We start from the raw sequence: 112506 nt of genomic DNA, 5'->3' as shown, positions 1-112506 counted from the left end.
GCTCGTCGGCGGCCTTGATGACCTCGTCGTCGCGCACTGATCCGCCCGGCTGAATGACCGCAGTCGCGCCGGCCTCGATGCAGGCGAGCATGCCGTCGGCGAACGGGAAAAACGCGTCGGACGCGACAACTGAGCCCTTGGTCAGCGGCTCAGCCAGTTTCAGCTCCGCGGCGGCATCCAGCGCCTTGCGCGCGGCGATGCGCGCCGAATCGACCCGGCTCATCTGGCCCGCGCCGATGCCGACGGTCGCCGAGTCCTTTGCATAGACGATGGTGTTCGACTTCACGTGCTTGGCGACGCGGAAGGCGAAGCGCAGGTCGCGCAGCTCGGCCTCGGTCGGCGCGCGCTTGGTGACGACCTTGAGCGTCATGTCGTCGACCACGGCATTGTCGCGGCTCTGCACCAGCAGGCCGCCGGCCACCGTCTTGGCGGTGAGGCCGGCCTCGCGCGGATCGGGCAGGTCGCCGGCGAGCAGCAGCCGCAGATTCTTACGGCCGGCGATGATCGCGATCGCCTCGTCGGTGGCGTCGGGCGCGATGATCACCTCGGTGAAGATGCCGGTGATGGCGCGCGCGGTGGCCGCGTCGAGCTTGCGGTTCATCGCGATGATGCCGCCGAACGCCGAGGTGGAATCGCAGGCCAGCGCCTTTTGATAGGCGGTGACGAGATCGGGACCTTCGGCGACGCCGCAGGGGTTGGCGTGCTTGACGATGACGCAGGCGGCCGTGCGTGCCGGATCGAACTCGGCAATGCACTCATAGGCCGCGTCGGTGTCGTTGATGTTGTTGTAGGACAGTTCCTTGCCCTGCATCTGCCGCGCAGTGGCGACGCCGGGGCGGCGGCCGGGCAACGCGTAGAACGCCGCGTGCTGGTGCGGATTCTCGCCATAGCGCAGCGACTGGATCAGCTTGCCGCCGAACGCGCGATAATCGGGCGCGTCGTTCTGGATGGTGGCGGCGAACCAGTTTGAGATCGCGGCGTCATAGGCGGCGGTGCGGGCATAGGCCTTGGCGGCGAGCCGGCGGCGCAGCAGCAGCGTGGTCGATCCGTCGTGGCGCGCGAGGTCCTCGAGCACAGCCTCGTAGTCGTTGACGTCGACGACGACCGCGACATCGCCGTGGTTCTTCGACGCCGCGCGGATCATCGCCGGGCCGCCGATGTCGATGTTCTCGATGCAGTCGCTGAACGGCGCGCCGCGCTCGACCGTGGCCTCGAACGGATAGAGGTTGACGACGAGCAGGTCGATCGGCGCGATGCCGTGGGTCTGCATCGCTTCGGTGTGCTCGTCATTGCCGCGGATCGCGAGCAGGCCGCCATGCACCTTCGGATGCAGCGTCTTGACGCGGCCGTCCATCATCTCGGGAAAGCCGGTGAGGTCAGAGACATCCTTCACCTTCAAGCCGGCTTCGGCGATCGCCTTGGCGGTGCCGCCGGTGGAGATCAGTTCGACGCCGCGGGCTGCGAGCGCCAGCGCGAAGTCGGCCAGGCGGGTCTTGTCGGACACGGAGAGCAGAGCACGGCGGACGGGACGTAGCTGGTTGGTCATGGCAAAGAGTCCTGTTGCAGGAGTTCAATTTGCCCAGGCGCACGGCGGTCGATCCCGCGCTCCCCGATGGTGCTCCATCCAAAGTCGCCAGTCGCGCGAGAGCCGGGTGGATATCAGCTTTTGCCGGCGGCGACAACGGGGGTGTGTTTCAGCTCGTAGCTATGGCCGTTCGCCGCGCTCACGATGGTACGCTGAATCATTGAGGCAATCTCTGCCGGCATGCACGGTACAACCTCTCCCCGCCCTTCGCGGGGAGAGGTCGGATTGCGCAGCAATCCGGGTGAGGGGCATGGCACATCGGCAACCCCACAAGAGATTTTTCGGACAGGCACGGCCGCGCCAGGACGCGATACGCCGTAGAGATGGATCTTGTGCCAAGCTGAGCAAGGCGAATTTCGCTGTAGATGGATGCACTGCCCGTGCGGCTGCCCCTCACCCCGACCCTCTCCCCGTGAAGAACGGGGAGAGGGAGCGCACAGTGATTGCGGCGCCAGTTCGTATTACCGTCCTAAAAAGGCTGCTTACTGACCGCCACCGCTCACAGCGGCAGCTCCGGCTCACGCCGCGCGTTCCGGCGCGCATTGGTTTCGCTCGGGGAGGTCGACGAGCGCACGAAGCTCCAGCGGATCGAGGGGGCCTGTTGGGCGTCCTGGCGGATGACGAGCTGGGTGGTGCGGCGCGGGCCGTCATTGCCGGCGAGGAACACGCTGTCCTCCAGCTCGACAAGGTCGTCGGCCGTCTCGAACGTCCAGACCTCGCGATTGGGCAGCACCAGCATCGCGCCGCGGCCGTCGCTGAGCCGGCTGGCCTTGACCGCCGGATGCAGATGGAAGCGCAGCGTGTAGTCGGAGCCGGTGCCGCGCAGCCGCGCGCCCTGCGCCGGAGTCACGGTGTCCTCGCCGTCGAGACGCGAGCCGTCATTGGCGGCGACCAGCACGCGGCGATGGATCAGGCCGAACTTCGCCGCGTAGCCATTGTGCGAGGTCGACAGCACGGTGCCGTCGGGCACGGTCTCGCGGAAATTCTCGACGCGGGTCGGGCCCGACACGATCGGCGCGCCATGCAGCAGGCGCTTCATCGCCGACATCTCGACGAAGGTGCAGCACGAGGTGTTGTGATAGGTCAGCGTCGAATGCGCCACGGTGCTGCGCGCGAAGGTCCGCCAATTGTCGCGGCCGGTGGACGGCATGCCGCAATTGATCACGATGCGGCAGGCGCCTGAGGACAGCTCGAACGCCAGGCAGCCGGCATGCGCCTCGTGGCTGAGATGCGGCGGCGGCGGCGGGCCGGTGTCGACGATCACGGTCATCGCGCCGGCATCCAGGCGCTGGAAGCCGGAATGCGGCATGTTCGCCATCGGCGTGCCGTAGGTGTCGTCATAGGCGAGCAGCGTCGCCAGCAGGTCGGACGGCGTGCCGCCCATGCCGTTGAACAGCGCCATGTTGCCGTCGCCGTGGCGGAAGAAGCGCAGCATCGGCATCATGCGGTCGATGGCGTTGAGCAGCGCCGGCGGCGGCGCGATGTTGCGCGCGGCGAAGGTCTGGCGCAGCGGCAGCAGGTCGATCAGGAGCTCGATCAGCGCGCCGGGATTGCGCGAGACGTGGCCGCCGTCGGGCAGGATCTGGCGCTGCAGCTCGTCGGAGAGTTTCCGGCTGGCGCTGCGGACGTGCTTGGACTGGTTGGCGAGGCACAGCGCGGCGTAGCACAGTGCGATCAGCACCTGCAGCCGCGGCACCCCATCCGGAATGTCGATGGTCGAATAGCGCAGATAGCGGATTTCACGGCTCAGCCCGCGCAGATAGCGCCGGTAGAACTTGCCGTCGGAATCCGCCAGCACCAGCGGCGCCTGCGACAGCAGCGAGATCACGCGGCGCGCCAGCACGTCGGCGCGGCGGCTCAGCGGATGCCGCCCGATCTGGTTGGTGATCCAGTCCTCGACCAGCGCACGGGCATTGGCACGGGTCAGCGCGGTGTCGGCTGCGCGAAGATGCCGCAGCCAGCCGAAGCCGAGCAGCGCGACCTCCCAGTCCTCCGACGGCGGCTCGAGGTCGAAGATCGAGCGCCCGTGGCAGGTCACGATCTTGCCGGCGAACACGAAGCGGCCGGCATAGATCTCCGCCGCCCGAGTGGCGTCCGACGTGCGTAGGTCGTGCGGGGCGATGATCAGCCGATCGGCGCGTCCCGGCCACAATCCGGTCACCGATACCGACGCCCCGCCGACATGCGAGATCAGGCTCCGCGCGAAGCGGCCTGCTACCAGCGTCGATATGCGTCTGCGTTGAGCGGCGGACACGCCAAGCCTTGGATTCAGAGGGGGGATTCGGTTGCGGACCCTTCATAGATCGCAACTGCCGCCGATACACCATTTTTGGCCCCGGTGCAGCACCATCGCGGGACCAGAATCTGGTGCAAAATTCAGGATTTAACCGACTGACGCAACGCGGACGCCTCAACCCGCTACCGGCGCAGGCCGACGCACGTCATGCACGATGACACGCTCAAGGCCGCCGCTCCAGTCTCGCCGCATAAAAACCGTCGAGACCCCCGAGACGTGGATCCTGGTGCGGCAAATGGCTGGGAAGAGTTCGCAGATCGCCCGCCTCGGTGATGAGCTCCGCCAGTCCGGCGACCTCGCCCGGGGTAATCGGGATGCGCCGCAGCTCGCTCGTTCCGGCGAGGACGCCGTCGACCAGCTGCTCGCCCTCCTCGGGCTCCAGCGAGCAAGTGCAATAGACCAGGGTTCCTCCTGGCCTGAGCAGGCTCGCGGCCCTGGTCAGCAGCCGCGCCTGCAGGCCCGACAGGCCGGTGATGTCGGCCTCGCTGCGCAGCCAGCCGACGTCGGGATGGCGGCGGATGGTGCCGGTCGAGGTGCAGGGCGCATCGACCAGGATGGCGTCGAAGCTGCCGGCCTGCGCCGGTTGCCACTCGGCAGCGTCGGCGACCACCGTCTCGGCCGTCAGCTGCAGCCGGGTCATGTTGTCCTTCAACCGGTTCATGCGGGCCGGCGAACGGTCCACGGCCGTGACATGGGCGCCGCCATGGGCGAGCTGTGCGGTCTTGCCGCCGGGCGCAGCGCACAGGTCCGCGATGGTCTTTCCGGTGACGTCGCCGAACAGGCGCGCCGGCAGCGCGGCGGCCGCGTCCTGCACCCACCATTGTCCTTCAGCGAAGCCGGGCAGGACGGTCACTGAGCCGTGCAGCAAGGTGCGGACGGTCCCTGTCGGCAGCACCTCGCCATGCAGCCGCGTCGCCCATTGCGACGGGTCCGACTTGACGGTGAGATCGAGCGACGGCTCCTGGCCCAGCGCGGCCGCGATGTCCCTGGCGGTCGCTTCGCCATAATGGGCGGTCCAGCGCTTCAACAGCCACGGAGCAATGTCGAGCGGCTGGCCCTTCACCTCCTCGAGGAGGCCCGCGCCCTCGCGCGCGCAGCGCCGCAGCACGGCGTTGACGAGACCCGCGTATTTGGCGGCGCGCCGGTCGGCCTGCACCAGCCGGACCGAGAGGTCGACGGCGGCGTGGTCGGGAACATCCATCCACAGAATCTGCGCGGCGCCAATCAGCAGCGCGCTCTGCGCGCGGGGTGCATCGGTCGGAACGCCGCGATCGAGCAGCCGCGACAGCACATGGCCGAGCGTGCCCAGCCGCCGCAAGGTGGTTGCGACCATCCGGCGCATCAGCGCGCGGTCACGGTCGGCGAGGTGCTTCAGTCCCGGATGAGCGCCGCTGCCATCGAGCTGGTCGTCGAGCGTGCGATGCTTGTGCAAGACGCCATCGACGACGTCAGCAGCGATCCGCCGTGCTGCGAGGCCGGGGACTTCGGAAGGGGTCGCGAAACGCGGCGGGGGCATGCGGGGGAGTCACTCGCGAAGAGAAGAAAGGCAGTTCCGCGACGATCGGGTGCATGCCATCAGCTTGCGGGTCCTCTGCCACCGGAATATGCCAAATCTAAGAATCGGCTCTGCTTTTATTAGCCCTGTTTTTTCATGGGTGGTCACACGATCTGATGAGGTCCGGAACGATCCGGATGAACGGTGGAATGGTACGATGAGCAACGAGTCCGACAGCGGTCCGAACAGCAAGCCCGCATTGGCCGTGGTCGCCAGCAATGATTCTCCGCGCAAGCCGCTGACGCCTGCCGCGCAGCGCGCGCTGGCCGAGGCCGAGGAACGGCGCCGGCGCGCCGCCGAGCAGGCGACGCCGCGGCCGAAGGAGTTGCAGGGACCGAAGGGCCCGGAACCGACGCGCTACGGCGACTGGGAGAACAAGGGAATCATCTCGGACTTCTGAGACGATGCGCGGCGACGCTCCCCGCGCGCCGGTTGGCCGCCTCAGCGCGTGACCACCACCGTGGTGCCGATCGACACGCGCTCGTAGAGATCGGTGATGTCGGTGTTGAGCATGCGGATGCAGCCGTAGGAGACGTAGCCGCCGACCGAGTTCGGCACGTTGGTGCCGTGGATCGCATATTCGCCGCCCGACAGCGTCATGGCCGCCACGCCCATCGGATTGCGCGGCGAGCCGCCGGGGATCACGTCGGGCAGCTCGGGCTTGTCGCGCCTGACGTCGGCGGGGGGCGCCCAGGCCGGGTTCTTGTACTTGCCATCGATCTTCGTCGTGCCGGCCCATTGCCGCCCGGCCTTGCCGACACCAACCGGATAAACCATCGCGTGGCTGCCATCGAGCACGAGATAGAGCCTTCGCTCGCCGGTCTTCACCACGATCGTGCCCGGCGAAAAGTCGCCGGCGATGCCGACCAACTCGGGCCGGGCCGATGCCGTGCCGCTCGTGACGACCAGCGCGCCGAGGGCGGCCGCTGCAAACGAGACTGCCTTTGCCGTCCTGATCGCCGCCAGCCGCATCGCCATTCCCCCACCCGTTGACGTCGGTGCCCGCTCCCCGACGGAAGCGCTCGGATGGCTTGAGGAAAGGAAAACTTCGTCTCCAAGTAAATGACACAAAAACAACACTCCCGCGGAATCAGCCGCGGGAGTGTCTCGACGCTTGACGAATCGGCGGCCGCGCATGGCGCCCGCCGGCTCGCGATGTCCTACGCCGGCTTGCGGTTCTGCCGATGCTGCACGAGGTCGTCGACGACGGCGGGATCGGCCAACGTCGAGGTGTCGCCCAGCGCGCCCGGCTCGTCCTCGGCGATCTTGCGCAGGATGCGGCGCATGATCTTGCCGGAGCGCGTCTTCGGCAGCCCCTGTGAGAACTGGATCTGGTCGGGCGAGGCGATCGGGCCGATCTCCTTGCGCACCCATGCGACGAGCTCCTTGCGCAGCTCCTCGCTCGGAGTCTCGCCGGCCATCAGGGTGACGTAGGCGTAGATGCCCTGGCCCTTGATGTCGTGCGGGTAGCCGACCACGGCAGCTTCCGAGACCTTCGGATGCGCGACCAGCGCGCTCTCGACCTCGGCGGTGCCCATGCGGTGGCCGGAGACGTTGATGACGTCGTCGACGCGGCCGGTGATCCAGTAATAGCCGTCGGCGTCGCGGCGGCAGCCGTCGCCGGTGAAGTACTTGCCCTTGTAGGTCGAGAAGTAGGTCATCTCGAAGCGCTCGTGGTCGCCATAGACCGTGCGCATCTGGCCCGGCCACGAGCGGGTGAGGCAGAGATTGCCTTCCGTGGGGCCTTCCAGCGTCTTGCCGTCGGCGTCGACGATCTCCGGCACCACGCCGAAGAACGGCCGTGTCGCCGAGCCCGGCTTCAGCCTGGTCGCGCCGGGCAGCGGGGTGATCAGGATGCCGCCGGTCTCGGTCTGCCACCAGGTGTCGACGATCGGGCAGCGGTTGTCGCCGACGACGCGGTGATACCACTCCCACGCTTCCGGATTGATCGGCTCGCCGACCGAGCCGAGCAGGCGCAAGGATGCGCGCGAGGTCTTGGTCACCGGGCCGTCGCCGCCCTGCATCAGCGCGCGGATCGCGGTCGGCGCGGTGTAGAAGATGTTGACCTTGTGCTTGTCGACGACGTTCCAGAACCGCGAATTGTCCGGATAGTTCGGCACGCCTTCGAACATCAGCGAGATGGCGCCGTTGGCCAGCGGTCCATAGAGGATGTAGCTGTGGCCGGTGACCCAGCCGACGTCGGCCGTGCACCAGTAGATGTCGCCCTCGTGATAGTCGAACACGTATTGGTGCGTCATCGACGCGTAGACGAGATAGCCGCCGGTGGTGTGCAGCACGCCCTTGGGCTGGCCGGTCGAGCCCGAGGTGTAGAGGATGAACAGCGGATCCTCGGCGTTCATGTGCTCGACCGGGCATTCGGTCGTCACCATCTCCGCGGCCTCGTGATACCAGAGATCGCGGCTCGGCTTCATCTCGATCTTGCCGCCGGTGCGCTTGACCACGACGACCCAGTCGACATTGTCGACCTTGTTCAGCGCGGCGTCGACATTGGCCTTCAGCGGCACCTTGCGGCCGCCGCGCAGGCCTTCGTCGGCGGTGATGACGACCTTGGAGTCGCAGTCCTTGATGCGCTGGGCGAGCGAATCCGGCGAGAAGCCGGCAAACACCACCGAGTGGATGGCGCCGATGCGGGCGCAGGCCAGCATCGCATAGGCTGCCTCCGGGATCATCGGCAGATAGATGGTGACGCGGTCGCCCTTCTTGACGTTGCGGTTGCGCAGGATGTTGGCCATCTTGCACACTTCGTCGTGCAGCTGACGATAGGTGATGTGCTTGGAGTCGGCCGGATCGTCGCCTTCCCAGATGATCGCGGTCTGGTCGCCGCGGGTCGCGAGATGCCGGTCGATGCAATTGTAGGCCGCGTTGAGGACGCCGTCCTCGAACCATTTGATCGAGATGTGGCCGGGGGCGAAGGAAACGTTCTCGATTTTCGTCGGCGGCTTGATCCAGTCGACGCGCCTGGCCTGCTCGGCCCAGAAGCCGTTGGGATCCTTGATCGAGCGCGCGTACATCTCCTGGTACTTCGCGTCGTCGACAAAGGCACGTTTCGTCCACTCGGCCGGAACGTCGTAGATCTTCTCGGACATTTCACACCCTCCACCATGCGGCCCGCGGATGAACCCCGTTCACAGGCCGTCGTTATCTGCACTATGCGTCCGCGTAACCGGCGGCGACAAGCCAAGACAAGTAGGACCTTCGGCGGGGAGGCGTTCTGCGCAGGATCAAAGAAATGTGCGCGGAGGTTGCGGCAGCCGTTCCTCGGCCGGCGCGCGCGACGCTGGTCGATCGTCAAGGTTACCCCTGATCAGCCCGGATGACGGTATTTTTGAACCATTTTGCCCAAAATTAGGGACTCGCCATTCTGCCTTCGACGCCCTAAATCGCCTTGAAGCTGTGGATAACCCGTCCGGAACCAAATCCCGGCTCGGGGCATTGAGCGGACAAGCACGGCGGCAGGGCGTCTAAAGCAATGATCGACCAGCAGAATTTCGAGAGCCCGCGGGTCGGCCCGGCCGATGCCGAGGTTGCGCTCGCGAAGGCGCTGGGCCAGTGGCCGCCGAAGCCGGGCCGCCGCAAGCTGACGCTGAAGGACCTCGCGCACGCCAAGACCGCCAATGCGCAGGCCAGTGCCAAGAGCTCGGTCGAGGAGCTGGCCAAGCGCATCGGCCTGAAGCTCGGCGACCAGACCGAGCTGACGATCCGCCGCATCAAGCGCGGCAAGAGCTACACTTTCCTGCGTGCCAACGGCACCCCGATCCGGCACGCCGGCACCATCCGCCGCCTGCATGCGATGGCGGTGCCGCCGGCCTATCGCGAGGTGCGCTACGCGCCCGATCCGAACCTGCATCTGCAGGCGGTCGGCGTCGACGCGGCCGGACGGCTGCAATACCGCTATCACGCCGACTGGGAGAAGGTGCGCGAGCATCGCAAGGCGCATCGCCTGGCCAAGCTGGTCGGCGCGCTGCCGCGCATCCGACGCGCGGTGTCGAAGCATCTCGCCGGCGACGAGCCGACGCGCGAATTCGCGCTGGCCGCGGTCATCGAGCTGATCGCGCGCACCGCGATCCGTCCCGGCAACGAATCCTATGCGCGGCTGAACGGCACGCGCGGCGCCACGACGCTGCTCAAGTCGAACGTCACGCTCGAGGACGACAGCCTGGTGCTGACGTTCAAGGCCAAGGGCGGCAAGGCGGTGCGCAAGGAGTGCGATGCCGCCAAGCTGGTGCGCGCTGTCGGCATTCTGCGCGGCGTGCCGGGCCGGCGCATGTTCCAGTATCGTGATGCGCAGCGCGTGGTCCGCGCGGTGTCGACCACGCAGGTCAATGCCTTCCTGCGCGAGATCGCCGGCATCAAGATCTCGCTGAAGGATTTCCGCACGCTGATGGCGTCAGCGGTCGCGCTGGAGACGCTGTCGCGGATCACGCCGGCCGCGAGCGCCCGCGGCCGCAAGAAGCAGATTCTGGAAGCGATCCGCGCCGCCGCCGACGAGCTCACCAACACGCCGGCGATCTGCCGCCGGAGCTACGTGCACGACACCATCGTGACTGCGTTCGAGGACGGCATTCTCGAACGCTTCGCCGCCACCATGAAGGGGCAGCGCTCCCAGACCCGCCGCGAGCAGCTGCTGGCCCAGGTTGTGATGGCCGCAGCCGCCTGACGCGGCCAACCGTCACGCCTGGCAGCGCGGTCCGATCTTGTTCGTGGCGAGGAAGCGGGCGATCGGGTCGAGCTGCTTGCAGGACACCGCCGCGGTCTTCGCTGACTCCGGATTGCGCTTGACGGGCCGCAGCACCGCGGCCTTGCCGCTCGCCTTTGCCCTGCGCGCGATCGACGCGTTACGCCCCGCACGCACGGCCTTCGAGACCAGCGGCAGACGCACGCCGTCATTGAGGTCGACCGGTTGCGTCTCGAAGCTGCGATCGGAGTCGCTTAGCGTATCGACGCCGGGAATGGGCTCGCGCATCAACGCGGATGTCGTCTCGTTGCCGAGGTCGCCCGGCGAGACCGCGGCCAGCACCATCTTGGTTGCAAGCAAGCAGCAGATTATCACGAGGCAGAACCCCGCAATCCAGATCGTTCTGTTCACTGTTGGAAACCCCCGCCGATCGCACCGGACAGTGCAGGACATCCCCTTCCCGCAGCCGGCGCCGTGACCACCAATCAACCTTAAGAAAGTCTTACTCGCAATATTTTCGGCAGCTTTGGCCGCCCTCGGCTGGCATCGTAGTTAATGGCCGAGTTTGCTCATTGGTCGTCGGCCAATGGCCCACATCGTACTGATCAGTTGGATACCGGCTGCGACATTGCGGCGCGCGGCATCTCGGCCAATGAACGGGCGAGACGATCGAGGGCGCGGTTGGTTTCACGGATCACGTTAAATTTTGACGCGAAACTCGCATCCCCGAGAAAGCGTAGCTCGGCCCGACACGACGCAAGAGCACACCTGCTCACGAGCATCGAATGTCGCAGTTGAACTCATCTTGCGGCCCTGCCGCCGCCTTTCATAGGGAGCTACCCATGTCCAAGCGCATTGCCCTTCTCGCTGCCGCCGCCTTCAGCACGCTGTCGCTGACCTCGACCTTCGTTGCGCCCGCACGCGCCGAGGAGAAGACCGTGATGGTCGGAGGCGCGGCGATGTTTCCGTCGAAGAACATCGTGCAGAACGCCGTCAACTCGAAGGATCACACGACGCTGGTCGCCGCGGTGAAGGCCGCCGGCCTGGTGCAGACGCTGGAAGGCAAGGGCCCGTTCACGGTGTTCGCGCCGACCAACATGGCGTTCGGCAAGCTGCCGGCCGGCACCGTCGATACGCTCGTGAAGCCGGAGAACAAGGCGACCCTGACCAAGATCCTCACCTATCACGTCGTGCCCGGCAAGCTCGAGGCCGCCGACCTGAAGGACGGCCAGATGCTGAAGACGGTCGAGGGCGAGCAGCTCACCGTCAAGCGCGAGGGCAGGAACGTCATGATCGTCGACGCCAAGGGCGGCACCTCGATGGTGACGATCCCGAACGTCAACCAGTCGAACGGCGTCATCCACGTGGTCGACACCGTGCTGATGCCGGCGTCGTAAGGATCAGGCCGGAACACCGGACACATCCGTTTCTTCCTCCTCCTCGCGGATGTGACCAGGAGCGAGCCGGGGCCACCCCCGGCTCGCTTTTTTGTGAGAGGCCCGCCAGCGAAAGCACCGATTTGCCGGTTTGCGCCCGTAACGGACCGCCAGCATTTCGCGTATATCTGTGGGAACCAGAGCCACCCCGAACCACCGAGCCCGCCATGTCCAGCATCGCCGCCACCGACACGACGATCAGCACGCCGAAAGCCAAGGTGATCCAGCCGGCCTGGGTGCGCGTCATGCACTGGATCAATGCCGTCGCGATGATCATGATGATCATGTCGGGCTGGCAGATCTACAACGCCTCGCCGCTGTTCGACTTCCGCTTCGACCGCAGCATCACGCTCGGCAGCTGGCTCGGCGGCGCGCTGCTGTGGCACTTCGCCGCGATGTGGCTGCTGATGCTGAACGGACTGGCCTATCTCGTTACGGGTCTCGTCACCGGCCGGTTCCGCCGCAAGCTGCTGCCGATCTCGCCGGCCTCCGTGCTGTCAGATCTCAAGGCCGCGCTGACCTTCAAGCTGTCGCATGACGATCTCTCCGCCTACAACGCCGTGCAGAAGCTGCTCTATCTCGGCATCATTCTCGTCGGCATCGTCGTCGTGCTGACGGGCCTGTCGATGTGGAAGCCGGTGCAACTGCACTGGCTCGTCAGCCTGTTCGGCGACTACCCGGCGGCGCGCTACGTCCATTTCGTCTGCATGGCGCTGATCTGCGCCTTCCTGGTGGTTCACATCGTGCTCGCGCTGCTGGTGCCGAAGAGCCTGCGCGCGATGATCACCGGCCGCTGAGAGGAGACTGCATCATGGCCAAGCGCCCGTTCCTCATTCCCGGCGTCGACAAGCGGCTTCTGATCAAGGACTCGCTGAAGGCGATGCCCGACCTCACGCGGCGCCGCTTCATTGCCGGCGGCGCGAGCCTCGGCGCGCTCACCCTGCTGACCGGTTGCGACGTCGTCGACGGCGACAGCGCCGAGGAGCTGTTGAAGAAGGTCTCCAAGTTCAACGACGCCGTGCAGTCCTGGATGTTCAATCCGGACGCGCTGGCGCCGACCTTCCCGGAGAGCGCGATCACCAAGCCGTTCCCGTTCAATGCCTACTACACGCTCGACGAGGCGCCGGAGATCGATGCGGCCGACTGGAAGCTCGAGGTCCGCGGTCTGGTCGACAACAAGAAGTCGTGGACGCTGGAGGAACTGCATGCGCTGCCGCAGGTCACGCAGATCACCCGCCACATCTGCGTCGAGGGCTGGAGCGCGATCGGCTCCTGGACCGGCACGCCGCTGCGGGACTTCCTCAAGCTGATCGGCGCGGATACTCGGGCGAAATATGTCTGGTTCAACTGCGCCGATGCGCAAGGCTACAACTCGCCGCTGGACATGCGCACCGCGCTGCATCCGCAGACACAGATGACGTTCAAGTTCGCCGACCAGATCCTGCCGCGCGCCTACGGCTACCCGATGAAGATCCGTGTTCCCACCAAGCTCGGCTTCAAGAACCCCAAATACGTCGTCGCGATGGAAGTCACCAACGACTACAAGGGCGGCTACTGGGAGGACCAGGGCTACAATTCGTTCAGCGGGAGTTGAGCTCCAGCTGATATGGCCGGATGACGGCGCCAACCTCCGCTGTCGTCCCGGCCTTGAGCCGGGACCCATAACCACCGGCCGGTATGAGGCAGGCAACTGCCAGCCATTTCCCTCGACAGCTTCCGCGGTATGGGTCCCGGCGTTCGCCGGGACGACACCGTTTGTTAGGCGCTGGCGGTGGGTTTCAACTTGCCCTGCAGCGCCGCCATCACCGCGCCCAGCAGCAACAACGCCGCCGAAACGTTCAGCGCATAGGTCAGGCTCCCCATCGCATCGGTGATCGCGCCGACGGCGAACGGGCCGAGGGTCTGCCCGACTCCGAACGAGATCGTCAGCGCCGCGATCGCGCGCGGCCACGCACTTTGCGGCAGGTTGAAGCGGACGAAGGCCGTCGTTGCCGTGGTCACCGTCGAGAAGGCGAGGCCGAACACCGCGGCCGACAGCGTCAGCATGACCGGCGAATGGCCGAGGGAGGGCAGGGCAGCGCCGACGGCGTTGATGGTGAGGATGAGCGCGGTGGGCCAGCCGCCGCGGTCGAGCGCCAGCACGCGGCGCCACACCCAGGGCGTGGTGAAGCCGGCGAGGCCAATCAGGCACCAGAATCCGGATTGTGCCGCGGCGCCGCCGCCGAGATCGCGGACGTAGGCGATCATGAAGGTGAGATAGGCGATGTAGCCGGCGCCATAAAGGAAGTAGCCGAACAGATAGACCGCCATCGGCCGCAGCGAGACGCGGTCGGCGCGGGTCTCCGGCATGGCGGCGTTCGCCGGGGCCGGCATCAGCAGCAGCGGCACGATCAGCACCGCGCCGACGCCGGCGAGCACCGCCCACACGATCCACCACGAACCGGGCCCGAACGCCTGCAGCACGAACGGTGCGATCAGGCCCGAGATGACGATGCCGAGCGGCGGCCCGGCATAGAACAGGCTCAGCACGAAGCTCGCCTGCGCCGGCCGCGCCAGGGCGACGCGCGCCGCCAGTGCGCCCCCGGCCACCAGCGCGACGCCGGCGCCGATCCCGGTCACGAGCCGCGCCGCGCTGAGCGCAACGAAGTCGCCGGTCATGGCGCAGACGATCAGCGACGCCAGCGCCGCCAAGGTGCCGCCGCGCACCGCGGCGAGCCCGCCGAAGCGCCGGGCCATGTGCGAGGCGATCAGCGCGCCGATCAGATAGCCGGCGGCGTTGACGGTGTTCATGAACCCGGCCGCCGAATACGACCAGTGCAGCGTGTCGCGCATGTCCGGCAGCACCAGTGCATAGGCGAAGCGGCCGATGCCGAGACCGATGATCGGACCCAATGACAGCGTGAGATTGGTCAGCGCCGGGCGGGCCGGTGTCGGGTGGGACGGGGGCTTTGGCAAGAACTGCTCCGGCGCGGCGCTCGGCCGGTAATTCATGCTGTTCGGCCGCGATTTCGCAGCACATTACCGCTCGCCCGATCACGGCAGAAGAGGGGCGCCGGCAATGGTGGCTTGCCAAGGGCGCAGGAGGGCTTTAGCACTCCGCCGATTTTGACAGCTCCCGTCATTGCCGGCCGCCCGCCCCGACCCGATCGGCGGCAGGCCGGCAATCCCAAGAATGATGGCTGCCCGCGCAAGGCCCGGGCATGACAAGCCCTACGAGGACAACGACTATGGCGACCCACAAGCTCCTGCTGCTGCCCGGCGACGGCATCGGCCCCGAAGTGATGGCCGAGGTGAAGCGGCTGATCGGCTGGCTCAACGGTAAGGGGCTCGCGTCGTTCGAGACCGAGGATGGTCTGGTCGGCGGCGCCGCCTATGACGCCCATGGTGCCTCGATCTCAGAAGCCGACATGGCCAAGGCCAAGGCGGCCGACGCCATCATCTTCGGCGCCGTCGGCGGTCCGAAGTGGGACGGCGTTCCTTATGAGGTCCGCCCCGAGGCGGGTCTGCTGCGCCTGCGCAAGGATCTCGGCCTGTTCGCCAATCTGCGTCCCGCCGTGTGCTATCCGGCGCTCGCCGATGCCTCCAGCCTGAAGCGCGAGATCGTCGAGGGCCTCGACATCATGATCGTGCGCGAGCTTACCGGCGGCGTATATTTCGGCGAGCCCAAGACCATCACCGATCTCGGCAACGGCCAGAAGCGCGCCGTCGACACCCAGGTCTACGACACCTATGAGATCGAGCGCATCGCCCGCGTCGCCTTCGACCTCGCGCGCAAGCGCAAGAACAAGGTGACGTCGATGGAGAAGCGCAACGTGATGAAGTCGGGCGTGCTCTGGAACGAGGTCGTCACCGCGGTCCACGCGCGCGAGTACAAGGACGTCACGCTCGAGCACCAGCTCGCCGATTCCGGCGGCATGAACCTGGTGAAGTATCCGAAGATGTTCGACGTCATCGTCACCGACAACCTGTTCGGCGACATGCTGTCGGACATCGCCGCGATGCTGACCGGCTCGCTCGGCATGCTGCCGTCGGCTTCGCTCGGCGAGGTCGACGCCAAGACCCACAAGCGCCGCGCGCTGTACGAGCCGGTGCACGGCTCTGCGCCGGACATTGCCGGCAAGGGCCTCGCCAACCCGATCGCGATGCTGACCTCGTTCGGCATGGCGCTGCGCTACTCGTTCGATCTCGGCAGCCTCGCCGACAAGCTCGACGCGGCAATCGCGGCCGTGCTGGCCTCCGGCCTGCGTACCGCCGACATCAAGGCCGAGGGCTCCACGCCGGCGTCGACCACGCAGATGGGCGAAGCGATCATCCAGGAGCTGGAGAAGCTCACGGCGTAATTGGCGCCGAGTTCGCGCTCCGCGCACGGTGCGCCCCCCTCCCCGCAAGGGGGAGGGGGGGGGCTCACCCCCGTTGCCGAGATTGCTCGAATCCGTCTCACGCGCGTTGTGTTCGATTGAGTCATCAAGCGTTGCAGCCCGTGTTCGTCTGCCGCGTTCAGCGCCCGCGCCTGTCAATTTTGCCTATGGACTTTCATTTCGGGATGACTAGCCTCACCCCAACGCCGCGCCGTTGAATGGACGTGGACTCGCAGCCGTCGGGAACGACGGATGCGAAGGTTGGGAGGACGAATGTGATCGCGGCTGCGATGCGATATGTCGCTCGCCATGCATGGGGTCGCCGCCAATTGCGGAGCCACGCTGCGGCGACGGCGGGCGACCTGCTTGATCACGCGCGCTGACGCATGACCGCGCCGCTCATTTCCGTTCACGGCCTGTGCAAGAGTTTCCCCGGCGTGCGGGCGCTGCACAATATCAGCTTCGACCTGGTTGCGGGCGAGGTCCATGCCGTGATGGGCGAGAACGGCGCCGGCAAGTCGACCTTGATGAAGATCCTCGCCGGCGTCTACCGCAAGGACTCTGGCGAGATCCTGTACGACGGCGCGAGCGTCGACTTCCCCGGACCGCGCGAGGCGCAGGCGGCCGGCATCGGCATCATCCATCAGGAACTGCAGCTGATGAACCACCTCACGGTGGCGCAGAACATCTTCATCGGCCGCGAGCCGATGAAGGCGTTCGGGCTGCTGCTCGACGAGGACCGGCTCAACCGGCAGGCGGACGAGCTGCTCGGCCAGCTCAATCTGGCGATCGACCCGCGCACCGTCGTCGGCGGGCTCACGGTCGCCAAGCAGCAGATGGTGGAGATCGCCAAGGCGCTGTCGTTCAACTCGCGCGTCCTGATCATGGACGAGCCGACGGCGGCGCTGAACAATCGCGAGATCGCCGAGCTGTTCAAGATGATCCGCGCACTGAAGGCGCGCGGCGTCGGCATCGTCTACATCTCCCACAAGATGGACGAGCTGAAGCAGATCTCCGATCGCGTCACCGTGCTGCGCGACGGCGAGTATGTCGCGACGGTGCCTGCTGCGACCACGCCGATCGAGACCATCATCGGCATGATGGTCGGGCGCACCTTGAGCGACGCGCGCGTGGCCGGCGCGCAGCCCGCCGGCGAGATCGCGCTCGAGGTGCGCGGCCTCAATTGCGGCCCGCTGGTGCGCGACGTCAGCTTCGCCTTGCGCAAGGGCGAGATCCTCGGCTTCGCCGGCCTGATGGGCGCCGGCCGCACCGAGGTCGCGCGCGCGATCTTCGGCGCCGACGCCGTGCCCACCGGCGAGATCCGCGTCAACGACCGCGCCGTGACCATCCGCACCCCGGCACATGCGGTCTCCCATGGCATCGGCTATCTCTCCGAGGACCGCAAGCGCTTCGGGCTGGCCACCGGCATGGACGTCGAGTCCAACGTCGTGATGTCCAATCTCGCGAGCTATCTCGCGATGAAGTTCATGCTGCGCAAGCGCGCGATCCGTGACACCGCCGGCCGCTTCATCAAGATGCTCAACATCCGCACGCCGTCGGCGTCGCAGCAGGTCCGGCTGCTGTCCGGCGGCAACCAGCAGAAGATCGTGATCGCCAAATGGCTGGATCGCGATTGCGACATCCTGTTCTTCGACGAGCCGACGCGGGGCATCGACATCGGCGCCAAGAACGAGATCTACCGGCTGCTGCGCGCGCTGGCCGACCAGGGCAAGGCGATCGTGATGATCTCCTCGGAGCTGCCGGAAGTGATCAGGATGAGCGACCGCATCGTCGTGATGTGCGAGGGCCGCATCACCGGCGAGTTGTCGCCGGACGAGGCTACGCAGGAGCGGATCATGCAGCTGGCCACCCAGCGCGAAACCATGAAGGCAGGCTGACGGCATGAGCGACCCGGCACTGGTCAAGGATCACAAGGACGGAATCGCGCCGAGCAGCGCTGTCGCCGCGTTGCGTCGCCGGCTGCTCGGCCCCGCGGCGCTGCAGAAGCTGCTGGCGTTCGCAAGCCTGGTGCTGCTGATGATCTATTTCAGCTTCGCCTCGCCGGCCTTCATGCAGACCGACAACATGATCAACATCCTGCAGGCGACGGCAGTCAACGGCGTGCTGGCGATCGCCTCGACCTTCGTCATCATCACCGCCGGCATCGACCTGTCGGTCGGCACGCTGATGACGTTCTGCGCGGTCATGGCGGGCGTGTTCCTGACCTATTGGGAGCTGCCGATGTGGACGGGCGTCATCGCTGCGATCGTCACCGGCGCGCTGTCGGGGGCGTTGTCGGGCACGGTCATCACCAAGATGAAGGTGCCGCCGTTCATCGCCACGCTCGGCATGATGCTGGTGCTGAAGGGCCTGGCCCTTGTCGTCTCCGGCAGCAAGCCGATCTACTTCACCAACACCGAGAACTTCTCGATGATCTCGCAGGATTCGCTGCTCGGCGCCATCGTGCCGGACCTGCCGATTCCCAATGCGGCGCTGATCCTGATCGTGATGGCGGTGCTGGCCTCGATCGTTCTCAACCGCACCGCGCTCGGCCGCTACACCTTCGCCATCGGCAGCAACGAGGAGGCGGTGCGTCTCTCCGGCGTCAATGTCGACCGCTGGAAGATCATCATCTACGGCCTCGGCGGCGCGATCTGCGGCGTGGCGGGCCTGCTGATCGCCTCGCGCATCAATTCCGCGCAGCCGGCGCTCGGCCAGGGCTATGAGCTCGACGCCATCGCCGCGGTCGTGATCGGCGGCACGTCGCTGAGCGGCGGCACCGGCACCATCCTTGGCACCATCATCGGCGCCTTCATCATGAGCGTGCTGACCAATGGCCTGCGTATCCTCTCGGTGGCGCAGGAATGGCAGTTCGTCGTCACCGGAATCATCATCATTCTCGCCGTCTATGCCGACATGCTCAGGCGAAACCGCGCCTAATGCCAGAGGAGACCACGCCGGCCGCCCTCAGCGGCGGCCATTGCAACAACAACCATGTCAAACGAGACAATCAGCATCACCAACGGAGGAACCCCCATGTTGAAGAAGCATCTCCTGGGCGTCGCGCTCGGCGCCCTCATCGCTGCCGGCGTGTCCGCAGGCGCCCGCGCCGAAGACGTCTACATCCCGCTCGTGTCCAAGGGCTTCCAGCACCAGTTCTGGCAGGCCGTGAAGCTCGGCGCCGAGCAGGCCGCGAAGGCCGCCAACGTCAAGATCACCTTCGAGGGACCGGAAACCGAGGCCATGGTCGACAAGCAGATCGACATGCTCTCGGCTGCGCTCGCCAAGAAGCCGCAGGCGATCGGCTTTGCCGCGCTCGACTCCAAGGCCGCGATTCCGCTGCTGAAGAAGGCCGAGGCGGGCAAGATCCCGGTGATCGCGTTCGACTCCGGCGTCGACAGCGACATCCCACTGACGACCTGCACCACCGACAACCTCGCCGCGGCGGGCCTCGCCGCCGACAAGATGGCGGGTCTGATCGGCGATGCCGGCGAGGTCGCCGTCGTCGTGCACGACCAGACCAGCCGCACCGGCATCGACCGCCGCGACGGCTTCCTGAAGCAGATGAAGGACAAGCATCCAAACATCAAGATCGTCAGCGTGCAGTATGGCGGCGGCGATCAGCTGAAGTCGACCGAGATCACCAAGTCGATCCTGCAGGCCAACCCGAACGTCAAGGGCATCTTCGGCGCCAACGAAGGCTCGGCGATCGGCGTGCTCAACGGCGTCAAGGAGATGAAGAAGAAGATCGTCGTGATCGGCTACGATTCCGGCAAGCAGCAGAAGGCCGCGATCAACTCGGGCGAGATGGCCGGCGCCATCACCCAGAACCCGATCGGCATCGGCAGCTGCACCGTCGACGCCGCCGTCAAGGCCCTGAAGGGCGAGAAGCTGCCCAAGGTCACCGACACCGGCTTCTACTGGTACGACAAATCCAACATCGGCGACGCCAAGATCGCAGCGGTGCTGTACGACTGAGACGATAGGGGCGGACGAGCGGACAATCGCACGGAACGACCGGGGATTCCCGCTCGTCCGCTTCCACGTCGTGATTGCGGTCAAACTTCCTTCTGGGATCGCGTCGCGAGCGACACGTACCAGCCGCGGTGTCACAGCATGGAGAATTCCTGCAACGTACGCAGCACCGTGAGAACCGCAGGGTCGGCGGACTTTGATGCCCGGTGCGCAAGACCAAGTGATCGGATCAGGTTCGGGCGTAGCCTTCTCACTTGGAAATTGCTGCGATCATGGTCATGAGCGTGTGGAAGCGGCAGGATTGCTGCGGCTTGGCCTGCTGAGACCAGGCTCAATATTGCTTCAGGATAGTTGATCTGCATTCGCGGCTTTGGGACGAGCCCGGCCTTTCCGAACCAAGCGGCGACGAGAAGGTACATCTGGGTCTTGGGCTCGAGCGTAATCCATGGACGAGTGGCCAGCCATTGCGGCGTCACCCGTGCAGGAGCTTCCCAATCGTTGGGCACAAAGGCAGCCATCGGGTCATTGCGCCAGGTCGTAATCCTGACCCCGGCGCAGAACGGTTGCGGGACTGCAACAATCCCGATGTCGATCCCACCGGCCTGCAGCCTTATCATGGCTTCGGCAGAGCTCATGACCTGGAGCTTGATTTCGACGCCTGCGTTGCGTTGGCCAAGCAGCGACAACACAGCTGGCAGCAGTTGGGAGTTCACCCCGGCAGAAGTCGCCACTCGTACAATTCCCTCCTTTCCCTCGGCGCGCCTTCGAACCCGCTGGCCCAGGTCTTCCGCGTTCGCCAGCAATTGACGTCCGCCCTCAACCAAAGCGACGCCAGCCGGCGTCAGGCTGGCTCGACGATGTCCGCGATCGAGTAGTCGTGTGCCAATCCGCGATTCCAGCTCGCGGAGGTGCAGGCTGACGGTCGGCGGTGCGAGATGCAGCGCTTGCGCGGCTGCCGCCAAGGTTCCGAGATCTGCGATGGCGATGAGAGTCTGGAGCTGGTCGAGATTGAAGTTTCGCATTCAGATTTTCTGACGGCTCACGCTAGAAAATTCAACTTTACCCGCGACGGATGGAAATTCAAACAGGGACCGCTCCGTCAGTGTTGACCTGACCGCAAAAGCTACGCGCTGAGGAAATCGACGCTGTGACGAATGATGTCCTTTTGGCCGTATTGGTCGCCGCGTTGATGAATGCCGTTTGGAACAGCGCAATCAAGATTGGAGGTGACAAGGTCGTCGTGATGGCACTGACGACCCTGGTCGGAAGCGTCGCTTCTCTTCTTGCGCTCCCGTTCATTGGAGTGTCGCTGGCAACGTCATGGGAGCTGCTGGCAGTCTCCATCGTGCTCCACACGGTCTACCATCTTGTCCTTGCATCCGCTTACCAGCATGGTGATCTTGGACATGTCTATCCAATTGCGAGGGGCGGGGCGCCGCTTCTGGTGACGCTGGCCGCCGCGACGGTCTTGCTCGAGCTGCCGACCGTTCCAGAAATGATCGGAATTGCGTGTCTCAGCGTCGGCGTGCTGGCCATTGCGGTTGGGAATCGCAGGGGTGAGAGCGGCCGGCGGGGGACGGCCTACGCGCTTTTGACGAGCGCCATGATCGCTTCATATACCTTGATTGACGGCCTCGGCGCCAGGAATTCGGCCTCGGCCTTGCAGTTCGGCGTGCTTCTCACGATCGGCGACGGCATCGCTACGGCGCTCATCGTCGTGATGTGGAGAGGCAGGTCGGCATTCGTCAACACGGATCTCAGGACCGGATTGCTGATCTCGCTCGCTGGCATCATGCAGATTGGCGCCTACTGGATTGCCGTGTGGGCGTACGCGCGCGCCCCACTGGGTGCCGTATCAGCCCTCAGAGAAAGCAGCGTCTTGTTCGTCACTCTGATCTCAACGTTCCTGCTCAAGGAAAGGCTGGGAATGCAGCGCATTGCCTGCGCGTCCCTGGTGCTCATCGGGATCGTCCTCGTAAGAATCGGGCACTAGCGCAGTTGACGGGCGCTCCCCGACGTCGGTGGAGCATTGAAACAGCAGAACATGACGGTTGCCAACCACGTGCCGAACAGGAGGCAATAGACCTATGGCGTTCAACCATCTTGCTATCGAGGGCGGAAGGCCGGTGCGAACGGCGCACTGGCCACGGTTCGACAAGGGCGATGTCGATCTTGACGAAAGGGAGACTGAAGCCGTCAATCGTGTCCTGCGGAGCAGGCTTCTGTTTCGATATGACGCTCGACCCCTCGCCGATACCGAGGTCGGACGATTCGAAGCCGAGCTGTGTGCATATTTCGGCGTCAAGTACGCGCTCGCGGTTTCCAGCGGGACGGCGGCAATTGCGCTCAGCTTGATGGCGCTGGGTGTGAAGGCCGGCGACGAGGTGATCTGCTCATCCTTTGCCTTCGCTGCCGATCCAAGCAGTATCATACTGTCGGGCGCGCGGCCTGTTCTCGCGGACGTCGATCGGCACATCCACATGGATCCGGCTGACCTCGAGGCGCGGATCACCAGCAGGACGAAGGCCGTCCTGCTGGTGCATCAACGTGGGCAGGCGGGAGATATTGAAGCCATTCTTGATGTGGCCCGACGTCACTCGTTGCCGGTTGTCGAGGACGCAGTCCCGGCGATGGGAGCGAAGATGGGCGTAAGGCATCTCGGCACGTTCGGCCACTTCGGCGCGTTCAGCACGCAGGCCGACAAATCCCTCAATACGGGCGAGGGCGGATTTCTTCTCACGAACCATGCGGATCTGTTCGAAAAGGCCGTGTTGCTGTCGGGCGCCTATGAAACGCGTTCGCGCAAGCATTGCTCGTGGGAAATGATGGCGAGAGAACAAGAGTTTCCGTTGTTCAATTTTCGCATGGACGAGATTCGAGGCGCAATCGCTCGTGTCCAATTGGAGAAGCTGCCGCACCGCCTGGCAACGCTACAGCGGAACTATCGGCGGCTATGCACATTCCTTGCCTCCTATCCCGAGGTGCTGCCGCGTCGCTCTTGCGCCGCTGAAGCAACACTAGGGCACTACATCGTCTTCCAGCTTTCCGACTCCGATTCTGAAGATGCCCAATGGGTGGCTGACGCATTGAGTGCGGAAGGGGTCGATGCCGGCTGCTTCGGCATTCTCGGACGGCCGAACATTCGATCTTTTTGGAATTGGGAGTTTCTCTATCCGGGAAAGACGTGGTCTGAGATCAGGGCGATGCTGTCGGCAACGAGCCGAATGCTGGACCTCACGATCGATGTTCCGCTGTCCCCGGCACTGAAGTTAGCAGATCTGAACGATCTCGAGTCCGCGTTCGCGAAGGTTCTCGATGCACGGAGAGAGCGTCGCGCAGTCCGATTGCCTGCAAGGAATTTGGCGTGATGGTCGCTGATGATGCAGGCCGTCGTGATGGTGCAACGAAGGCCGCGAAGACCGTGGCTGTCGTGACCGGCGCATCCAGCGGAATCGGGATGGCCATTGCCAGGACGCTGGGGAGGCGCGGCTTTGCAGTCATGGCCCATGGGCGCCGTGGCGACCGTCTGCGCGCACTCGCGGAGGACGTCGCCGACTTGGGTTGGATCGCAGGCGATCTGACCGAAAAAGGGGCCTGTGAGCGACTGATCGCTGAGGCGATTCAGCGGTTCGGGCACATCGATTGTGTCATCAACTCTGCTGGTCGGAACCAAACGGGACTGGTCGACGAGATCGACGTCGATGCAGCCTGCGAAATGGTGCGCATCAACGTCGAATGCGCCTATCGGCTCTCGTATCTCGTGTTGAGGTATTTCAAGCAACGCGGGGTGGGGGATCTGATCCATATTTCGAGTGTCATGGGCTACAAGGTTCGTGAGAGTGGTGGCGCCTACGCGGGCACCAAGCACGCGTTGGAAGCCCTGTGCGAGGCGCTTCGCATGGAGTTCGCCAGAACCAGCATTCGCGTTTCTTGCGTTGCGCCCGGATTGTGCAGAACTGAACTGCACCGCGACCAGGCGATCCATCCGTCGATCTCGCGAAACATTGATCCGCTGTCGCCGACCGACGTCGCTGACGTCGTGACGTGGCTCATCGACATGCCAAAACGAATAAACATACCAAAACTGGTGATGCTCCCGCAGGGGCACGTGATCTAATTCATCCAACTCTCACGGTCGACAGTGAGGAAAGAAACGATAGCATGAGTGGTATCAGTCTCACGAGCTATGCGCGAACTGGCGGATGTTCGTGCAAGCTTGGCGCGCGGGAGCTGGCGGCCTTGTGCGCCATTACCCGAGCTGGGTCGTGCAAGTCTTGCTGATCAAGCGAAGGACGATGCGGCCATATTGCCGATAGGCAACGAACTCGCATTGGTGTCATCGATCGATTTCCAGAATCCGATCGTGGATGATGCAGTTGTGGCCGGCGAGATCGCGGCCAAGAACGCCCTCAGCGACATCTTTGCGTGCGGCCTGCGACCGATGTACGCTGATGTCGTCCTGGTCCTGCCCTACGGCGACCATGCAGTGGCGATTGGCCAGGACCTCATGCGGGGCATCTCGCGGGCTTGCCGCGAGGACAATTGCACCATAGTCGGCGGGCACACGATTCTCGGGGAGGCGCCCATCGTCGGTCTGTCGGTGTTCTCCATCTCGCCCTTGGATGTGGTCAAGCGCAAATCGGGCGCGCGGGTAGGCGACGTTCTTCTCCTGACGAAACCGTTGGGCAGCGGCATCGCGATCGCGGCGCACCAGCAAGGTGTCTTGACCAGTGAGGACTATGCTGTGGCGCTGGAAACGCTTCGGCAATCCAATCGGGTCGGAGCGCGTCTGGGATCGCTGAGTCCAGTTTCAGCCATGACGGACATTACCGGCTTCGGCCTGTTGGGGCGTATGACCGAAGTCGCTGAGGGAAGCGGGGTCAAGCTTCGTTTGCGGTCGGGGAAGGTGCCGCTTCTGCCGGGAATCACCGGCGCTGCCCGAGAGGGCGCGGTGCCGAATCTGGGCGAGAAGAATCTGCATGCCTATCAGGACAAGGTTCGATTCGTGAGTGATGTGACGGAGCACAGACGCCTCATTCTTTCTGATCCTCAGACAAATGGAGGCTTGCTCGTCGCTGTCAGGTCGACGGCCCTGGAACAGGTACAGGCCATCATGATGGAGCATTCGATCTCGGCCCACATGATCGGCGACGTAGTGCAGCACGCGGCCAATGACGCGTGGGTCGAGGTCGTTGAGTAGATTGATATCATGGCAACGACCAGCAGTTCTCTCTTTTCCGGTACGATATCCGGTGTCTACCTGGATCACCAGGCGACTGACCGACCACGTCCCCAAGCGATTGAGGCTGTGAAGCGGTGCATGGAGCACTATTTCGGCAACGCCAGCGCGCTTGCGCATGAGCGGGGCAAGCTTTCGCGACATCACCTCGAGAAGTTCAGACGAGCAACGGCCTCGGTCGTGGGTGCTTCAGGAGAGTCCCTGGTCTTCACGAGTGGCGCGACCGAGGGAAACAACTTGGTCATCATGTCCGAGGGGCGGCGGCCAGGAGCCCATTTGGTCGTGTCCTGCATCGAGCACAAATGCGTGCTGGAAAGTGCCATCCGCGCGAAAGAGCTTGGAGCGAGGGTTTCCGTAGTGCCTGTGGACGGCCGGGGCGTCATCGATCTGGACGCTCTCAGAAGAACCCTCGCTGAAGGCGCCACGTTGATCTCGGTGATGACTGCAAACAACGAAATCGGGACGATTCAGCCGTTCGAGGAGATTAGTCGCCTATGCGCCGCGACCGGCGCTCGATTTCACACGGATGCAGCCCAGGCGGTTGGCAAGATCCGAGCCAGCGTGAAGGCGTTTGGTGCAGACTATGTCAGCTTCACTGCGCACAAATACGGCGGGCCTCAAGGCATTGGCGCGGTCGTTTGCAGTGCGACCGTTGTCGACGACATGCGCCCTTTGCTGGTCGGCGGCGGTCAAGAGCGCGGCATGCGGCCCGGCACGACGCCCGTTCAGCTTTGTGCCGGCATGGCTGCGGCTTCGCTGGCCCTGGTGGAGAACATTGATGGCGAAATTTCACGTATGCGCCTCCTTAAGCGCCGCTTATTGGATGGATTGTATTCCGTCGGCCCATTTTTCACGAATGGTGACGCCGAACGCGGACTCTGCAACAATCTCAATGGTGGATTTGATCGGATCCCTGCCGCATTGCTCATGCGAAGGGTCCCGAGCGTGCATTTTTCAGTCGGGTCGGCGTGCACAACTGGGGCTGACGCAAGCCACGTTCTCACGGCGATCGGCTTGAAGTCGCAGCAAATTCAATCGAGTTTCAGGCTGAGCATGGGTTGGTCTACGACCGAGCAGGATATCGACGATGCCGTGGCCGCGTTTGGAGCAGCGCTGAAGACGCTTCGTTGAGGTATTCCGCTTGCGGCAAGCTATCGAGCATGCCCGATTGCTGGCCGCATGTCCGTCACAAAGCGCGTCGTTTTGACCGACGCCGCTTTGTTGCGACTGGCCAGGCCAATCAGATCAGGAGCGCCACGCCACGGGACTGATGGCCGCAGGGTGCGGGACTGTCTCAGCTGCTGCCTTCGCGGCAGGAAGCCTGTTGCGGCCACGCGGCAATCATCGGATCCCCCGGTCGGGTCACTCGAACGAATTCGGATATGCCGAGTCCTGGCGCCGCGCGGGACCGTGAAGGTCTCGCTGCCCGACGGGCGACTCGGTTCGCGGCGCTTGCGCGACTTGCTTCGACGGAGCCGGCCGCGCCCGCGCCATACCGCGCAAAATCCCCTGCGTCCAAACACTCATTTCGCCCGCGCTTTCAGTCTGATGACCGGATTCAGCGCACCCGTTGCAAGATTTTTGTTTCGCTTTTCCAGAATTCGTGCTCTCTTCACCGCATCCTGCTTCACCGGCAAGGGGCGTTTCGCGGTCGTCACGAGGCGTGAGGTGGGGATGCGGTGGCCGCGAGGGCTCGCAGCATGTCCTTGACGGATGTGCGGACGAACGAGGCTCTTGCGGACGTGAAGCTGCGTGGTCCTGGCGCCCCGAAGCTGGCGCCAAGTTCGGTGGTGATGATGATCCGCCGGACGACGGTGGCTAACAGGCCGGACACCGGGGAGAGCGCAGAGTAAGCGTGAAAACCATCGCGCAGGGAGGGCCGGGTCAAGCCGGCTGTACCTGTGGTTCCTGCCCCGTGCATTCTTTCCGCACGGGGGCCACGGGCCTCAGCCGAGGCCCGGCCTTCCCTGCGCCCTTGCTTTGAGAGGGCGACGAGACACCAAATGCTCGGACGCGAAAGCGGGCGCGAGGATGAGATGCCGTGCCTGCAATCACGCCGTGCCCCGAAACGAAAAAGCCGGGCATAGCCCGGCCTTCCCAGATCCAATCATGCCGTGCCGCTCAGTACAGCGGAATGCCCCGCGGATAGCCGCCGAGATCGGTCGGCGCCATCAGCGGCTGCCGGTCGATCGGGCGGTTGAGGTTCTCGCGGGCGAACGACGGATAACCGGCGGTCGGCGGGAAGGCGTAGTCGGTGAACTTGCGATCGCCGGGCAGCACCTCGGTGCCGCCGTCCAGGAAGGAGCGCTTGCTGACGAACACCCGGGTGCGCGGGCCGGCCTGGTAGGAATAGTTCGGGCTGCCGGCGGTGCTGACCACTGTCACGCGGCGCTTGCTGGGGGCGGCATCAGCGGACGTGACGGCAAGCGACGCCGCAGCAAGACCGGTCGCGGCGACCGCCGCCAAGGTCAAGGCCCGGGTCATGGCAGAAAATTCAATCATCACGTCCTCTTCCTCGCGCCAAAAGGGGCGGGCGCTCGCCATGCGCATGATTTGGCCCGCACAATATCTGCGTCGGCTGTGGCATCACAAGGTCATTCCGGCGGCGACGGCCAAGATAAATGCCCGCTGTGGCGGGAAAGTTGCATCAAAATCCGTAACTTGCCGCGAGCGCCGAACGTTTGGACAGGGCCCGAAACAGTCCGCAACAGGCAGACGCGATCCGTTGGCTCAGAGCGGGCCGCGCAGCTTGGGATTGTCGAGCGCGCTGATCCAGTCGTTGAGGGTCTTGGCGACCCCCGGTACATCGCAGTCGGTGCGGCGCGGCTCGGCCTGGGCGAACAGCTCGGTCAGGGCCGGGTCGTGGGCAGCCGACGACAGCAGGGTCAGGCGGTTGAGCATGCAGCCGACCGCGGCGCGCCGGGTCTGCAGCGCGACGCCCTGGCAGGACCATCCGGAAATGCGCAGCGCCGGGACGGCGATCGTCTTCAGAAAGCCGAGGCAGGCGCCTGGGCCGTCCGGAGCGCCGGCCTGGCGCAGCAGGCTGACCGGGCCGAACCGGCTATCGACGATCCCCGCCGCTTCGAGATCGGGCGCGTGGCGACCCATGCGCGACGCGAGCTGCCCGACCGGGTTGCGCATGCCCTCGCGCTCCGGTCCGATCCGGTAGACTTCGATTTCGGCCGCTGGCCGGCCCGCCCGCTCACCCCAGCGCAGCACGTCCTTGCGGCCGCCCGCCGCATGGGTGAGCACGGTGTAGGTCGCGGTCTTGTCGGGCTGGTCGGTGAGGCGGAGCGAAAACGCCGGAGCGGCGCCGTCGGCTGGGGCCCAGCCCGGCCGGGCGGCGAAATCGACCCCGTCGCCGCCGTCGAGACGGCTCCAGGCGGCCGCGCCGAGCATGGCGATCAGCGCCAGAGCCCCCACATAGGCGAACAGGCGCGCGAACGTCCCGCAGATCTCATCGACCACGGCCTTGAGGGCCGACGAGATCGGGGGATTGCGGGGCGCGGCGGCTGTTCTGGCCGAATCGGGAAGCATCGAATGCGAGACATCGTGGTAACGTTGTGTCAGGGACGTTTCTCGCATAGAAGCGCTGCCGCTTCCGTTTCCGCTGATAAACGCGGTCGGCCATATTTCTTCGGAGAGTGAACGATGGGTTACAAAGTCGCAGTGGTCGGCGCGACCGGCAATGTCGGACGGGAAATGCTCAACATCCTCGATGAGCGCAAATTCCCCGCCGACGAGGTCGTGGCGCTCGCCTCACGCCGCAGCGTCGGCGTCGAGGTGTCCTATGGCGATCGCACGCTGAAGGTCAAAGCGCTCGAGCACTACGATTTTGCCGATGTCGACATCTGCCTGATGTCCGCCGGCGGATCGGTATCGAAGGAATGGTCGCCGAAGATCGGCGCCGCCGGCGCCGTCGTGATCGACAATTCGTCGGCGTGGCGCATGGATCCCGACGTGCCGCTGATCGTGCCGGAGGTGAATGCCGCCGCTGCCGCCGGCTTCACCAAGAAGAACATCATCGCCAACCCGAACTGCTCGACCGCGCAGCTCGTGGTCGCGCTGAAGCCGCTGCACGACAAGGCGCACATCAAGCGCGTCGTGGTCTCGACCTATCAGTCCGTCTCCGGCGCCGGCAAGGATGCGATGGACGAATTGTTCTCGCAGACCAAGGCCGTCTACACCAACGATGAGCTAGTCAACAAGAAATTCCCCAAGCGCATCGCCTTCAACGTCATCCCGCACATCGACGTCTTCATGGAAGACGGCTTCACCAAGGAAGAGTGGAAGATGATGGCGGAGACCAAGAAGATTTTGGACCCGAAGATCAAGCTGACCGCCACCTGCGTGCGCGTGCCAGTGTTCGTCGGCCACTCCGAGGCGGTCAATGTCGAGTTCGAGCAGCCGATCACCGCGGACGAGGCGCGCGAGGTGCTGCGCCGTGCGCCGGGCTGTCTGGTGATCGACAAGCACGAGCCGGGCGGCTACGCGACGCCGTATGAGGCCGCCGGCGAGGACGCGACCTATATCAGCCGCATCCGCGAGGACGCCACGGTCGAGAACGGCCTCGCCTTCTGGTGCGTCTCCGACAATCTGCGCAAGGGCGCGGCGCTGAACGCGATCCAGATCGCCGAAGTGCTGATCAACCGCAAGCTGATCACCGCGAAGAAGAAGGCGGCGTAAGGACCACTGTAAGGGACCACCGGTGCGCTCCCAAGATGGGAACTGAAGTTTTGCATTCGACTGCCTCCACGTCGTCATGGCCGGGACAAGCCCGGGCATGACGGAGTAACTCATCAGTAGGGTTGTTCGTTGGGACAGCCCTGTATCTCGATACGCGATGGCCCTGCCGCAAGCGGGGCGAGGTTTGCAGCCGGCGGGCTGCATGATGTGTAGGACGACAGAGCGGATTCGGGTGGGATCGAAACGTGGCTGACAGCAAACCGACCGAGCCGGCAACGGTGCCGGCGTCCATCTCGGACAAGCACAAACCGTCGGCGATCGAGCGCGGGCTCGAAGGCTTCCTGTTCAGGAGCCGTTGGCTGATGGCGCCGTTCTATGTCGGCCTCGTCGTCAGCCTCGCCGTGCTGTTGTTCAAGTTCGTGCTGCTGCTGTGGGAGAACATCATCCATCTGCCGAGCGCGAAGGAGAGCGACATCATCCTCGGCGTGCTCAGCCTGATCGATGTCTGCCTCACCGGAAATCTCGTGCTGATCGTGGTGTTCTCCGGCTACGAGAACTTCGTCTCGCGCATCGATCCGAACGGCCATCCGGATTGGCCGGAATGGATGACGAAGGTCGACTTCGCCGGGTTGAAGCAGAAACTGCTGGCCTCGATCGTCGCGATCTCGGCGATCCAGCTGTTGAAGGCGTTCATGAACCTCGACGCCGGCTACGACTCGGTCAAGCTCGCGTGGCTGGTCGGCGTGCACATGACCTTCGTGGTGTCGACCCTGATGCTGGCGCTGTCGGATCGATGGTCAGGCGAGCATTGATGGGGGGCGAATAGAGAGTAGCGAATGGCGAATAGGGAATTGAGATCGAATCTACTCGCACCCCCCAATTCGCTACTCGCCAGCGCGCGCGCTCTTGAATTCCTTCGCCACCTTGTCGAGCACGAACAGAGAGCCCTCGGCGACGCCGAAATAGGCGCCGTGGAGCTGCAGGTCGCCGGCCTCGACGCGGCTGCGCACGAACGGGAACGTCATGAGGTTCTCGAGGCTGCGGAACACGGCGGCCTTCTCGATCCGGGTGACGAAGTCCTGAAAGCTCTCGCGGTCGCGCTGCTCGACGACCTCGCCGGGCTTGATGAACATCGACATCCAGCGGCCGATGAAGTCGCCCGGCGACAGCGGCGCCGCCTTGTCGACGAAGGCGCGGATGCCGCCGCATTGGGCATGGCCGAGGATGACGATGTGCTTCACCTTCAGCACCGTGACGGCATATTCCAGCGCCGCCGACACACCGTGGGCGTTGGCATCGGGCTGATAGATCGGCACCAGATTGGCGATGTTCCTGAGCACGAACAATTCGCCGGGGCCGACGTCGAAGATCACCTCCGGCGAGACGCGGGAGTCGCAGCAGCCGATCACCATCACTTCGGGGGATTGGCCACGTTCCGAGAGCTCCAGATAGCGGCTCTGTTCGGTCGGCAGGCGCTGGGTGGTGAAGGCGCGATAGCCCTCGAGCAGACGATGCGGGAACGAGATCATGGGCCTTGCCTAAACACATGCGGCTTCGGGGAACAAGCCTTTCGGCCCGGCGACCGAAATGGTATCGCGGGACGCCTCGATAAACCAAGGGAAACGCCGACATGATCCGCCCGCGCCGCAGTCTTCTGTTCATGCCCGGCTCCAATGCGCGCGCGCTGGAGAAGGGACGGAACCTGCCGGCCGATGGCCTGATCCTCGACCTTGAGGACTCGGTGGCCCCCGACGCCAAGGCGGCGGCGCGCGAGCAGATCGCCAAGGCGGTCGCGGCCGATGGCTACGGCAAGCGGGAACTGCTGATCCGCATCAACAGCCTGGATACGCCGTGGTGGAGCGACGATGTCGCCATGGCCGGACAGGCGGCGACCGACGGCATCCTGGTTCCCAAGGTGTCGACCGTCGAGGATCTCCGTACGGTGACCAACCGTCTCGCCGAGGTCGGCGCCGATCCGGCGCTGAAGGTGTGGGCGATGATCGAGACCGCGCGGTCCGTGCTCGATGCCGACCGGCTCGCCGCGACGGTGCACGAGGCCGGCTCGCGGCTCGCCGGCTTCGTTTTCGGACCGAACGACATCTCGCGCGAGACCCGCATCCGCATGGTGCCGGGACGTTCGACGATGCTGCCGATGATCAGCCATTGCATCCTGGCGACGCGCGCGCATGGGCTGGAGATTCTCGACGGGCCCTACAGCGATTTCGCCAACACCGACGGCTTCACGCAGGAATGCATCCAGGCCCGCGACCTCGGCTTCGACGGCAAGACCCTGATCCATCCCGGTCAGATCGACGCCTGCAACGCGATCTTCACGCCGCCGGCGGCGGAAGTCGCCGAGGCCCGCAAGATCCTCGCCGCGTTCGAGCTGCCGGAAAATGCGTCGCGCGGCGCCATCCAGCTCGACGGCCGCATGGTCGAGCGGCTGCATGCCGAGATGGCCAAGCGCACGATCGCGATCGCGGATGCGATCGCGGCGGTGGCGAAGTAGTTGCGACGGAGGAGGACGCGCCGCGTCAGATCTGCCTGAGGCTGAGGATGTAGTTGACGAGATCGCCGCGCTGCTCCGGCGTCAGGATGACGTTGGGCATGGTCGGGTGGCTGCTCTGCAGGAACACCTTCAGCGACAGCTCGGTCGTCGACGGCATGTTGGCGACGGCGGCGAAATCCGGCGCCGTCCTGGTCTGGTTGCGCGCGCCGCTGGCGTCGATGGCGTGGCAGGGGCTGCACCAGGCTTCCGCCAGCTTGCGGCCGGCCTGCACGCTGTCCGCCGCGGGCGTCGCGCCGCCGGCATAGTGCAGCCGGATCAGCAGCATCGCGGCAAGCGCGAGCAGGATCGCGGCGCCGACATGGAGCCAAGTGTTGCGGTGGAGATTCGGCCGACTCATCGCGTTGCTCCGCTGAATTGGAAGGGCGGACGGCGATCAGTGCTTGACGATGGCGGCACCGAGGCGGTCGATGGTCGGAGCGTTGAGGCAGTATTCCTCATAGTGCTCGCCGGCCTTGCCCGCCGCGAGGTCGCGATGGCAGCGCGGCTTGTCCTTGCACATCGCGCAGACCCGCTCCATGTCGCGCAGCACCAGCGGCTCCGCGCGCGACAGCGCGGCCTCGTCAATGCCGAGCGCCTTGAGCATCAGCGGCAGCTCGTCGGCAGCGTGCTCGCCGTGGCGGACCAGCTCGTCGAGATCCGCCGGCGTGACCTGCAGGTCCATCGCGATGCGGTCGAAATCGTCGCGATCCAGCTGCCGCAGCTCGCTGAGCTCGCGCCGGTGCCGCAGCCATTGCGAGAAGGTGTCGATCAGGAACTGGACCCGAGGATAGGGCTTGGCTTGGGCAGGCATGGCAAGTCTCCGATGATTGCCTGCAATCAAACACCGGCCGGCGAGACGAACGTTGCGGTAGATCAAGCAGCGGAACTGCTCTGCCGGAGGCGCAGGTCGTCAGGCGCCGAACCGCTCGGTGGCCCACGCATAGAGACTGCCCGGGATGGGCGCCTCGCCGCCGCGGCCTTTGGGCGAGATGTGCAGGCCGACGATGCCGGGATCGTTGATCAGGCCGGAGAAGTCGGACGGATCGAAGAACGCCCGGGGCTCGGCGTGGACGGCATAGAAGCTGCGCTTTGGCAGCGCGTGGCGCAGCGAGCCGTGGCGCCGGGCCAGGGCGGTGAGCGCGGCCGGGCCGAAGATGGCGACGCGGATGTCCGACAGGCGGTCGGAGCCGCCGCGCAGCCGTCGCAGCGCAAACGTGACCCGGTGGCGCAGCGACAGCCAGTTCGGCGTCAGCGCGTCCTGCGCCATCAGTGCATCGAACTCGGCGACGATCGGGTCATCCGGCGGCAGGTACAGCACGGAGTTGCCGAGCTGCCGTGGCCGCTCCCAGGCGAAATAAGGCAAGGCGGGATCGAGCTCGACGGGACGCAGCAGCAGCACGTCGGCGTCGAGCCAGAGCCCGGCACGTTGCGCCATCAGCCGCATGCGGAAGAAATCGCTGAACTGCAGTGTGGTCCAGTCGCGCCAGCTGCCGTCCGGCAGCGGCGGCCTGAGACGCTCGGAGAATGCGTAAGGCAGCACGGCCTCGGCGTCGGCATTGCCGACGCCATCGGGCAGGCCGGGCAGCGGATCAAAACTGTAGACCGTGACATTGTGGCCGGCGGCCAGCTGCGAGCGCAGGCAGGTCTGGCGCAGCCGGTCGAGTGGGCCGCGCCAGAACGTCACGACCTCGGGCAAGACGCGCGGCAACGGCGGACCTGTGTTCGGGGTGCTCTCGAAACAAGACCCCGGACGAGGTCCGGGGCCCGCGAACTCTCTGCCGTCAGGCGTGGCTCAAGCCCAGGCGCGCTCGGCGAGCTTGGCCTCGAAGCTGTCGATCGAGGCCTTCTTCTCCAGCGTCAGCCCGATGTCGTCGAGCCCGTTGAGCAGGCAGTGCTTGCGGAACGGGTCGATCTCGAACTTGACGGTGCCGCCGTCGGGGCCGCGGATTTCCTGGGCGGCGAGGTCGATCGTCAAGGTCGCGTTGGCGCCGCGCTCGGCGTCGTCGAACAGCTTGTCGAGATCGGCTTGCGACACGCGGATCGGCAGGATGCCGTTCTTGAAGCAGTTGTTGTAGAAGATGTCGCCGAACGAGGTCGAGATCACGCAGCGGATGCCGAAATCGAGCAGCGCCCAGGGGGCGTGCTCGCGGCTCGAGCCGCAGCCGAAATTGTCGCCGGCGACCAGGATCTTGGAATTGCGATAGGCCGGCTGGTTGAGCACGAAATCCGGGTTCTCGCTGCCGTCATCCTTGTAGCGCTGCTCGGAGAACAGGCCCTTGCCGAGGCCGGTGCGCTTGATGGTCTTCAGGTACTGCTTGGGGATGATCATGTCGGTGTCGACATTGATGATCTTCAGCGGCGCGGCGACGCCTTCCAGCGTGGTGAACTTGTCCATCGGGGAGCACCTTCGAGAGTATCGGGCAGGCCGCTGTTTAGCCCGATTGGGCGTGCGGATAAAGACCAAATCCCCGTATCCGGCCGCCGCCCGGTCAGTCGACGGAGGCCTCGATCGCTTCCATGTCGTCGTCCGACATTCCGAAATGATGCCCGATCTCGTGGATCAGGACATGGCGGACGATATGGCCGAAGCTCTCGTCATGCTCGGCCCAGTAATCGAGGATCGGACGCCGGTAGAGCCAGATCATGTTGGGCAGCCGCGGCAGGTCGTCACCGCTGCGGAACGGCAGCCCGGTGCCCTGGAACAGGCCGAGCAGGTCGAACTCGCTCTCGGCCTGCATCTCGTCGAGCACCTCCTCGGTCGGGAAGTCGTCGACGCGGATGATGACGCCTTCGCACATCTTGCGGAAATGGTCCGGGAGACGCTCGAACATCTCGTGGGCCATGGCTTCCATGTCGGCCAGCGAGGGTGCTTTCAATTCAGTCCACATGGTCGCCTTCTAGCCGGGCTTTGATCATGATGCATCCGGGTCTCGACATGTGTCGCAGTTGCCGTTGACGCCGGGAGTGAAAACGGCGACCGTTCGCCGCGGACGATTTGTTGTGGGGGTCTCGCATGAGACGGATGTCGGTGATGCTGGCCGGAACGGCGCTGGCAGCTTCTGTCATGATCTTGGTTTCGGCGCGCGCGCAGGCCGAACAGGCCGGCGGCGTGCAGTTGCTGACCGTCCAGGGCAACGAGATGACGGATGTCTCGGCGCAGCGGCGTCCGCGGCGTGTTCTGATCTATCCGCGCTATCAGGGACACTGGGAGCCCGATGTCGTGCCGCGCTACAATCCGGGCCCCAATGCTGTCAGGGTCTGCAATGCGGCCTACGTTCAAGAGCATCGGCCGAGCGGCACCGTGATCGTTCCGCATATGAGCTGCCATTGGCGGCGTGGTTGATCCGGCGTTCCCGCCGCAGCATCGGTCACCGGCGCACTTTGTCGCGCGGTGCGGCGGAACCGCGCGCGGCCGTTTGGCATTCTGCTTCCTGCGCAGGTCTTCATGTCCCATTCACGTCACTCGTACGAAACTGATCTGCGTCGCGCTGCTGCGGCTGCCGGTCGACTGATGCGGTCGGGGCATGGTGCTCGACGTGATGCGATGCAAGGAGAAGTACATGACTGTGACGAAGCTGTTGGGCATCGCGGCCATTGGTGCCGTCCTGGCGATGACTGCGCCCGCCGAACGCGCGCAGGCGCTGTCGCTGATCAACCCGGGCGCCGCAACGTCGGTGCAGCAGGGAGCGGCGCAGGAGACGACGCAGGCGCATTGGCACGGCCGTCGCCATTGGCATCCGCGCCGCCACCATTGGCATCCGCGGCGCGCATGGCACCGGCATCACCGTCACTGGTGACCTGCTGCCGTTCAGCCGATGATCGACGTCGAACAGGCCCGCATCGCGGGCCTGTAGCTCGATAGGGCCGGCAATGAGGTCTGCCATGGCGTCGTTCATCCGCAAAGCCTGGCTCGTCATCGGCATCGGTGCCGCGCTGCTCGCAAATTCCGCCGCAACGTCTCCCGCTGGCGCCACCTCGGTCGAGCTGGCAACGAAGTCCACCGCGACGAAGCCCTCCGCGGGCCGACATGGCCGCTGGCGCAAGCCAGCGCAGGCCGTACCACGCTACTGTGGTCGCCCCTTGGACTACGCGCCCGCCTATGCGCCAGGCCCGTTCGTGTTGTTCACGCCATTCTACGAATGATCCTGGCAATGATGGGGCAGCCGTTCGTAGATCGCATGGACGTGGAGTCGGCGGCCAAGGCTGCGGACGAGAAGCACGACCGCCTCGGCGCCGGCTTTGCGATCCCTCGCGATCTCCTGATACGCGGGTGAATCGCCCAGGCGCGAAAATCGCGCTCGTCGGGAAACGACATCAGCACGATCTTGTCGTCGTCCCAGTGCCCTTCGACAGGGTGCCTCATCGGCGGCAAGCAGTCAGCCGTTCAAGTTTCGGAACACGTCGAAGAAGCGCGCCTGATAGCGAACGTAAGCCGCGCGATCCTCATCCTGAGTTGAACGACAACGTAGACACCCACGCGCTCGTCCCTGCCGCGACGCCACGCCGCAGATGCGCGTGAGACGTGCATCATTCATGCCGCATTCACGTCGCTATCTCTACGTTCATGTTGGGGGTGCGCCAATCCACCGATCGGACGAACAGCATCGGCGCTGCATGGGTCCATCGTTGCACAGCATTCAGGGAGAAGGGACCATGATGAGGATGAAGGACCAGCGCGCTGGTCTCGCGCGTCGCCTCGGCTTGGCGGCGGCAACACTGTTTCTGATCGCGGGCGCATCCGGTCGTCCCGCCTCTGCGATGTCGCCGGTCAGTCCCGGTGCTGGACCATCGACACAGACATCTCGTGAGGCTCTCACGATTCAAGTCCGTGGCGGTCATGGCGGAGGCGGCGGTGGACATCACGGCGGCGGCGGTGGCGGGTTCCGCGGCGGTGGCGGTTTCCATGGCGGTGGCGGCTTCCATGGCGGAGGCGGCGGCTTCCATGCCGCTCCCGCCTTCCATGGCGGCGGCGGAATGTTCAGAGGTGGCGGTGGTCCGGCGTTCCACGGCGGCGGAGGTCACGCCTTCGGCGGAGGCGGTCCGCGTCCCGTGTTCCACGGCGGTGGCCCTCGGCCGGTGTTCCATGGCGGCGGCTACCATCATCGTCCGCACTACGTCTATCGTCCCTACTTCCACCATCACCGGCGGCACTTCTACGGCTATCGCAGCTACTACACTCCGACCTACACGACGGGCTATTACTATCCCTATCGCCGCTGCCGCATCGTCTACACCTATTACGGACCGCGCCGCATCTGCCACCACCGGCACTGGCGGGGTCACCACTGGCGTCATCACCACCGGTGGCATCATCGTCACCATCGCCATCACTGGCGCTACTACTGACGACGCAGAGAGCTGCATCGAGACATTGAAGGACGCCCAACGGCGTCCTTCTCTCGTTTTGGCGCAGTGGGTCCTTTTGGCGCTATGACGCCGCGGCGCTCAGCGCCAGTCCTTGAACTGCCAGTTCTTCACGCTCAGCCGCCAGGGCACCAGCGTCTCCAGCCGCCATTCGGCGAAGCGTTGCGGCGGCCAGTTCGACAGCCGGCGCTCCTCCTTCGGTGCCTCGGCCTTGGCGATGATTTTGGCGGGCGGCGTCTTGCGGCGCTGGCGTGTCGCGTCGCGGATGAGGTCGACGTATTCCGGCTTGTTGGCCATGGCAGGCTCCTCGGCCCGTTCCTCCGCAGACGCGATGCGTCCGGTGGTAGGATCGTGCGCCGAGAAGTTTAAGAAGCCCTTGCCTGGCCGCGTCGAGGTTGAGTCGAAATGAAAGCGCGGCGGCTTCGTCCGAAGCCACCGCGCTCGTTCGCAGATCGGTCGCCGTGCAGGCTGGCTGCTGCGGCGAAGTGAGGGCTCAGCGCCAGTCGCGCACGTCGACGAAATGACCGGCGATCGCGGCGGCCGCGGCCATCGCCGGCGACACCAGGTGGGTGCGGCCCTTGAAGCCCTGGCGGCCCTCGAAGTTGCGGTTCGAGGTCGAAGCGCAGCGCTCTTCCGGCGCCAGCTTGTCCGGGTTCATGGCGAGGCACATCGAGCAACCCGGCTCGCGCCATTCGAAGCCGGCCTTGGTGAAGATCTTGTCCAGACCCTCGGCCTCGGCCTGCTCCTTGACGATACCCGAGCCCGGCACGACCATCGCGTTGACATGACCGGACACGGTTTTGCCCTCGGCGATCTTGGCGGCCGCGCGCAGATCCTCGATGCGGCCATTGGTGCAGGAGCCGATGAACACGCGGTCGAGCTTGATGTCGGTGATCTTCGTGCCCGCGGTCAGGCCCATGTATTTCAGCGCGCGATGCTTGGAGATGCGCTTGGCCTCGTCCGCGATCTTGTCGGGATCCGGCACCACGCCGGTGATCGAGATCACGTCCTCGGGCGAGGTGCCCCAGGTGACGATCGGCGGCAGCTTGGCGGCGTCGAGCCGCAGTTCGTGGTCGAAATGCGCGCCCTCGTCGGAGCGCAAGGTCTCCCAATAGCGCATCGCCGCATCCCAGGCTGCGCCCTGCGGCGCCTTGGGACGGCCGCGCAGGAAGTCGTAGGCCTTCTCGTCCGGCGCGACCAGGCCGGCGCGGGCGCCGCCCTCGATCGACATGTTGCAGACGGTCATGCGGCCTTCCATCGACAGCGCGCGGATCGCCTCGCCGGCATATTCCAGCACGTAGCCGGTGCCGCCAGCGGTGCCGATCTCGCCGATGATGGCGAGGATGATGTCCTTGCCCGTCACGCCGTCCGGCAGCTTGCCGTCGACGGTGACGCGCATGTTCTTCGCCTTCTTCTGGATCAGCGTCTGCGTCGCCAGCACGTGCTCGACCTCTGACGTGCCGATGCCGTGCGCCAGCGCGCCGAACGCGCCATGCGTCGAGGTGTGGCTGTCACCGCAGACGATTGTGGTGCCGGGCAGCGTAAAACCCTGCTCCGGGCCGATGACGTGGACGATGCCCTGGCGGCGATCGAACTCGTTGTAATATTCGACGCCGAACTCCTTGGCGTTCTCGGCCAGCGCCTTGATCTGCTCGATACTCTCCGGATCCGGGTTCGGCTTGGAGCGATCGGTGGTCGGCACGTTGTGATCGACGACGGCCAGCGTCTTCTCCGGCGCATGCACCTTACGCCCCGTGGCGCGCAGGCCTTCGAACGCTTGCGGCGAGGTCACCTCGTGGACCAGATGGCGGTCGATGTAGAGCAGGCAGGTGCCATCCTCGGCTTCGTGCACCAGATGGTCGTTCCAGATCTTGTCGTACAGTGTGGTCGGTTTCGACATGAGCGAATGCTCCCGGAAATTTAAGGTTTGAAACAGGACGCGTGACGGGCACGCGTGAACAGGCAGAGAGGCGCTGCGGCTTACAGCGCGCGCCTAAGCTCGGATGTCGCTGAGGTTGCGAACCGTCCGAAGAACCGCCCGGGCAGCCGGCTATGATCGTCGATGACGACGCGGCGGCAGGCCATGCTGGTGCGATCTAGAACCATTTCAGGCAGATATATAGCACGCGGACCGGGGAGTGCGAGATGCGTTTCTCTCCGGGCGTCATTGCGAGGAGCCAACGGGTCCGCGCGCAGCGCGGCCCGATAACAGGCTCTGCGACGAAGCAATCCAGAGTCCTTGCTCGGCCGTGGATTGCTTCGCTTCGCTCGCAATGACGGTGCTGCCCAAAACAAAAAAGCGCGGGCCAGCCCGCGCTTTTCGTCAATCCAATGGGAGCAACGATTACTCGTTGACCGCGGTCTGCTGGCGGTCCTGCTTCTCGACGATGCGGGCCGACTTGCCGCGCAGCTGGCGCAGGTAATACAGCTTGGCACGACGCACCTTGCCGCGGCGCACGACCTTGATCGAGTCGATCATCGGGGACAGGATCGGGAACACGCGCTCCACGCCCTCGCCGTAGGAGATCTTGCGGACGGTGAAGCTCTCATTGATGCCGCCGCCGGAACGACCGATGCAGACACCTTCATAGGCCTGCACGCGGGTGCGCTCGCCTTCGACCACCTTCACGTTCACGATCACGGTGTCGCCCGGGCCGAACTCCGGAATGGTCTTGTTGGCGGACAGCTTGTCGAACTGCTCTTTTTCGAGCTGCTGAATCAGGTTCACGGGTAAATCTCCATCGGCGGCGCGCCCAGCCGGGTCACGCGGGGGCTGCGCTTGTTCCTGCCGTCACTTGCGGAATTGGGCGCTCCTATAAGGCAAAGCGGAAGGCTTGTCACCCGTCTGTCGTGTTTTTTGGCGCTTTTTGGCCGGTCCTGCTTTGTTCCCTGGGCTGACGCGCGTGCCAATCGGCCCACAAATCGGGCCTTCGCGATTCAGTCAGGGCCTCCGCCTGCGCCTGACGCCACGCCGCGACCTTGGCGTGATCGCCTGATGTGAGCACATCCGGAATGGTACGGCCCTCGAACGACTGCGGCCGGGTGTATTGCGGGTACTCCAGTAGGCCGTCGGAAAAGCTCTCATCGGTGCCCGATTCGAGCTTACCCATCACGCCCGGCAGCAGCCGCACGCAGGCATCGATCAGCACCAGCGCGGCGATCTCGCCGCCCGACAGCACGTAGTCGCCGATCGAGACCTCGATCAGCTCGCGGGCGTCGATGACGCGCTGGTCGATGCCCTCGAAGCGGCCGCAGACGATCAGCGGCCCCGGGCCCGCGGCGAGCTCACGGACGAACGCCTGGGTCAATGGCCGACCACGCGGGCTCATCAGCAGCTTCGGCCGTTCCAGCGCGATCGTCGCAGCGTCGATCGCCGCGGCCAGCACGTCCGCGCGCAGCACCATGCCGGGGCCACCGCCGGCCGGCGTGTCATCGACGCTGCGGTGCTTGTCGGTGGCCGAGGCCCTGATGTCCCGGGTTTCCAACGCCCAGATGCCGGAGGCCAGCGCCCGTCCGGCCAGGCTGACGCCGAGCGGCCCGGGAAACATCTCGGGAAACAAGCTCAGTATGGTGGCGCGCCAGGGCGCGGCGGACGGTGGAGGCGAAACGGTCATGACGGTCTGTTAAGGCATGGAGGCGGTGAGATCGAGCCTCCATCCGACGTCGCCGCATCGTTTCGCGCTTGCCACCGGCGTCGCCGCCGTGCGCTTGACGTCTGGCGCGATCAGCTCCCCCCTGCCTTTCGGCCGTAATCGACCAACTCGATGCTTTCCTGGGTCTTGAGGTGCTTGTCGACCCGGGTGACCTGCAATTTCTTGACCCAGTGATCGATCGATGGGGCGTACCACGTCTGAACCGTGGTCTCGTTGACGCCGACGGTCGGGTTGGCAAGGCGCGATGTATAGCTGGTCTCGATCTTGTACGTCTCGAACGTGCCGGCCTTGGTCGTCACTGTCTCCTGCGCGACGACTTTCGATGTGCCGCTTCGCTTCAGGACGATGTGATTGTCTGCGTTCTTGTCCTCGGACTTGAATGTCCAGCCGGCGCCGACCTTCAGCGGCGCCTTGATGCCCTGGCCGTCGTTCGGATTGAACGTCCAGGGTGAGGTGCTCTTCAAGTTCCAGGATCGATCATACAACCGCAGTGCGTTCCTCGTCGTTCCGACGAGCGAAAAACGAACGGCGATCTCGGTGGCATTGACCTCGGTCACGACCTCTTCGCGCGAATCCAGCAGCTTGCCGGTGATCTCATCGTGCACCTCCCAGGTCCAATGGTCCCCCGCTCGTGGCTCTTCCATGGATGCTGGTCGGGCCTGCTCCGGCTTTCCCTGTCCGGAAGCTGCGGGCGTTGCCGCTTGTTGTGCAGCCGCGCTGCCCGCCCATAGTCCCAACAACCCAATCAGCGCGTAACGCATCTCAAAGTCCCCCTCGGTCCAGATGCTCATCGTAGGTCATCGAGATTCATGCCGGATCCCAGCGTGCAGCTCGAATTTGGAATCCGTCATCAATCACGGCGGCCATATTCGACCAGCTCCGCAGAGCTCTTCTCGCGCAGCTTGCCGTCGATGCGCGTTTCGCCCATGCGCTTGACCCAATGGTTGACCGCGGTCGAATACCAAGTCAGTTGCACCACCTCGAGCTTCTTGGTCGGATCGTTGCTGTTCTGCAGATGAATAGTGGTCTGGATCTTGAGGACGTCGAACGTTCCGGCGCGTGTCGTGATGCTCTCCTGGCCGAGCACCTTCGAGGTCCCGGATCGCTTCCACATTGCGCCGGCCGAGGAATTGACCTCGGTCGATTTGAGCGCCCAAGTCTTGTTTGGCGCCAGCGGATTGGCGACGCCCGAGCCGTCGTTCGGGGTGTAGCGCCAGACTCCGTTGTTCTTCAGATTCCAAGCGCGGTCGAAGGTCAGGAAGCTCGTGTTGTTATTTCCAAGAGCGGTGACACGGATGCTGATTTCCGTGGCCGTGACGTCTGTGATCGTCTGCACGATGGTCGATTTGAAGTCGCCGGTGATCTCGTCACGGATGTCATAGGTCCAATGGTCGCCGACGAGAGGTTCCTCCTGACTCTCCGTCGACTTCGTTGAGTCGGCGGGAGTAGCCTGGGCTGTCGGCGGATCATTGGGTTGGGCGGAAGCGATCTGTGCACTTCCCATGAGCCCAGCGACGGCAAGAACCACCCAGCGTGACATGCGTCCCCCAAAAAACAACTATAAGTTGAATACCGAAGCAGCGAAAGTTCCACATCAGTGGAACTACCGGTGCGTCAATGTATGTCTCATTGCAAGGGGATATTTCCAGGATCGGCGGCCTGGAGCCGGGAAAAGCCGTGAGCGATGCTGGGTTGCTACTCGTCGTGCATTAGTCGCACGACGGGCCGGGCCGCGAAGCTGATTTAGCGCTCGCGCTCCTCACCCTCGATTTCCGGCGGCAGCTCGATGATCACGCGGCCGCCATTTAGATCGACCGTCGGCACCACAGCATTCGTGAAGGGCAGCATCAGCGTGCTGCCGGAGGGCGGAGCGATCTCGATGATGTCGCCGGCGCCGAAATTGTGGATGGCGAGCACGCGACCGAGTGGCGCGCCTGCGGTGGTTTCCGCGGCGAGGCCGATCAGGTCGGCGTGATAGTATTCATCGTCATCGGTCTCGGGCAGGCGGTCGCGCGGCACATAGAGCTCGAGCCCATTGAGCCGCTCGGCGGCATTGCGATCCGTGACGCCCTTGATGCTCGCGACCAGGTGGTCCTTCGCCTCGCGCGCCTTGGCGACTTCGAACGATCGGCTGCCGTCCTTGGTCGTGAGGGGGCCGTAATGCAGCACGGCCAGCGGATCCTCGGTGAAGGTCCATAAGCGAACCTCGCCGCGCACGCCGTGCGCGGCGCCGATCTTGGCGACGCAGATGAGCTTGGACATCAGGAGGCCTCGTCCTTCGAGACGCGCGCCGTGGCGCGCTCCTCAGGACGAGGAGCCAGATCCTCATGCTGAGGAGCACGGCGTGAGCCGTGCGTCTCGAAGCATGAGGCCACGATCGTCAAAGGACGTTAGCCCTTGGCGGCGGCTTCGGCCTGCGCCTTGCGCTCCTTGCGCGGCACGGCCTTGATCGGGTTCTGGCGGGCTTCGCGCTTCTTGACGCCGGCAGCATCGAGGAAGCGGGCGACGCGGTCGGACGGCTGGGCGCCCTTGGCGAGCCAAGCCTTCACCTTCTCCATGTCGAGCTTGAGGCGCGCCTCGTTGTCCTTCGGCATCAGCGGATTGAAGTGGCCGAGACGCTCGATGAAGCGGCCGTCACGCGGGAAGCGCGAGTCGGCGACGACGACGTGATAGACCGGGCGCTTCTTGGTGCCGGCACGGGCGAGACGAATGACGACGGACATGAAAGTTCTCCTGAGTGTCGATTGAAGGGTTTGGTGTCAGCTAAGCCGTCATTCCGGGGCACCGCGCAGCGTGAGCCCGGAATCCATACGCACGATCGTGGTTATGGATTCCGGGCTCGCGCTGCGCGCGCCCCGGAATGACGAATGGAGAGAGGAGCGGGTCATCCTCATTATTTCTTCTTCCCCGGAGGCAGCCCGAGGCCCGGCAGCGTCGGCTTGCCGCTCAAACCGGTGAGGCCGGGGAGGTTCGGGAGTCCGCCGCGCAGGCCGGCAGGGAGATCCTTGGGCAAATTCGGCAGGCCGCCGGGCATGCCGCCCGGCATCTTCTCGGCGAGCGCTTTGAGCTGGTCCGGCGAGGGCATGCCGCCACCGCCGCCAAAGCCCATCGCCTGGGCGATGCCGGCGAGCGGGCCGCGCTTGCCGGAGCCCATGGCCTTCATCACGTCAGCCATGTTCCGGTGCATCTTGAGCAGCTTGTTGACGTGCTCGACGCTCTGGCCTGAGCCGGCGGCGATCCGCTTCTTGCGGCTCGCCTTCAGCAGGTCGGGATGCTTGCGCTCGTCGCGGGTCATCGAATCGATGATCGCGACCTGGCGCTTGAGGATCTTGTCGTCGATCCCGGCCGCCGCGATCTGATTCTTCATCTTGGAGATGCCGGGCATCATGCCCATCAAGCCGCTGATGCCGCCCATCTGCGACATCTGCAACAGCTGCTCGCGCATGTCGTTGAGGTCGAACTGACCCTTGCGCATCTTCTCGGCGGCGCGCGCGGCCTTCTCGGCGTCGATGTTCGCCGCGGCCTTCTCGACCAGCGAGACGATGTCGCCCATGCCGAGGATGCGGCCGGCGATACGCGAGGGATAGAAGTCTTCCAGCGCGTCGGTCTTTTCGCCGGTGCCGAGCAGCTTGATCGGCTTGCCGGTGACCGCACGCATCGACAGCGCGGCACCGCCGCGGCCGTCGCCGTCGATACGGGTCAGCGCGATGCCGGTGAGGCCGACGCGCTGGTCGAACGAGCGGGCGAGATTGACGGCGTCCTGGCCGGTCAGGGAGTCCGCGACCAGCAGCACCTCGTGCGGGTTGGCGACCGCCTTGATCTCGGCGGCCTCCTTCATCATGTCCTCGTCGAGCGTGGTGCGGCCGGCAGTGTCGAGCAGCACGACGTCATAGCCGCCGAGCTTGGCGGCCTCGATGGCGCGGCGCGCGATCTGCGGCGGCATCTGGCCGGCGACGATCGGCAGCGTCGGGATGTCCAGGTCGCGGCCGAGCACCGCGAGCTGCTCCATGGCGGCCGGACGATAGACGTCGAGCGAGGCCATCAGCACCTTGCGCTTGTCGCGCTGGACCATGCGGCGGGCGAGCTTGGCCGTCGTGGTGGTCTTACCGGAGCCCTGCAGGCCGACCATCATGATCGGCACTGGCGGCACGGCGTTGAGGTCGATGGTCTGGCCGTCGTCGCCGAGCGTCTTGACCAGCTCGTCATGGACGATCTTGACGACCATCTGGCCGGGGGTGACCGACTTGACGACGGTGGCGCCGATCGCCTGCTCGCGCACGCGCTCGGTGAAGCTGCGGACAACCTCCAGCGCGACGTCGGCCTCGAGCAGCGCCCGGCGGACCTCGCGCATCGCGGCGTCGACATCGGCTTCCGAGAGCGAACCGCGCCCCGTCAGCCGATCGAGAATGCCGCCAAGCCTTTCCGACAGATTGTCGAACAATGCCGTATCCTTTGCCCTTGTCGGGCGCTCGCTTCATTGCCGCCCGTCATCGCCGCGTGCTGCGGCCCATGACGACCATATAGGCCTCGGCATATCGGCCGAAACCGTCAGTCCAAACACGTTTGCGCCCGAGGGCGCACAGCGCTGTCGGGCGGTGACCTCCGGCCTCCAGGGCCGGGCGGTGGCTCGAAAAGACGAAACTTTCCGAATTTCGGCCGGGTTAAACCCCCCGCAGCCGAAAAAGTCAAGGAAACTTGCTTGCCGACGTCCCGTTGCCGGACCCTGTGGGGCCGCTTACCTCTTGCGCCAGTTCAGCTTTCCCGTGTCAGCTTTCCCTTCGCGAGGACGACCTTGCTGCGCCGCTCCAGGACCTATTCCGGCCCCGTCACCGACCATTTCGACGGCAAGCGTTTCTACGATCCCGACGGCGCTCCGCCCAAACCGCTCTCCCAGGTGCTGCGCTGGCAGTTCGACCGCAACGGCAAGCGTTCCCGCTGGCCGTCCTGGGCGCCGAGCCCGCATGCCGACACGCCGCCGCACCGGATCGACGGCGAGACGGTGCGGCTGTCCTTTATCGGCCATGCCAGCTGGCTGGTCCAGACCGGCGGGCTCAACATCCTGATCGATCCCGTGTGGTCGGAGCGGGTGTCGCCGCTGTCCTTCGCCGGCCCGCGGCGCCACAACGATCCCGGCATCGCCTTCGAAGCCCTGCCGCATATCGACGTCGTGCTGGTCTCGCACGGGCACTACGACCATCTGGACATCCGCACGCTGTCGAAGCTGACCGCGCGTTTTTCACCGCGCGTGGTGACGCCGCTCGGCAACGACCTCACGATGACCGACGCCGACGCCAAGATCCGCGCCGAGGCCTATGATTGGCACGATCGCGTGACGCTGAATGAGGAGGTCGCGGTGACGCTGGTGCCGACGCGGCACTGGACGGCGCGCGGCATCTTCGATCGCAACAAGGCGCTGTGGGCGAGCTTCGTGCTGGAGACGCCGCGCGGCAAGCTCTACATCGTCTGCGATTCCGGCTATGGCACGGGTGCGCATTTCCGCCGCGTGGCCGAGCTGCACGCGCCGCTGCGGCTCGCGATCCTGCCGATCGGCGCCTACGAACCGCGCTGGTTCATGCGCGACCAGCACATGAATCCCGAGGATGCCGTGCAGGCGCTGCAGGATTGCGGCGCCGAGACTGCGTTGGCTCATCACCACGGCACGTTCCAGCTGACGGACGAGGCGATCGATGCGCCGGTGCACGCGCTGCACGCCGCGCTCGATTCCGCCGGCATCCCGCGCGAGCGGTTCGGCGTGCTGAAGCCGGGTCAGGTGGTGGAGATTTAAGCAGGCTGCCGCAACAACAACGGTGTCGTCCCGGCCTTGAGCCGGGACCCATAACCACCGAATACAGTTTTGCGAAGGCTGGCAGCTCCATCTCGCGCAACAACATCGGCTGCGGAGTATGGGTCCCGGCTCAAGGCCGGGACGACACTGAGTTTGTAGTCGCGCTGTCGGCTCATATCCGCTTGCGAATGCGCCGAACTCGAACAAGTGAGCCTTACTGCGGCGGCTTGATCGCCCAGGTCACGCTGACCGTGATCGACAGCGTCTCCTCGCCCTGTGCTACGGGTGTCGGCGCTCCGGCGGCCATCGGTGCCGCAAAGGTCTTGGCGCGGAACACCGGCGTCGGCGCGCCGTCCTCGGCGATGTTGAGCGGCTGGCCGAGCGTGACGCCGGCGGCCTTGGCGTAGATCTCGGCCTTCCGGCGGGCGTCGGCGACGGCCTTCTCGCGCGCCTGGTCGAGCAGCTTCGACGGCTCGGCGACGCTGAAGAAGACGTTTCCGACATCGTTGGCGCCGGCGCCGACCACGGTGTCGATCACGTTCGCGACCTTGGCGACGTCGTGGACCTTGATGGTGACGCGGTTGCTGGCGCGATAGCCGGTGACGCTCGCCTGGCCCGGCCGGTTCGGCGCGTACTGCGGCTGCAACGAGAGCCGCGAGGTCTGAATGTCCTTGTCGGCGATCCCGGCCGTCTTCAGCGCCTGCAGCACCTTGGCCATCGCGCCGTTGTTGGCCTCAGCGGCCTCGCGCGCGGTCTTTGCATCCGACGCCACGCCGGCATCAATCTGCGCCAGATCCGGCGGCGCCTGCACGCTGCCTTCGCCGCTGACCGTGATCGCGGGCGTGTCCTGCCGTGCGATGTCGTCAGCGAGCGCCGGCACGGCGGCCGACGCCGCGAGCGCGGCTAACAAGATCGATCTAATGATCATGGGTCTCACTTCAGCGGCACGTAGACGTTGATGACGAGCTTGTCCTCGGCGGTCTTCAACGGATCGGTCAGGTACTCCTCGATGAAGGTGTCCTTGGCCTCCAGCCGGCGCTCGTCGAGATGGTTGGTGATCGCCTCGTAGGTGTTGTCCATGTTGTCGTAGGAGCCGCGATGCACGAACTTCAGCGCCTTGCCCTCAGGCGACTGGCCGATGCTCATGCCCTTGCCGAGCGTCTTCGGCTCCTGCTCGACCGGAATCTCGGCGAAGAAGGTGAAGCCGTTGTCGTCGGTCGAGGTGTAGACGATCATGCCGTTGCCGGCGGGCTTGACGCCCTGCTTGTCCAGCGTGGCCGACAGCGCCTTGAACGAGTCGATCAGCGTGTCGAAGGCGTTGTCCCAATTCGCGGTGCCCTTGACGAGCACGACCTTCTTGGCTTCGAGCTTGATCTCGTCGCCAAAGGCGTCAGCGCTCTGGGCAGGCGTCGTGGCCGCTGGAGCCTGGGCTGCGCTCGGCGATGACGAGGGCGATGGGCTCGCACTGGCGGCCGGCGTCGGACTGCCGCTGGGCGCCGGGCTGGCGGATGCCGCCGGCGCGGGCGAGGCGGCCGGCGCCGGGATGGCGCTCGGGGCCGGGGCGGGCGAGGCTGAAACCGCCGGAGCCGGGGAGGCGGACGGCGCCTGCGCCCGGGCGATCGGACCGCCCAGCGCCAGCGCGACCGAGCTCACGGCCAGAACGAGGCGGAAAGTGCTAAGATTCATTCGACTATTCTCCAGTGGCCGTGCTGGTTTGCCCGGTTCGTGCCGGCGAATGTCCGGTCCTAACATGCCCGGCGGCGCGGCGTCCCATGACAGATGCGTCATGTCCCGCTGCGGACTGGTCAAGGCCACGCCCATGGCCATATAAAGCGGACACAATTTGGATATTTTGATGAGCGCGCTCGCCAACCACAGCTTCGCCAAAATGAACGGCATCGGCAACGAGATTGTCGTGCTGGACCTGCGCGACGTGAAGCATGTCGTCACGCCCGACGAGGCGCGCGCGGTTGCATCGCGTGTTCCCTACGACCAGCTGATGGTGCTGCAGCCGCCGCGGCTGTCCGGCACCGAGGCGTTCATCCGCATCTACAACAATGACGGGTCGGAGTCGGGCGCCTGCGGCAACGGCATGCGCTGCGTCGTTCGCCAGGTGTTCGAGAGGACCGGGCAGGCCAGCGCCACGTTCGAGACGCGGGCCGGCCTGCTGAACTGCTGGCAGGGGCCGGCGCCGGATCTCTACACGGTCGACATGGGCGTGCCGAAGTTCGGCTGGCAGGACATTCCGCTGGCGGAGGAGTTCCGCGACACCCGCTACATCGAGCTGCAGATCGGCCCGATCGACGCGCCGATCCTGCATTCGCCGTCGGTCGTCAGCATGGGCAATCCGCACGCGGTGTTCTGGGTCGACAACGACGTCAATTCCTATGACCTCGAGCGCTTCGGGCCGCTCCTGGAAAACCATCCGATATTTCCGGAGCGCGCCAACATCACGCTGGCCCAGATCGTCGATCGCGACCACATCACGATGCGGACCTGGGAACGCGGCGCGGGGCTGACCAGGGCCTGCGGCTCGGCCGCCTGCGCCACGGCTGTCGCTGCCGCCCGGCTGAAGCGTGCCAACCGTCTCGTCCACATGACGCTGCCCGGCGGCGAGCTGACCATCGAATGGCGCGAGCGCGACGATCACGTGCTGATGACGGGCACGGCGACCTTCGAGTTCGAGGGACGGTTCGCGCCAGAGCTGTTCGCCAGCGTCGCATGACCGTCGATGTCGTCACCTTCGGCTGCCGGCTCAACGCGTTCGAATCCGAACTGATCGCGCGCCACGCCGAGGCGGCGGGCGCGGACGACACCATCGTCATCAACAGCTGCGCCGTCACCAACGAGGCCGTGGCGCAGGCGCGGCAGTCGATCCGCAAGCTGAAGCGCGAGCGCCCCGCGGCGCGCATTGTCGTCACCGGCTGCGCGGCGCAAACGCAGGCCGGCATGTTCGCCGCCATGCACGAGGTCGATCGCGTGATCGGCAATGATGACAAGCTGCGGCCCGACGCGTGGCGTGCGATCGCGCAGGCGCTGGCGGCGCCGCGCTTCGGCATCGACGCGTCCGAGAAGGTCGCCGTCTCCGACATCATGGCCATCAAGGACATGGCACCGCATCTCGTCGACGGTTTCCAGCACGGCTTGCCGCGCGTGTTCGTGCAGGTGCAGAACGGCTGCGATCATCGCTGCACGTTCTGCATCATTCCGTTCGGCCGCGGCAATTCGCGCTCGGTCCCGATGGGCGCCGTCGTCGATCAGATGCGGACACTCGCTGAGCGTGGCCATGCCGAGATCGTGCTGACCGGCGTCGATCTCACGAGCTATGGTGCCGATCTGCCGGGTACGCCGAAGCTCGGCCGGCTGGTGAAGCAGATCCTGCGCCACGTGCCCGAGTTGAAACGCTTGCGCATCTCCTCGATCGACTCGATCGAGGCCGATGCCGACCTGCTCGACGCGCTGGCCGAGGACGCCAGGCTGATGCCGCATCTGCATCTGTCGCTGCAGGCCGGCGATGACCTGATTTTGAAGCGCATGAAGCGGCGGCATGCGCGCGCCGATGCGATCGCGTTTTGTCATCAGGTGCGGCGGTTGCGGCCGGACATCGCGCTGGGCGCCGATCTGATCGCGGGCTTTCCGACCGAGACCGAGGAGATGTTTGCGCGCTCGCTCGATCTCGTCGAGGCATGCGGCCTGACTTTCCTGCACGTGTTTCCCTATTCGCCGCGCCCGGGCACGCCGGCCGCGCGCATGCCGCAGGTGGATGGCGTCGTCATTCGCGACCGCGCGCGACGGCTGCGGGCTGTCGGCGAGGCGGCGTTGCAGCGGCGGTTGGATCGGGAGATCGGCTGTGAGCGCCAGGTGCTGATCGAGAGCGCGACGCAGGGGCGGACGGAGCACTATTTGCCGGTGGCCGTCAGCGGTGCTGAGCCCGGCACTGTTCAGCGGCTCACGATCGCGGGGAATGATGGGTCGAAGCTCTTAGTCAAGGACTCCGTCATGCCCGGGCTTGACCCGGGCATCCACGCTGCCTCCAACAACTAAGACGTGGATGGCCGGGACAAGCCCGGCCATGACGCGTGGAGGGGGATGGGCTTCGCTCCACATTCCATCCGCGCCGCCGCAACCGCCTGTAGGCGCATTGGCGCCGGCTCCACCACCTGCACTGCCGCCCGCGAAGCCGTCAGGCAAATTTCGGCAGGTGCAGCGGCAGGCCGTCGCAGGGCACATCGAGCTCTTCGACCTGCCCCTTGCCGACCTCGGTCACGCGCAGCTTCTTGCCTGTCAGGGTGAAGGCGCAATTCGTCGGCTGCGGGCCATCCAGCGTCAGCCGTTCGGCCACACGACCCTGCTTGTCGAGCACCGTGACGTTCTTCTGATTATAGACCGTGCAATAGAGTCGCCCGTCCGTGCCGAACGCCATCCCGTCCGGACCTTTGAAATCGGGATTTGAATCGGGTTGCAGCACATTGCCGAAGACGACGCGCTCTGGCGCCGTCTGGCCGAGGACGTCGTATTGATAGATCTCGCCGGTGAAGGAGGCGTTGGCGTACAGCCGATCGTCGGGACCGAAGGCGATGCCGTTGGTGAAGCGGATCTTGCGATCGATCACGCGCAGCACCTTCATCGCCGATGGTTCGATCTCATAGACGCGACCATCCCAATCCAGGTCCATATAGCCGTCGACGAAGGCCTGGCCATTGATGAAGTCCTTCGCGGCCATGCCCGAGTCGGTCATATAGAGCAGTCCGTTGGGACCGAAGCAGAGGTCGTTCGGAAACAGGAATCGATCCGCACCTTCGCCGTGCATGCGTCGGATCTCGTTTCCGTCAGCGTCGATGCAGATCAGCGCCTGCAGGCCGGCTTCGGCAATCCAGATCCTGCCGTGGCCATCGGTCGTCAATCCGTTCGGGCGCCCGCTGGTAGTCCGGATCACCCGGCGGTGGCCGCCAGCGTCGATCCGCGTGACGCACAGCGTCGATGCCGACATCTCGGTGACATACATCGATCCGTCCGGCAGGCAAACCGGACCTTCCGGTGCCCCGATCCCCGTCGCAAAATGTCTCGCTGCCATTGTTTCCTCCCTGCTCTCTGTGTCGCTCAGGCCGTCCACTTCTACGCGATGACCAGGCCGCTCGCCGGGTCGATCAGGACGAGGCGGTTGAGGTCGATTGTGAGCTCGATCTGCTCGCCGTGCCGTCCAACGTCATGTGCTTGCAGTTCGGCCACCGCATCTACGCCGCCGACCTTGATGGTGGTGAAGGTGCGGGTGCCTGTGGGCTGAATCAGGTCGGTGACCGTGGAATAGCGGACCACACCATCGCGAAGCGGAGCGCCGGTGGCCCGGCCGAAATGCTGCGGCCGGATGCCGGCGAGTACCTGCTGCCCATTTGCCGAGCGAAGCGACGTGACCTTCGCGGGAGGGAGCGGCAGAGACTCTCCCGACTGGAACACGACCGTGACGTCGTTGCCCTCGACTCGCAGGGTCGCCGGTATGAGGTTGATGGACGGTGAGCCGAGAAAGCGCGCCACGAAGCTGGTGCGCGGTTGTTCGAACAGCTCGATCGGGGCGCCCTGCTGTTCGATCTGCCCATCGCGCAGCAACACGATCCGGTCCGCGAGCGTCATCGCCTCGACCTGGTCGTGCGTCACGTAGATCATCGTGGTCGTGATTTCCTGGTGCAGACGCTTGATCTCGGTGCGCATCTCGTCGCGCAATTGCGCGTCGAGATTGGAGAGCGGTTCGTCGAACAGGAACAGGCTTGCCTTGCGAACGATGGCGCGCCCGATCGCGACGCGCTGGCGTTGTCCGCCGGAGAGCTGCCGCGGGTAACGGCCGAGAAGATTGCCGATGCCGAGCATCTCGGCGGCCTCGTTGACCCGCTTTCTGACTTCGAGCTCGGGGGTCTTCCGCGCGCGCAGGCCGAAGGCGATGTTCTCGTTGACGGTCAGATACGGATAGAGCGCGTAGTTCTGGAACACCATGGCGATGTTGCGCTCGCGCGGGCGCAGGTCGTTGACCACGGCGCCGCCGATCATGATCGTTCCGTCGTCCGGATCTTCGAGGCCGGCGATCGTGCGCAGGAGCGTGCTCTTGCCGCAACCCGAAGGTCCCACCAGAACGGCGAACTCGCCGTCCGCAATGGTCAGATCGAGCCCTCGTACCGCGTGTACATTGCCGTAATATTTGTGCACGCCGGATAGCTTGACGTCCGCCACTCAGCTCTCCCTAACCCTTGATGGCACCCAAGGAGATGCCGCGCACGAGATAGCGCTGCATCGCCGACACCGCGACGAATATCGGCAAGGTCCCCAGTACGGACATCGCCGCGATCTTGCCCCAGAAATTCGACTGCCCACCAAAGTAATGGGTCAGCTGCACCGGAAAGGTGATGACCTCCGTGCGAGTCAGCACGAGCGCAAACAGGAAGTCGTTCCAGGCGAATACGAACGTGAACACGGATGTGGCCACGAGGCCGGAACGAACCATCGGGAACACGACCTTCCAGATCACCTCCCATCGCGTGAGGCCATCGACCAGCGCGCTCTCCTCGAGCTCGAGCGGGACATCCACGATGTAGCCCCGCATCATCCAGATGACGTAGGGGAGGTTGAAGGCGGTGTAGAGCAGGATCAGCCCAAAGAAGCTGTCGACCATGCCCAGATGGACGTAGAGCAGGAAGATCGGGAAGACGACCGCGATCGGCGGGATCATGCGCTGGGAGATGATCCACATCGCAAGGTTCTCGCCGCCGGTGCCGAACCGGGCAAGGCTGTAGGCGCAGAGCGTGCCGAGAACGATCGCGGCGCCGGAGCTGGCGCCTGCCACGATCAGGCTGTTCAAGATGGCCGCAACGTCGCCGTCCTTGAACAGGACGTAGTAGTTCGAGAACTGGAGCTGTGCCGGAAACCACACCGGCGGCACGTGATAGATTTCGTCCGGCGTCTTGAACGAAATCATGAACAGCCAGTAGACGGGAAACAGGAACAGCACGGTCACGATGCCGGCGCCGAGGTAGCGGAGCGCCAGGATGCGGGCTTTTCTCGTCGACAGCTTTCGGCCGCTCACCGCGTCAGCTCCATGCGCTTGAGGACCAGGGTGGTGATGACCGTCAGCAGGGCGATGACGAGGAAGGAGATCGCCGCCGTATAGCTGGTCTCGAATTGCGTAAAGCCCTGCACATAGGTGTAGAGCGAGATCGTCTCGGTCATGGAGCCCGGGCCACCTTCCGTGAGAGCCCAGATGATGTCGAAGATGCGAACGAGATCGAGCCCGCGGATCAGGCAGGCAACGGCGATCACGGGCGCGATCGCCGGCAGGATGATCGCCCGAAGCACGCGCAGATATGACGCTCCGTCGATCTCCGCAGCCTCGAGCTGCGACTGATCGACGTTCGAGAGGGCTGCGAGCAGCAGCAGGAACATGAACGGAGACCACTGCCAGACTTCGCAGATGATGATCGCCGGATAGACGTAGCCGGGATTGACGGTCCACAGGATCCTGACGGGCTCTCCGGCAAAGAAGCTCAGGATCTGTCCGATCGGACCGAAGCGGACGTCGAACATCAGCCGCCAGGTCGCGCCGGCAACGATCGGAGAGATCACGGTTGGCAGCACCAGGAGCGCCACGAAGAGCTGTCGTCCCGGAATGCGGTCGATGAACAGCTGTGCCATGAGGAAGCCGATCACGAGCTCCAGCGGCAGCGCGACAGCCGTGATGAGCGCCGTATGGCCAAGCGATGCCCAGAGGCGGGCGTCGCGGAACAGCTCTGCATAGTTCAGCAGGCCGGCAAAGGAGGTATCATTGTCGGTCATCGTGATGCGCTGAAAGCTCACGATGAGCGAATAGATCAGCGGGAAAAGTCCAACGAGCAGAAGTATGAAAATTGCGGGCGCGACGATGAGATAGGGCAAGCGGTCTTCGAGCAGGCGCCCGAGGCGGCCGGTGCGAGGCTGCTCGGTCCCGTTGGATATTCCGGAAAGCGTCATCATGAATTCCAGGAAGCAGGACCGCACGGAAGGGGTCTCCTTCCGTGCGGCGGCCAGGACGGCTATTGCGGGTAGGCGCCGGGCTTCGATGCCCAGACCTTGTAGACGGCGCGTTGATTGTCGACGCCGACCTTCTCGGTGATCGCGTCGAACTGCTGGGCCAGGCGGTCGAGGATGGCCTTGGCGTCCTCGCCGGCCCACAGGCTCGAGATCGCCTTGGTCATGGCCTCGTCGTACTTGTCCTGCTGCAGCAGGGACAGGTCGAGCAGGCCCTTCTCACCGGACGCCTTGACCGTGTCGAGGTAGGACGGAGCATCAGGCCACAGCGACCGATACTTCTCGCTCGCGTAGTGCGACAGGCGGAACGGGTCGCGCAGCGTATAAGGCAGCTGGACACGCTCGAGGCTGGTCTTCTTGCTGTTGAGCCACTGAATGAAGAGATAGGCGGCTTCCTTGTTCTTGCTCGTGGAGGAGACTGCGAGATCGAAGCCGACGCCGAGCTCCGGCCGGCCGAGCGGGTTGAGCGCATAGCCGACCTTGCCGGCCACTTGCGACTTGGGCACCCACTTCAGCGCCTCTTCTCCGGAGCCATAGCCCGCAGCCCAGCGTCCATAGGGAGGCCAGGAGATCGTCATTGCGGTGGTGCCCTGGAGGAAGGCGGCCAAATTGTCGACGAAGTTCCACTGCTCGACGCCCGGCGGCATGAACTTGTTTTCGGCGACCATCTGCTTAAACACCTTGAGGCCGACGTCGCTGTTCACGGTCGACTTCATGGTGTCAGCATTGAAGAACTTGCCGCCCTCCATGCGGAAACGTTCCTGGAACATGTACTGCGGATAGGGCGCAGTCCGGAAGAATCCTGCGCCGTAGACCTTGGGCGCCATCTTGTCGGTGATGAACTGGCCGATCTCATCGAACTGCTTCCAGTCCTTCGGCGGCGCCAGCTCGTAGCCGAACTTGGCCTTGAACTCCTCCTTCATCTTCGGATCTTCGAAGATGTCCTTCCGATAGTAGAGGAGCATGACGTCGCCGTCGTCCGGAAAGCCGTAGATCTTCCCGTCATACTGCATCTGGTTGTCGCGATAGGCGGCGGCAATGTCCTGCAACTCGTCGCGATAGCCGTATTTGTCGACATACTTGTCGAGGTTTTCGAGCGCACCCGCGCGCGCAAGGTCCGGCATCCAGGATGGAATGACGTTCAGCGCGTCATAGGCGCCGGCCCCGGATCGGAAGTCCTGCATGATCTTGGTGAACATCTGGTCGGTCGGAACCTCGACCACCTTCACCTTGATGCCGGTGAGCTTCTCCCATTTCGGGCCGGAATAGTTCAATGGATCGAGCGATTGAAGGCCGGCCTCCCAGACAATGCTGATCGTCGTGCCCGCGTACTTCTTCGCGGCTTCGACAGCGGCGTCGGCCGCATCCTTGTCGGCGGCCATCGCCGAGGCGGACGTCAGCGCCAAGACTGCGGCTGCGCCTAGAAACGTACTAAGTCTCATCCCGTCTTCCTCCTCTTCTTGAGCGTCCGCCGGCCTTGAGTTGGCCTAGGAGCGCTTCTTGTTATGTTATGGTCTCTGGCAGAGTGGCAGTTCTCGACGGCTGCGAGCCGCCGTGCACGTGCGGTCGATCGAGCAGATTCATCATCGTCGGATGTCATGCGAGGAGCGCGCATGCGGGCCTTGCGTCCGCAACGCGGATTGCGCGCGACTTTGGCCTCGCGGAAGCCGGCCTCCTCCCTGATCGCGCTTGAGCGCGTTGATTTTCGCGCTAGTCTGCGATGCCGTCGAACGCTCGTACAAACGAGAAAATTGCATTCACTGATGAATCAGATTCATCTGAATGTCGCGACCATCTGGAAACAGGTCGCTCGCGCCGGCGTCGCCTGTGCGCTGCATCCTGTTGCCGCGGTGCGGGGCAGACCTGCGGATCACGCCCAGGGTGTATCTGTGCAACGCACTGAAGTGAGCCCAAGCATGCTCCGTGGCCGAGGATGCTGGGACTGTCGAGGCGTCACCCGCGGCTCAGAGTTGCGTGGATGTTCGTCGATCGTTGCTGTGCAGCTTGCAGACGCCTCCGGTGCGGCGGACGTCTGGCCTGAGCGATAGTTACTCCCCCTTCCAACCGCACAACCGCAGCCGTTCCTGCATATGCAGCGGCGCCGGCGCCACCACCTGCACAGGCGGCTTGTTCTTCGACAGCGGGATCGAGATCTCACGCGCATGCAGATGGAGCCGCGGTTCACCGAAGCGCGGGCCGTTGCCGTAGATGTTGTCGCCGACGATCGGCCAGCCTTGCGATGCCGAATGCACACGCAATTGGTGGGTGCGGCCGGTGACCGGCTCCATGGCGAGCCAGGTGAGCTTGGTTGTCTTGGTGGATTGATGCTCGCTCTCACCCCCGGCACCCTGCGCTCCCTCCCCCCCTGCGGGGGAGGGTTGGGGTGGGGGGTAGCTCCGGGCGAGACTGCCCGTGGGGACACCCACCCCCGACCCCTCAGAGCGAGCTCCGCTCGTCTCGCCCCCGCAAGGGGGAGGGGAGTCGGTGCCGCAAGTGGGAGCTGAGTTCGGAGAAGGGAGAGCAACGGCAAAAGACCGGCCCAGCACGCGCCATTTCGTCACTGCCGGCTGACCCTGCGGGTCCGGCTTTTGCCACCAGCCGCGCTCGGCGTTGAGCTTGCCGAGCGGCAGCTCGATCACGCCTTCGTCCGCTTCAGGGCCGCCTTCGACCACGGCCCAATAGGTCTTCGAAATCTTGCCGTGCTTGAACAAAAGCCCGAGCGACGCCGTTGCCTTGCGATGGCGGCCGAGCACCAGGCAGCCGGAGGTTTCCTTGTCCAGCCGATGCGCCAGCACCGGCGGGCGCGGCAGGCCGAACCGCAGGGCGTCGAACGAGGCTTCGAGATTCGGTCCGCCCTTCGGTCCCTTATGCACGGGAATGCCGGCGGGCTTGTCGATGACCAGCATCAGCCCGTCGCGGTGGAGCACGCGGGCGAGCATCTCCTCGTCGGTGGGTTGGTTAATGTCCATGGAAACCGTAACGCGGGTGTGAGCTTTCGTTTGATGGAGGAAAGGGCTAACACCACGCCATGAACGATACCACCTCCGAAACACCCAAGCTGTCATGGTGGCGGCGGCTGTCGGCCGGCCTCAAGCGCACCTCGGGCGCACTCGGCACGGCCGTGGCCGATCTCGTCACCAAGCGCAAGCTCGACCGCGCGATGCTGGACGACATCGAGGACGTGCTGCTGCGCGCCGATCTCGGCACCCAGGTTGCCGCGCGGATTGCCGAGGCCGTCGGCCACGGCCGCTACGACAAGGCGATCAGCGCCGACGAGGTGAAGGCGGTGGTCGCGACCGAGGTCGAGAAGGTGCTGTCGCCGGTGGCGAAGCCGCTGGTTGTCGAACCTGGCCACAAGCCATTCGTCGTTCTCGTCGTCGGCGTCAACGGCTCCGGCAAGACCACCACCATCGGCAAGCTCGCCCAGAAATTCGCCTCCGAAGGCAAGCAGGTGATGCTGGCTGCAGGCGATACGTTCCGTGCCGCCGCCATCGAGCAGCTCAAGGTGTGGGGCGAGCGCACCAGGGCCCCTGTCATCGCTGGGGCGCAAGGCTCCGACTCGGCGAGCCTCGCTTTCACCGCCATCACCGCGGCCAAGGAGCAAGGACGCGATATCCTGCTGATCGACACCGCCGGCCGGCTGCAGAACAAGGCCGAGCTGATGAACGAGCTTGAGAAGGTGGTGCGTGTCATTCGCAAGGTCGACGCCTCGGCGCCGCATGCGGTGCTGCTCGTGCTCGACGCCACGGTGGGACAAAATGCGCTGTCGCAGGTCGAGGCGTTTCATCGTACGGCAGGTGTCACCGGCCTGGTGATGACCAAGCTCGACGGCACCGCGCGCGGCGGCATCCTGGTGGCGCTATCGGAGAAGTTCAAGCTGCCGGTGCACTTCATCGGCGTCGGCGAAGGCGTCGACGATCTCTCCCCGTTCGCCGCCAAGGATTTCGCGCGCGCGATCGCCGGCATCGAGGATTGACGCCGCCGCGCCGCTCCGGCGCGGTGTGATCGAAGACGACCAGCTGCGTCGCCGCTGACGTCAGCCAACAGGACATGGAATGGACAAGACCCAGCCGCATCCGCTGTTCAAGCTCGCGACCGAACTCGGTCCGCTGATCGTGTTCTTCGTCGTCAACGCCAAGTTCAATCTGTTCGCGGCGACCGGCGCCTTCATGGTCGCGATCATCGCGGCGCTGATCGCGTCCTACATCGTGACGAAGCACGTGCCGCTGATGGCGCTGGTCACCGCCGTGGTCGTCATCGTGTTCGGAACGCTGACCTTGGTGCTGCACGACGAGACCTTCATCAAGGTCAAGCCGACCATCATCTACGGCCTGTTCGCGTTCGTTCTCGGCGGCGGGCTGCTGTTCAACCGCTCCTTCATCGCAATCATGTTCGATCAGATGTTCAATCTGACGCCTGCGGGCTGGCGCATTCTCACGTTCCGCTGGGCGCTGTTCTTTGCCGGAATGGCGGTGCTGAACGAGATCATCTGGCGGACCCAGAGCACCGACTTCTGGGTCGGCTTCAAGGCCTTCGGCGTGGTGCCGCTGACCATGATCTTCGCCATCGCCCAGATGCCGCTGATCAAGCGCTACCATCTTGACCCGGCCTCGCTGGAAGCCAGCGATGCGGCGGAGGGGGACGTGAGCAAGGGGTAGCTGCCCAAGTCGCGGTCATTGCGAGGAGCGTAGCGACGAAGCAATCCAGGGTCCCAACTGACGCTCGGAATTGCCTGGCTTCCGGTCTCTCCTCCGTCATTCCGGGGCACGCCGCGCAGCGGCGTGAGCCCGGAATCCATAGCCACGAAACGGTGTGTGACGCGAGATGGTCGTGGCGCCGGTCTTCGCCACATGACCGCTCGTGGTTATGGATTCCGGGCTCGTCGCTTCGCGCCGCCCCGGAATGACGGGAGGAGAGAGCAGGGCCGACATCGCGCTGTGGAGTCCGCCGTATCGCAGCATCGCTCGCAACGACAGCCGACTTTACGAGCCAGCCCTGAGCGCCTTCTCGATCTCCGGCTTCAGCACCGCGTCGATGTTCTGGGTCGTGATCGGGCCGACCAGCTTGTAGACGATGGTGCCCTCGCGGCCGACGACGAAGGTCTCGGGGACGCCATAGACGCCCCATTCGATGCCGGCGCGGCCGTTGCCGTCGACGCCGACGACGTCATAGGGATTGCCGTAGCGGCCGAGGAAGCGGCGCGCATTGTCGGCGGCGTCCTTGTAGTTGATGCCAATGATCTGGAAGCGCTTGTCGTGGCCGAGGTCGACCAGCAGCGGCGCCTCGTCGTGACACGGCACGCACCAGGATGCCCAGACGTTGACGATGCTGACCTTGCCCTTGAGCGCGGCCGGATCGAGCCCGGGCACCGCCGTGCCGTCCTTGGCCAATTCAGGCAGCGCCGGCAGCGGTGTGGCCGGCGCGGGTCGCCCGATCAATGCGGAGGGAATCCGCGACGGATCGCCATTGCCGAGCCGAAACCAGAACAGCGCCGCGAGGCCGAGAAAGACCACGAGTGGCAGCAGCATCAGGAAGGAACGGCGGCGCGGCGGCGGCTGGTCAGTCATTGGATATCCGTCGCTGCGCGGCCGGAGCGGCGGCTGATGCCGCTGTCCTCGAGCGCGCGCAGCCGCGCCTTCTGAATGCGGTAGTCGATGGCGATCCAGCCGATCAGCAGCACGACCACGAGCGCGGCGGCGAGATAGGAGGTCGCGATGAAGGAGGTGTAGGGGCCGAGATCCATATCAGGCCGCTCCCACGATCTGGCTGGTCGCACTGCCCGCGGGCGCGTTGCCGGCATAGGCACGAGCCTGCAGCATTTGCAGGCTGCGCACGCGCCGCCGCAGGATCTCGTTGCGCATCGCGGCGACGTGAAGAGTGACGAACAGGAACGAGAAGCCGATCGCCATCACCAGCAGCGGGATCAGGAACGACTTGTCGAGCGCAGGCCCGCCCATGCGCATCACCGAGGCCGGCTGGTGCAGCGTGTTCCACCAGTCGACCGAGAATTTGATGATTGGCAGGTTGATGGCGCCGACCAGGGTCAGCACGGCGGCGGCGCGTGCCGCGCGCGTCGGGTCCTCGACCGAGCGCCACAGCGCCATCAGGCCGAGATACATCAGGAACAGGATCAGCACCGAGGTCAGCCGTGCGTCCCACTCCCAATAGGTGCCCCACATCGGCCGGCCCCACAGCGAACCGGTGAGCAGCGCCAGGAAGGTGAAGCTGGCACCGATCGGCGCGGCGGCCTTGGCCGCGACATCGGCCAGCGGATGCCGCCACACCAGGGTGCCGAGCGAGGCGATGCTCATGACGCCCCAGACGAACATCGACAGCCACGCGTTGGGCACGTGGATGAACATGATCTTGACGGTCGCGCCTTGCTGGTAGTCGTCCGGCGCCAGCGCTGAGAGGTAGATGCCGGCGGCCAGCAGGACCACGGTCACCAGCGCAAGCCACGGCAGCAGCCGCGCGGCCAGCGCGAGGAACCGGGTCGGATTGGCGAGGTCGATCAGCGACATGAGAACCTTGTTAAAGGCGGAAGCGGTTGCAGTCCATGAGCACGAAGCGGCTCGGCAAGAGTTGATCGGAGTCAAACCCCGCCGGTGTTCCGTTAGTCCAGGCCGTTGCGCAGGCTGGTTGCGGCCGCGAACGGGCCGATCACGAAGCTCACCAGCGACAGCGCGCACAGGATCGAAAACGGTGCCCCGAACGGCAGCGGGCCGACGATGGCCGCCTGGGAGGCCGCGACGCCGAAGATCAGCACCGGGATCGACAGCGGCAATACCAGAACGGCGAGCAGCAGGCCGCCGCGGGACATGGTCACGGCCAGCGCCGCGCCGATCATGCCGATGAAGGTCAGCGCCGGCGTGCCGGCCAGCAGCGTCAGCGCGACCGCGCCGGTCGCCGTCGCGTCGAGGTTCAGCAGCAGCCCGAGCACCGGCGTGGCGATCACCAGCGGCAGCCCGGCGGCCAGCCAATGCGCCAGCGCCTTGGCGGCGCAGGCGAGCTCCAGCGGCGTCCGGCTCATGATGATCAGGTCGAGGGAGCCGTCCTCGTGGTCGGCGGTGAACAGGCGGTCGAGGGTGAGCAGGCTGGAGAGCAGCGCGCCGAGCCAGAGAATCGCCGGGCCGAGCCGGGTCAGCAGCGCGAGGTCCGGCCCGACCGCGAATGGCATCAGCACCACGACGGTGAGGAAGAACAGCACGCCGATCAGCGCGCCGCCGCCGATGCGCAGCGCGATTCTGATGTCGCGGCGGATGAGGGCACCGAGGGCGGTCATGCGGGGCGGGCCTTGCGGAGAAATGTTTGGGAGCGACCCCGCGGCTCCGAGTTCGCTGCTCTCCCTCCCCCCTTGCGGGGGAGGGTCGGAGTGGGGGGTAGCCCCGGGCGAGACCGCCGTTGTGGACCCCCACCCCCGACCCCTCCCCGCAAAGGGGAGGGGGGCGCACCGATGTTGCCGCAGAGAGTTGCCTGTCCCATCACCATCAATTCATGTCCCGATCCGCAGCTCGCGCGTGTCGATGCCGAGCGGGCCGTGCGTCGCCGCCACGATCAGTCCGCCACCAGCGAGATGCTCGCGCATCAGCCCGGCGAACATGGCCTGTCCGGCGACGTCGAGCGCGGCGGTTGGCTCGTCGAGCAACCAGATCAGGCGCGGCACGGCGAGCAGGCGGGCGAGCGACAGCCGGCGGCGTTGGCCGGCGGAGAGATAGCCGGCGGGAAGATCGATCGCATGGGCGATGCCGACCGCCGCCAGGCAATCCGGAATTGGTCGCAACACGCCGCCGCCGAGGAAGTCGGCCCAGAACGTCAGGTTCTCAGCGACGCTGAGCGCCGGCTTCAGCGCGTCGCGGTGGCCGAGATAATGCGCCTGCTCGGGCACCGTCAGCTCGCCTTCGCCGCCCTCGATGGCGATGGTGCCGCCGGCCGGCAGCAGCAGGCCGGCGATCAGCCGCAACAGCGACGTCTTGCCCGCGCCATTGTGCCCCGTCACGGCCAGCGCCTCGCCCGCGGTCGCTTCGAACGCAAGTCCTGCGAACACTTCGCGGCCGCCGCGCACGCAGCGGACGTCGCTGCCGAACAGCTTCGGAGACTGTGTTGGAGACAGCTGCATGGTCCGTTGTGACAGCCCCTAGGGAATTGATGGCTAGCGCGTGAGAATTTGTGGGTGATGCCACGTCGCTGCTTGCTTGTGGCTGTGGCGGCGCAACTAGAAAGCTTCTATAAGCCCGACCTTGATGCAGCACACAATCGCCCGCTGCAAGCCATCCGGCGCCACGCGCTGACGGTTCTCAAGTACCCCCTCCGGGTATCCAGATCAATTGGGATTTCCACGCATGACCTCGCTCGACAGCTTCAAGTGTCGCAAGACCCTCAAGGTCGGAACGAAGAGCTACATCTATTACAGCTTGCCCACAGCCGAGAAGAACGGTCTCAAGGACATCTCGAAGCTGCCGTATTCGATGAAGGTGCTGCTCGAGAACCTGCTGCGTAACGAGGACGGCCGCACCGTCACCAAGGACGACATCGTCGCGGTGTCGAAATGGCTGCGCAAGAAGTCGCTGGAGCACGAGATCGCCTTCCGTCCGGCGCGCGTGCTGATGCAGGATTTCACCGGCGTCCCTGCGGTGGTCGACCTCGCCGCCATGCGCAACGCGATGCAGGCGCTCGGCGGCGATGCCGAGAAGATCAACCCGCTGGTGCCGGTCGATCTCGTCATCGACCACTCGGTGATCGTGAACTACTTCGGTGACAACAAGGCGTTCGGCAAGAACGTCGCCGAGGAGTACAAGCAGAACCAGGAGCGTTACGAATTCCTGAAGTGGGGCCAGAAGGCGTTCTCGAACTTCTCCGTCGTGCCCCCGGGCACCGGAATCTGCCACCAGGTGAACCTCGAATACCTGGCGCAGACGGTCTGGACCAAGAAGGAGAAGATGACGGTCGGCCGGACCAAGGGCACCTTCGAGGTCGCCTATCCGGATTCGCTGGTCGGCACTGATTCGCACACCACCATGGTCAATGGTCTCGCCGTGCTCGGCTGGGGCGTCGGCGGCATCGAGGCCGAGGCCTGCATGCTCGGCCAACCGCTGTCGATGCTGCTGCCCGACGTCGTAGGGTTCAAGCTGACCGGCGCGCTGAAGGAAGGCGTCACCGCCACCGACCTGGTGCTGACCGTCACCCAGATGCTGCGCAAGCTCGGCGTGGTCGGCAAGTTCGTCGAGTTCTTCGGCCCCGGCCTCGACCATCTCTCGGTCGCCGACAAGTCGACCATCGCCAACATGGCCCCCGAATACGGCGCGACCTGTGGCTTCTTCCCGGTCGACACCGCCACCATCGACTATCTGAAGACCTCGGGCCGCAAGGGCCCGCGCGTCGCGCTGGTCGAGGCCTATGCCAAGGCGCAGGGCCTGTTCCGCACCGCCAAGTCGGCCGACCCGGTGTTCACTGAGACGCTGAACCTCGATCTCGCCGACGTCGTGCCGTCGATGGCCGGTCCGAAGCGCCCCGAAGGCCGTATCGCGCTACCCGCGGTGGCCGAAGGTTTCGCGACCGCGCTGGCCGGCGAATACAAGAAGCCGGATGCGGCCGAGCAGCGCTTCGCTGTCGAGGGCAAGGACTTCGACATCGGCCATGGCGACGTCGTCATCGCCGCCATCACCTCCTGCACCAACACCTCGAACCCGAGCGTGCTGATCGGCGCCGGCCTGCTGGCCCGCAACGCCGCAGCCAAGGGCCTCAAGGCCAAGCCGTGGGTGAAGACCTCGCTGGCTCCGGGCAGTCAGGTGGTTGCTGAGTACCTCGCGAACTCCGGCCTGCAGAAGGACCTCGACAAGGTCGGCTTCAACCTGGTCGGCTTCGGCTGCACCACCTGCATCGGCAATTCCGGTCCGCTGCCGGAGGAGATCTCGAAGTCGATCAACGACAATGGCGTCGTCGCGGCGGCCGTGCTGTCGGGCAACCGCAACTTCGAAGGCCGCGTCTCGCCGGACGTGCAGGCCAACTATCTGGCCTCGCCGCCGCTGGTCGTGGCTTACGCGCTGGCCGGCACCGTGACCAAGGACCTCGCGGTCGAGCCGATCGGCATCGGCAAGGACAAGAAGCCGGTCTACCTGAAGGACATCTGGCCGACGACCAAGGAGGTCAACGACTTCGTCAAGAAGTTCGTCAAGGCTTCGATCTTCAAGAAGCGCTACGCCGACGTGTTCAAGGGCGACACCAACTGGCGCAAGATCAAGACCGTCGAGAGCGAGACCTATCGCTGGAACATGTCGTCGACCTACGTGCAGAACCCGCCGTATTTCGAAGGCATGAAGAAGGAGCCGGAGCCGATCAAGGACATCGTCGAGGCCCGCGTGCTGGCGCTGTTCGGCGACAAGATCACCACCGACCACATCTCGCCGGCCGGTTCGATCAAGCTGACCTCGCCCGCCGGCAAGTTCCTCAGCGAGCACCAGGTCCGCCCGGCCGACTTCAACCAGTACGGCACCCGTCGCGGTAATCACGAGATCATGATGCGCGGCACCTTCGCCAACATCCGCATCAAGAACTTCATGCTCAAGGGCGCCGACGGCAACATTCCCGAGGGCGGCCTGACCAAGCACTGGCCCGACGGCGAGCAGATGTCGATCTACGACGCCGCCATGAAGTACCAGGAAGAGGGCGTGCCGCTGGTGGTGTTCGCCGGCGCCGAATACGGCAACGGCTCGTCGCGCGACTGGGCGGCCAAGGGCACCCGTCTGCTCGGCGTCCGCGCCGTGGTCTGCCAGAGCTTCGAGCGCATCCACCGCTCCAACCTGGTCGGCATGGGCGTGCTGCCGCTGACCTTCCAGGAGGGCACCTCGTGGTCCTCGCTCGGCCTCAAGGGCGACGAGAAGGTCACCATCAAGGGGCTCCAAGGTGATCTGAAGCCGCGCCAGACCCTGACCGCCGAGATCGTCTCGGCAGACGGTGCGGCGCGGCAGGTGCCGCTGCTCTGCCGGATCGATACGCTGGACGAGCTGGACTACTATCGTAATGGCGGCATCCTGCACTACGTGCTGCGGAAGCTCGCCGCTTAACCAAAGCGCGATGCGACAGTTTGGCTCACTCTGAAGTGAGTAGCGGGTGATGAAGGAGGCGGCCTATGACAAAGGCCGCCTCCTTTGCGTTTGCAGACTTTTAACTACGAGGGCGGCTTCGCAGATCGTTGACGCGGCAAGGCGCTGACAGTGTTCCAGACAGGACAGTGGCGATGAGTGGACAGATGTCGTGGTGGTCACGCGCGGCCTTGGGCGTCTGTGCTGTCATCGCTTTCGTCCGGCCTGCCTCTTCCGATCCGCGTGCGGTCATCGAACTCTTCACCTCGCAGGGCTGCTCATCCTGTCCGCCGGCCGACAAGATCCTCGGTGACTTGACCAGAGATCCGACGGTCATCGCGCTCTCGCTGCCGATCGATTACTGGGACTATCTCGGCTGGAAGGATACGCTCGCCGACTCCCGCTTCACGGCGCGTCAACGCGCCTATTCGCGGGCGCGAGGCGACCGCGAGGTCTACACGCCCCAGGCGGTCGTGAACGGCTCGGTGCACGTCATCGGCAGTGATCGAGAGGCGATCGAGGGTGCAATCGAGGAGACCGTCCAAGGCGGCACCGTGATGTCGCTGCCGGTGAGGCTGTCGGTCGACGGCCAGGTCCTCGCCGTCTCCGTGGACGCTGCCAATGACCGGATGTCGCACCGGCACGGCGAGGTTTGGATCTGCGCGATCACCCGGGTGGCCCCGGTCTCGGTCGGACGCGGTGAGAACAGCGGCCGCGATCTGACCTACTACAACGTCGTTCGCAGTCTTCTGAAGCTGGGCGACTGGAATGGCGCTCCGGTCAGCTGGAACGTGCCACTGGAGAAGATCGCGCGCGAGGGCGTCGATGGTACGGTCGTCTATGTTCAGGACGGCAGTCGTGACCGCCCCGGGGCGATGCTGGGGGCCGCCTTTTCCGAGCTGCCCTTGCTCGGACGCGTGTCAGCGACGACTCGGGGTCCCGAGCGCTGATCCTCTGCCGTCGTGATCTTTCGTTTTCGCTGACCTGAGCTCGGCGTGTCACGTCCATCGGACGGGTGCACGCCACAAATCCTCGCACCAAGGCCAAAAAAGCAAAAGGACCAACTCGCGTTGGCCCTTTGCCTTTACTTGTGAATAGGCCCGATCCTGACGACCCCGGGGGGCTGGGGGCTGAGGAATCCGGAACCGAAAGGACCGGGCCAACGCACACGAATCTTATGCCTAACGTCGGGGGCGGTCGCTGGGCGGAAAGGCGGCGCGATTATGATTCTGCTAACGATCCCGTGACGGTTGCGTGTTCGTGGAACTCGCGCACCTCGGCTGAGAGCGCCGAGATCAACAATGAAAACCGCCCCTTGCGGCCGTGGGCGGTTGGCGCGATCATGTCACATAGATGACAGGAGGACGCCCATGAACCTCACCCCGGAGGATGCCGATCCCAGCGAGAACCGCGCGGCAGCCCGCAATGCGGCTGCGGCGCCCACCCGGGTGACGTTCGACCGGCTCGAACTGAACCGCATCCTCAATCTCTATGGCCGCATGGTCGCCGACGGCGAATGGCGCGACTACTCGATCGACTTCCTGCGCGACCGCGCCGTGTTTTCCGTCTTTCGCCGTGCTTCCGAGGTGCCCCTCTACCGCATCGAGAAGGACCCGCGCCTGGCCCGCAAGCAGGGCATGTACAGCGTGATCTCGGCGACCGGCCTGATCCTGCGCCGCGGCCACGAACTCGAGCGTGTGCTGCTGGTGATCGCGCCGAAGCCGGCGCTGGTCTGACCCGGCGCGCTTCGCCGCGAGCGCGGCATCAGGACATCACTGCAGCCCGCTCAAGCCGGAACGTTGCTGCTGCCCGGTCCGAGCGGCCGCTGCATCATCACCGTATCGAGCCAGCGGCCGAATTTCAGCCCGACGCTCGGATGGGTGCCGATCATCTCGAAACCGCAGGCGGTATGCAGACCGACCGAGCCGGCATTGGCGGAGTCGCCGATGACCGCGATCATCTGGCGGAAACCCCGGGCTTCGCACGCATCGATCAGCTGCCGCATCAGCCGCATCCCGATGCCGCGGCGCTGGCTGGCAGGGGCGAGATAGACCGAGTTCTCGACGGTGAAACGATAGGCGGGACGGGGCCGGTAAGGCCCGGCATAGGCATAGCCCACCACTTGTCCGTCGAGCCGGGCGACGAAGTAAGGAAAGCCGCCGTCGCTCAGCGCGCGGAAGCGGCGGGTCATCTCGGCCAGATCCGGCGGGTCGAGCTCGAAGGTGGCCGTGCCCTCGCGCACGGCTTGGCCGTAGATGGCGGTGATGGCGGGAAGGTCGGCCTCCAGGGTGGGCCGAATTTCGATGTCGGACATGGTCAAACCATACCAAGGCGCGGGCGGCGATCAATCCGGCTCCCGGCATGGCTGGGGCCGCGTCAGTGCGAGGCGTGTCATGGGCCGTCCGCAAACGAAAAGCCCCGGCGCTGAGGCCGGGGCTTTGAGGATCGCTCGTGAAGGAGCGGTTGGATCAGTCGCGCTGTCCGAGCAGCTGCAGCAGCAGCGTGAACAGGTTGATGAAGTTCAAGTACAGCGACAGGGCACCGCTGATCGCTGCGCGCTCGGCGATATCGCCGCCCGCGGAGGCGTAGCCGTAGATGTACTCGTTCTTCAGCCGCTGCGTATCCCAGGCGGTGAGGCCGGCGAACACGAACACGCCGATCACCGAGACGATGAACTGCAGCATCGAACTGCCGAGGAACAGGTTCACGACGCTCGCCAGCACGATGCCGATCAGGCCCATGAACAGGAACGAGCCCATGCCCGTCATGTCACGCTTGGTCGTGTAGCCGTACAGGCTGAGCGCGCCGAACGTCGCTGCGGTGATGAAGAACACCCGCACGATCGAGGTGTGGGTGTACACCAGGAAGATCGACGACAGCGACACGCCCATCAAGGCCGAGAACACCCAGAACAGGACCTGCGCGGTCGACGGCGCGAGGCGGTTGATGCCGGCCGAGATCGCGAACACCATGACCAAGGGGGCCAGGATGAACAGCCACTTCAGCGGGCTCACGAACATCGCGTAGCCGAACTGCGTCAGGTAGGCGTTGCCGAACTTGAACACGCCGGCCGCCGGATCGCCGGTCACTGCCGCCATGTAGACGCCGAGCGCCGCGAGGCCGGTGATGGCCAGGCCGATGCTCATGTAATTGTAGATGCGCAGCATGTAGGCGCGCAGACCGGCGTCGACGGTCGCGGCATCAGCGCGCCCGGCCACCCGGCCAAAGGGTGAAGCATAGTTGCGGTTGAGGTCCGACATGGTCGATTCCCGTTGGTTGTCCGGCGCTCCGGTCCTGGCAGGACCTTCGGCCGGCGCTCGAAAAACCCTATCTCATACCCGCCGCCACAGATATTAAATTTGCGTCATCGGCAAATTCGCCATCTTTCGGCAGATCTTTTTGGTGGCTCTCTGAGCCCATTCCCTAAATGGGAAACTAGCATATTCGGTGCAAGCTTCCACGCGCGGCTGAATGTCGCTCCGCGCGCGTTAGCGCCGTATTTAACGCGTTAACCGTGCGGCAAGAGCGCACAATCCTTAGGGTTTCCGCGCTCAGAGATTGCGGAGCACGGTCGCCGGCTTCTGGTTCAGCGCCAGCAGGGTGCCGGCCAGGCCGAGGCCCACGGTCACCACCAGGGCCGCCAGCACGACCAGGGCGGCGCTGCCGGCCTGCCAAGCGAAGCTCAGGGTCATCAGCCGCGTCACGATCAGCCACGCCGATACCGACCCCGCGATGACGCCAAAGGCCGCCGTCGCAAAGCCGATCATGAGGTATTCGAGCGCATAGGCGCCGAGCAGCCGTATCCGGGTGGCGCCCAGGGTCTTCAGGATGACCGCGTCATAGACCCGGTGCCGGTGACCGGCCGCCAGCGCACCGCCCAGCACCAGGATGGCCGAGATCAGCGTCACGGCGCTGGCGCCGCGGATCGCGAGCGCCAGGTTGGAGACCACCCCGCCGACCGTCTGCATCACCTCGCGCACCCGCACGCTGGTGACCATGGGGAACGCGTCGGCCACCTTGCGGATGATCCGGGCGTCCTCGGCCGCATCGGAGCGCGCTTCGGTCAGGGTGGCGACGTGGGTGTGGGGAGCTCCCCTGAAGGCGTTGGGCGAGAACACCAGCACGAAATTGATGCCCAGGCCCTGCCAGTCGATGCTGCGCATGTTGCCGATCCGCGCCGTGATGTCGCGTCCGAGCACGTTGACGACCATGTCGTCGCCGAGCTTCAGACCGAGGCCATCGGCGATGCGCTTCTCGATCGAGACCAGCGGCGGCCCGCCATAGCTCTCGCCCCACCACTCGCCCTCGACGACCTTGGAGCCCTTCGGGATCTCGCCGGTATAGGTCAGGCCGCGGTCGCTCTGCAGCACCCATTCGGTGTCGGAGGTCGGCTTGAGATCCTCGGCGCGCACCCCGCGGGCGGAGACGATCCGGCCCCGCAGCATCGGCACGTCATCCACGGTGGATTGCGGTGCAAGGCCCTTCAGGAAATCGCGGAAACGGTCAGCCTCGCCCGAGGGCACGTCGATGAAGAAGAACGACGGCGCCTGCTCCGGCAGTTGCGCCATGAACTGCCGCCGCAGATTGCCGTCGATCTGGGTGATCGTGACCAGCACCGCGAGGCCCAGTCCGAGCGACAGCACGACCGACGGCGTCAGCGCGCCTGGTCGATAGATGTTGCTGACGGCCAGCCGCAGCATCGGGAAGCGGCTGCGCGGCAGAGTGCGCGCAACCGCCATCACGGCGGCGGCAATGCCCCGCAACAGCACGAACACGAGCGCGGCGGCCACCACGAACACCGCGGCGATCTTCTTGTCGTAGGACAGGCCGATGACGACCGCGATCAGCAGCGCGACGGTGCCGGCGATCAGCGCCAGATAGCTCCAGCGCGGCCGGTGCCATTCGGCGATGACCGCCTCGCGAAACAGCGCCGCGACCGGCACGTCGCGGACACGCCCGAGCGGCCATAGCCCGAAGGCGAGCGCGGTGAGCAGGCCGTAGAGGAAGGACAGCGCCAGCTCGTCCGGGTGAACAGCCGCGATCACCGGCAGTGGCAGGATCTTGCCGAACAGTCCGACGATGACAAAGGGCAGGGCGGCACCGGCGCACAGCCCGATGATCGAACCGATCGTGGCCAGCACCATGACCTGCACGAGGTAGATGCCGAACACGTCGCGGCTGGTGGCGCCGAGCGCCTTGAAGGCCGCGATCACCTCGGTGCGGCGGTCGACATGGCTCTTCACGGCATTGGCGACGCCGACCCCGCCGACCAGCAGCGCGGCGAGGCCGACCAGGGTCAGGAACTGGGTGAAGCGACCGATCGTCCGCTCCAGCTGCGGCGAGGCATTGCTGCGGCTGCGGATTTCCCATCCGGCCTGCGGCAAGGCCAAGCGGGTGTCGGCGATGAAGGACGCGGCGGCGCGGTCGTCGGTCGCGTTGTCGGGCAGCCGGACCCGGTAGGTCCAGCGCACCAGGCTGCCGGGCTGCAGCAGCGGCGTCGCCCGCAGGCCGGCTTCGCTGATCAGAAAGCGCGGCCCGAGGCCGATGCCGCCGGACAGCTTGTCCGGCTCGGCAGCAAGAGCGCTGCGGATCTGGAAGCGCACCGTGTCGATGGTGACGATGTCGCCGACCTTCAGGTCGAGGCGCGCCAGCAGGGCCGGATCGGCGGCGGCACCAAACGCGCCGTCGCGCTCGGCCAGGATGTCGGCGAACGGCAGATCGGGCTGCAGCTCGGCCTTGCCGAGCAGCGGGTACGCGCTGTCGACCGCCTTGAGCTCGACCAGCGCCAGCTTGGCATCGCCCGAGCGCACCATCGCGCGCAACGTCGCCGCCAGCGAGACCTCGCCGCGCGAGCGCAGGAAGGCGATCTCCTCCGGCTTGGCCTCGCGCTGAAACAGCGAGAACGCGACGTCGCCGCCGAGCAGCGTGCGGCCCTCCCGGATGAGGCCGTCATTGAGGCTCGCGGCCACCGAGCCGACGCCGGCGATGGCCAGCACGCCGAGCGCGATACAGGCGATGAAGACGTAGAAGCCGCGCAGGCCGCCGCGCAACTCGCGCAGGGCGTAGCGCACCGGCAGCGCCGCGATGCGGCGGCCTGGGATCGGTTCGGACAATGTGCTCATGCGTCGGCGGGCTCGTGCGCGCCGTCGGCTTCGATCCGCCCCGAGCGCAGCCGCACCACACGATCGCAGCGATGCGCGAGGCCGCTGTCGTGGGTCACCAGTACTAGCGTCATGCCGCGCTCGGCATGCTTGGTGAAGAGGAGGTCGACGATCTGCTGTCCCGTCGTCTCGTCGAGATTGCCGGTCGGCTCGTCCGCGACCAGGATCGCCGGATCCGGCGCCAGCGCGCGGGCCAGCGCCACGCGCTGCTGCTCGCCGCCGGACAGCTGCGTCGGATAGTGATGCAGCCGGTGGCCAAGGCCGACCTGTTCGAGCTCGCGCGCGGCGCGCTCGGCCGCTCCCGAATCACCCGCCAGTTCGAGCGGCACGGCGACGTTCTCCAGCGCCGTCATGGTCGGGATCAAATGGAAGGACTGGAAGACGATGCCGACCTGCCGGCCCCGGAACCTGGCCAGCGCGTCCTCGTCGAGGGCATTGAAAGCCGTGCCGTTGACCACCACCTCACCACGGTCAGGACGTTCCAACCCCGCCATCACCATCAGCAGCGTGGACTTCCCCGATCCCGAGGGGCCGATCAGGCCGATCGTCTCGCCCTGTCCCACCCGCAGGCTGATGTCCTTGAGGATATGAACCCGCGCCGCGCCGGTGCCTAGCGAGAGGTTGACGTTTGAAATGGTAATGGTGTCCGGCGCCGTGCCGGCCAAGCGCGAGGTTTCGATGAGACTGTCCATGGCTCGGTCATATGGCAACTCCGCAAGCCGGGTCGAGAGGCGCGGACATTTCTTCGTGCACATACTCGTGTTGATGCTCGGCTTGATGACAGTCGGCCCGGCATTGGCTGGGGCTGATCCCGCCAAGCCGATCAAGCTCGTCGTGCTCGGCGATTCCTTGAGCGCGGGGCTTGGCCTGTCGGCGTCGGATTCTTTCCCTTCCAAGCTGCAAAAGGCATTGCAGTCCAAAGGGCTGCCGATCGACCTCACCAATGCCGGGGTGTCCGGCGACACCTCCTCTGGCGGTCGCGACCGGCTCGACTGGTCGGTGGCCGAGGGCACCGAGGCTGTGATCGTCGAGCTCGGCGCCAACGACGCGTTGCGCGGCATCGATCCCGCCGTCACCCGCAAGGCCCTGACGGAGATCGTGACCCGGCTGAAGGCGCGCGGCATTGCGGTCATGCTGTGCGGAATGCTGGCGCCGCCGAATTACGGCAGCGACTACGCCGCCAAGTTCAACGTGATCTACCCCGACCTCGCCAAGCAGTTCGACGTGCCGCTGTATCCGTTCTTCCTCGACGGCGTCGCCGCGGACGCCAAGCTCAACCAGGCGGACGGCATTCATCCCACGGCTGCCGGCGTTGACATCATCGTCTCCCGGATGCTGCCCACTGTCGAAGCATTCCTGCGTCCGCTTCGTGGGCAATGACGGAACGAAGCCGTCGGCCGGACATTTGCGATAACCTTAAAGACCGGGTTTTCCGCAGGTTTTCACCGCGTTAACGCTGCTTCCGTCGCGGAGTCATATAAGTTCGGTAGGAATGTTGCATTGGCGATTCGTCGTCGATCATTCGTCAAGGCATGATCTCGTCACCTTTCGAGATCAGCCTCCAGCATCGGGAGTCCTGAAACGATGCCGCGTCTGTTTACTGGACTGGAGATCCCGGCCGAGGTCGGCCAGACGCTCTCCAATTTGCGGGGTGGCCTTCCCGGCGCCCGCTGGATCGATCCTGAAAATTACCACGTCACCCTGCGCTTCATCGGCGACATCGACGGCGCGTCGGCGAACGAGATCGCCGCGATGCTCTGGCGGGTCAACCGCAAGCCGTTCGAGGTGACGGTGCAGGGCCTGTCCACTTTCGGCGGCCGCAAGCCGCGCGCGGTCATTGCCAACATCGCGCCGAGCCGGCCACTGATCGAGCTTCAGGCCGAGCTGGAGCGGATGATGCAGCGGATCGGCCTCGATCCGGAGGGACGCAAATTCGTGCCGCACGTCACGCTGGCGCGGTTGCACGACGCGTCGAGCCAGGATGTGGCCGACTATCTGTCGGTCCGCGGCTACTTCCCGAGCCGGGTATTCGTCGCCGAGCGCTTCGTGCTGTTCTCGTCCCGTGCGTCTACGGGCGGCGGGCCGTACGTCGTGGAGGACGCCTACGATCTGTGCGCGGGCTGAGGCCGTGCAACGTCGTTAGCCCGCGACTAACGCGAGCAACGGCGTTTGCGTGCCATATACCACGATCCTACAGCCCGGCTGCATGGCGGCTTCCACCATTTGCGGATTGCATTTTCCGTTAGTCTCATGACCTAGAGTGGGCTCATGCTGTCCACTCCCTCAGACGCGTTCCGCGCGCAATACCAGTCGCTGGTCGACACCGGTGCGATCGAGGCCGACCCGGCCCAGGCCGAGGTCGCCGACGCACTGGCCGCGCTGGAGCGCCGCCTTTCGACCTACAAGCCGACGCGCAAGCAAGGTTTGTTCGGCCGCCTTTTTGCCGACAAGAGCGAGCCGCCGAATGGCCTCTATGTCCATGGCGAAGTCGGGCGCGGCAAGACCATGCTGATGGACCTGTTCTTCCAGAACTGTCCGGTCGAGCACAAGCGCCGCGCGCATTTTCACGAGTTCATGGCCGAGGTGCACGAGCGCATCTACGGCTATCGCCAGAACATCGCGCGTGGCGAGCTTGCCGACGGCGACGTCATAGGACTGACGGCGCAGGCGATCTTCGATCAGGCCTGGCTGCTGTGCTTCGACGAATTCCACGTCACCGACATCGCCGACGCCATGATCCTGGGGCGTCTGTTCGCCAAGCTGTTCGAGCTCGGCACCGTCGTCGTGGCGACCTCGAACGTCGCTCCGGAAGATCTCTACAAAGGCGGCCTCAACCGCGCGCTGTTCCTGCCCTTCATCAAGCAGATTGCCGATCACATGGACGTCGTGCGGCTCGATGCGCGCACCGATTTCCGGCTGGAGAAGCTGGCGGGCGTGAAGATGTGGCTGGTGCCGCCCGGTGTCGATGCCCGTACGGCGCTCGACAACGCATGGGCGCGGCTCACCGGCCACGCCAAGTGCAAGTCGCGGGACATGACCATCAAGGGGCGTATCCTGCACGTGCCATGCTCGGCCAACGGCGTGGCTCGCTTCGGTTTTGCCGACCTGTGCGAGAAGCCGCTCGCAGCCTCGGACTATCTGCGGCTCGCGCACGACTACCACACCATCCTGATCGACGACATTCCGGTGATGGATCTGGCCGAGCGCAACGCCGCCAAGCGCTTCATCACCTTGATCGACACGCTCTACGACAATGCCGTGAAGCTGATCGCCTCTGCCGAAGCCGACCCGATCTCGCTCTACGTCGCGACCGAGGGCATCGAAGCCATGGAGTTCAAGCGCACATCGTCGCGCCTGATCGAGATGGGCTCGGAGTCGTATCTGGCGCTGCCTCACGGACGGAAGGACTCCGCCGCATCCGGGACTTCTACGGGTCTGGTCGAAACCTGACAAACAAGGATCCAACCGGCAGCACCCGCCGCCGGGCAGATGGCCGCGAAAAGGCCACGTCAATCATGCTGAAAGGATCATCAGCGCCCGTCGCCCGGTCCTGATCGAAATCAAGGCACGCCCGTCAATTGGCCATAGCGTGACTTGAACGGCCGGGGCGAAAGGGATAACCACCCAGTCGACTTTTCAACCTCCCTCACTCCTTCGGGTTCAAAGGAAAATTTGCCATGGCGCGCGACAAGATTGCTTTGATTGGCTCCGGTCAGATCGGCGGAACGCTGGCTCACCTCGTCGGCCTCAAGGAGCTCGGCGACGTCGTGATGTTCGACATTGCCGAAGGCGTCCCGCAGGGCAAGGCGCTCGACATCGCCCAGTCCTCGCCGGTTGACGGCTTCGACGCGCACTACTCCGGCGCCAACTCCTACGAGGCGCTCGACAACGCCAAGGTGTGCATTGTGACCGCCGGCGTGCCGCGCAAGCCGGGCATGAGCCGCGACGATCTCTTGTCGATCAATCTCAAGGTCATGGAGCAGGTCGGCGCCGGCATCAAGAAGTATGCCCCCGACGCGTTCGTCATCTGCATCACCAACCCGCTCGATGCGATGGTCTGGGCGCTGCAGAAGGCCTCCAACCTTCCGGCGAAGAAGGTCGTCGGCATGGCCGGCGTGCTCGATTCCGCCCGCTTCCGCTACTTCCTGGCCGATGAGTTCAACGTCTCGGTCGAGGACGTCACCGCCTTCGTGCTCGGCGGCCATGGCGACACCATGGTGCCGCTGACCAAGTACTCCACCGTTGCCGGCATTCCGCTGCCGGATCTCGTCAAGATGGGCTGGACCTCGCAGGCACGCATCGACGAGATCGTCGACCGCACCCGCAACGGCGGCGCCGAGATCGTCAACCTGCTCAAGACCGGCTCGGCCTACTACGCACCGGCGGCGTCGGCGATCGCGATGGCCGAGAGCTATCTGCGCGACAAGAAGCGCGTGCTGCCCTGCGCCGCCCATCTCAACGGCGAGTTCGGCGTCAAGGACATGTATGTCGGCGTGCCGGTTGTCATCGGCTCGAAGGGTGTCGAGCGCATCGTCGAGATCGAGCTCGCCGGCAAGGATCGCGAGGCGTTCGACAAGTCCGTCGCAGCCGTCCAGGGCCTGGTCGACGCCTGCAAGAAGATCGCGCCCGACCTGCTCGGCCGCTGACCATTGTAGCGGCGGGCCGCAAGACCCGCTGAGATCGAGTTGCAGGATGCTTGGTATATGGTATACCAAGCATCCACAGAACAATTCCAGACGTCACCCCTTCGCGGGTTTGGGGAGCAAGCGCTTATGAACATTCACGAATATCAGGCCAAGGCACTGCTGCACGAGTTCGGCGTGCCGATTTCCAAGGGCGTGCCGGTTCTCCGTCCGGAGGACGCGGATGCGGCGGCTAAGACGCTCGGCGGTCCGGTCTGGGTCGTGAAGAGCCAGATCCACGCCGGTGGCCGTGGCAAGGGCAAGTTCAAGGAGGCCTCGGCCGGCGACAAGGGCGGCGTTCGCCTCGCCAAGTCGATCGACGAGGTCAACGCGTTCGCCAAGCAGATGCTCGGTGCGACCCTGGTGACCGTGCAGACCGGCCCCGATGGCAAGCAGGTCAACCGCCTCTACATCGAGGACGGCTCCGACATCGACAAGGAATTCTATCTGTCTCTGCTGGTCGATCGCGAGACCTCGAAGGTCGCGTTCGTCGTCTCGACCGAAGGCGGCGTCAACATCGAGGACGTGGCCCACAGCACGCCTGAAAAGATCATCACCTTCTCGGTCGATCCGGCCACCGGCGTCATGGGCCATCACGGCCGCGCCGTCGCCAAGGCGCTGAAGCTCTCCGGTGACCTCGCCAAGCAGGCCGAGAAGCTCACCACCCAGCTCTACAACGCGTTCGTCGCCAAGGACATGGCGATGCTGGAGATCAACCCGCTGGTCGTCACCAAGCAGGGCCAGCTCCGCGTGCTCGACGCCAAGGTGTCGTTCGACTCCAACGCGCTGTTCAAGCATCCCGAGGTCGTCGCGCTGCGCGACGAGACCGAGGAGGACGCCAAGGAGATCGAGGCCTCGAAGTACGACCTCAACTACGTCACGCTCGACGGCACCATCGGCTGCATGGTCAATGGCGCCGGCCTCGCCATGGCGACGATGGACATCATCAAGCTGTACGGCATGGAGCCCGCCAACTTCCTCGACGTCGGCGGCGGCGCCAGCAAGGAGAAGGTCGCGGCTGCCTTCAAGATCATCACCGCCGATCCGAACGTGAAGGGCATCCTGGTCAACATCTTCGGCGGCATCATGAAGTGCGATGTCATCGCCGAGGGCGTCGTGGCCGCGGTCAAGGAAGTCGGCCTGAAGGTGCCGCTGGTGGTGCGCCTCGAAGGCACCAATGTCGATCTCGGCAAGAAGATCATCAGCGAGTCCGGTCTGAACGTGCTGCCCGCCGACAATCTCGACGACGCCGCGCAGAAGATCGTCAAGGCCGTCAAGGGAGGCTGAGCGCCGCTTCGGGCGCTCGCTTCGACCTCACCGCAACGCTTTTAGAGAAAGCACGATGTCCATCCTCATCGACAAGAACACCAAGGTCATCTGCCAGGGTTTCACCGGCAAGAACGGCACCTTCCACTCCGAGGCGGCGATCGCCTACGGCACCAAGATGGTCGGCGGCACCTCGCCGGGCAAAGGCGGCTCGACCCATCTCGGCCTGCCCGTCTTCGACACCGTCAAGGAGGCCCGCGAGGCCACCGGCGCCGACGCCTCGGTGATCTACGTGCCGCCGCCGGGCGCTGCGGACGCGATCTGCGAAGCCATCGACGCCGAGGTGCCGCTGATCGTCTGCATCACCGAGGGTATCCCGGTGCTGGACATGGTCCGCGTCAAGCGCTCGCTTGTGGGCTCCAAGTCGCGCCTGATCGGGCCGAACTGCCCGGGCGTCATGACCGCCGGCGAGTGCAAGATCGGCATCATGCCGGCCAACATCTTCAAGCCCGGCTCGGTCGGCATCGTGTCGCGCTCCGGCACACTGACCTATGAAGCCGTGTTCCAGACCACGTCGGAAGGCCTCGGCCAGACCACGGCGGTCGGCATCGGCGGCGACCCGGTCAAGGGCACCGAGTTCATTGACATGCTCGAGATGTTCCTGGCCGACCCCAAGACCACCTCGATCATCATGATCGGCGAGATCGGCGGTTCGGCCGAGGAGGACGCGGCGCAGTTCATCAAGGACGAGGCCAAGCGCGGCCGCAAGAAACCGATGGTGGGATTCATCGCCGGTGTCACCGCCCCTCCCGGCCGCCGCATGGGCCACGCGGGTGCGATCATCTCGGGCGGCAAGGGCGATGCTGGCTCGAAGACGGCCGCGATGGAAGCGGCTGGTATTACAGTGTCTCCCTCGCCGGCGCGCCTTGGCAAGACGCTTGTCGAAAAGTTGAAATCCTGATTCAGGACTTAGTGCTTTTCGGCGCGAATATTTACAAAGAATAAGGTAAACCGTCCTAACCCGAGCCTGACCCCTTTTCACAGGGGTCAGGCATTGCGCCGTTTTGATGGGCGCATCGAAATTACCAGGACGCTACCATGTCTCGCCAAGATGCGAACGCCGCCTTCGCCCTGTCGTCTTTTCTGCAGGGCACCAATGCCACCTACATCGATGAGATCTACGCGCGCTACGAGAAGGACCCCGCTTCGGTCGACCCGGAGTGGCAGGAGTTCTTCAAGAGCCTGAAGGACGCGCCGGCCGACGTTCAGAAGAACGCCTCGGGCCCCTCCTGGGCGCGCAACAACTGGCCGGTCTCCCCCCGCGACGAATTGACGTCCGCGCTCGACGGCAACTGGGCCGTGGTGGAGAAGAAGGTCGGCGAGAAGATTTCGCAGAAGGCGCAGACCAGGGGCGTCGAATTGTCGCCGGCCGACGTCAACCAGGCCACCCGCGACTCTGTCCGCGCGTTGATGCTGATCCGCGCCTACCGCATGCGTGGCCACTTTCACGCCAAGCTCGATCCCCTCGGCATCGAGGCGCCGAAGAACCGCGAGGAGCTCGACCCGCGTTCCTATGGCTTCACCGAGGCCGACTACGACCGCAAGATCTTCCTCGATCACGTGCTGGGCCTCGAATACGGCTCCTTGCGCGAGATTGTCGCGATCTGCGAGCGCACCTACTGCCAGACGCTCGGCGTCGAGTTCATGCACATTACCAACGCGGCGCAGAAGGCCTGGATCCAGGAGCGCATCGAGGGTCCGGACAAGGAGATCTCGTTCACCCGCGAGGGTCGCCGCGCCATCCTGCAGAAGCTGATCGAGTCTGAGGGCTTCGAGAAGTTCTGCGACGTCAAGTTCACCGGCACCAAGCGCTTCGGCCTCGACGGCGGCGAGTCGCTGATCCCGGCGCTGGAGCAGATCATCAAGCGCGGCGGCAATCTCGGCGTGAAGGAGATCGTGCTCGGCATGCCGCATCGCGGCCGCCTCAACGTGCTGACCCAGGTGATGGGCAAGCCGCATCGCGCGCTGTTCCACGAGTTCAAGGGCGGCTCGGCCAATCCCGACGCGGTCGAAGGCTCCGGCGACGTCAAGTATCACCTCGGCGCCTCCTCGGATCGCGAGTTCGACGGCAACCGCATCCATCTGTCGCTGACTGCGAACCCGTCGCATCTCGAGATCGTCGATCCCGTCGTGCTCGGCAAGGTCCGCGCCAAGCAGGACCAGCACGGCGATCCGCCTGATATGCGCATCTCGGTGCTGCCGCTGCTGATGCATGGCGACGCCGCGTTTGCCGGCCAGGGCGTCGTGGCCGAGTGCTTCGCGCTGTCCGATCTGAAGGGCTACCGGACAGGTGGCTCGATTCATTTCATCGTCAACAACCAGATCGGCTTCACGACCTATCCGCGGTACTCGCGGTCGTCGCCCTATCCGTCCGACGTCGCCAAGATGATCGACGCGCCGATCTTCCATGTGAACGGCGACGATCCGGAGGCGGTGGTGTTCGCGGCCAAGGTCGCGATCGAGTTCCGGCAGAAATTCCACAAGCCCGTCGTCATCGACATGTTCTGTTACCGCAGGCATGGCCACAACGAGGGTGACGAGCCGGCCTTCACCCAGCCGGTGATGTACAAGAAGATCGGCGCCCATCCGTCGACCCTGGAGATCTACTCCAAGCGGCTGGTCGCCGAGGGCGTGATGACCGAGGGCGAGGTCGACAAGGCCAAGGCCGATTGGCGCGCCCGTCTCGATGCCGAATTCGAGGCCGGCACGTCCTATCGTCCGAACAAGGCCGACTGGCTCGACGGCAAGTGGGCGGGCTTCAAGTCCGCCGACCAGGAGGAAGAGGCGCGCCGCGGCGTGACCGGCGTCGAGCTCGATCGGCTGCAGGAGATCGGCCGCAAGATCACCAAGGTGCCGGACGGCTTCCGGCCGCACCGCACGATCCAGCGCTTCCTCGAAAACCGCGCCAAGGCGATCGAGAGCGGCATCGGCCTGGACTGGGCGACCGGCGAGGCGCTGGCGTTCTGCTCGCTGCTGCTCGAAGGCCACAAGGTTCGCTTGTCGGGTCAGGACTGCGAGCGCGGCACGTTCTCGCAGCGCCACTCGGTGCTGATCGACCAGGAAGACGAGAGCCGCTACACGCCGTTCAACCATCTGGTCGCGCAGCAGGGCCACTTCGAGGTCATCAACTCTCTGCTGTCGGAAGAGGCCGTGCTTGGCTTCGAGTACGGCTACTCGCTGGCCGAGCCGACCGCGCTGACCTTGTGGGAGGCGCAGTTCGGCGACTTCGCCAACGGCGCGCAGGTGTTGTTCGACCAGTTCATCTCGTCCGGCGAGCGCAAATGGCTGCGCATGTCCGGCCTCGTCTGCCTCTTGCCGCATGGCTATGAGGGCCAGGGTCCGGAGCATTCGTCGGCGCGCCTCGAGCGCTATCTGCAGCTCTGCGCCGAGGACAACATGCAGGTGGTCTACCCGACCACGCCGGCGAACTACTTCCACGTCATGCGCCGTCAGCTGCATCGCGAGATCCGCAAGCCGCTGATCGTGATGACGCCGAAGTCGCTGCTGCGCCACAAGCGCGCGGTGTCGCGGCTCGAGGAATTGGCCAAGGGCACGACGTTCCACCGCATCCTGTACGATGACGCCCAGATGCAGGCGGACGACAAGACCAAGCTGGTGCCGGACGATCAGATCCGCCGCATCGTGCTGTGCTCGGGCAAGGTCTATTACGACCTCTACGACGAGCGCGAGAAGCGCGGGCTGAACGACATCTATCTGATGCGCATCGAGCAGCTCTATCCGGTGCCGCTCAAGGCGCTGGTCGCCGAGCTCGGACGCTTCAAGAACGCCGAAGTGGTGTGGTGCCAGGAAGAGCCGCGCAACATGGGCGCCTGGCATTTCATCGAGCCCTATATCGAGTGGGTGCTGAACCAGACCGGCGGCAAGAGCAAGCGTCCGCGCTATGCCGGCCGTGCCGCATCGGCTGCCACCGCCACGGGCCTGATGTCCAAGCATCTCGCCCAGCTGAAGGCGCTGCTCGACGAAGCCTTGAACTGACCTGCCTTTGAAGTGCGCCCCGCGATCTGCGGGGCGCGAGTACAAGTCCATCGCGTTGATCATCCGTGCCGCATCGCTTGCTCGCCGCAAGGCGATGGCGGACGGGCTTTATGACCGCACGGGTTATTGAGGATAAAGACAATGACTGACATTCGCGTTCCGACGCTTGGTGAATCCGTCACCGAAGCCACCATCGGCCGCTGGTTCAAGAAGGCCGGCGACGCGGTCGCGGTCGACGAGCCGCTCGTCGAGCTCGAGACCGACAAGGTCACGATCGAGGTGCCCGCGCCGTCGGCCGGCACGCTCGGCGAGATCATTGCCAAGGATGGCGAGACCGTCGCCGTCGGCGCGCTGCTCGGCCAGATCAACGATGGTGCTGTCGCCGCCAAGCCGGCTGCTACGGCTCCCGCTCCGGCGAAGCCCGTCGCCGCCGCTCCCGCGCCGGCCAAGGCGCTGCCCGCCGACACGCCGCAGGCGCCGTCGGTGCGCAAGCTCTCGGCCGAGAGCGGCGTCGACGCCACCACCGTGCCGGGCTCCGGCAAGGATGGCCGCGTCACCAAGGGCGACATGCTGGCCGCGATCGAGCGCGCGGCGTCGGCGCCGACTCCGGTCAATCAGCCGGCTGCGTCGGTGCAGGTCCGCGCGCCGTCGCCGGCCGACGATGCCGCGCGCGAAGAGCGCGTCAAGATGACCCGGCTGCGCCAGACCATCGCGCGCCGCCTCAAGGACGTGCAGAACACCGCCGCCATGCTGACGACCTTCAACGAGGTCGACATGACCAACGTGATGGCGCTGCGCAGCCAGTACAAGGACGTGTTCGAGAAGAAGCACGGCTCCAAGCTCGGCTTCATGGGCTTCTTCACCAAGGCGGTGGTGCAGGCGCTGAAGGACATCCCGGCCGTCAACGCCGAGATCGACGGCAGCGATCTGATCTACAAGAACTACTACCACATCGGCGTCGCCGTCGGCACCGACAAGGGCCTGGTCGTGCCGGTCGTGCGCGACTGCGACCACAAGTCGATCGCCGACATCGAGAAGGGCATCGCCGATTTCGGCCGCCGCGCCCGCGACGGCCAGCTCAAGATCGATGAGATGCAGGGCGGCACCTTCACGATCACCAATGGCGGAATCTACGGCTCGCTGATGTCGACCCCGATCCTGAACGCGCCGCAGTCCGGCATCCTCGGCATGCACAAGATCCAGGAGCGTCCGATCGTGATCGGCGGCAAGATCGAGATCCGTCCGATGATGTATCTGGCGCTGTCCTACGATCACCGCGTCATTGACGGCAAGGAAGCGGTGACCTTCCTGGTGCGCGTCAAGGAGAGCCTGGAGGATCCGGCGCGTCTGGTGCTGGATCTTTGAGCCTTAGCGACGACTTGACCACATGAGGCGCGCCCAAACAGCGCGCCTCAAACCTACGGGGGCCATCATGACCGACAGGGTTGCAGTGATCACCGGCGGCAGCCGCGGCATCGGCCGCGCCACCGCGATTGCCGCCGCATCACGCGGCTTCAAGATCGTGGTCGGCTACGCGTCGAACGAAGCGGCGGCGCAGAGCACGGTCGCGGCGATCGAGGCCAAGAACGGCAAGGCGATCGCGGTCAAATGCGATGTCGGCAGCGAGCACGACATTCTCACGCTGTTCAAGGCGGCCGACAAGTTCGGCACGCTGGGTGCGCTGATCAACAATGCCGGCATCGTCGGCCCGACCACGCGCGTCGACGAGATGAGCGCGGAGCGGATCGAGCGTTTGATGGCGGTCAATGTGACCGGCAGCATCCTGTGCGCAAGAGAGGCCGTGAAGCGGATGTCGACGCGGCACGGCGGCCAGGGCGGGGTGATCATCAACCTGTCGTCGGTCGCAGCCAAGCTCGGCTCGCCCAACACCTATGTCGACTACGCGGCGTCGAAGGGCGCGATCGATTCCTTCACCGTCGGTCTCGGCCATGAGGTCGCGAGCGAGGGCATCCGCGTCGCTGCGATCAGGCCCGGCCTGATCGACACTGAAATTCACGCCTCGGGAGGTGAGCCCGATCGCGCTCACCGCCTCGCCCCCAATGTGCCGATGAAGCGCGTCGGCACCGCGGAGGAAATCGCCAATGCCATCGTCTGGCTGCTGTCGGACGAGGCCTCCTATGTCACTTCGGCCATTCTCGACGTGTCGGGCGGACGCTGACGACCGTCACTATCTCAAGACTTGCTAGCTTTACGGAACATTCGATCATGGCATCCTACGATCTCGTCGTCATCGGCACCGGTCCCGGTGGTTATGTCTGCGCCATCCGCGCCGCACAGCTCGGCATGAAGGTGGCGGTGGTCGAGAAGAACGCCACCCTCGGCGGCACCTGTCTCAACGTCGGCTGCATGCCCTCGAAGGCGCTGCTGCACGCGTCCGAGCTGTTCGAGGAGGCCGGACACTCCTTCGCCAAGATGGGCATCAAGGTGTCGGCACCCGAAGTCGATCTGCCTGCGATGATGAACTTCAAGCAGCAGGGCATCGACGGCAACGTCAAGGGCGTCGAGTTCCTGATGAAGAAGAACAAGATCGACGTGCTCGTGGGCAAAGGCAAGATCCTCGGCACCGGCAAGCTTCAGGTCACCGGCAATGACGGCGCCACGCAGACCGTCGAGACCAAGAACATCGTGATCGCCACCGGCTCGGACATCGCGCGGCTGAAGGGCATCGAGATTGATGAGAAGCGCATCGTCTCCTCGACCGGCGCGCTGTCGCTGGACAAGGTGCCGTCGAGCCTGCTCGTGGTCGGCGCCGGCGTGATCGGGCTCGAGCTCGGTTCGGTGTGGCGCCGCCTCGGTGCCAAGGTCACCGTGGTCGAATTCCTCGACCGCATCCTGCCGGGCATGGATGGCGAGATCGCCAAGCAGTTCCAGCGCATCCTCGAGAAGCAGGGTTTTGCGTTCAAGCTCGGCGCCAAGGTCACTGGCGTCGACACGTCCGGTGCGACGCTCTCGGCCACGATCGAGCCCGCAGCGGGCGGCGCTGCCGAGAAGATCGAAGCCGACGTCGTGCTGGTGGCGATCGGCCGCGTGCCCTACACCGACGGTCTCGGCCTGCAGGAAGCCGGCGTCGTGCTGGACAACCGCGGCCGCGTCCAGATCGATCACCATTTCGCGACCAGCGTGCCCGGCGTCTACGCCATCGGCGACGTCGTCGCGGGTCCGATGCTCGCGCACAAGGCCGAGGATGAAGGCGTGGCTGTCGCTGAAATTCTGGCCGGCCAGGCCGGCCACGTGAACTACGACATCATTCCGGGCGTCGTCTACACCACCCCGGAGGTCGCCTCGGTCGGCAAGACGGAGGACGAACTCAAGCAGGCGGGCGTCGCTTATACCGTCGGCAAGTTCCCCTTTACCGCCAACGGCCGCTCCAAGGTCAACCAGACGACTGACGGTTTCGTGAAGATCCTCGCAGATGCGAAAACCGATCGCGTGCTCGGCGCTCACATTATCGGCCGCGAAGCCGGGGAGATGATCCACGAAGCGGCCGTATTGATGGAGTTCGGTGGCTCTGCGGAGGATCTCGCCCGCACCTGCCACGCCCATCCGACGCGGTCGGAGGCCGTCAAGGAAGCGGCACTTGCGGTGGGCAAGCGCGCCATCCACATGTGACCGACGCCTGGGGGCGTGATCGGCAGGCGCGACAAAATGGCCCGCCGCTCACGCTGAACCAAACGGCAAGGTGTGAGGTCCTAACGTCATAGCGGCCTCATATCCGGGGCCTGGCGGAGATGGAGACCAATGCTGCGCCGCCTGCTTCAGCCGTTCTGGGTCCTGCTTGCGATCATCTTCCTGATCGAGGCTTGGCTGTGGGACCATCTTGAGCCGATCGTCGCGCGCGTCGTCGCCGCGATCCCGCTGCGTAGCCTGAAGCACTGGCTCGCCGCGCGCATCGAGACGCTGTCACCGGCGCTGACCCTGGTCGTCTTCGTCGTGCCCGTCGTGCTGCTGTTTCCGCTCAAGCTGCTCGGCATGTGGCTGTTGATGCACCATCAGTGGAAGCTGGCGCTCGTCGTCATCGTATTCGGCAAGATGGTCGGCGTCGGTATCACGGCTTTTATTTTCGACATCACGCGCGGCAAGCTGCTGCAGATGGGCTGGTTCGCCTGGCTGTACGACAACGTGCTGGCGCTGCGCAGCAAGGCGGCCGCTCTGGTCGATCCGATCAAGCAGCGTGTCCGTGACGTGCTGAAAGATCTGCTCCGCAGCAACACAAGCGGCTGGTCGGTTCGCGTGCTTCGCCAGATCCAGCGCTTCCGCCGCAGCGTACAGCAGGCACGGTGAGCGCGTCTACCTGCCGATCCCGGGATCAAGGCCAGTAGCCTTGAACCCGGGATGACGGCAGTCGTGCTGTCGGTCAGCTCAATGCAGATGCAGCAGATGCGGCTGGAAGAGCCCCAGCAGCGTCATGGCAATACCGATCAGCGCCAGACCGCCGGAGGCCCAGGCCAGGATCACCATTCCGGTGATGATCGTCGCCGAGGCCAGCACGATACCGATCTGGAACGCGGCCGACGCCAGCTCATAATGATGGTACTTCGCCGTCGCCTCGTCGCGCTCGTGCTCGGCATGCTTGGCGCGCTCCGCGAGCTGCTCGCTGCCTTCGCCGGTTTCCGGCTCCGAGCGGTAACGGGCTGCATTCTTCTGCCACTCGTCGATCTGCTTCTGCAGCGACGCCTTTGCTGCCTCGTCGGGCAGCGCCGGGAGGTTGAGCTTGCCCTGCTCGGCCGCCGTCTGCACCACGGTGCGGCGCACGGTCTTGGCCTGGAAGAAGGCCCACAGGTTGGACGCCTCGACGTTCTTGCTGATCGATTCGGTCTGCGCACCCTTGCCGAGCGTTTCCGACAGCGCCAGGAACAGCGCGATGATCGCGATCAGCAGCGCGATCTTCTTGTTCTCACCCGAGGCGTGCTCGGCGTGCTCCGCATGCTCCATGCTCTCATGTGCGCTCATCTGTTCCCCTCCGGATCAAGCGAGGGAGACGATTGCCGGAACCACGGTGGTCGCGCAAGGGAAACGATGTGACGGGACGGTGTCAGCGCCGCGGATGCGCCGACGCATAGACCTGCAGCAGGCGCTCCGCATCGATACCTGTATAGACCTGCGTGGTCGACAGCGAGGCGTGGCCGAGCAGCTCCTGGATCGCGCGCAGATCGCCGCCGCGCGACAGCAGATGCGTCGCAAAGGAATGGCGCAGCGCATGCGGTGTGGCGCTGTCGGGCAGGCCGAGCGCGCCGCGCAGCCGCTCCATCGCGAGCTGGATGATGCGTGGGCTGAGGGGGCCTCCCTTGGCGCCCAGGAACATCGGCCCGTCAGCAGCGAGCGGGTAAGGGCACAGCCGGGCATACTCGTCGATCAACGCGAGCACGTTCTGCAGCACCGGCACCATGCGCGTCTTGTTGCCCTTGCCGGTGACGATCAGTACGTCGCCTTCGCCGGCGCGTGGCACCTCGCGGCGCTTCAGGCCGAGCGCCTCGGAGATGCGCAGGCCGGAGCCGTAGAGCAGAGCCATCACGGCGGCGTCGCGCGCGAGCACCCAGGTCTCGCGGGTCTCGCCGGCACGCTCGTCGGCATCGGCGAGGCGCTTGGCGGCATCCATCGGCAACGGCTTCGGCAGGCTCTTGGCGATCTTGGGTGCGCGCACGCCGGAGAGCGCGCCGACCTTGCCCTGGCCCTCGCGCTCGAGAAAGCGGCCGAACGAGCGCAGCCCCGCCAGCGTCCGCATCAGCGAGCGTCCGGCGATGTCATCGGCGCGGCGCATCGCCAGGAAGGCGCGGATGTCGGCGGCCTCGAGCGCGGCGAAGCGCGCCAGCGTGACCGGCTCGCCCCAGTGCGTGCAGAGGAATTGCAGGCATTGCCGGAGGTCGCGCGCATAGGCCTCGACCGTCTTCGGCGACAACCGCCGCTCGCTGCGCAGATGCGCCAGCCACTGCATCATGGCGCGGACGACGCCGTCGTCGGCGCCGATGAGGTCGGTGAGCTCCGGCTCTTTCTCACGAACTCCTGTCGTCTTTGCCATAGCGCGTCGCCAGTGCCTGCCGATCCATCGTGTGGACGATGTCGAACGCATTCGGCGGCAAGGTCGGTGCACCCTCTCCCCTTGTGGGAGAGGGTGCACGGCAGATGCCGAAAGTGCTCGACCTCATCTAAGGACAATCCCATATATCGCATCCTCGTCCTTTACCGTTCGCTAACTTTGCCGGGCGGCTTTCGCTTCCATCCGAGCAAGGCTATCTCCGGCCACATGGACCGCCCGACCGATCTCTTTCCAGGTGCAGCCAGCACGGCCGGCGTGGTCGACGTGCTGGTTCCGGTCGCGCTCGACCACACCTATTCGTACCGCGTGCCGCGCGGCATGGCGCTGAAGCCGGGCGATGTGGTCGGCGTGCCGCTGGGGCCGCGCGAGGTGCTGGCGGTGGTGTGGGCGGAGAACGCCAATCCCGATCCGCGGCTGCACAACCGGCTCAAGGACGTCAGCGAGAAACTCGACGTGCCGCCGCTCAAGCCGGAGCTGCGGTCGCTGGTCGACTGGGTCGCCAATTACACGCTGTCGCCGCGCGGCATGGTGCTGCGCATGGCCCTGCGCATGGGCGAGCAGCTCGGCCCGGAGCGTGTCCGGCTCGGCGTGAGGTTGGTCGGCGAGCCGCCGAAGCGGCTGACTCCGGCGCGCCGCCGGGTCATCGAGGCCGTGTCGGACGGCCTGCTGCATGGCAAGTCCGACCTGGTCCGCGAGATCGGCGTCTCCGCCAGCGTCATCGACGGTCTGGTCGATGAGGGCACGCTCACGGTCGAAGCGATGCCCCGCGCACTGCCGCCGCCGGCGCCCGATCCGTCCTTCGCCCAGCCGGAGTTCTTCGACGCCCAGCTGGCCGGCGTCGAGGCGATGCGGGAGCTCGCCGTCAATGGCGGCTTCCAGGTCGCGCTGCTCGACGGCGTCACCGGCTCCGGCAAGACCGAGGTGTATTTCGAGGCCGTGGCCGAGACGGTCCGACGCGGCCGGCAGTCGCTGATCCTGATGCCGGAGATTTCGCTGACCGGGCAGTTTCTCGACCGCTTCTCGAAACGTTTCGGCGTGCGTCCGTTGGAATGGCATTCCGAGCTGACGCCGCGCACGCGACAGCGCAACTGGGCGGCGATTGCGGCCGGCGAGGCGCCGGTGGTGGTCGGCGCGCGTTCGGCGCTATTTTTGCCCTATGCCGACCTCGGCCTCATCGTCGTCGATGAGGAGCACGACCAGGCCTACAAGCAGGACGAGGGCGCCCATTATCACGCCCGTGACATGGCCGTGGTGCGCGGCCACATCGCCAAATTCCCGGTTGTGCTGGCCTCGGCGACGCCCTCGGTCGAGACCGAGGTCAATGCGCGCAAGGGCCGCTACCAGCGCGTCGCGCTGCCGTCGCGTTTCGGCGGCCAGCACATGCCGCACATCGAGGCTATCGATCTCAGGCGTGAGCCGCCGCCGCGCGGCCGCTACGTCTCGCCGCGGCTGGCGGGGGAGATCCGCACCGCGATCGAGCGCGGCGAGCAGGCGCTGCTGTTCCTGAACCGGCGCGGCTATGCCCCGCTCACCCTGTGCCGCGCCTGCGGCCACCGCTTCGCCTGCACGATCTGCGACGCCTGGCTGGTCGATCACCGCTTCCGCCAGCGGCTGGTCTGCCATCATTGCGGGTTCTCGATGGGGAGGCCGCCGACCTGTCCGCATTGCGCGGCCGAGGAATCGCTGGTCGCCGTCGGCCCAGGCGTGGAGCGGCTGCAGGAGGAAGCGGCGGCGCTGTTTCCCGACGCCCGCAGCATGGTGCTGTCGAGCGACCTGATCACCTCGATCGAGACCATGCGCGCCGAGCTGACCGAGATCGCGGAGGGCCGCGTCGACCTGATCATCGGCACCCAGCTCGTCGCCAAGGGACACAATTTCCCGCGGCTCAATCTGGTCGGCGTGGTCGATGCTGATCTTGGCCTCGGCAACGGCGATCCGCGCGCCGCCGAGCGCACCTGGCAGCTCCTCAACCAGGTGATTGGCCGCGCCGGCCGCGAGCAGGGCCGGGGCCGCGGCTACCTGCAGACCCACCAGCCCGAGCATCCGGTGATGAAGGCGCTGGTCGCCTGCGACCGCGAGGCCTTCTACACCAGCGAGATTGAGGCCCGCGAGCGCACCGGCTATCCGCCGTTCGGACGGCTGGCGAGCCTGATCATCTCGGCCGGCGACCGGCCCACGGCGGAGGGCTTTGCAAGACGATTGGTGGCGTCAGCGCCGCGTGAGGAGGGGGTACTGCTGCTCGGCCCGGCCGAAGCCCCGCTCGCCGTCATCAAGGGCCGCTACCGTTTCCGGCTGCTGCTCAAGTCGGCGCGCAATTTCGATCTGTCGGATTACCTGCGCCACTGGCTGGCGCACGCGGAGAAGCCCAGGGGCAATCTCAAGCTCGAGGTCGACGTCGACCCGCAGAGCTTCCTGTAGCGATTTGCACCGCTCTCTCCACCGTCATTGCGAGGAGCGCAGCGACGAAGCAATCCAGAGTCCCGACGGGGCCCTGGATTGCTTCGCTGCGCTCGCAATGACGCGCGGATAGATGGGGTAGCTTACGACACGATCTCGGCGGTCACGCGGCCGACGCCGGCGCGGGTCAGGCCGATGGCGCGGGCGGCGCCGGTCGAGAGGTCGAGCACCCGGCCGCGGATGAACGGGCCGCGATCATTGACGGTGACGACGACACTCTGGCCGCCATGGGTGACGCGCAGCTTGGTGCCGAAAGGCAGCGAGCGGTGGGCGCAGGTCATCGCGTTGGCGTTCATGCGCTGGCCGGAGGCGGTGCGGCTGCCGGACTCGTTGCCGTAGTACGACGCGATGCCGGAGAAGCTGCGGCCGGTGCCGGATGACGGCGAGACCGACGCGTGGGCGTTCATCCAGGACGAGTTGTTCGACCAGCCATTCGCGAACGTGTTTGCCGCGGGCTCAGCGGCCTGGCGCGCCATGTGATGATGGTGATGGCGAGCATGATGATGATGGTGATGCCTGGACCGGGCCGAGGCTTCGGTGGTGGTGCCGCCGACGATCAGCGTAACGGCAATAGCGAGCGCGGTGCGCGAGCCGGCGATCTTGCCAGCCGAGAAGTTCTTCAGATTCAGCATCTCAGTCCCTCGAAACAGTATTGCTGCGTTCTGCAGCCAGTGGACCCCCGTCACGTGTTGAGGCGGGCGCCGTTTGGTGGGCCAATGAGGCATGAATGGGGCAGTAGATTTTGTTCCGTTTCGGCCAGATGATCTTGCGACTGTCTTTCAGAGCTAGGGAAAATTCCGTAATCCGATGGTTTAACGCTTCATTAACTTAAGAATACTTCGTGATACTGTTGACCGAAGTCTCCGTCACGCGTGCCAAGATGTCGGCAAGTAATGCGTGCCGGTGTCAGGCGACGGCCACCGCAGGTAAGAACCGGTAGTCAAGGGTTCTGAGGCATGGCGGCCATGCAGCAACAGCTGGAACGCTCTTTGGTTCAACGGTATCGAAGTCCGGCGAGTGTTGGGGCGAGCGGAGAGCTGAGACGGTCGCGTCGTGCTGCGGGGCGCGCTCTCGGTGCGGCGCGGCAACAAGGTGCCGAATAGCGGGCCACCGCTTGTTGCGGCTGCGCTTACGCTATGTTAGCAAAGCGCCGCTTTTCGTGATCAAGCTGCTCCCTGCGGCGATCGAAAATCAAAGTCCTGCTTGAATTCCAAGGGCTTAACTGGTTTGTGCTGCACCAGCGCGCCGGTTTCCCTCTTGTGGGTTGGGCACATATAAAAAAGAGCACGTCTGTGGCTGCTGAAGATCCCTCCGTATCCGGTGTGTCCGGACGTTACGCGACGGCCCTGTTTGAACTGGCCCGCGACGAAAAGTCCGTCGATACGGTCAAGGCCGATCTCGACAAGTTCAATGCCCTTCTCGATGAGAGCGCCGACCTCAAGCGTCTGGTCCGCAGTCCGGTGTTCGGCGCCGACGTGCAGCTGAAGGCGCTCAATGCCGTGCTCGACAAGGCCGGCATCAGTGGTGTCGCCGCCAACGTGCTGCGGGTGCTGACCACCAACCGCCGCCTGTTCGCGGTCTCCGACGTGATCCGCGCCTTCAACGCGCTGGTCGCCAAGTACAAGGGTGAGGCCACGGCCGACGTCACCGTCGCCGAGCCGCTCTCCGACAAGAATCTCGACGCCTTGAAGGCCTCACTGAAGACGGTGACCGGCAAGGACGTTGCGCTCAACGTGAAAGTGGATCCAGCGATCATCGGCGGGCTCGTCGTCAAGCTCGGCAGCCGGATGATCGACAGTTCGCTTCGCACCAAACTCAACTCGATCAAGCACGCGATGAAAGAGGCAGGCTGATGGACATCCGCGCCGCGGAAATTTCCGCGATCCTCAAGGACCAGATCAAGAATTTCGGGCAGGAAGCCGAAGTCACCGAAGTCGGACAGGTGCTGTCCGTCGGTGACGGTATCGCCCGCGTCTACGGTCTCGACAACGTCCAGGCCGGCGAGATGGTCGAGTTCGAGAACGGCACCCGCGGCATGGCGCTGAACCTCGAAACCGACAACGTCGGTATCGTCATCTTCGGCGCCGACCGCGAGATCAAGGAAGGCCAGACCGTCAAGCGCACCCGCGCCATCGTGGACGCGCCGGTCGGCAAGGGCCTGCTCGGCCGCGTCGTCGACGCGCTCGGCAACCCGATCGACGGCAAGGGCCCGATCCAGGCGACCGAGCGCAAGCGCGTCGACGTCAAGGCGCCCGGCATCATTCCGCGCAAGTCGGTCAACGAGCCGATGGCCACCGGCCTGAAGGCGATCGACGCCCTGATCCCGGTTGGCCGCGGCCAGCGCGAGCTGATCATCGGCGACCGTCAGACCGGCAAGACCGCGATCGCGCTCGATACCATCCTGAACCAGAAGCCGCTGAACGTTGCTGGCGCTCCCGAGAGCCAGAAGCTGTACTGCGTCTATGTCGCCGTCGGCCAGAAGCGCTCGACCGTCGCCCAGTTCGTCAAGGTGCTCGAAGAGCAGGGCGCGCTGGAATACTCGATCGTCGTCGCCGCGACCGCGTCTGATCCGGCGCCGATGCAGTATCTCGCGCCGTTCACCGGCTGCACCATGGGCGAGTACTTCCGCGACAACGGCATGCACGCCGTCATCATCTATGACGATCTGTCCAAGCAGGCCGTCGCCTACCGCCAGATGTCGCTGCTGCTGCGCCGCCCGCCGGGCCGCGAAGCCTATCCCGGCGACGTGTTCTACCTGCACTCCCGCCTGCTCGAGCGCGCCGCGAAGCTCGGCAAGGACCATGGTCTGGGTTCGTTGACCGCCCTGCCGGTCATCGAGACGCAGGCCAACGACGTGTCGGCCTACATCCCGACCAACGTCATCTCGATCACCGACGGCCAGATCTTCCTGGAGACGGACCTGTTCTTCCAGGGCATCCGCCCTGCCGTGAACGTCGGTCTGTCGGTGTCGCGCGTCGGCTCCTCGGCGCAGACCAAGGCGATGAAGAAGGTCGCCGGCAAGATCAAGGGCGAGCTGGCGCAGTACCGCGAGATGGCGGCGTTCGCGCAGTTCGGCTCCGACCTCGACGCCTCGACCCAGCGCCTCTTGAACCGCGGCTCGCGCCTGACCGAGCTCCTGAAGCAGCCGCAGTTCTCGCCGCTGAAGATGGAAGAGCAGGTCTGCGTGATCTGGGCCGGCACCAACGGCTATCTCGACGCGCTTCCGCTCGGCAAGGTTCGCGCCTTCGAGGACGGACTGCTGTCGGTGCTGCGCGGCAAGAACGCCGACCTGCTGAACGCGATCCGCGACAGCAAGGACCTGTCCGACGACAGCGCCGCCAAGCTGAAGGCGGTGGTCGAAGGCTTCGCCAAGACCTTCGCCTGATCGCGAAGGGACGGCCGGCTTCCAGCCGGCCATCCACGCCTTCGGGGTGGGACAACGTGACATCTCATGCCCGGCATCAGGCCGGGCATGACCAATCTCAGGGTTGAGCGGTCGGGTCTCCAGGGGATCGGCCGCCGGGGTGAGCTAGACGAACAATGGCGTCACTGAAAGACATGCGGGTCCGCATCGCCTCGACCAAGGCGACGCAGAAGATCACCAAGGCCATGCAGATGGTCGCCGCCTCCAAGCTGCGCCGCGCGCAGCAGGCGGCTGAGGCGGCGCGTCCCTATGCCGAGAAGATGGACGCCGTGATCTCCAACATCGCGAGCGCCACCATCGCTTCCGCTGGCGGGCCGAGCCTGCTCGCGGGCACCGGGCGCGACCAGGTGCATCTGCTGCTGGTCTGCACCGGTGAACGCGGCCTGTCCGGCGCGTTCAACTCCTCGATCGTGCGCCTGGCGCGTGAGCGTGCCCTCGCCCTGATGAACCAGGGCAAGGAAGTGAAGTTCTTCTGCGTCGGCCGCAAGGGCTACGAGCAGCTGCGCCGCCAGTTCGACAAGCAGATCGTCGAGCACCTGGACCTGCGCTCGGTGCGCCAGATCGGCTTCGCCAATGCGGATGACATCGCCAAGAAGGTGATCGCCCGCTTCGAGGCCGGCGAGTTCGATTTCTGCACCCTGTTCTACTCGCGCTTCCGCTCGGTGATCGCGCAGATCCCGACCGCGCAGCAGATCATTCCACTGGTCGTCGAGGCACGTGCCGCCAACGCGGCGCCGCTGGCGCCTTACGAATACGAGCCGGAGGAGGACGAGATCCTCGCCGGTCTCCTGCCTCGCAACCTGGCCGTCCAGATCTTCCGCGCGCTGCTCGAGAACAACGCCTCGTTCTACGGTGCGCAGATGTCGGCGATGGACAACGCCACCCGCAACGCCGGCGAGATGATCCGCAAGCAGACGCTGATCTACAACCGCACGCGTCAGGCGATGATCACCAAGGAACTGATCGAAATCATTTCGGGCGCCGAAGCGGTCTAACCGGATCGCGCAGCGCCCGTTGAAGCGCAACTTTGGAACATATCCCGGTCGAGCCGACCGTGGTTTCGTATACGGATCGTAAGGAGAGACACTCAATGGCTACCGCAGCCAACCAGATCGGTCGCATCACCCAGGTCATCGGCGCCGTCGTCGACGTGCAGTTCGAAGGTCACCTGCCGGCCATTCTCAATTCGCTCGAAACCAAGAATGGCGGCAACCGCCTGGTGCTCGAGGTCGCCCAGCATCTCGGTGAATCCACCGTGCGCGCGATCGCGATGGACACCACCGAGGGTCTGGTGCGCGGCCAGGAGGTGAGCGACACCGGTTCGCCGATTCGGGTTCCGGTCGGCGAAGGCACGCTCGGCCGCATCATGAACGTGATCGGCGAGCCGATCGACGAAGCCGGCCCGGTCAAGGCGGAAGGCCTGCGCCCGATCCACGCGGACGCGCCGAGCTACACCGACCAGTCGACGGAAGCTGAAATTCTCGTCACCGGCATCAAGGTCGTCGACCTCCTGGCGCCGTACGCCAAGGGCGGCAAGATCGGCCTGTTCGGCGGCGCCGGCGTCGGCAAGACCGTGCTGATCCAGGAGCTGATCAACAACGTCGCCAAGGCGCACGGTGGTTACTCGGTGTTCGCCGGCGTCGGCGAGCGTACCCGTGAGGGCAACGACCTCTATCACGAGTTCATCGAGTCCAAGGTCAACGCTGATCCGCACAATCCGGATCCGAGCGTCAAGTCGAAGTGCGCGCTGGTGTTCGGTCAGATGAACGAGCCGCCGGGCGCCCGCGCCCGCGTCGGTCTGACCGGTCTGACCGTCGCCGAGCACTTCCGCGACCAGGGCCAGGACGTGCTGTTCTTCGTCGACAACATCTTCCGCTTCACCCAGGCGGGCTCGGAAGTGTCGGCGCTGCTCGGCCGTATTCCTTCGGCCGTGGGTTATCAGCCGACGCTCGCCACCGACATGGGCGCGCTGCAGGAGCGCATCACCACCACCAACAAGGGCTCGATCACCTCGGTGCAGGCCATCTACGTGCCGGCCGACGACTTGACCGACCCGGCGCCGGCCACCTCGTTCGCCCACTTGGACGCCACCACCGTGCTCAACCGCGCGATCTCGGAAAAGGGCATCTATCCGGCGGTCGACCCGCTCGACTCGACCTCGCGCATGCTCTCACCGCTGGTCGTCGGTGAGGAGCACTACAACACGGCGCGCATGGTCCAGCAGATCCTCCAGCGCTACAAGTCGCTGCAGGACATCATCGCCATCCTGGGCATGGACGAGCTCTCGGAAGAGGACAAGCTGACGGTCGCCCGCGCCCGCAAGATCGAGCGCTTCCTGTCGCAGCCGTTCCACGTCGCCGAAATCTTCACCGGTTCGCCCGGCAAGTTCGTCGACCTCGCCGACACCATCAAGGGCTTCAAGGGCCTGTGTGAAGGCAAGTACGACCACCTCCCGGAGGCCGCCTTCTATATGGTCGGTAACATCGACGAGGCGGTCGAGAAGGGCAAGAAGCTGGCGGCGGAAGCCGCCTGAGACGCGAATAGCGAATAGGGAGTAGCGAATAGTCGTTCGCTGCTCCCTTCTTCCCTACTCGCCATTCGCTACTCGCTATTCGCAGGTTTTCCATGGCTACTTTCCACTTCGATCTCGTCTCGCCGGAAAAGATCGCCTTCTCGGGCGAGGTCGACCAGGTCGACGTCCCCGGCCAGGAGGGTGATTTCGGCGTGATGGCGGGCCACGCGCCGTTCGTCGCCACCTTGCGTCCGGGCGTGCTGACCGTCACGACCGGCGGATCGCAGCAGAAGATCATCGTGCTCGGCGGCCTCGCCGAGATCTCCGACAAGGGTCTGACGATTCTCGCCGACGTCGCGACGTCGCTGAAGGATCTGGACCACGCCGCCTTCGCCGCCGAGATCGCGGGCATGGAAGCCAAGCTCAACGAGAAGCAGGGCAACGAGCTCGATCGCGCGATCGAGCGGCTCGATCACTTCAAGACGATCCAGCAGCAGCTCAACACGACGGCGCTGCACTGATTCCGCACGCGACATGTGAATGAACGTTCATGGCCGGGCTCTGCCCGGCCATTTTCGTCTGTGGCTCGAACGTCCTGGGCCGGCCGATGACTACTACAAGGGATGCCGGTTGCGTGCTCGCCGATCTCTGGGCATGCTCCCGACGATGCGACCGGGCGTGGTGAAATGGCAGGCCAGACCGTTCTGAAGCGCAAGATCGCGGCGATTTTCGCCGCCGACATCGCCGGCTACTCGCGCCTCGTCGCCGAGGATGAAGAGGAGACGCTGCGGCGCCTGGAGGCCTATCGCGAGGTCGTCGACGACTTCATCGCGCGCGCCGGCGGCCGCATCTTCAACACGGCGGGCGATGCCGTGCTTGCGGAATTTCCGAGCGCGGTCGAGGCGGTGCGCTGTGCGATCGACATCCAGGAGAGTCTGCGCACGCGCAACATGGCGTTTCCGCCGAGCCGGCAGATGAGCTACCGCATCGGCATCACCATCGGCGACGTCGTCGAGCGCGATGGCGATCTGCTCGGCGACGGCGTCAACATCGCCTCGCGCCTCGAGGGTCTCGCCGATGTCGGCGGCATCTGCATTTCGCGCACGGTGCACGAGCAGGTCGCCAACAAGCTGTCGGTGCAGTTCGCCGACATGGGCGCCCGCGAGGTCAAGAACATCCCGACGCCGGTGCACGCCTTTCGGGTCGCGATGCGCCGCGAGGACGGCACCTACGCCCCGCCGCAGGATCAGAAGGTGGCCAAGCCCGGCGGCGCCCGCCGGCTGATCTCGGCCGTCGCAGCCGTCGTGGCCATGATGGTCGCGGCCGGCGTCGGGACGGCACTGTATCTGGATCACCGCGATCCGCCGGCGGCGCAGCGGGATGCGGCCAAGTCGGCGGCCGAGGCGCTGGCCCGGCTGTCGGCGGCACCGGCCAAACAGTCGCCGCAGTCGCCCGCCGCCGCGTCGCCATCGCCGGCGGCCGCCACCGCTGCGGTGGAGCCGAGCACATCGCCGCAGCCGGCCGGCTCGCCGTCATCAGCGGCAGCGCCCGAGAAGTTCGCGCCCGAGGCGGTCCCGTTCGTGACGGAACGCACCCGCATCGCGCTAGCGCGCGACTACGTGCCGGCCCAGGACTACAAGGCGTTCGCGACCACGATCAACGGCATCAACGCCTATGTGAGCGGCCAGCCCAGCGAAGAGGCCGCCAAGGCGGCCGCGCTCGAGCAATGCCGTCAGCGCGTCGAAAGCGTGAACGGTCCGCGCAAGTGCGACCTCTATGCGGTCGGCGATAGCGTTGTCTATCCGCATAGCAAGCCGCCGCTGCCGCCCCAGCCGTGGGTGCGCCACGACCCGTCGACCGAGCGCGCATTTTCGGTTGCGGAGATGCCGCTGGCGCATGATGCCGGCAAGGCGCGGCTGGAAGCGAACTACAAGCCCGGGCGGCGCTCCAAGGCGATCGCGCTCGGACCCAACGGGCAATTCTTCTTCGGTGTCGGTGCCGACCTGGTCGAGGACGTCGTGCGGCGCAATCTCGAAGCCTGCGGGGCGCAGGCTGGCACGGCGTGCATGATCGTGGCGCTCGACGACACCTTCGTGGTGCCCGTTCCGACGGTGATGAAGGCCACCGGTTTTTTCCATGCGGCCAGCCATTCCGCGATTGCAGTCGATGCCCGCGAGGAGGTCGCGCGTCGTCTTGATGCGTCTCCGTCGGGCTGGAACGCGATCGCCGTCGGCACCGGAGGTCATCCCGGCTATGGCTTGAACGGCGACCGTGAGGAGACCGCAATCGGCGGAGCACTGGCCGATTGCTCCACCCGCGACAATGATTGCCGCGTGATCGCGATCGGCCCGTTCACGGTCGAGGGCAATTAGCTCGACACTCTCCGCCGTCACTCCGGGGCATCGCGCGGCGATGAGCCCGGAATCCATAACCACGAACGGTGGTTGTCTCAAAGACAAGCGCCGCATCCATCCCGCTCCTCATCACCGATCGTGGTTATGGATTCCGGGCTCGCGCTACGCGCGCACCGGAATGACGAGCGGACAGGGCCTGCGCGCCTTGACGCAACGACGACTATCAGGCGTTGGCGAGATGTCGAAACGCCTGCGCCACCGCGCGGTACACGTCGCGCCGGAACGGCACGACCAGGTCGGGGACACGCTCCAGCCGCTCCCAGCGCCAGCCGTCGAACTCGGCCGGCTGGCCGTTGCGGGGCGTCACCGGATCGATCGCGGCCTCCTGGCCGGTGAAGCGCATGGCGAACCATTTCTGGCGCTGGCCACGAAACCGCGCCAGCCGATGGTTCGGGTCCTCGAAGGGCGGAAACTCGTAGGTCAGCCAGTCGCTCTCACTGATGATCTCGGCGTCCTGGATGCCCGTCTCCTCCCACAATTCGCGGCGTGCGGCGGCCTGCAGGTCCTCGCCGGGATCGACGCCGCCCTGCGGCATCTGCCATTCGAGGCCAGGCAGGATGATCTCCGGCCCGTCGTCGCGGAAGCGGCGCCCGAGAAAGACGAGACCGTCGGCGTTGAACAGCGCGATGCCGACGTTCGGCCGGTAGGGTCTGTTTTCGGTCATGCTCGTTCCCATCGTTGGACGCTCGCATAGCACGACACCGTGACGGCGTTATCGCGACCGATCTGCACGGATTCATTGCAGCCGATGCGCAGAAGCCGAGGGCTGCGACTCATGCGTTCTGTTGACTGAAGGCGCGCGCGCGCTCAGCCACCGGCGAGCGGGGCGAACTCCTTCGCCACCCGCTCATAGACGGGACGCTTGAACGGTACGATCAGGCCCGGCAGGTTCTTCAGCGGTTCCCAGCGCCAGGTGATGAACTCGGCCTTGTGGCCGCCGCCTCCCGGACGCTCCACATCGATCTCGGCATCGGCACCGGTGAAGCGCAGCGCGAACCATTTCTGCCGCTGACCGCGATAGCGTCCCTTCCAGGCGCGGCCGGCGACGGTGCGCGGGATGTCGTAGGTGAGCCAGTCGCCGATCTCGGCCAGCTTCTCGACCGAGCGCACGCTGGTCTCCTCGTAGAGCTCGCGCTTGGCGGCTTCCCAGGTGTCCTCGCCGGGATCGACGCCGCCCTGCGGCATCTGCCAGACATGGGTGTCGTCGACATGCTCGATGCCACCAGCGCGGCGACCGATGAATACCAGCCCTTCCGAGTTGATCAGCGTGATGCCGACGCAGGTGCGGTAGGGCAGGTCCTCGTAGCGCGTCATTCCGTGTCGGCCTTCCTGCGTGATCCCTGCGCGTGTCGCCCAGGTCGCGGTCACGCCGCCTGCGTGCGTTCAGTTCGATTTTGATTTCAGCATTGCGGTTGTCAATGGCACCAGCAGGATACCCTTGCGGTCGAGCCCCTTGATCCAGGTGCCGATGCGGTCGATCGAGACCGGGAGGGCCGACGCCGTGCCCACCGCGATACCGCGCTCCTTCGCAAGGCTCTCGAGCTTGACCAGCGCACTGTCGATCTCGACCGGCGTCGGGACGGCATCGATGGTGACGTCGCCCTTGGCGAACGGAATGGCGCGCCCGGTGGCCAGCGATGCCGCCACGCTGCGCGGCGCGGCGCCGTCGTCGAACAGGGCAAGGCCGCGCTTGGCGGCCTCGTTCACGACCGGCTGCATCGCGGCTTCAGTGGCAACGAACCGCGCACCCATGAAATTGCCGATGCCGACGTACCCCTGCAGCCGGCTCATGTGCCAGAACAGCCGGTCGATGTTCTGATCCGGACCGAGCGTCGCCAGCAGCGTCTGCGGGCCTGGATCGTTGTCGGGATAGTCGTACGGCTCCATCGGCACCTGCAGCAGGATCTCGTGGCGCTGCGCCCGCGCCCGCTCGGCGAGCTTGGTCGGATCCGAGCCGTAGGGCGTGAAGGCGAGCGTCACGGCCGGCGGCAGCTTCATGATCGCGTCGACGGTCTTGGCGGCGCCTACGCCGAGGCCGCCGATCACGATGGCGACTGCCGGCATCCGCGCTGCCTTGGCGCGGTCGAACTCGGCGGCGTAGGCGGTGAACGGCTTCAGGCCGTCGGCCATCACCGGGATCATGCCGTAGCGCGACTTCTCGAGGAGGCGCGGATCGACGCCGGGCATCTGGCTCGGCGCCGTCGAAGATCCCGGTTCCGCGGTCTCGCTCGCGCCGCCGCCGATCGCCACCTCCTGCCGGGTCCCGCTGGAGCCGTCGATGATGGTGACGGTCTTGCGCTCGCCGCCCTCCTGCTTGGCGGCCGGCGCGCCGTGGGAGTCATGCTTGGCCTCGGGCTTGGCTGCTGCCGGCTTGTCCTCCGGCTTGGCGCCCTCGTTGATCGCGATCCGGGCGACCGGCTCGCCGCCGAACGGGTTGTCCGCGAACATGGCAAAGCCGGCGAACACGACCAGGACCAGTCCGAGCAGCACGGCCACGGCTTGCAGCAGGGTGAAGGGAAGCCGAATGCGGCGCCCGCGACGCTTCTCCGTCTGTCCGAGCGGTGCGCTCAGCTCGTCGGCCGTCTCTGTCATCGATATTCCCGAATCAATCGGGCCGACGATATCACGGCGGGGAGTCCGGCGCAGGGCGCTTGTCCGGAGCCCGTAGATCGGCGGATCAAACGGCAGCGGCTGTGCCGCAAAATCAAAAGGGCGGCCCGAAGGCCGCCCTTTCAAAAACCTGTCTCGTGCAAACCTGTCTCGTGATTGAGCCGGTATCAGTTCGGCTTCGCAGCCGGCTGATTGGTCGTCGGCTTGTCGGCCGCCGCCTTGTCGGTCGTCGCGGCCGGCGCCGGATTCGCCGAGGAGCTGCTCTTGATGCCATGCAGCAGGTCGGCCGCCATCTTGAGCGCCTTGTCGTCCTTGGCGTCCGGCGGGACGTAGGATTGCGAGCCGGTCTTCTCGTCACCGTCGTTCTTCAGGTGGCCGCGCAGCGAGGCCTCGCCCTTGGTGTCGGTGCGCGACTTCAGCTCATCCGGCACGTCCTGCAGCACCTCGATGTCCGGCACGATGCCCTTGGCCTGGATCGATTTGCCCGACGGCGTGTAGTAGCGCGCGGTGGTCAGGCGCAGTGCACCGTTGCCGGAGCCGAGCGGGATGATCGTCTGCACCGAGCCCTTGCCGAACGAGCGGGTGCCGACCAGCGTCGCGCGCTTGTGGTCCTGCAGCGCACCGGCCACGATCTCCGACGCGGAGGCCGAGCCGCCATTGACCAGCACGATGACCGGCTTGCCCTTGGTGAGGTCGCCGGCGTGCGCCGAGCGGCGCTGCGTCTCCTCGGCGTTGCGGCCGCGGGTCGACACGATCTCGCCGCGCTCGAGGAACGCGTCGGACACCGTGACGGCCTCTTCGAGCAGGCCGCCCGGGTTGTTGCGCAGGTCGATCACGTAGCCCTTCAGCTTGTCGCCGATCTGGTTCTGCAGGTCGGCGACGCTCTTCTTGAGGCCTTCGGTGGTCTGCTCGTTGAAGGTGGTGATGCGGATGTAGGCGATGTCGTCCGACTCGATGCGCGAGCGCACCGAACGCACCCGGATGTTGTCGCGGGTCAGCGTGATGTCGAGCGGATTGTCGGCGCCCTTGCGCACGACCTTCAGCTTGATCTTGGTGCCGACCGGGCCGCGCATCTTCTCGACCGCCTGGTTGAGCGTAAGGCCCTGCACGGCCTCCTCGTCGAGATTGGTGATGATGTCGTTGGCCTGGATGCCCGCCTTCGAGGCCGGCGTATCGTCGATCGGCGACACGACCTTGATCAGGCCGTCTTCCATCGTGACCTCGATGCCGAGGCCGCCGAACTCGCCGCGGGTCTGCACCTGCATGTCGCGGAAGCTCTTCGCATCCATGTAGCTCGAATGCGGGTCGAGACCGGAGAGCATGCCGCTGATGGCGGATTCCACCAGCTTCGAATCGTCCGGCTTCTCGACATAGTCGCTGCGCACGCGCTCGAAGACATCGCCGAACAAATTGAGCTGGCGATAGGTATCGGCAGTCGCGGCCCGCGCGGTCGATCCCATCAGCACTGCGCGCGGCTGGGTCACGAACAAGGTCAATGCCGCACCGGTGACCGCGCTCAGGAGAATTACCGAAGTCTTACGCATCATCCGCGTACCTTTTCGCCTTCATTTGCGGCCCACCATGGGCCTGGATCGATTGGAGTGCCGTCCTTACGGAACTCGACATAGAGCACTGGTTGACTCGCATTGGTAGCGAGAATGGATGCGACTTGGGATGTGATGCCCATGGTCGCGACCGGCTCTCCCGTCTGAACAAACTGCCCGATGTTGACGGAAATGCGCTCCATCCCGGCGATCAGGACATGATACCCGCCACCGGCGTTGAGGATCAAGAGTTGTCCGTAGCTGCGGAAGGGGCCCGCATACACAACCCAGCCATCACACGGGGTTGTGACCTGAGCGCCCGGACGGGATGCCAAGGAAATGCCTTTATCGACGCCGCCGGCGCCGTCGGACGCGCCGAATTCCCGAATCCTGGTGCCGTTGACCGGGTAGGTCAGCATGCCCTTGCTGGATGCAAACGCGATCGCCGGCGCCTTGCGCCCGGGATTGCGCAGCGCATTCGCATCCGGCTTTGAGTTGACCGGAACGCCCTGCAGGCTCGCCGTCGAGGCGGCCTTGGCGGCGCTCTTGATGTCGAGTTCCATGGTCGAGATCAGGCCCTGCAGCGAATCGACCTGCTGCGCGAGCATCACGGCGCGGGCGCTCTCCGCCTCCATGTCCTTCTCGGCCGTGGTCTGCTTGCGCTGGCGTTCCTCGACCAGCGCGGCAAGCCGGGTCTGATCGGTGCGCAGCTTGTCGCGGTCGCCGGAAAGCTTGTCGCGTTCTGTTGCGATGGTCTTGCGAATGGCGACGAGCTCGCCGAGGTCGGTGGAGAGCTTCTCGGCACGGCCGCGCATCTCCGGCACGACCGCTCCCAGCAGCATGGCGGTGCGCAGCGACTGCAGGGCATCCTCGGGCCGGACGAACAGGGCCGGCGGGGTTCGGCGGCCTGCACGCTGCAGTGCAGCGAGGACCTCGATGATCTCGCCGCGACGGGATTCCAGGGAGGTGCGCAGATCCTGCTCGCGGCCATCGAGGCCGCGCAGCCGCGTCTCGGCCTCGCCGACCCGGATTTCGACGCTCCGGACCTGGGATGCGACGTCGATCAGTTGCTGATTGAGCTTGCCACGGTCCTCGCCGAGGGCGCCGATCTCCGCCTTGAGGCGCTCCTGCGCCTCGGCGGCGGCCTTTTGCGCAGCACGGGCCGCCTCGAGCTCCTGCTCGCGCTGCTTCAGCTGCTCAGGTGTCGGTGGCGGTCCGGGGGGAGTAGCCGGAGCGGTACTGGGAGCCGTGATGGAGGGGCGGAGGCCGTTCTGGGCCGTTGCCGGATTTGCGGCGGTTGCCGCGAGAGTCAGGACTGCGATCAGCGACGCGCCGCACGCCCAGCCGCTGCGGACGGTCATCAATGAGCGAGTGGGGGACCGCGCAGCGAACATCGACGTCCTTAATGTGCTCCCATCCTAGCTGATTCAAGCGCGGTGATAGGGGTGACCGGTCAGGATCGTAGCAGTACGGTAAATCTGCTCGAGCAGGAGAACGCGGACGATCTGATGCGGCCAGGTCGCGGCCCCAAACGCGACCGCGAGCTTGGCTGTGCGCCGCAATTCGGGCGAAAGTCCGTCGGCGCCGCCGATCACGAAGGCGGTAGCGTTAATGCCTTCGTCGCGCCAGCGCCCGATGTGACCCGCGAAGGTTGTGCTGTCGACGTTCCGGCCGCGCTCGTCCAGGCAGACGAGCATGGCCTTGTCCGGGATCAGGGCCGCGATCCCAGCGGCTTCCTCGCTGATGCGGGTGGCAGCGTCGCGCGCGCGGCTTTCGGGCAGCTCGTGAATCTCGATGCTGCGCAGCCCGAGCTTGCGGGCGAGGTCGTCGAAACGCTCGCGGTAGCGCTCCGCGAGCTCCCGCTCGGGACCCTGCTTCAACCGGCCGACGGCGATCAAGATGATGCGCATGCGCCCGCACTAACACGTGCGTGGCGCGATTCGCACCGGCCGCCGCGTTCGGCCCTCTAGACCGTCTTCGCCGGTTTCGGCCCCTGCGTCCACAACCGCTCGAGATTGTAGAACTCGCGCACCTCGGGCCTGAACACGTGAACGATGACGTCGCCGCAATCGATCAGCACCCAATCGCAATTGGGCAGGCCTTCGATGTGGACCTTCTTGGCGCCGGTCTCCTTCAGACCTTTCGCGACGTTTTCCGCGATCGATCCGACGTGCCGGTTCGAGCGGCCCGTGGTGATGACCATGTAATCGGAATAGGCCGATTTACCATGAAGATCGATGGTGACCGTCTCTTCCGCCTTCATGTCCTCGAGGCGAGAGAGGATCGTGCGCAAGGTCTTGTCGGCGTCGGGTTGCGCCTGCAAGGCCGCTTCCAGGGTCGCAGCTTTACGCGTGGACTTGGCAGTCGCCGACTTGGCAGATGTTGCCTTTGACGTCGTTGCCTTGGTCTTGGGTAAGGCCGACTGGGACAATACAGATGTGGTCAGGGACCATTCCTTTCACTGTATCGCAGGCCGAATCCATCGGGGCCTGCTGACCATACTAGGCATGTGGGGTTAACGGTTTCAACAATCCAGTCCCCCCGGGGCGGCGTGGTCCGGCGTCGCTTCCAACCACCTGCCTCGGACCGCGGCGGGCGGTAAGTTCCATGCACATCCGATGCCGCGGAGGCGCTTGTCCTGTGGCATCTCAGAATGACTTCCAGCTGCCGTCCGGGTTCCTCAGCCCCGTCGATGACAGGTTCAGCTTGAGGCCGGTGAGATAAACCCAGGCGGGCGCGGCGCGGTCTGCAAGACGGCTGGCCTCCGCCTCCGCAACGCGATACCGCGCCAGCGCACGCGCGGCAGGGGCATTCAGGGCGCGGAAGCTGCGCGGCGGGCGATCGACCACGGCGATGGGCACCTGGGCCGCGATGTGCTGCCACTTCTGCCAGCGATGGAACTGCGCGAGGTTGTCGGCGCCCATGATCCACACGAAGCGCAGGCGCGAGGCGCGCCGGCGCAGATAATCGATGGTGTCGGCAGTATAGCGGGTGCCGATGACCGATTCGAGACAGCTGATCTCGATGCGAGGATCGGCCGCCACCCGGCGCGCCGCCGCGGCGCGCTCGGCCAGCGCATGCAGCCCGCCATTGTCCTTCAGCGGATTGCCGGGGGTGACCAGCCACCAGACGCGGTCGAGCTGCAGCCTCTTCAGCGCGAACAGGCTGATCGCGCGATGCGCCTGGTGCGGCGGATTGAACGAGCCACCGAGCAGGCCGATGCGCATGCCGTCGCTGTAAGGCGGCAGCGCCTGCCGGATCGCAGGGCGCATGGCGGTCTCGTCGGTCACGGCTGCCCCCGCTTGCGACCCGCCCGACTCAACCACAGGCTGCCGCGGTCATGGCCGCGTCTGCCCGGTGCCGTGAATCCGGTATTTGAAGCTGGTCAGCTGCTCGACGCCCACCGGCCCGCGTGCATGGAACTTGCCCGTGGCGATGCCGATTTCCGCGCCGAAGCCGAACTCGCCGCCATCGGCGAACTGCGTCGAGGCGTTGTGCAGCACGATGGCCGAGTCGACCTCGTTGAGGAATTTGTCGGCGGCGGCGTTGTCGTTGGTGACGATCGCATCGGTATGGTGCGATCCGTGCGCGTGGATGTGGGCGATCGCGCCCTGCACGCCATCGACCACCTTGGCCGCGATGATCGCATCGAGATATTCGGTATCCCAATCCTGGTCGCTGGCCGGCTTCACGCGCGCGTCCGCGGCCCGCACGGCGTCATCGCCGCGCACCTCGCAGCCGGCGCCAATCAGCATCTCGACCAGCGGCTTGATCTTGTCCTGCGAGGCCCGGTCGACCAGCAAGGTCTCGGCCGCGCCGCAGACGCCGGTGCGGCGCATCTTGGCGTTCAGCACGATCGACTTGGCCATCTCGAGATCGGCGGCACCGTCGACATAGACGTGATTGACGCCCTCGAGATGCGCGAACACCGGCACCCGCGCCTCCGCCTCGACGCGCGCGACCAGGCTCTTGCCCCCGCGCGGCACGATGACGTCGACGCCGCCATTCAGGCCGGACAGCAGCAGGCCGACCGCAGCGCGATCGCGGGTCGGCACCAGCGTGATCGCGGCTTCGGGCAGGCCCGCCTCGCGCAGGCCTTCGACCAGGCATTCATGGATCGCCCGGCACGAGCGGAACGAGTCCGAGCCGCCGCGCAGGATCACCGCATTGCCGGACTTCAGGCACAGCACGCCGGCATCGGCCGCGACGTTGGGACGGCTTTCGAAGATCACGGCGATGACGCCGAGCGGCACCCGCACGCGCTCGATGGTCATGCCGTTCGGCCGCTGCCAGCTCTCGGTGACCACGCCGACCGGATCGGCGACGCCGCGCACGACGGCGATGCCGTCGGCCATGCCGGCGACGCGCGCCGGCGTCAGGGTCAGGCGGTCGAGGAACGACGCCGCCATGCCGGCCGCCTTGGCCTCGGCGACGTCCTCGGTATTGGCCGCGATGATGGCGTCAGCGCGGGCGCGGATCCGCCGCTCCATCGCCTCCAGCGCCCGGTTCTTCTGCTCGGCCGGCGCCAGCGACAGCACCCGCGCCGCCGCACGGGCGCGCTGGGCGAGGTCGTTCATCAGCAGGGGCAGATCGGCGTTGCCATCGATGGCTTTGAGAGGCGCGGTCATGGGTGGTTCAACCTTGAATTAAGGCGATGGTCTAGCATGGAAAAAGGCGGGTTGCGAAGGGCAAGCGGCGCAGTCGGCCCTTGCTGGGAAGAGGGTCAAAGCGAGGCGAAGGCTGTGCTATCATGACGCCAGACGAAAGGTGGGACGCCGTGCCGAGCAAAGCATTTCAGATCGAGCTGAGCGCCAAACAGCAGGACATGCTCGAGCGGCAGCTCGAAAACGGCCATTACGAAAGCGTTAACGACGTTTTCGCCGACGCGCTGCGCGCATTGGACGAACGGGGTGCCGTCTACGACGACTTTCTTCGGAGCAAGGTCAAGGCCTCCCTGGCGAACAAGAAGCCGAGCCTTCCGGCCGAGACCGTGTTCGAGCGGCTGGAAGCCCGCCACGCCCGTCGCGTGAAGGCCGGCAAGCGTGGCGCGTAGGGTCGTCTTCCGAGACCAAGCGAATGCCGATTTGACGGCTCTCTACGACTACATCGCGGACAACCGCAGTCCAGCCATCGCCATTGCCTATATACGGCGAATCCGCGACGCCTGTCTGGCGCTGGAGCATTTCCCCGAGCGCGGCACGAAACGGGACGACATCGTGAAGGGCCTGCGCACGATCGGTTTCGAGCGCCGCGTCACGATTGCCTTCCGTGTCCTCAAGACGCGTGTGGAGATCGTGACGATTGCCTATGGTGGGCGCGATTTCGAAAGTGAGCTGAAGAACGAAAGCTAGCCTATCCAGTAGTTCCCACCCCCGCCGGACCGATCACCAGATCGTCGCGGTGGATCATCTCCGCCCGTCCGGACATGCCGAGGATGACCGCAACATCCGGGGACGAGCGGCCCTTGATGCGCTCGGCGTCGTCAGCGTCGTAGGCGACCAGGCCGCGGCCGATTTCATGGGTTTCCGGTCCGCGCACGACCACGGCATCGCCGCGGGCGAACTGGCCGTCGACCCGGATCACGCCGGCCGGCAGCAGGCTCTTGCCGGCGCGCAGCGCGGCGACCGCGCCGGCGTCGATCGTCAGCGTGCCCTTCGGCTCCAGCGAGCCGGCGATCCAGCGTTTTCGCGAGGTTACCGGATTGGCCGGGGTCAGGAACCAGGTGCAGCGGCCGCCATCGGCGATCGCCGCCAGCGGATGCTCGATCTTGCCGGAGGCGATCAGCATGTGCGTCCCGCCCGTGGTCGCGATCTTGGCGGCCTCGATCTTGGTCAGCATGCCGCCGCGGGAAAACTCCGAGGCGGCGCTGCCGGCCATCGCCTCGACGTCGGCGGTGATGCTCTCGACCACCGGGATCAGCCGCGCGTTCGGGTCCTTCGCGGGCGGGGCGGTGTAGAGGCCGTCGATGTCCGACAGCAGCACCAAGAGGTCGGCGCTCGCCATGGTCGCGACGCGGGCGGCGAGGCGGTCATTGTCGCCATAGCGGATCTCGGCGGTGGCCACTGTGTCGTTCTCGTTGATCACCGGCACTGCACGCCATTCCAGGAGCTTGGCGATGGTCGAGCGGGCATTGAGATAGCGGCGGCGCTCCTCGGTGTCCTGCAAGGTCACCAGGATCTGGCCGGCGCCGATGCCGTGGGCGCCGAGCACCTCGGACCATATCCGCGCCAGCGCGATCTGGCCGACCGCGGCGGCGGCCTGGCTCTCCTCCAGCTTCAAGGGCCCGCGCGGCAGCTTCAGCCGGCTGCGGCCGAGCGCGATCGAGCCCGACGACACCACCAAAAGCTCACAGCCGCGGCCATGCAGCCGGGCGATGTCGGCAGCCAGCGCCGTGAGCCAGGAGGCGCGGGCCTCGCCGGCCTCGGAATCGACCAGCAGCGACGAGCCGACCTTGACGACGATGCGGCGGAAGTTTTCGAGACGGGGGGCCATGGCAGATACGGGGTCGGTTCGAGCCCGCGTCGCGTGACGGGCGGTTGCGTGATGGACACGCGGTCCGCACAGGACGGGCTATGGATTGAGTGATCGCGGCGGAGTGTCGCAAGCCAGGGCTCGCGAGGCAAGGTGGGGCTTCAGCTCAGCCCTGCGGTGGCACTGGCCCCGCCCACGGCTCATCGGTCGCGGCGTTGTCGGCCGTGCTCTTGGCCTTGTTGGACACCGGCTGCTCGCTGATGACGTCGGCGAGCTTGCGCAGGGCGTCCTTGACGCCGTCGCCGGTTGCACCGGACAGCAGCAGCGGCGTCTTCTTGGCGGCGCGCTTCAGCCGGTCCTTCTGCTTCTTGAGCTCGTCGGGATCGACCGCGTCGATCTTGTTGAGTGCGACGATCTCGACCTTGTCGGTCAGCTCGCCGCCATAGGCTTCGAGCTCGTGCCGGACCGTCTTGTAGGCCTTGCCAGCGTGCTCGCAGGTGGCATCGACCAGATGCAGCAGCACCCGGCAGCGCTCGACATGGCCGAGGAAGCGGTCGCCGAGCCCGGCGCCTTCATGCGCGCCCTCGATCAGGCCGGGGATGTCGGCCAGCACGAACTCGCGGCCGTCGGCGTTCACGACGCCGAGCTGCGGATGCAGCGTGGTGAACGGATAATCGGCGATCTTCGGCTTGGCGGCCGACACCTTCGACAGGAAGGTGGACTTGCCGGCATTCGGCAGGCCGACCAGGCCGGCGTCGGCGATCAGCTTCATGCGCAGCCAGATCCAGCGCTCCTCGCCGGGCTGGCCGGGATTGGCGTTGCGCGGCGTCCGGTTGGTCGGCGACTTGAAATGGGCGTTGCCGAAGCCGCCATTGCCGCCCTCGGAGAGCACGAAGCGCTCGCCAACCGCGGTGAAGTCGTGGATCAGCGTCTCGCGGTCCTCGTCGAACACCTGGGTGCCGACGGGAACCTTCAGCACCACGGACTTGCCGCCAGCGCCATGACAGTCCTTGCCGGAGCCGTTTCCGCCCCGCTGGGCCTTGAAATGCTGCTGGTAGCGGTAGTCGATCAGGGTGTTGAGCCCGTCGACGGCCTCGATGATGACATCGCCGCCACGGCCGCCATTGCCGCCATTCGGCCCGCCGAACTCGATGAACTTCTCGCGCCGGAACGCAACGCAACCGTTGCCGCCGTCGCCGGAGCGCACATAGACCTTGGCTTCATCGAGGAATTTCATGATGCGCCCTACGTAGGCGAGGCGGGACCCCACGGCAACCGCGGAATGGGTTTAATTCGGCCCGAAGCCTTAATTTCGAGCGGTAAAGCGGCTCTGCGCAACGCTTGGACAAGCATTGCGCCGGGGTTGCAGCTGTGCTGCGCCACGCTTTCAGCGGAAGGGCTGGAGCCACGGCAGTCCGCCTGATAAGGCAGCGCCATCATGAGCGTGCTGTCCCGAATCTCCACCGCCAACGACGAGCGCTCGGCGCGGCTGGCAGGCATCGGCCTGATGCTGCTGTCGATTGCGATGTTCTCGTTCGGCGATGCGCTGGGCAAGTTCCTGGTCTCGACCTATGCCGTCGGCCAGCTGCTGTGGCTGCGCGCCTGCGCCGCGCTGCTGCTGCTCGCGCCGTTCATCTGGCGCAACCGCAGCGCTTTCATGCAGTTGGAGCGGCCTTGGCTGCAGCTGGTGCGCGTGATCCTGTCGACGCTCGAAGTCGCGGCGTTCTTCCTCGCCACCGTGTATCTGCCGCTCGCCGACGTCATCACCTACTATCTCGCCGGTCCGATCTTCGTCACCGCGCTGTCGGCGCTGGTGCTGCGCGAGCATGTCGGCTGGCGGCGCTGGACCGCGATCCTGATCGGCTTCTGCGGCGTGCTGATTGCGCTCAGGCCCTCGGCGCAGACCTTCAGCCTGCCGGCGCTGATCGCACTCGGCGGCAGTCTGTCGTTTGCGGTGCTGATGCTGATCACGCGCTCGCTGCGCTCGACGCCCGACATCGTGATGGCCTCGTCGCAGTTCGTCGGCACCTTCCTGCTCGGCGCCGCGATGTCCACGTTCGGCTGGGTCACGCCGACGCCCGGCAGCCTCGTGATGTTCGCCGCCGCCGGCCTCATCTCGGTGACCGCTCTGTTCTGCGTCAACCGCTCGCTGAAGCTCGCGCCGGCCTCGGTGGTCGTGCCCTATCAGTACACGATGATCGTCTGGGCCGTGCTGTTCGGCTTCGTCGTGTTCGGCGATATCCCGCATCCGGCGACGATCGTCGGCGCCATCATCATTATCGGCGCGGGCCTCTACATCTACCTGCGCGAGCGCAGCCTGGGGCAGGGCCAGGGTGCGGTGAATCCGCCAGTGTAGCTGCCCACACTCCCCTCGAGGCGGGGTGGGGCGATCTTTCCTCTGGCACTGGCGGGCGTGGAGAGATCACCCCACCCCGCTCGCCCGCTTCGCGTGCGATCGACCCTCCCCCTCCAGGGCGGGGGAATCGCATGTGAACCAGCCCTGTAAGGCATTGTGATCTGGTCAAAAATCGATTCTGAAGGTGGCTCCTGAGAT

106 protein-coding genes and 1 riboswitch (1 of these 107 only partly in view) are annotated in these 112506 nt (G+C 65.5%); of the genes, 50 read left to right on the top strand and 56 right to left on the bottom strand.

All coding sequences use genetic code 11. The features are described from left to right. From purH to ACQR07_RS30345, 3 genes are all read right to left on the bottom strand, one after another. Positions 1-1546 carry the 5' portion of a bifunctional phosphoribosylaminoimidazolecarboxamide formyltransferase/IMP cyclohydrolase gene (gene purH, locus ACQR07_RS30355; RefSeq protein ID WP_434905744.1) on the bottom strand. The gene continues 47 nt to the left of window position 1, outside the view, so 1546 of the gene's 1593 nt are visible here — the first part of the coding sequence; the start codon lies at positions 1544-1546; its stop codon lies beyond the left edge, outside the window. A 24-nt stretch (positions 1547-1570) separates the two neighbouring features. Continuing rightward, a riboswitch (ZMP/ZTP riboswitch) is annotated at positions 1571-1651 on the bottom strand. Positions 1652-2084: 433 nt separating this feature from the next. Next, positions 2085-3776, bottom strand: a complete 1692-nt coding sequence (locus tag ACQR07_RS30350) for a heparinase II/III family protein (protein ID WP_434905791.1) — start codon at positions 3774-3776, stop codon at positions 2085-2087. 268 nt (positions 3777-4044) lie between these two features. Next, positions 4045-5397: an RsmB/NOP family class I SAM-dependent RNA methyltransferase gene (locus tag ACQR07_RS30345; RefSeq protein ID WP_434905743.1), complete on the bottom strand. Its 1353-nt coding sequence runs from the start codon at positions 5395-5397 to the stop codon at positions 4045-4047. A 196-nt stretch (positions 5398-5593) separates the two neighbouring features. Here ACQR07_RS30345 and ACQR07_RS30340 point away from each other — a divergent pair, with 196 nt between their 5' ends. Then, positions 5594-5836: a DUF1674 domain-containing protein gene (locus ACQR07_RS30340; RefSeq protein ID WP_434866500.1), complete on the top strand. Its 243-nt coding sequence runs from the start codon at positions 5594-5596 to the stop codon at positions 5834-5836. Between the two features lie 41 nt (positions 5837-5877). On the opposite strand, the gene ACQR07_RS30335 is transcribed toward ACQR07_RS30340, so the two are convergent. Beyond that, entirely contained in the window at positions 5878-6414 is a 537-nt protein-coding gene (locus tag ACQR07_RS30335; protein ID WP_434905742.1) for a L,D-transpeptidase, read from the bottom strand. Positions 6415-6596: 182 nt separating this feature from the next. Then, positions 6597-8543, bottom strand: coding sequence for an acetate--CoA ligase (gene acs, locus ACQR07_RS30330; protein WP_434905741.1), 1947 nt, complete (start codon positions 8541-8543; stop codon positions 6597-6599). Between the two features lie 383 nt (positions 8544-8926). Here acs and ACQR07_RS30325 point away from each other — a divergent pair, with 383 nt between their 5' ends. Beyond that, positions 8927-10114, top strand: coding sequence for a DNA topoisomerase IB (locus tag ACQR07_RS30325; RefSeq protein ID WP_434905740.1), 1188 nt, complete (start codon positions 8927-8929; stop codon positions 10112-10114). A 12-nt stretch (positions 10115-10126) separates the two neighbouring features. Here the strand turns inward: ACQR07_RS30325 and ACQR07_RS30320 are convergent, their stop codons facing one another. After that, positions 10127-10492: a hypothetical protein gene (locus tag ACQR07_RS30320; protein ID WP_434905739.1), complete on the bottom strand. Its 366-nt coding sequence runs from the start codon at positions 10490-10492 to the stop codon at positions 10127-10129. 482 nt (positions 10493-10974) lie between these two features. On the opposite strand from ACQR07_RS30320, the gene ACQR07_RS30315 reads away from it, so the two are divergent. The 3 genes from ACQR07_RS30315 (at position 10975) to ACQR07_RS30305 (ending at position 13162) form a co-directional block, all read left to right on the top strand. After that, the gene (locus ACQR07_RS30315) at positions 10975-11529 is read left to right on the top strand and encodes a fasciclin domain-containing protein (RefSeq protein WP_434905738.1); all 555 of its coding nucleotides are present in this window, start codon (positions 10975-10977) and stop codon (positions 11527-11529) included. Positions 11530-11735: 206 nt separating this feature from the next. Beyond that, entirely contained in the window at positions 11736-12365 is a 630-nt protein-coding gene (locus ACQR07_RS30310) for a cytochrome b/b6 domain-containing protein (RefSeq protein ID WP_434905737.1), read from the top strand. A 14-nt stretch (positions 12366-12379) separates the two neighbouring features. After that, positions 12380-13162: a molybdopterin-binding protein gene (locus ACQR07_RS30305; protein WP_434905736.1), complete on the top strand. Its 783-nt coding sequence runs from the start codon at positions 12380-12382 to the stop codon at positions 13160-13162. A 164-nt stretch (positions 13163-13326) separates the two neighbouring features. Here ACQR07_RS30305 and ACQR07_RS30300 read toward each other — a convergent pair whose 3' ends face one another. Then, positions 13327-14523, bottom strand: coding sequence for a YbfB/YjiJ family MFS transporter (locus ACQR07_RS30300; RefSeq protein WP_434905735.1), 1197 nt, complete (start codon positions 14521-14523; stop codon positions 13327-13329). Between the two features lie 272 nt (positions 14524-14795). Between ACQR07_RS30300 and leuB the strand changes: the two genes are divergently transcribed. The 4 genes from leuB (at position 14796) to ACQR07_RS30280 (ending at position 19904) form a co-directional block, all read left to right on the top strand. Further along, positions 14796-15908 carry a 3-isopropylmalate dehydrogenase gene (leuB, locus tag ACQR07_RS30295; protein WP_434905734.1) on the top strand — a complete coding sequence of 371 codons (1113 nt, stop codon included), beginning with the start codon at positions 14796-14798 and terminating at the stop codon, positions 15906-15908. A 404-nt stretch (positions 15909-16312) separates the two neighbouring features. Beyond that, entirely contained in the window at positions 16313-17824 is a 1512-nt protein-coding gene (locus tag ACQR07_RS30290; protein ID WP_434905733.1) for a sugar ABC transporter ATP-binding protein, read from the top strand. A 4-nt stretch (positions 17825-17828) separates the two neighbouring features. Beyond that, positions 17829-18866, top strand: coding sequence for an ABC transporter permease (locus tag ACQR07_RS30285; RefSeq protein ID WP_434905732.1), 1038 nt, complete (start codon positions 17829-17831; stop codon positions 18864-18866). A gap of 96 nt (positions 18867-18962) precedes the next feature. Beyond that, entirely contained in the window at positions 18963-19904 is a 942-nt protein-coding gene (locus tag ACQR07_RS30280; protein ID WP_434905731.1) for an ABC transporter substrate-binding protein, read from the top strand. 131 nt (positions 19905-20035) lie between these two features. Here ACQR07_RS30280 and ACQR07_RS30275 read toward each other — a convergent pair whose 3' ends face one another. Continuing rightward, entirely contained in the window at positions 20036-20923 is an 888-nt protein-coding gene (locus ACQR07_RS30275; RefSeq protein WP_434905730.1) for a LysR family transcriptional regulator, read from the bottom strand. Positions 20924-21048: 125 nt separating this feature from the next. Here ACQR07_RS30275 and ACQR07_RS30270 point away from each other — a divergent pair, with 125 nt between their 5' ends. The 5 genes from ACQR07_RS30270 to ACQR07_RS30250 all read left to right on the top strand — a co-directional run bounded on the left by ACQR07_RS30270 (position 21049) and on the right by ACQR07_RS30250 (position 26271). Then, positions 21049-21894: an EamA family transporter gene (locus tag ACQR07_RS30270; protein WP_434905729.1), complete on the top strand. Its 846-nt coding sequence runs from the start codon at positions 21049-21051 to the stop codon at positions 21892-21894. A 94-nt stretch (positions 21895-21988) separates the two neighbouring features. Continuing rightward, entirely contained in the window at positions 21989-23269 is a 1281-nt protein-coding gene (locus ACQR07_RS30265) for a DegT/DnrJ/EryC1/StrS family aminotransferase (RefSeq protein WP_434905728.1), read from the top strand. Continuing rightward, the gene (locus tag ACQR07_RS30260) at positions 23269-24018 is read left to right on the top strand and encodes an SDR family oxidoreductase (RefSeq protein ID WP_434905790.1); all 750 of its coding nucleotides are present in this window, start codon (positions 23269-23271) and stop codon (positions 24016-24018) included. Before ACQR07_RS30265 ends, ACQR07_RS30260 begins: the two co-directional genes overlap by 1 nt. Positions 24019-24087: 69 nt before the next feature. Then, positions 24088-25101 (top strand): selenide, water dikinase SelD, encoded by a 1014-nt coding sequence (gene selD / locus ACQR07_RS30255; protein WP_434905727.1) that lies wholly within the window; start codon positions 24088-24090, stop codon positions 25099-25101. Positions 25102-25110: 9 nt separating this feature from the next. Then, complete coding sequence (locus ACQR07_RS30250) at positions 25111-26271, top strand: cysteine desulfurase family protein (RefSeq protein WP_434905726.1); 1161 nt, start codon at positions 25111-25113, stop codon at positions 26269-26271. 990 nt (positions 26272-27261) lie between these two features. Here ACQR07_RS30250 and ACQR07_RS30245 read toward each other — a convergent pair. Both ACQR07_RS30245 and ACQR07_RS30240 read right to left on the bottom strand, forming a co-directional pair. After that, entirely contained in the window at positions 27262-27642 is a 381-nt protein-coding gene (locus ACQR07_RS30245) for a hypothetical protein (protein WP_434905725.1), read from the bottom strand. A gap of 228 nt (positions 27643-27870) precedes the next feature. Continuing rightward, a complete protein-coding gene (locus tag ACQR07_RS30240) occupies positions 27871-28677 on the bottom strand; it encodes a hypothetical protein (protein ID WP_434905724.1) in 807 nt (268 codons plus the stop codon). A 114-nt stretch (positions 28678-28791) separates the two neighbouring features. Here ACQR07_RS30240 and ACQR07_RS30235 point away from each other — a divergent pair, with 114 nt between their 5' ends. Further along, positions 28792-29826 (top strand): aspartate-semialdehyde dehydrogenase, encoded by a 1035-nt coding sequence (locus tag ACQR07_RS30235; RefSeq protein WP_434905723.1) that lies wholly within the window; start codon positions 28792-28794, stop codon positions 29824-29826. 278 nt (positions 29827-30104) lie between these two features. Continuing rightward, on the top strand, positions 30105-30638 hold the full coding sequence (locus tag ACQR07_RS30230) for a TIGR00645 family protein (protein ID WP_434905789.1): 534 nt from the start codon (positions 30105-30107) through the stop codon (positions 30636-30638). Between the two features lie 72 nt (positions 30639-30710). On the opposite strand, the gene ACQR07_RS30225 is transcribed toward ACQR07_RS30230, so the two are convergent. Further along, on the bottom strand, positions 30711-31355 hold the full coding sequence (locus ACQR07_RS30225; protein ID WP_434866484.1) for a carbonic anhydrase: 645 nt from the start codon (positions 31353-31355) through the stop codon (positions 30711-30713). A 101-nt stretch (positions 31356-31456) separates the two neighbouring features. Here ACQR07_RS30225 and ACQR07_RS30220 point away from each other — a divergent pair, with 101 nt between their 5' ends. After that, positions 31457-32335, top strand: a complete 879-nt coding sequence (locus tag ACQR07_RS30220; protein ID WP_434905722.1) for an HpcH/HpaI aldolase/citrate lyase family protein — start codon at positions 31457-31459, stop codon at positions 32333-32335. Positions 32336-32360: 25 nt separating this feature from the next. Here ACQR07_RS30220 and ACQR07_RS30215 read toward each other — a convergent pair whose 3' ends face one another. The 5 genes from ACQR07_RS30215 to ACQR07_RS30195 all read right to left on the bottom strand — a co-directional run bounded on the left by ACQR07_RS30215 (position 32361) and on the right by ACQR07_RS30195 (position 35262). Continuing rightward, positions 32361-32732, bottom strand: a complete 372-nt coding sequence (locus ACQR07_RS30215) for a c-type cytochrome (protein WP_434905721.1) — start codon at positions 32730-32732, stop codon at positions 32361-32363. A 36-nt stretch (positions 32733-32768) separates the two neighbouring features. After that, positions 32769-33185, bottom strand: a complete 417-nt coding sequence (locus ACQR07_RS30210; RefSeq protein WP_434905720.1) for a hypothetical protein — start codon at positions 33183-33185, stop codon at positions 32769-32771. A gap of 99 nt (positions 33186-33284) precedes the next feature. Beyond that, positions 33285-34082 carry a hypothetical protein gene (locus tag ACQR07_RS30205; protein WP_434905719.1) on the bottom strand — a complete coding sequence of 266 codons (798 nt, stop codon included), beginning with the start codon at positions 34080-34082 and terminating at the stop codon, positions 33285-33287. Positions 34083-34166: 84 nt separating this feature from the next. Then, a complete protein-coding gene (leuD, locus tag ACQR07_RS30200; RefSeq protein ID WP_434905718.1) occupies positions 34167-34769 on the bottom strand; it encodes a 3-isopropylmalate dehydratase small subunit in 603 nt (200 codons plus the stop codon). Positions 34770-34863: 94 nt separating this feature from the next. Further along, positions 34864-35262 (bottom strand): metallopeptidase family protein, encoded by a 399-nt coding sequence (locus tag ACQR07_RS30195; protein WP_434905717.1) that lies wholly within the window; start codon positions 35260-35262, stop codon positions 34864-34866. 143 nt (positions 35263-35405) lie between these two features. On the opposite strand from ACQR07_RS30195, the gene ACQR07_RS30190 reads away from it, so the two are divergent. From ACQR07_RS30190 to ACQR07_RS30175, 4 genes are all read left to right on the top strand, one after another. Then, positions 35406-35717: a hypothetical protein gene (locus tag ACQR07_RS30190; RefSeq protein WP_434905788.1), complete on the top strand. Its 312-nt coding sequence runs from the start codon at positions 35406-35408 to the stop codon at positions 35715-35717. 217 nt (positions 35718-35934) lie between these two features. After that, positions 35935-36171: a hypothetical protein gene (locus tag ACQR07_RS30185; RefSeq protein WP_434905716.1), complete on the top strand. Its 237-nt coding sequence runs from the start codon at positions 35935-35937 to the stop codon at positions 36169-36171. A gap of 85 nt (positions 36172-36256) precedes the next feature. Next, positions 36257-36517, top strand: coding sequence for a hypothetical protein (locus ACQR07_RS30180; RefSeq protein WP_434905715.1), 261 nt, complete (start codon positions 36257-36259; stop codon positions 36515-36517). 510 nt (positions 36518-37027) lie between these two features. Continuing rightward, positions 37028-37720: a hypothetical protein gene (locus ACQR07_RS30175; RefSeq protein WP_434905714.1), complete on the top strand. Its 693-nt coding sequence runs from the start codon at positions 37028-37030 to the stop codon at positions 37718-37720. Positions 37721-37819: 99 nt separating this feature from the next. Here the strand turns inward: ACQR07_RS30175 and ACQR07_RS30170 are convergent, their stop codons facing one another. The 9 genes from ACQR07_RS30170 to ffh form a co-directional block, all read right to left on the bottom strand. Then, complete coding sequence (locus tag ACQR07_RS30170; RefSeq protein ID WP_434905713.1) at positions 37820-38035, bottom strand: hypothetical protein; 216 nt, start codon at positions 38033-38035, stop codon at positions 37820-37822. A 196-nt stretch (positions 38036-38231) separates the two neighbouring features. Beyond that, positions 38232-39638, bottom strand: a complete 1407-nt coding sequence (leuC, locus tag ACQR07_RS30165; RefSeq protein ID WP_434905712.1) for a 3-isopropylmalate dehydratase large subunit — start codon at positions 39636-39638, stop codon at positions 38232-38234. A 444-nt stretch (positions 39639-40082) separates the two neighbouring features. Beyond that, positions 40083-40466, bottom strand: a complete 384-nt coding sequence (gene rplS, locus ACQR07_RS30160; RefSeq protein WP_015663536.1) for a 50S ribosomal protein L19 — start codon at positions 40464-40466, stop codon at positions 40083-40085. A gap of 109 nt (positions 40467-40575) precedes the next feature. Next, a complete protein-coding gene (gene trmD / locus ACQR07_RS30155) occupies positions 40576-41352 on the bottom strand; it encodes a tRNA (guanosine(37)-N1)-methyltransferase TrmD (protein WP_434905711.1) in 777 nt (258 codons plus the stop codon). 110 nt (positions 41353-41462) lie between these two features. Next, a complete protein-coding gene (locus ACQR07_RS30150) occupies positions 41463-42182 on the bottom strand; it encodes a TapB family protein (protein WP_434905710.1) in 720 nt (239 codons plus the stop codon). A 59-nt stretch (positions 42183-42241) separates the two neighbouring features. After that, the gene (locus ACQR07_RS30145) at positions 42242-42895 is read right to left on the bottom strand and encodes a hypothetical protein (protein WP_434905709.1); all 654 of its coding nucleotides are present in this window, start codon (positions 42893-42895) and stop codon (positions 42242-42244) included. 239 nt (positions 42896-43134) lie between these two features. After that, positions 43135-43653: a ribosome maturation factor RimM gene (gene rimM, locus ACQR07_RS30140; RefSeq protein ID WP_434905708.1), complete on the bottom strand. Its 519-nt coding sequence runs from the start codon at positions 43651-43653 to the stop codon at positions 43135-43137. A 128-nt stretch (positions 43654-43781) separates the two neighbouring features. Beyond that, a complete protein-coding gene (gene rpsP, locus ACQR07_RS30135; protein ID WP_015663540.1) occupies positions 43782-44114 on the bottom strand; it encodes a 30S ribosomal protein S16 in 333 nt (110 codons plus the stop codon). Positions 44115-44284: 170 nt separating this feature from the next. After that, a complete protein-coding gene (gene ffh, locus ACQR07_RS30130; protein WP_434866467.1) occupies positions 44285-45832 on the bottom strand; it encodes a signal recognition particle protein in 1548 nt (515 codons plus the stop codon). Positions 45833-46183: 351 nt separating this feature from the next. On the opposite strand from ffh, the gene ACQR07_RS30125 reads away from it, so the two are divergent. After that, on the top strand, positions 46184-47176 hold the full coding sequence (locus tag ACQR07_RS30125; protein WP_434905707.1) for an MBL fold metallo-hydrolase: 993 nt from the start codon (positions 46184-46186) through the stop codon (positions 47174-47176). A gap of 214 nt (positions 47177-47390) precedes the next feature. Here ACQR07_RS30125 and ACQR07_RS30120 read toward each other — a convergent pair whose 3' ends face one another. Both ACQR07_RS30120 and ACQR07_RS30115 read right to left on the bottom strand, forming a co-directional pair. After that, the gene (locus ACQR07_RS30120; protein WP_434905706.1) at positions 47391-48104 is read right to left on the bottom strand and encodes an SIMPL domain-containing protein; all 714 of its coding nucleotides are present in this window, start codon (positions 48102-48104) and stop codon (positions 47391-47393) included. A gap of 5 nt (positions 48105-48109) precedes the next feature. Continuing rightward, on the bottom strand, positions 48110-48862 hold the full coding sequence (locus tag ACQR07_RS30115) for a GyrI-like domain-containing protein (RefSeq protein WP_434905705.1): 753 nt from the start codon (positions 48860-48862) through the stop codon (positions 48110-48112). Positions 48863-49031: 169 nt separating this feature from the next. On the opposite strand from ACQR07_RS30115, the gene dapF reads away from it, so the two are divergent. Both dapF and mtaB read left to right on the top strand, forming a co-directional pair. After that, positions 49032-49901: a diaminopimelate epimerase gene (gene dapF / locus ACQR07_RS30110; RefSeq protein ID WP_434905704.1), complete on the top strand. Its 870-nt coding sequence runs from the start codon at positions 49032-49034 to the stop codon at positions 49899-49901. Next, the gene (gene mtaB / locus ACQR07_RS30105; protein ID WP_434905703.1) at positions 49898-51220 is read left to right on the top strand and encodes a tRNA (N(6)-L-threonylcarbamoyladenosine(37)-C(2))-methylthiotransferase MtaB; all 1323 of its coding nucleotides are present in this window, start codon (positions 49898-49900) and stop codon (positions 51218-51220) included. Before dapF ends, mtaB begins: the two co-directional genes overlap by 4 nt. A 139-nt stretch (positions 51221-51359) precedes the next feature. Here the strand turns inward: mtaB and ACQR07_RS30100 are convergent, their stop codons facing one another. The 6 genes from ACQR07_RS30100 to ACQR07_RS30075 form a co-directional block, all read right to left on the bottom strand. Next, positions 51360-52250 (bottom strand): SMP-30/gluconolactonase/LRE family protein, encoded by an 891-nt coding sequence (locus ACQR07_RS30100; protein WP_434905702.1) that lies wholly within the window; start codon positions 52248-52250, stop codon positions 51360-51362. 41 nt (positions 52251-52291) lie between these two features. Beyond that, complete coding sequence (locus tag ACQR07_RS30095; protein ID WP_434905701.1) at positions 52292-53395, bottom strand: ABC transporter ATP-binding protein; 1104 nt, start codon at positions 53393-53395, stop codon at positions 52292-52294. A 10-nt stretch (positions 53396-53405) separates the two neighbouring features. Then, positions 53406-54245, bottom strand: coding sequence for a carbohydrate ABC transporter permease (locus ACQR07_RS30090; protein ID WP_434905700.1), 840 nt, complete (start codon positions 54243-54245; stop codon positions 53406-53408). Further along, positions 54242-55192 carry a carbohydrate ABC transporter permease gene (locus tag ACQR07_RS30085; RefSeq protein WP_434905699.1) on the bottom strand — a complete coding sequence of 317 codons (951 nt, stop codon included), beginning with the start codon at positions 55190-55192 and terminating at the stop codon, positions 54242-54244. The genes ACQR07_RS30090 and ACQR07_RS30085 overlap by 4 nt, the downstream gene beginning before the upstream one ends. 35 nt (positions 55193-55227) lie before the next feature. After that, positions 55228-56664 carry an ABC transporter substrate-binding protein gene (locus tag ACQR07_RS30080; protein WP_434905698.1) on the bottom strand — a complete coding sequence of 479 codons (1437 nt, stop codon included), beginning with the start codon at positions 56662-56664 and terminating at the stop codon, positions 55228-55230. A 606-nt stretch (positions 56665-57270) separates the two neighbouring features. Continuing rightward, a complete protein-coding gene (locus ACQR07_RS30075) occupies positions 57271-58191 on the bottom strand; it encodes an RluA family pseudouridine synthase (RefSeq protein ID WP_434905697.1) in 921 nt (306 codons plus the stop codon). A gap of 59 nt (positions 58192-58250) precedes the next feature. On the opposite strand from ACQR07_RS30075, the gene ftsY reads away from it, so the two are divergent. Together ftsY and ACQR07_RS30065 are read left to right on the top strand one after the other, a co-directional pair. Next, a complete protein-coding gene (gene ftsY, locus ACQR07_RS30070) occupies positions 58251-59198 on the top strand; it encodes a signal recognition particle-docking protein FtsY (RefSeq protein WP_434866455.1) in 948 nt (315 codons plus the stop codon). A 79-nt stretch (positions 59199-59277) separates the two neighbouring features. After that, positions 59278-59880 carry a septation protein A gene (locus ACQR07_RS30065; RefSeq protein WP_434905696.1) on the top strand — a complete coding sequence of 201 codons (603 nt, stop codon included), beginning with the start codon at positions 59278-59280 and terminating at the stop codon, positions 59878-59880. Positions 59881-60204: 324 nt separating this feature from the next. On the opposite strand, the gene ACQR07_RS30060 is transcribed toward ACQR07_RS30065, so the two are convergent. The 5 genes from ACQR07_RS30060 to ccmA all read right to left on the bottom strand — a co-directional run bounded on the left by ACQR07_RS30060 (position 60205) and on the right by ccmA (position 63338). Next, complete coding sequence (locus ACQR07_RS30060) at positions 60205-60789, bottom strand: DsbE family thiol:disulfide interchange protein (protein ID WP_434905695.1); 585 nt, start codon at positions 60787-60789, stop codon at positions 60205-60207. Then, a complete protein-coding gene (ccmD, locus tag ACQR07_RS30055; protein WP_434866452.1) occupies positions 60786-60965 on the bottom strand; it encodes a heme exporter protein CcmD in 180 nt (59 codons plus the stop codon). Before ccmD ends, ACQR07_RS30060 begins: the two co-directional genes overlap by 4 nt. Position 60966: 1 nt before the next feature. Further along, positions 60967-61743, bottom strand: a complete 777-nt coding sequence (locus tag ACQR07_RS30050; RefSeq protein ID WP_434905694.1) for a heme ABC transporter permease — start codon at positions 61741-61743, stop codon at positions 60967-60969. 92 nt (positions 61744-61835) lie between these two features. Continuing rightward, the gene (gene ccmB, locus ACQR07_RS30045; RefSeq protein ID WP_434905693.1) at positions 61836-62504 is read right to left on the bottom strand and encodes a heme exporter protein CcmB; all 669 of its coding nucleotides are present in this window, start codon (positions 62502-62504) and stop codon (positions 61836-61838) included. Positions 62505-62714: 210 nt separating this feature from the next. After that, entirely contained in the window at positions 62715-63338 is a 624-nt protein-coding gene (ccmA, locus tag ACQR07_RS30040) for a heme ABC exporter ATP-binding protein CcmA (RefSeq protein WP_434905692.1), read from the bottom strand. A 223-nt stretch (positions 63339-63561) separates the two neighbouring features. Here ccmA and acnA point away from each other — a divergent pair, with 223 nt between their 5' ends. The 3 genes from acnA to ACQR07_RS30025 all read left to right on the top strand — a co-directional run bounded on the left by acnA (position 63562) and on the right by ACQR07_RS30025 (position 68036). After that, entirely contained in the window at positions 63562-66282 is a 2721-nt protein-coding gene (acnA, locus tag ACQR07_RS30035) for an aconitate hydratase AcnA (protein ID WP_434905691.1), read from the top strand. 185 nt (positions 66283-66467) lie between these two features. Beyond that, a complete protein-coding gene (locus ACQR07_RS30030; protein WP_434905787.1) occupies positions 66468-67250 on the top strand; it encodes a DUF1223 domain-containing protein in 783 nt (260 codons plus the stop codon). 420 nt (positions 67251-67670) lie between these two features. Beyond that, complete coding sequence (locus ACQR07_RS30025; protein WP_257170057.1) at positions 67671-68036, top strand: DUF2794 domain-containing protein; 366 nt, start codon at positions 67671-67673, stop codon at positions 68034-68036. A gap of 50 nt (positions 68037-68086) precedes the next feature. Here the strand turns inward: ACQR07_RS30025 and ACQR07_RS30020 are convergent, their stop codons facing one another. From ACQR07_RS30020 to ACQR07_RS30005, 4 genes are all read right to left on the bottom strand, one after another. Continuing rightward, positions 68087-68614 (bottom strand): GNAT family N-acetyltransferase, encoded by a 528-nt coding sequence (locus ACQR07_RS30020; protein ID WP_434905690.1) that lies wholly within the window; start codon positions 68612-68614, stop codon positions 68087-68089. Positions 68615-68768: 154 nt separating this feature from the next. Then, positions 68769-69560 carry a Bax inhibitor-1/YccA family protein gene (locus tag ACQR07_RS30015; RefSeq protein ID WP_434905689.1) on the bottom strand — a complete coding sequence of 264 codons (792 nt, stop codon included), beginning with the start codon at positions 69558-69560 and terminating at the stop codon, positions 68769-68771. Positions 69561-69851: 291 nt separating this feature from the next. Next, a complete protein-coding gene (locus ACQR07_RS30010; protein ID WP_434905688.1) occupies positions 69852-72422 on the bottom strand; it encodes an ABC transporter permease in 2571 nt (856 codons plus the stop codon). Continuing rightward, positions 72419-73153 carry an ABC transporter ATP-binding protein gene (locus ACQR07_RS30005; RefSeq protein ID WP_434905687.1) on the bottom strand — a complete coding sequence of 245 codons (735 nt, stop codon included), beginning with the start codon at positions 73151-73153 and terminating at the stop codon, positions 72419-72421. The genes ACQR07_RS30010 and ACQR07_RS30005 overlap by 4 nt, the downstream gene beginning before the upstream one ends. A gap of 55 nt (positions 73154-73208) precedes the next feature. Here ACQR07_RS30005 and ACQR07_RS30000 point away from each other — a divergent pair, with 55 nt between their 5' ends. The 11 genes from ACQR07_RS30000 (at position 73209) to ACQR07_RS29950 (ending at position 86767) form a co-directional block, all read left to right on the top strand. Then, positions 73209-73841, top strand: coding sequence for an arylesterase (locus tag ACQR07_RS30000; RefSeq protein WP_434905786.1), 633 nt, complete (start codon positions 73209-73211; stop codon positions 73839-73841). Positions 73842-74045: 204 nt separating this feature from the next. Continuing rightward, positions 74046-74585, top strand: coding sequence for an RNA 2',3'-cyclic phosphodiesterase (gene thpR / locus ACQR07_RS29995; protein ID WP_434866443.1), 540 nt, complete (start codon positions 74046-74048; stop codon positions 74583-74585). Between the two features lie 144 nt (positions 74586-74729). After that, a complete protein-coding gene (zapE, locus tag ACQR07_RS29990) occupies positions 74730-75911 on the top strand; it encodes a cell division protein ZapE (protein WP_434905686.1) in 1182 nt (393 codons plus the stop codon). A gap of 227 nt (positions 75912-76138) precedes the next feature. Next, positions 76139-77107: a malate dehydrogenase gene (gene mdh / locus ACQR07_RS29985; RefSeq protein ID WP_434866441.1), complete on the top strand. Its 969-nt coding sequence runs from the start codon at positions 76139-76141 to the stop codon at positions 77105-77107. A gap of 126 nt (positions 77108-77233) precedes the next feature. After that, the gene (sucC, locus tag ACQR07_RS29980; protein ID WP_434866440.1) at positions 77234-78430 is read left to right on the top strand and encodes an ADP-forming succinate--CoA ligase subunit beta; all 1197 of its coding nucleotides are present in this window, start codon (positions 77234-77236) and stop codon (positions 78428-78430) included. A gap of 55 nt (positions 78431-78485) precedes the next feature. Then, complete coding sequence (sucD, locus tag ACQR07_RS29975; protein ID WP_172112915.1) at positions 78486-79370, top strand: succinate--CoA ligase subunit alpha; 885 nt, start codon at positions 78486-78488, stop codon at positions 79368-79370. 137 nt (positions 79371-79507) lie between these two features. Beyond that, entirely contained in the window at positions 79508-82465 is a 2958-nt protein-coding gene (locus tag ACQR07_RS29970) for a 2-oxoglutarate dehydrogenase E1 component (RefSeq protein WP_434905685.1), read from the top strand. A 141-nt stretch (positions 82466-82606) separates the two neighbouring features. Next, positions 82607-83830 (top strand): 2-oxoglutarate dehydrogenase complex dihydrolipoyllysine-residue succinyltransferase, encoded by a 1224-nt coding sequence (odhB, locus tag ACQR07_RS29965; RefSeq protein WP_434905684.1) that lies wholly within the window; start codon positions 82607-82609, stop codon positions 83828-83830. Positions 83831-83897: 67 nt separating this feature from the next. Beyond that, positions 83898-84644 carry an SDR family oxidoreductase gene (locus ACQR07_RS29960; protein WP_434905683.1) on the top strand — a complete coding sequence of 249 codons (747 nt, stop codon included), beginning with the start codon at positions 83898-83900 and terminating at the stop codon, positions 84642-84644. A 47-nt stretch (positions 84645-84691) separates the two neighbouring features. Then, complete coding sequence (lpdA, locus tag ACQR07_RS29955; RefSeq protein ID WP_434905682.1) at positions 84692-86095, top strand: dihydrolipoyl dehydrogenase; 1404 nt, start codon at positions 84692-84694, stop codon at positions 86093-86095. A gap of 129 nt (positions 86096-86224) precedes the next feature. Then, positions 86225-86767, top strand: coding sequence for a hypothetical protein (locus ACQR07_RS29950; RefSeq protein ID WP_434905681.1), 543 nt, complete (start codon positions 86225-86227; stop codon positions 86765-86767). 78 nt (positions 86768-86845) lie between these two features. Here ACQR07_RS29950 and ACQR07_RS29945 read toward each other — a convergent pair whose 3' ends face one another. Together ACQR07_RS29945 and ACQR07_RS29940 are read right to left on the bottom strand one after the other, a co-directional pair. Beyond that, positions 86846-87436, bottom strand: coding sequence for a DUF4337 domain-containing protein (locus ACQR07_RS29945; protein WP_434866434.1), 591 nt, complete (start codon positions 87434-87436; stop codon positions 86846-86848). An 82-nt stretch (positions 87437-87518) separates the two neighbouring features. Then, complete coding sequence (locus tag ACQR07_RS29940; protein ID WP_434905785.1) at positions 87519-88421, bottom strand: tyrosine recombinase XerC; 903 nt, start codon at positions 88419-88421, stop codon at positions 87519-87521. Positions 88422-88727: 306 nt separating this feature from the next. On the opposite strand from ACQR07_RS29940, the gene ACQR07_RS29935 reads away from it, so the two are divergent. Further along, a complete protein-coding gene (locus tag ACQR07_RS29935; protein WP_434905680.1) occupies positions 88728-90938 on the top strand; it encodes a primosomal protein N' in 2211 nt (736 codons plus the stop codon). Positions 90939-91060: 122 nt separating this feature from the next. Here ACQR07_RS29935 and ACQR07_RS29930 read toward each other — a convergent pair whose 3' ends face one another. Continuing rightward, the gene (locus tag ACQR07_RS29930; protein ID WP_434905679.1) at positions 91061-91609 is read right to left on the bottom strand and encodes a septal ring lytic transglycosylase RlpA family protein; all 549 of its coding nucleotides are present in this window, start codon (positions 91607-91609) and stop codon (positions 91061-91063) included. Positions 91610-92269: 660 nt separating this feature from the next. Between ACQR07_RS29930 and ACQR07_RS29925 the strand changes: the two genes are divergently transcribed. The 6 genes from ACQR07_RS29925 (at position 92270) to ACQR07_RS29900 (ending at position 99285) form a co-directional block, all read left to right on the top strand. Then, the gene (locus ACQR07_RS29925; RefSeq protein WP_434866648.1) at positions 92270-92830 is read left to right on the top strand and encodes a F0F1 ATP synthase subunit delta; all 561 of its coding nucleotides are present in this window, start codon (positions 92270-92272) and stop codon (positions 92828-92830) included. Further along, a complete protein-coding gene (gene atpA / locus ACQR07_RS29920) occupies positions 92830-94362 on the top strand; it encodes a F0F1 ATP synthase subunit alpha (protein WP_434905678.1) in 1533 nt (510 codons plus the stop codon). Before ACQR07_RS29925 ends, atpA begins: the two co-directional genes overlap by 1 nt. A 155-nt stretch (positions 94363-94517) precedes the next feature. Further along, positions 94518-95396 carry a F0F1 ATP synthase subunit gamma gene (locus ACQR07_RS29915; RefSeq protein WP_434905677.1) on the top strand — a complete coding sequence of 293 codons (879 nt, stop codon included), beginning with the start codon at positions 94518-94520 and terminating at the stop codon, positions 95394-95396. 95 nt (positions 95397-95491) lie between these two features. After that, positions 95492-96934: a F0F1 ATP synthase subunit beta gene (gene atpD / locus ACQR07_RS29910; protein WP_434905676.1), complete on the top strand. Its 1443-nt coding sequence runs from the start codon at positions 95492-95494 to the stop codon at positions 96932-96934. Positions 96935-97026: 92 nt separating this feature from the next. After that, positions 97027-97434 (top strand): F0F1 ATP synthase subunit epsilon, encoded by a 408-nt coding sequence (locus tag ACQR07_RS29905; protein WP_434905675.1) that lies wholly within the window; start codon positions 97027-97029, stop codon positions 97432-97434. A gap of 165 nt (positions 97435-97599) precedes the next feature. After that, positions 97600-99285, top strand: coding sequence for an adenylate/guanylate cyclase domain-containing protein (locus ACQR07_RS29900; RefSeq protein WP_434905674.1), 1686 nt, complete (start codon positions 97600-97602; stop codon positions 99283-99285). 205 nt (positions 99286-99490) lie between these two features. Here the strand turns inward: ACQR07_RS29900 and ACQR07_RS29895 are convergent, their stop codons facing one another. The 9 genes from ACQR07_RS29895 to ACQR07_RS29855 form a co-directional block, all read right to left on the bottom strand. Further along, a complete protein-coding gene (locus ACQR07_RS29895; protein ID WP_434905673.1) occupies positions 99491-99991 on the bottom strand; it encodes an RNA pyrophosphohydrolase in 501 nt (166 codons plus the stop codon). 143 nt (positions 99992-100134) lie between these two features. Continuing rightward, the gene (locus ACQR07_RS29890) at positions 100135-100641 is read right to left on the bottom strand and encodes an RNA pyrophosphohydrolase (RefSeq protein WP_434866426.1); all 507 of its coding nucleotides are present in this window, start codon (positions 100639-100641) and stop codon (positions 100135-100137) included. 69 nt (positions 100642-100710) lie between these two features. Then, positions 100711-101919: a divergent polysaccharide deacetylase family protein gene (locus tag ACQR07_RS29885; RefSeq protein WP_434905672.1), complete on the bottom strand. Its 1209-nt coding sequence runs from the start codon at positions 101917-101919 to the stop codon at positions 100711-100713. 185 nt (positions 101920-102104) lie between these two features. Further along, entirely contained in the window at positions 102105-103484 is a 1380-nt protein-coding gene (locus ACQR07_RS29880; protein WP_434905671.1) for a S41 family peptidase, read from the bottom strand. Then, positions 103481-104875: a murein hydrolase activator EnvC family protein gene (locus tag ACQR07_RS29875; protein WP_434905670.1), complete on the bottom strand. Its 1395-nt coding sequence runs from the start codon at positions 104873-104875 to the stop codon at positions 103481-103483. The genes ACQR07_RS29880 and ACQR07_RS29875 overlap by 4 nt, the downstream gene beginning before the upstream one ends. Positions 104876-104908: 33 nt before the next feature. After that, the gene (gene rlmH / locus ACQR07_RS29870) at positions 104909-105391 is read right to left on the bottom strand and encodes a 23S rRNA (pseudouridine(1915)-N(3))-methyltransferase RlmH (protein ID WP_434905669.1); all 483 of its coding nucleotides are present in this window, start codon (positions 105389-105391) and stop codon (positions 104909-104911) included. A gap of 56 nt (positions 105392-105447) precedes the next feature. Further along, entirely contained in the window at positions 105448-105804 is a 357-nt protein-coding gene (rsfS, locus tag ACQR07_RS29865) for a ribosome silencing factor (protein WP_434905668.1), read from the bottom strand. 325 nt (positions 105805-106129) lie between these two features. Then, positions 106130-106753, bottom strand: coding sequence for a nicotinate-nucleotide adenylyltransferase (locus ACQR07_RS29860; RefSeq protein ID WP_434905784.1), 624 nt, complete (start codon positions 106751-106753; stop codon positions 106130-106132). Positions 106754-106819: 66 nt separating this feature from the next. Then, entirely contained in the window at positions 106820-108109 is a 1290-nt protein-coding gene (locus tag ACQR07_RS29855; RefSeq protein WP_434905667.1) for a glutamate-5-semialdehyde dehydrogenase, read from the bottom strand. A 122-nt stretch (positions 108110-108231) separates the two neighbouring features. Between ACQR07_RS29855 and ACQR07_RS29850 the strand changes: the two genes are divergently transcribed. Both ACQR07_RS29850 and ACQR07_RS29845 read left to right on the top strand, forming a co-directional pair. Continuing rightward, positions 108232-108534, top strand: a complete 303-nt coding sequence (locus tag ACQR07_RS29850) for a ribbon-helix-helix domain-containing protein (protein WP_434905666.1) — start codon at positions 108232-108234, stop codon at positions 108532-108534. Then, positions 108524-108832 carry a type II toxin-antitoxin system RelE/ParE family toxin gene (locus tag ACQR07_RS29845; protein ID WP_434905665.1) on the top strand — a complete coding sequence of 103 codons (309 nt, stop codon included), beginning with the start codon at positions 108524-108526 and terminating at the stop codon, positions 108830-108832. Before ACQR07_RS29850 ends, ACQR07_RS29845 begins: the two co-directional genes overlap by 11 nt. Position 108833: 1 nt before the next feature. Here ACQR07_RS29845 and proB read toward each other — a convergent pair whose 3' ends face one another. Further along, positions 108834-109973 carry a glutamate 5-kinase gene (proB, locus tag ACQR07_RS29840; RefSeq protein WP_434905664.1) on the bottom strand — a complete coding sequence of 380 codons (1140 nt, stop codon included), beginning with the start codon at positions 109971-109973 and terminating at the stop codon, positions 108834-108836. A 145-nt stretch (positions 109974-110118) separates the two neighbouring features. Further along, positions 110119-111189, bottom strand: a complete 1071-nt coding sequence (obgE, locus tag ACQR07_RS29835) for a GTPase ObgE (RefSeq protein ID WP_434905663.1) — start codon at positions 111187-111189, stop codon at positions 110119-110121. 201 nt (positions 111190-111390) lie between these two features. On the opposite strand from obgE, the gene ACQR07_RS29830 reads away from it, so the two are divergent. Further along, complete coding sequence (locus tag ACQR07_RS29830; RefSeq protein WP_434905662.1) at positions 111391-112308, top strand: DMT family transporter; 918 nt, start codon at positions 111391-111393, stop codon at positions 112306-112308. The last annotated feature ends 198 nt before the right edge of the window (positions 112309-112506 follow it).

Source organism: Bradyrhizobium sp. HKCCYLS20291, from assembly GCF_051167715.1.
Classification (GTDB): domain Bacteria; phylum Pseudomonadota; class Alphaproteobacteria; order Rhizobiales; family Xanthobacteraceae; genus Bradyrhizobium.
Note: the sequence above shows the minus strand (reverse complement) of the source record. Positions and strands in the feature narration are given on the sequence as shown.

What these genes read in the sequence shown, in the direction of transcription:
- ACQR07_RS30345 (WP_434905743.1), bottom strand. Translation starts at nt 5,397, where the DNA reads ATGCCCCCGCCGCGTTTCGCGACCCCTTCCGAAGTCCCCGGCCTCGCA.
- ACQR07_RS30340 (WP_434866500.1), top strand. Translation starts at nt 5,594, where the DNA reads ATGAGCAACGAGTCCGACAGCGGTCCGAACAGCAAGCCCGCATTGGCC.
- ACQR07_RS30335 (WP_434905742.1), bottom strand. Translation starts at nt 6,414, where the DNA reads ATGGCGATGCGGCTGGCGGCGATCAGGACGGCAAAGGCAGTCTCGTTT.
- acs (WP_434905741.1), bottom strand. Translation starts at nt 8,543, where the DNA reads ATGTCCGAGAAGATCTACGACGTTCCGGCCGAGTGGACGAAACGTGCC.
- ACQR07_RS30325 (WP_434905740.1), top strand. Translation starts at nt 8,927, where the DNA reads ATGATCGACCAGCAGAATTTCGAGAGCCCGCGGGTCGGCCCGGCCGAT.
- ACQR07_RS30315 (WP_434905738.1), top strand. Translation starts at nt 10,975, where the DNA reads ATGTCCAAGCGCATTGCCCTTCTCGCTGCCGCCGCCTTCAGCACGCTG.
- ACQR07_RS30310 (WP_434905737.1), top strand. Translation starts at nt 11,736, where the DNA reads ATGTCCAGCATCGCCGCCACCGACACGACGATCAGCACGCCGAAAGCC.
- ACQR07_RS30305 (WP_434905736.1), top strand. Translation starts at nt 12,380, where the DNA reads ATGGCCAAGCGCCCGTTCCTCATTCCCGGCGTCGACAAGCGGCTTCTG.
- leuB (WP_434905734.1), top strand. Translation starts at nt 14,796, where the DNA reads ATGGCGACCCACAAGCTCCTGCTGCTGCCCGGCGACGGCATCGGCCCC.
- ACQR07_RS30290 (WP_434905733.1), top strand. Translation starts at nt 16,313, where the DNA reads ATGACCGCGCCGCTCATTTCCGTTCACGGCCTGTGCAAGAGTTTCCCC.
- ACQR07_RS30285 (WP_434905732.1), top strand. Translation starts at nt 17,829, where the DNA reads ATGAGCGACCCGGCACTGGTCAAGGATCACAAGGACGGAATCGCGCCG.
- ACQR07_RS30280 (WP_434905731.1), top strand. Translation starts at nt 18,963, where the DNA reads ATGTTGAAGAAGCATCTCCTGGGCGTCGCGCTCGGCGCCCTCATCGCT.
- ACQR07_RS30275 (WP_434905730.1), bottom strand. Translation starts at nt 20,923, where the DNA reads ATGCGAAACTTCAATCTCGACCAGCTCCAGACTCTCATCGCCATCGCA.
- ACQR07_RS30265 (WP_434905728.1), top strand. Translation starts at nt 21,989, where the DNA reads ATGGCGTTCAACCATCTTGCTATCGAGGGCGGAAGGCCGGTGCGAACG.
- ACQR07_RS30260 (WP_434905790.1), top strand. Translation starts at nt 23,269, where the DNA reads ATGGTCGCTGATGATGCAGGCCGTCGTGATGGTGCAACGAAGGCCGCG.
- selD (WP_434905727.1), top strand. Translation starts at nt 24,088, where the DNA reads ATGCGCGAACTGGCGGATGTTCGTGCAAGCTTGGCGCGCGGGAGCTGG.
- ACQR07_RS30250 (WP_434905726.1), top strand. Translation starts at nt 25,111, where the DNA reads ATGGCAACGACCAGCAGTTCTCTCTTTTCCGGTACGATATCCGGTGTC.
- ACQR07_RS30245 (WP_434905725.1), bottom strand. Translation starts at nt 27,642, where the DNA reads ATGATTGAATTTTCTGCCATGACCCGGGCCTTGACCTTGGCGGCGGTC.
- ACQR07_RS30240 (WP_434905724.1), bottom strand. Translation starts at nt 28,677, where the DNA reads ATGCTTCCCGATTCGGCCAGAACAGCCGCCGCGCCCCGCAATCCCCCG.
- ACQR07_RS30235 (WP_434905723.1), top strand. Translation starts at nt 28,792, where the DNA reads ATGGGTTACAAAGTCGCAGTGGTCGGCGCGACCGGCAATGTCGGACGG.
- ACQR07_RS30225 (WP_434866484.1), bottom strand. Translation starts at nt 31,355, where the DNA reads ATGATCTCGTTCCCGCATCGTCTGCTCGAGGGCTATCGCGCCTTCACC.
- ACQR07_RS30220 (WP_434905722.1), top strand. Translation starts at nt 31,457, where the DNA reads ATGATCCGCCCGCGCCGCAGTCTTCTGTTCATGCCCGGCTCCAATGCG.
- ACQR07_RS30215 (WP_434905721.1), bottom strand. Translation starts at nt 32,732, where the DNA reads ATGAGTCGGCCGAATCTCCACCGCAACACTTGGCTCCATGTCGGCGCC.
- ACQR07_RS30210 (WP_434905720.1), bottom strand. Translation starts at nt 33,185, where the DNA reads ATGCCTGCCCAAGCCAAGCCCTATCCTCGGGTCCAGTTCCTGATCGAC.
- leuD (WP_434905718.1), bottom strand. Translation starts at nt 34,769, where the DNA reads ATGGACAAGTTCACCACGCTGGAAGGCGTCGCCGCGCCGCTGAAGATC.
- ACQR07_RS30195 (WP_434905717.1), bottom strand. Translation starts at nt 35,262, where the DNA reads ATGTGGACTGAATTGAAAGCACCCTCGCTGGCCGACATGGAAGCCATG.
- ACQR07_RS30190 (WP_434905788.1), top strand. Translation starts at nt 35,406, where the DNA reads ATGCTGGCCGGAACGGCGCTGGCAGCTTCTGTCATGATCTTGGTTTCG.
- ACQR07_RS30185 (WP_434905716.1), top strand. Translation starts at nt 35,935, where the DNA reads ATGACTGTGACGAAGCTGTTGGGCATCGCGGCCATTGGTGCCGTCCTG.
- ACQR07_RS30180 (WP_434905715.1), top strand. Translation starts at nt 36,257, where the DNA reads ATGGCGTCGTTCATCCGCAAAGCCTGGCTCGTCATCGGCATCGGTGCC.
- ACQR07_RS30175 (WP_434905714.1), top strand. Translation starts at nt 37,028, where the DNA reads ATGATGAGGATGAAGGACCAGCGCGCTGGTCTCGCGCGTCGCCTCGGC.
- ACQR07_RS30170 (WP_434905713.1), bottom strand. Translation starts at nt 38,035, where the DNA reads ATGGCCAACAAGCCGGAATACGTCGACCTCATCCGCGACGCGACACGC.
- leuC (WP_434905712.1), bottom strand. Translation starts at nt 39,638, where the DNA reads ATGTCGAAACCGACCACACTGTACGACAAGATCTGGAACGACCATCTG.
- trmD (WP_434905711.1), bottom strand. Translation starts at nt 41,352, where the DNA reads ATGACCGTTTCGCCTCCACCGTCCGCCGCGCCCTGGCGCGCCACCATA.
- ACQR07_RS30150 (WP_434905710.1), bottom strand. Translation starts at nt 42,182, where the DNA reads ATGAGCATCTGGACCGAGGGGGACTTTGAGATGCGTTACGCGCTGATT.
- ACQR07_RS30145 (WP_434905709.1), bottom strand. Translation starts at nt 42,895, where the DNA reads ATGGGAAGTGCACAGATCGCTTCCGCCCAACCCAATGATCCGCCGACA.
- rimM (WP_434905708.1), bottom strand. Translation starts at nt 43,653, where the DNA reads ATGTCCAAGCTCATCTGCGTCGCCAAGATCGGCGCCGCGCACGGCGTG.
- rpsP (WP_015663540.1), bottom strand. Translation starts at nt 44,114, where the DNA reads ATGTCCGTCGTCATTCGTCTCGCCCGTGCCGGCACCAAGAAGCGCCCG.
- ACQR07_RS30120 (WP_434905706.1), bottom strand. Translation starts at nt 48,104, where the DNA reads ATGATCATTAGATCGATCTTGTTAGCCGCGCTCGCGGCGTCGGCCGCC.
- ACQR07_RS30115 (WP_434905705.1), bottom strand. Translation starts at nt 48,862, where the DNA reads ATGAATCTTAGCACTTTCCGCCTCGTTCTGGCCGTGAGCTCGGTCGCG.
- dapF (WP_434905704.1), top strand. Translation starts at nt 49,032, where the DNA reads ATGAGCGCGCTCGCCAACCACAGCTTCGCCAAAATGAACGGCATCGGC.
- mtaB (WP_434905703.1), top strand. Translation starts at nt 49,898, where the DNA reads ATGACCGTCGATGTCGTCACCTTCGGCTGCCGGCTCAACGCGTTCGAA.
- ACQR07_RS30100 (WP_434905702.1), bottom strand. Translation starts at nt 52,250, where the DNA reads ATGGCAGCGAGACATTTTGCGACGGGGATCGGGGCACCGGAAGGTCCG.
- ACQR07_RS30080 (WP_434905698.1), bottom strand. Translation starts at nt 56,664, where the DNA reads ATGAGACTTAGTACGTTTCTAGGCGCAGCCGCAGTCTTGGCGCTGACG.
- ACQR07_RS30075 (WP_434905697.1), bottom strand. Translation starts at nt 58,191, where the DNA reads ATGGACATTAACCAACCCACCGACGAGGAGATGCTCGCCCGCGTGCTC.
- ftsY (WP_434866455.1), top strand. Translation starts at nt 58,251, where the DNA reads ATGAACGATACCACCTCCGAAACACCCAAGCTGTCATGGTGGCGGCGG.
- ACQR07_RS30065 (WP_434905696.1), top strand. Translation starts at nt 59,278, where the DNA reads ATGGACAAGACCCAGCCGCATCCGCTGTTCAAGCTCGCGACCGAACTC.
- ACQR07_RS30060 (WP_434905695.1), bottom strand. Translation starts at nt 60,789, where the DNA reads ATGACTGACCAGCCGCCGCCGCGCCGCCGTTCCTTCCTGATGCTGCTG.
- ccmD (WP_434866452.1), bottom strand. Translation starts at nt 60,965, where the DNA reads ATGGATCTCGGCCCCTACACCTCCTTCATCGCGACCTCCTATCTCGCC.
- ACQR07_RS30050 (WP_434905694.1), bottom strand. Translation starts at nt 61,743, where the DNA reads ATGTCGCTGATCGACCTCGCCAATCCGACCCGGTTCCTCGCGCTGGCC.
- ccmB (WP_434905693.1), bottom strand. Translation starts at nt 62,504, where the DNA reads ATGACCGCCCTCGGTGCCCTCATCCGCCGCGACATCAGAATCGCGCTG.
- ccmA (WP_434905692.1), bottom strand. Translation starts at nt 63,338, where the DNA reads ATGCAGCTGTCTCCAACACAGTCTCCGAAGCTGTTCGGCAGCGACGTC.
- acnA (WP_434905691.1), top strand. Translation starts at nt 63,562, where the DNA reads ATGACCTCGCTCGACAGCTTCAAGTGTCGCAAGACCCTCAAGGTCGGA.
- ACQR07_RS30030 (WP_434905787.1), top strand. Translation starts at nt 66,468, where the DNA reads ATGTCGTGGTGGTCACGCGCGGCCTTGGGCGTCTGTGCTGTCATCGCT.
- ACQR07_RS30025 (WP_257170057.1), top strand. Translation starts at nt 67,671, where the DNA reads ATGAACCTCACCCCGGAGGATGCCGATCCCAGCGAGAACCGCGCGGCA.
- ACQR07_RS30020 (WP_434905690.1), bottom strand. Translation starts at nt 68,614, where the DNA reads ATGTCCGACATCGAAATTCGGCCCACCCTGGAGGCCGACCTTCCCGCC.
- ACQR07_RS30015 (WP_434905689.1), bottom strand. Translation starts at nt 69,560, where the DNA reads ATGTCGGACCTCAACCGCAACTATGCTTCACCCTTTGGCCGGGTGGCC.
- ACQR07_RS30010 (WP_434905688.1), bottom strand. Translation starts at nt 72,422, where the DNA reads ATGAGCACATTGTCCGAACCGATCCCAGGCCGCCGCATCGCGGCGCTG.
- ACQR07_RS30005 (WP_434905687.1), bottom strand. Translation starts at nt 73,153, where the DNA reads ATGGACAGTCTCATCGAAACCTCGCGCTTGGCCGGCACGGCGCCGGAC.
- thpR (WP_434866443.1), top strand. Translation starts at nt 74,046, where the DNA reads ATGCCGCGTCTGTTTACTGGACTGGAGATCCCGGCCGAGGTCGGCCAG.
- zapE (WP_434905686.1), top strand. Translation starts at nt 74,730, where the DNA reads ATGCTGTCCACTCCCTCAGACGCGTTCCGCGCGCAATACCAGTCGCTG.
- mdh (WP_434866441.1), top strand. Translation starts at nt 76,139, where the DNA reads ATGGCGCGCGACAAGATTGCTTTGATTGGCTCCGGTCAGATCGGCGGA.
- sucC (WP_434866440.1), top strand. Translation starts at nt 77,234, where the DNA reads ATGAACATTCACGAATATCAGGCCAAGGCACTGCTGCACGAGTTCGGC.
- sucD (WP_172112915.1), top strand. Translation starts at nt 78,486, where the DNA reads ATGTCCATCCTCATCGACAAGAACACCAAGGTCATCTGCCAGGGTTTC.
- ACQR07_RS29970 (WP_434905685.1), top strand. Translation starts at nt 79,508, where the DNA reads ATGTCTCGCCAAGATGCGAACGCCGCCTTCGCCCTGTCGTCTTTTCTG.
- odhB (WP_434905684.1), top strand. Translation starts at nt 82,607, where the DNA reads ATGACTGACATTCGCGTTCCGACGCTTGGTGAATCCGTCACCGAAGCC.
- ACQR07_RS29960 (WP_434905683.1), top strand. Translation starts at nt 83,898, where the DNA reads ATGACCGACAGGGTTGCAGTGATCACCGGCGGCAGCCGCGGCATCGGC.
- lpdA (WP_434905682.1), top strand. Translation starts at nt 84,692, where the DNA reads ATGGCATCCTACGATCTCGTCGTCATCGGCACCGGTCCCGGTGGTTAT.
- ACQR07_RS29950 (WP_434905681.1), top strand. Translation starts at nt 86,225, where the DNA reads ATGCTGCGCCGCCTGCTTCAGCCGTTCTGGGTCCTGCTTGCGATCATC.
- ACQR07_RS29945 (WP_434866434.1), bottom strand. Translation starts at nt 87,436, where the DNA reads ATGAGCGCACATGAGAGCATGGAGCATGCGGAGCACGCCGAGCACGCC.
- ACQR07_RS29940 (WP_434905785.1), bottom strand. Translation starts at nt 88,421, where the DNA reads ATGATGCAGTGGCTGGCGCATCTGCGCAGCGAGCGGCGGTTGTCGCCG.
- ACQR07_RS29935 (WP_434905680.1), top strand. Translation starts at nt 88,728, where the DNA reads ATGGACCGCCCGACCGATCTCTTTCCAGGTGCAGCCAGCACGGCCGGC.
- ACQR07_RS29930 (WP_434905679.1), bottom strand. Translation starts at nt 91,609, where the DNA reads ATGCTGAATCTGAAGAACTTCTCGGCTGGCAAGATCGCCGGCTCGCGC.
- atpA (WP_434905678.1), top strand. Translation starts at nt 92,830, where the DNA reads ATGGACATCCGCGCCGCGGAAATTTCCGCGATCCTCAAGGACCAGATC.
- ACQR07_RS29915 (WP_434905677.1), top strand. Translation starts at nt 94,518, where the DNA reads ATGGCGTCACTGAAAGACATGCGGGTCCGCATCGCCTCGACCAAGGCG.
- atpD (WP_434905676.1), top strand. Translation starts at nt 95,492, where the DNA reads ATGGCTACCGCAGCCAACCAGATCGGTCGCATCACCCAGGTCATCGGC.
- ACQR07_RS29905 (WP_434905675.1), top strand. Translation starts at nt 97,027, where the DNA reads ATGGCTACTTTCCACTTCGATCTCGTCTCGCCGGAAAAGATCGCCTTC.
- ACQR07_RS29900 (WP_434905674.1), top strand. Translation starts at nt 97,600, where the DNA reads ATGGCAGGCCAGACCGTTCTGAAGCGCAAGATCGCGGCGATTTTCGCC.
- ACQR07_RS29895 (WP_434905673.1), bottom strand. Translation starts at nt 99,991, where the DNA reads ATGACCGAAAACAGACCCTACCGGCCGAACGTCGGCATCGCGCTGTTC.
- ACQR07_RS29890 (WP_434866426.1), bottom strand. Translation starts at nt 100,641, where the DNA reads ATGACGCGCTACGAGGACCTGCCCTACCGCACCTGCGTCGGCATCACG.
- ACQR07_RS29885 (WP_434905672.1), bottom strand. Translation starts at nt 101,919, where the DNA reads ATGACAGAGACGGCCGACGAGCTGAGCGCACCGCTCGGACAGACGGAG.
- ACQR07_RS29880 (WP_434905671.1), bottom strand. Translation starts at nt 103,484, where the DNA reads ATGATGCGTAAGACTTCGGTAATTCTCCTGAGCGCGGTCACCGGTGCG.
- ACQR07_RS29875 (WP_434905670.1), bottom strand. Translation starts at nt 104,875, where the DNA reads ATGTTCGCTGCGCGGTCCCCCACTCGCTCATTGATGACCGTCCGCAGC.
- rlmH (WP_434905669.1), bottom strand. Translation starts at nt 105,391, where the DNA reads ATGCGCATCATCTTGATCGCCGTCGGCCGGTTGAAGCAGGGTCCCGAG.
- ACQR07_RS29860 (WP_434905784.1), bottom strand. Translation starts at nt 106,753, where the DNA reads ATGCGCCCTGCGATCCGGCAGGCGCTGCCGCCTTACAGCGACGGCATG.
- ACQR07_RS29855 (WP_434905667.1), bottom strand. Translation starts at nt 108,109, where the DNA reads ATGACCGCGCCTCTCAAAGCCATCGATGGCAACGCCGATCTGCCCCTG.
- ACQR07_RS29850 (WP_434905666.1), top strand. Translation starts at nt 108,232, where the DNA reads ATGACGCCAGACGAAAGGTGGGACGCCGTGCCGAGCAAAGCATTTCAG.
- proB (WP_434905664.1), bottom strand. Translation starts at nt 109,973, where the DNA reads ATGGCCCCCCGTCTCGAAAACTTCCGCCGCATCGTCGTCAAGGTCGGC.
- obgE (WP_434905663.1), bottom strand. Translation starts at nt 111,189, where the DNA reads ATGAAATTCCTCGATGAAGCCAAGGTCTATGTGCGCTCCGGCGACGGC.
- ACQR07_RS29830 (WP_434905662.1), top strand. Translation starts at nt 111,391, where the DNA reads ATGAGCGTGCTGTCCCGAATCTCCACCGCCAACGACGAGCGCTCGGCG.